107 protein-coding genes, 1 tRNA gene and 4 pseudogenes (2 of these 112 running past the window's edge) are annotated in these 114,353 nt (G+C 64.4%); 53 read left to right on the top strand and 59 right to left on the bottom strand.

Translation table 11 applies throughout. The features are described from left to right. On the top strand, positions 1–792 hold the 3' portion of the coding sequence (locus V3C33_20290; GenBank protein ID XAS69808.1) for an NAD-dependent epimerase/dehydratase family protein. The gene continues 231 nt to the left of window position 1, outside the view; 792 of the gene's 1,023 nt are visible here — the last part of the coding sequence; the start codon falls outside the window, past its left edge; its stop codon occupies positions 790–792. 172 nt (positions 793–964) lie between these two features. Here V3C33_20290 and V3C33_20285 read toward each other — a convergent pair whose 3' ends face one another. After that, a complete protein-coding gene (locus tag V3C33_20285; protein XAS67719.1) occupies positions 965–1,111 on the bottom strand; it encodes a hypothetical protein in 147 nt (48 codons plus the stop codon). A 218-nt stretch (positions 1,112–1,329) separates the two neighbouring features. After that, a complete protein-coding gene (locus V3C33_20280) occupies positions 1,330–2,742 on the bottom strand; it encodes a PLP-dependent aminotransferase family protein (GenBank protein XAS67718.1) in 1,413 nt (470 codons plus the stop codon). Here V3C33_20280 and V3C33_20275 point away from each other — a divergent pair. Then, positions 2,741–3,682 (top strand): DMT family transporter, encoded by a 942-nt coding sequence (locus tag V3C33_20275; protein ID XAS67717.1) that lies wholly within the window; start codon positions 2,741–2,743, stop codon positions 3,680–3,682. The genes V3C33_20280 and V3C33_20275 overlap by 2 nt on opposite strands. Positions 3,683–3,729: 47 nt before the next feature. Further along, entirely contained in the window at positions 3,730–4,380 is a 651-nt protein-coding gene (locus V3C33_20270; protein ID XAS67716.1) for an FMN-binding negative transcriptional regulator, read from the top strand. Between the two features lie 250 nt (positions 4,381–4,630). Here the strand turns inward: V3C33_20270 and V3C33_20265 are convergent. After that, positions 4,631–4,811 (bottom strand): annotated as a pseudogene (locus tag V3C33_20265) (IS30 family transposase). Positions 4,812–4,959: 148 nt separating this feature from the next. Here V3C33_20265 and V3C33_20260 point away from each other — a divergent pair. Continuing rightward, positions 4,960–5,196: a hypothetical protein gene (locus tag V3C33_20260; protein XAS67715.1), complete on the top strand. Its 237-nt coding sequence runs from the start codon at positions 4,960–4,962 to the stop codon at positions 5,194–5,196. Between the two features lie 53 nt (positions 5,197–5,249). Here the strand turns inward: V3C33_20260 and V3C33_20255 are convergent, their stop codons facing one another. Next, positions 5,250–5,987 carry a CDP-alcohol phosphatidyltransferase family protein gene (locus tag V3C33_20255; GenBank protein ID XAS67714.1) on the bottom strand — a complete coding sequence of 246 codons (738 nt, stop codon included), beginning with the start codon at positions 5,985–5,987 and terminating at the stop codon, positions 5,250–5,252. A gap of 227 nt (positions 5,988–6,214) precedes the next feature. On the opposite strand from V3C33_20255, the gene V3C33_20250 reads away from it, so the two are divergent. From V3C33_20250 to V3C33_20235, 4 genes are all read left to right on the top strand, one after another. Then, the gene (locus V3C33_20250; protein ID XAS67713.1) at positions 6,215–7,045 is read left to right on the top strand and encodes an aldo/keto reductase; all 831 of its coding nucleotides are present in this window, start codon (positions 6,215–6,217) and stop codon (positions 7,043–7,045) included. Between the two features lie 133 nt (positions 7,046–7,178). Beyond that, positions 7,179–7,445: a GlsB/YeaQ/YmgE family stress response membrane protein gene (locus tag V3C33_20245; GenBank protein XAS67712.1), complete on the top strand. Its 267-nt coding sequence runs from the start codon at positions 7,179–7,181 to the stop codon at positions 7,443–7,445. A gap of 107 nt (positions 7,446–7,552) precedes the next feature. Beyond that, positions 7,553–8,020, top strand: coding sequence for a hypothetical protein (locus tag V3C33_20240; protein XAS67711.1), 468 nt, complete (start codon positions 7,553–7,555; stop codon positions 8,018–8,020). A gap of 90 nt (positions 8,021–8,110) precedes the next feature. Further along, entirely contained in the window at positions 8,111–10,120 is a 2,010-nt protein-coding gene (locus V3C33_20235) for an HNH endonuclease signature motif containing protein (GenBank protein ID XAS67710.1), read from the top strand. A gap of 9 nt (positions 10,121–10,129) precedes the next feature. On the opposite strand, the gene V3C33_20230 is transcribed toward V3C33_20235, so the two are convergent. Then, positions 10,130–10,978, bottom strand: a complete 849-nt coding sequence (locus V3C33_20230; GenBank protein XAS67709.1) for a putative protein N(5)-glutamine methyltransferase — start codon at positions 10,976–10,978, stop codon at positions 10,130–10,132. A gap of 196 nt (positions 10,979–11,174) precedes the next feature. Between V3C33_20230 and V3C33_20225 the strand changes: the two genes are divergently transcribed. After that, the gene (locus tag V3C33_20225; GenBank protein XAS67708.1) at positions 11,175–12,293 is read left to right on the top strand and encodes a beta-propeller fold lactonase family protein; all 1,119 of its coding nucleotides are present in this window, start codon (positions 11,175–11,177) and stop codon (positions 12,291–12,293) included. A gap of 47 nt (positions 12,294–12,340) precedes the next feature. Here the strand turns inward: V3C33_20225 and phnE are convergent, their stop codons facing one another. The 4 genes from phnE to V3C33_20205 form a co-directional block, all read right to left on the bottom strand. Then, positions 12,341–13,177, bottom strand: coding sequence for a phosphonate ABC transporter, permease protein PhnE (gene phnE / locus V3C33_20220; protein XAS67707.1), 837 nt, complete (start codon positions 13,175–13,177; stop codon positions 12,341–12,343). Next, positions 13,174–13,938, bottom strand: coding sequence for an ATP-binding cassette domain-containing protein (locus V3C33_20215; protein XAS67706.1), 765 nt, complete (start codon positions 13,936–13,938; stop codon positions 13,174–13,176). The genes phnE and V3C33_20215 overlap by 4 nt, the downstream gene beginning before the upstream one ends. Continuing rightward, complete coding sequence (locus V3C33_20210) at positions 13,935–14,852, bottom strand: phosphate/phosphite/phosphonate ABC transporter substrate-binding protein (GenBank protein ID XAS67705.1); 918 nt, start codon at positions 14,850–14,852, stop codon at positions 13,935–13,937. Before V3C33_20210 ends, V3C33_20215 begins: the two co-directional genes overlap by 4 nt. A gap of 77 nt (positions 14,853–14,929) precedes the next feature. Further along, positions 14,930–16,192, bottom strand: coding sequence for a TIGR03364 family FAD-dependent oxidoreductase (locus V3C33_20205; protein ID XAS67704.1), 1,263 nt, complete (start codon positions 16,190–16,192; stop codon positions 14,930–14,932). A 163-nt stretch (positions 16,193–16,355) separates the two neighbouring features. Here V3C33_20205 and V3C33_20200 point away from each other — a divergent pair, with 163 nt between their 5' ends. Both V3C33_20200 and V3C33_20195 read left to right on the top strand, forming a co-directional pair. Beyond that, the gene (locus tag V3C33_20200; GenBank protein XAS67703.1) at positions 16,356–17,126 is read left to right on the top strand and encodes a GntR family transcriptional regulator; all 771 of its coding nucleotides are present in this window, start codon (positions 16,356–16,358) and stop codon (positions 17,124–17,126) included. Beyond that, positions 17,123–17,875 (top strand): phosphonatase-like hydrolase, encoded by a 753-nt coding sequence (locus V3C33_20195; GenBank protein ID XAS67702.1) that lies wholly within the window; start codon positions 17,123–17,125, stop codon positions 17,873–17,875. The genes V3C33_20200 and V3C33_20195 overlap by 4 nt, the downstream gene beginning before the upstream one ends. On the opposite strand, the gene malQ is transcribed toward V3C33_20195, so the two are convergent. Both malQ and V3C33_20185 read right to left on the bottom strand, forming a co-directional pair. After that, positions 17,799–20,006 carry a 4-alpha-glucanotransferase gene (malQ, locus tag V3C33_20190; GenBank protein XAS67701.1) on the bottom strand — a complete coding sequence of 736 codons (2,208 nt, stop codon included), beginning with the start codon at positions 20,004–20,006 and terminating at the stop codon, positions 17,799–17,801. The two genes, V3C33_20195 and malQ, sit on opposite strands and share 77 nt — an antisense overlap. Before the next feature lie 28 nt (positions 20,007–20,034). Next, entirely contained in the window at positions 20,035–20,472 is a 438-nt protein-coding gene (locus tag V3C33_20185; GenBank protein ID XAS67700.1) for a hypothetical protein, read from the bottom strand. A 427-nt stretch (positions 20,473–20,899) separates the two neighbouring features. Here V3C33_20185 and V3C33_20180 point away from each other — a divergent pair, with 427 nt between their 5' ends. Next, the gene (locus V3C33_20180) at positions 20,900–21,457 is read left to right on the top strand and encodes an NAD(P)H-dependent oxidoreductase (GenBank protein ID XAS67699.1); all 558 of its coding nucleotides are present in this window, start codon (positions 20,900–20,902) and stop codon (positions 21,455–21,457) included. Between the two features lie 38 nt (positions 21,458–21,495). Here the strand turns inward: V3C33_20180 and V3C33_20175 are convergent, their stop codons facing one another. Further along, entirely contained in the window at positions 21,496–22,179 is a 684-nt protein-coding gene (locus V3C33_20175; protein XAS67698.1) for a hypothetical protein, read from the bottom strand. Positions 22,180–22,400: 221 nt separating this feature from the next. Between V3C33_20175 and V3C33_20170 the strand changes: the two genes are divergently transcribed. Both V3C33_20170 and V3C33_20165 read left to right on the top strand, forming a co-directional pair. Beyond that, positions 22,401–22,622: a hypothetical protein gene (locus V3C33_20170; protein ID XAS67697.1), complete on the top strand. Its 222-nt coding sequence runs from the start codon at positions 22,401–22,403 to the stop codon at positions 22,620–22,622. A 256-nt stretch (positions 22,623–22,878) separates the two neighbouring features. Next, positions 22,879–23,145, top strand: a complete 267-nt coding sequence (locus V3C33_20165) for a hypothetical protein (GenBank protein ID XAS67696.1) — start codon at positions 22,879–22,881, stop codon at positions 23,143–23,145. A 122-nt stretch (positions 23,146–23,267) separates the two neighbouring features. Here the strand turns inward: V3C33_20165 and V3C33_20160 are convergent, their stop codons facing one another. Together V3C33_20160 and V3C33_20155 are read right to left on the bottom strand one after the other, a co-directional pair. Then, positions 23,268–23,987: an FCD domain-containing protein gene (locus V3C33_20160; GenBank protein ID XAS67695.1), complete on the bottom strand. Its 720-nt coding sequence runs from the start codon at positions 23,985–23,987 to the stop codon at positions 23,268–23,270. A 72-nt stretch (positions 23,988–24,059) separates the two neighbouring features. Beyond that, positions 24,060–25,808 (bottom strand): L-lactate permease, encoded by a 1,749-nt coding sequence (locus V3C33_20155; protein XAS67694.1) that lies wholly within the window; start codon positions 25,806–25,808, stop codon positions 24,060–24,062. A 203-nt stretch (positions 25,809–26,011) separates the two neighbouring features. Between V3C33_20155 and V3C33_20150 the strand changes: the two are divergent. The 4 genes and pseudogenes from V3C33_20150 (at position 26,012) to V3C33_20135 (ending at position 28,851) form a co-directional block, all read left to right on the top strand. Continuing rightward, a pseudogene (locus V3C33_20150) lies at positions 26,012–26,113 on the top strand ((Fe-S)-binding protein). 47 nt (positions 26,114–26,160) lie between these two features. Further along, a complete protein-coding gene (locus V3C33_20145; protein XAS67693.1) occupies positions 26,161–27,135 on the top strand; it encodes a D-glycerate dehydrogenase in 975 nt (324 codons plus the stop codon). After that, entirely contained in the window at positions 27,132–27,275 is a 144-nt protein-coding gene (locus tag V3C33_20140) for a hypothetical protein (protein ID XAS67692.1), read from the top strand. Before V3C33_20145 ends, V3C33_20140 begins: the two co-directional genes overlap by 4 nt. A gap of 196 nt (positions 27,276–27,471) precedes the next feature. Further along, positions 27,472–28,851 (top strand): FAD-linked oxidase C-terminal domain-containing protein, encoded by a 1,380-nt coding sequence (locus V3C33_20135; GenBank protein XAS67691.1) that lies wholly within the window; start codon positions 27,472–27,474, stop codon positions 28,849–28,851. 304 nt (positions 28,852–29,155) lie between these two features. Here the strand turns inward: V3C33_20135 and V3C33_20130 are convergent, their stop codons facing one another. After that, positions 29,156–29,974, bottom strand: coding sequence for a DeoR/GlpR family DNA-binding transcription regulator (locus V3C33_20130; protein ID XAS67690.1), 819 nt, complete (start codon positions 29,972–29,974; stop codon positions 29,156–29,158). 196 nt (positions 29,975–30,170) lie between these two features. On the opposite strand from V3C33_20130, the gene V3C33_20125 reads away from it, so the two are divergent. The 8 genes from V3C33_20125 to V3C33_20090 all read left to right on the top strand — a co-directional run bounded on the left by V3C33_20125 (position 30,171) and on the right by V3C33_20090 (position 39,898). Beyond that, a complete protein-coding gene (locus tag V3C33_20125) occupies positions 30,171–31,253 on the top strand; it encodes a sugar ABC transporter substrate-binding protein (GenBank protein ID XAS67689.1) in 1,083 nt (360 codons plus the stop codon). A 73-nt stretch (positions 31,254–31,326) separates the two neighbouring features. Further along, positions 31,327–32,160 (top strand): ATP-binding cassette domain-containing protein, encoded by an 834-nt coding sequence (locus V3C33_20120; protein ID XAS67688.1) that lies wholly within the window; start codon positions 31,327–31,329, stop codon positions 32,158–32,160. Then, on the top strand, positions 32,160–33,416 hold the full coding sequence (locus tag V3C33_20115) for a sugar ABC transporter permease (protein ID XAS67687.1): 1,257 nt from the start codon (positions 32,160–32,162) through the stop codon (positions 33,414–33,416). Before V3C33_20120 ends, V3C33_20115 begins: the two co-directional genes overlap by 1 nt. A gap of 75 nt (positions 33,417–33,491) precedes the next feature. Then, entirely contained in the window at positions 33,492–35,090 is a 1,599-nt protein-coding gene (locus tag V3C33_20110) for an FGGY-family carbohydrate kinase (protein ID XAS67686.1), read from the top strand. Next, complete coding sequence (locus V3C33_20105; protein XAS67685.1) at positions 35,087–36,577, top strand: FGGY family carbohydrate kinase; 1,491 nt, start codon at positions 35,087–35,089, stop codon at positions 36,575–36,577. The genes V3C33_20110 and V3C33_20105 overlap by 4 nt, the downstream gene beginning before the upstream one ends. Continuing rightward, on the top strand, positions 36,574–37,233 hold the full coding sequence (locus V3C33_20100; protein XAS67684.1) for a histidine phosphatase family protein: 660 nt from the start codon (positions 36,574–36,576) through the stop codon (positions 37,231–37,233). The genes V3C33_20105 and V3C33_20100 overlap by 4 nt, the downstream gene beginning before the upstream one ends. A 25-nt stretch (positions 37,234–37,258) precedes the next feature. Continuing rightward, a complete protein-coding gene (locus V3C33_20095; protein XAS67683.1) occupies positions 37,259–38,305 on the top strand; it encodes a 2-hydroxyacid dehydrogenase in 1,047 nt (348 codons plus the stop codon). Positions 38,306–38,719: 414 nt separating this feature from the next. After that, entirely contained in the window at positions 38,720–39,898 is a 1,179-nt protein-coding gene (locus V3C33_20090; protein ID XAS67682.1) for a glutamate--cysteine ligase, read from the top strand. A 48-nt stretch (positions 39,899–39,946) separates the two neighbouring features. Here the strand turns inward: V3C33_20090 and V3C33_20085 are convergent, their stop codons facing one another. The 9 genes from V3C33_20085 to V3C33_20045 all read right to left on the bottom strand — a co-directional run bounded on the left by V3C33_20085 (position 39,947) and on the right by V3C33_20045 (position 47,614). Beyond that, on the bottom strand, positions 39,947–41,029 hold the full coding sequence (locus V3C33_20085) for a nickel transporter (GenBank protein ID XAS67681.1): 1,083 nt from the start codon (positions 41,027–41,029) through the stop codon (positions 39,947–39,949). Next, a complete protein-coding gene (locus tag V3C33_20080) occupies positions 41,030–41,875 on the bottom strand; it encodes an urease accessory protein UreD (protein XAS67680.1) in 846 nt (281 codons plus the stop codon). 212 nt (positions 41,876–42,087) lie between these two features. Next, positions 42,088–42,705: an urease accessory protein UreG gene (gene ureG / locus V3C33_20075; protein XAS67679.1), complete on the bottom strand. Its 618-nt coding sequence runs from the start codon at positions 42,703–42,705 to the stop codon at positions 42,088–42,090. Between the two features lie 18 nt (positions 42,706–42,723). Then, on the bottom strand, positions 42,724–43,395 hold the full coding sequence (locus V3C33_20070; GenBank protein XAS69807.1) for an urease accessory protein UreF: 672 nt from the start codon (positions 43,393–43,395) through the stop codon (positions 42,724–42,726). 142 nt (positions 43,396–43,537) lie between these two features. Continuing rightward, positions 43,538–44,017 carry an urease accessory protein UreE gene (gene ureE, locus V3C33_20065; GenBank protein ID XAS67678.1) on the bottom strand — a complete coding sequence of 160 codons (480 nt, stop codon included), beginning with the start codon at positions 44,015–44,017 and terminating at the stop codon, positions 43,538–43,540. Positions 44,018–44,037: 20 nt separating this feature from the next. Next, the gene (ureC, locus tag V3C33_20060) at positions 44,038–45,783 is read right to left on the bottom strand and encodes an urease subunit alpha (GenBank protein ID XAS67677.1); all 1,746 of its coding nucleotides are present in this window, start codon (positions 45,781–45,783) and stop codon (positions 44,038–44,040) included. Continuing rightward, a complete protein-coding gene (locus V3C33_20055; protein ID XAS67676.1) occupies positions 45,780–46,166 on the bottom strand; it encodes an urease subunit beta in 387 nt (128 codons plus the stop codon). Before V3C33_20055 ends, ureC begins: the two co-directional genes overlap by 4 nt. Before the next feature lie 10 nt (positions 46,167–46,176). Continuing rightward, positions 46,177–46,479, bottom strand: a complete 303-nt coding sequence (locus V3C33_20050; protein XAS67675.1) for an urease subunit gamma — start codon at positions 46,477–46,479, stop codon at positions 46,177–46,179. 238 nt (positions 46,480–46,717) lie between these two features. Further along, positions 46,718–47,614 carry a LysR family transcriptional regulator gene (locus tag V3C33_20045; protein XAS67674.1) on the bottom strand — a complete coding sequence of 299 codons (897 nt, stop codon included), beginning with the start codon at positions 47,612–47,614 and terminating at the stop codon, positions 46,718–46,720. A 127-nt stretch (positions 47,615–47,741) separates the two neighbouring features. Between V3C33_20045 and V3C33_20040 the strand changes: the two genes are divergently transcribed. From V3C33_20040 to V3C33_20020, 5 genes and pseudogenes are all read left to right on the top strand, one after another. Then, on the top strand, positions 47,742–49,151 hold the full coding sequence (locus V3C33_20040; GenBank protein ID XAS67673.1) for a M20 family metallopeptidase: 1,410 nt from the start codon (positions 47,742–47,744) through the stop codon (positions 49,149–49,151). 29 nt (positions 49,152–49,180) lie between these two features. Further along, on the top strand, positions 49,181–50,500 hold the full coding sequence (locus tag V3C33_20035; GenBank protein XAS67672.1) for an MFS transporter: 1,320 nt from the start codon (positions 49,181–49,183) through the stop codon (positions 50,498–50,500). A gap of 90 nt (positions 50,501–50,590) precedes the next feature. Further along, complete coding sequence (locus V3C33_20030) at positions 50,591–51,781, top strand: CoA transferase (protein ID XAS67671.1); 1,191 nt, start codon at positions 50,591–50,593, stop codon at positions 51,779–51,781. Then, positions 51,778–53,349: a carboxyl transferase domain-containing protein gene (locus V3C33_20025; protein XAS67670.1), complete on the top strand. Its 1,572-nt coding sequence runs from the start codon at positions 51,778–51,780 to the stop codon at positions 53,347–53,349. The genes V3C33_20030 and V3C33_20025 overlap by 4 nt, the downstream gene beginning before the upstream one ends. Positions 53,350–53,960: 611 nt before the next feature. After that, positions 53,961–54,359 (top strand): annotated as a pseudogene (locus V3C33_20020) (hypothetical protein). 78 nt (positions 54,360–54,437) lie between these two features. Here V3C33_20020 and V3C33_20015 read toward each other — a convergent pair. Continuing rightward, entirely contained in the window at positions 54,438–55,442 is a 1,005-nt protein-coding gene (locus V3C33_20015; protein XAS67669.1) for a LacI family DNA-binding transcriptional regulator, read from the bottom strand. A gap of 260 nt (positions 55,443–55,702) precedes the next feature. Here V3C33_20015 and V3C33_20010 point away from each other — a divergent pair, with 260 nt between their 5' ends. Next, positions 55,703–57,076: a glutamyl-tRNA reductase gene (locus tag V3C33_20010; protein XAS67668.1), complete on the top strand. Its 1,374-nt coding sequence runs from the start codon at positions 55,703–55,705 to the stop codon at positions 57,074–57,076. A 14-nt stretch (positions 57,077–57,090) separates the two neighbouring features. On the opposite strand, the gene V3C33_20005 is transcribed toward V3C33_20010, so the two are convergent. Beyond that, positions 57,091–58,638: an alpha-N-arabinofuranosidase gene (locus V3C33_20005; protein ID XAS67667.1), complete on the bottom strand. Its 1,548-nt coding sequence runs from the start codon at positions 58,636–58,638 to the stop codon at positions 57,091–57,093. Positions 58,639–58,790: 152 nt separating this feature from the next. Between V3C33_20005 and V3C33_20000 the strand changes: the two genes are divergently transcribed. Beyond that, positions 58,791–59,345 (top strand): GNAT family N-acetyltransferase, encoded by a 555-nt coding sequence (locus V3C33_20000; GenBank protein ID XAS67666.1) that lies wholly within the window; start codon positions 58,791–58,793, stop codon positions 59,343–59,345. A 79-nt stretch (positions 59,346–59,424) separates the two neighbouring features. Here the strand turns inward: V3C33_20000 and araA are convergent, their stop codons facing one another. The 4 genes from araA to V3C33_19980 all read right to left on the bottom strand — a co-directional run bounded on the left by araA (position 59,425) and on the right by V3C33_19980 (position 63,887). Further along, positions 59,425–60,945, bottom strand: a complete 1,521-nt coding sequence (gene araA / locus V3C33_19995) for an L-arabinose isomerase (protein ID XAS67665.1) — start codon at positions 60,943–60,945, stop codon at positions 59,425–59,427. Positions 60,946–60,999: 54 nt separating this feature from the next. Beyond that, a complete protein-coding gene (locus V3C33_19990; protein ID XAS67664.1) occupies positions 61,000–61,728 on the bottom strand; it encodes an L-ribulose-5-phosphate 4-epimerase in 729 nt (242 codons plus the stop codon). Beyond that, entirely contained in the window at positions 61,725–63,446 is a 1,722-nt protein-coding gene (gene araB / locus V3C33_19985; protein ID XAS67663.1) for a ribulokinase, read from the bottom strand. Before araB ends, V3C33_19990 begins: the two co-directional genes overlap by 4 nt. A gap of 126 nt (positions 63,447–63,572) precedes the next feature. Then, positions 63,573–63,887 (bottom strand): metalloregulator ArsR/SmtB family transcription factor, encoded by a 315-nt coding sequence (locus V3C33_19980; GenBank protein ID XAS67662.1) that lies wholly within the window; start codon positions 63,885–63,887, stop codon positions 63,573–63,575. An 87-nt stretch (positions 63,888–63,974) separates the two neighbouring features. On the opposite strand from V3C33_19980, the gene V3C33_19975 reads away from it, so the two are divergent. Then, positions 63,975–65,027 (top strand): SDR family oxidoreductase, encoded by a 1,053-nt coding sequence (locus V3C33_19975; protein XAS67661.1) that lies wholly within the window; start codon positions 63,975–63,977, stop codon positions 65,025–65,027. Between the two features lie 182 nt (positions 65,028–65,209). Here the strand turns inward: V3C33_19975 and V3C33_19970 are convergent, their stop codons facing one another. Next, entirely contained in the window at positions 65,210–66,091 is an 882-nt protein-coding gene (locus tag V3C33_19970; protein ID XAS67660.1) for an ArgP/LysG family DNA-binding transcriptional regulator, read from the bottom strand. A 69-nt stretch (positions 66,092–66,160) separates the two neighbouring features. On the opposite strand from V3C33_19970, the gene V3C33_19965 reads away from it, so the two are divergent. Beyond that, the gene (locus V3C33_19965; GenBank protein XAS67659.1) at positions 66,161–66,763 is read left to right on the top strand and encodes a LysE/ArgO family amino acid transporter; all 603 of its coding nucleotides are present in this window, start codon (positions 66,161–66,163) and stop codon (positions 66,761–66,763) included. An 89-nt stretch (positions 66,764–66,852) separates the two neighbouring features. Here the strand turns inward: V3C33_19965 and V3C33_19960 are convergent, their stop codons facing one another. The 3 genes from V3C33_19960 to V3C33_19950 form a co-directional block, all read right to left on the bottom strand. Next, complete coding sequence (locus tag V3C33_19960; GenBank protein XAS67658.1) at positions 66,853–67,869, bottom strand: LacI family DNA-binding transcriptional regulator; 1,017 nt, start codon at positions 67,867–67,869, stop codon at positions 66,853–66,855. Positions 67,870–67,923: 54 nt separating this feature from the next. Then, entirely contained in the window at positions 67,924–69,579 is a 1,656-nt protein-coding gene (locus V3C33_19955; protein ID XAS67657.1) for a substrate-binding domain-containing protein, read from the bottom strand. 292 nt (positions 69,580–69,871) lie between these two features. Continuing rightward, positions 69,872–69,944: transfer RNA gene (locus V3C33_19950), tRNA-Lys, on the bottom strand. A 183-nt stretch (positions 69,945–70,127) separates the two neighbouring features. Here V3C33_19950 and V3C33_19945 point away from each other — a divergent pair. The 4 genes from V3C33_19945 (at position 70,128) to V3C33_19930 (ending at position 73,881) form a co-directional block, all read left to right on the top strand. Beyond that, entirely contained in the window at positions 70,128–70,787 is a 660-nt protein-coding gene (locus V3C33_19945) for a hypothetical protein (protein ID XAS67656.1), read from the top strand. Between the two features lie 317 nt (positions 70,788–71,104). Continuing rightward, positions 71,105–72,124 carry a PHP domain-containing protein gene (locus V3C33_19940; GenBank protein XAS67655.1) on the top strand — a complete coding sequence of 340 codons (1,020 nt, stop codon included), beginning with the start codon at positions 71,105–71,107 and terminating at the stop codon, positions 72,122–72,124. Between the two features lie 121 nt (positions 72,125–72,245). Then, positions 72,246–72,863, top strand: coding sequence for a nuclease PIN (locus V3C33_19935; protein XAS67654.1), 618 nt, complete (start codon positions 72,246–72,248; stop codon positions 72,861–72,863). Between the two features lies 1 nt (position 72,864). Then, positions 72,865–73,881 (top strand): inorganic phosphate transporter, encoded by a 1,017-nt coding sequence (locus tag V3C33_19930; GenBank protein XAS67653.1) that lies wholly within the window; start codon positions 72,865–72,867, stop codon positions 73,879–73,881. A gap of 81 nt (positions 73,882–73,962) precedes the next feature. Here V3C33_19930 and pstB read toward each other — a convergent pair whose 3' ends face one another. The 4 genes from pstB to pstS form a co-directional block, all read right to left on the bottom strand. Then, positions 73,963–74,742, bottom strand: coding sequence for a phosphate ABC transporter ATP-binding protein PstB (gene pstB, locus V3C33_19925; GenBank protein ID XAS67652.1), 780 nt, complete (start codon positions 74,740–74,742; stop codon positions 73,963–73,965). 90 nt (positions 74,743–74,832) lie between these two features. Then, positions 74,833–75,942 (bottom strand): phosphate ABC transporter permease PstA, encoded by a 1,110-nt coding sequence (gene pstA / locus V3C33_19920; protein ID XAS67651.1) that lies wholly within the window; start codon positions 75,940–75,942, stop codon positions 74,833–74,835. Then, complete coding sequence (gene pstC / locus V3C33_19915; protein ID XAS67650.1) at positions 75,943–76,875, bottom strand: phosphate ABC transporter permease subunit PstC; 933 nt, start codon at positions 76,873–76,875, stop codon at positions 75,943–75,945. Between the two features lie 141 nt (positions 76,876–77,016). Then, entirely contained in the window at positions 77,017–78,138 is a 1,122-nt protein-coding gene (pstS, locus tag V3C33_19910) for a phosphate ABC transporter substrate-binding protein PstS (GenBank protein XAS67649.1), read from the bottom strand. 264 nt (positions 78,139–78,402) lie between these two features. On the opposite strand from pstS, the pseudogene V3C33_19905 reads away from it, so the two are divergent. After that, positions 78,403–78,595, top strand: a pseudogene (locus V3C33_19905) (IS3 family transposase). A gap of 292 nt (positions 78,596–78,887) precedes the next feature. Here V3C33_19905 and V3C33_19900 read toward each other — a convergent pair. The 3 genes from V3C33_19900 to ngcE form a co-directional block, all read right to left on the bottom strand. Continuing rightward, positions 78,888–79,679 carry a carbohydrate ABC transporter permease gene (locus tag V3C33_19900; protein ID XAS69806.1) on the bottom strand — a complete coding sequence of 264 codons (792 nt, stop codon included), beginning with the start codon at positions 79,677–79,679 and terminating at the stop codon, positions 78,888–78,890. A 143-nt stretch (positions 79,680–79,822) separates the two neighbouring features. Beyond that, on the bottom strand, positions 79,823–80,818 hold the full coding sequence (locus V3C33_19895; protein ID XAS67648.1) for a sugar ABC transporter permease: 996 nt from the start codon (positions 80,816–80,818) through the stop codon (positions 79,823–79,825). Next, the gene (ngcE, locus tag V3C33_19890; GenBank protein ID XAS67647.1) at positions 80,815–82,059 is read right to left on the bottom strand and encodes an N-acetylglucosamine/diacetylchitobiose ABC transporter substrate-binding protein; all 1,245 of its coding nucleotides are present in this window, start codon (positions 82,057–82,059) and stop codon (positions 80,815–80,817) included. The genes V3C33_19895 and ngcE overlap by 4 nt, the downstream gene beginning before the upstream one ends. A gap of 394 nt (positions 82,060–82,453) precedes the next feature. Here ngcE and V3C33_19885 point away from each other — a divergent pair, with 394 nt between their 5' ends. From V3C33_19885 to V3C33_19870, 4 genes are all read left to right on the top strand, one after another. Next, the gene (locus V3C33_19885) at positions 82,454–83,659 is read left to right on the top strand and encodes an ROK family protein (GenBank protein ID XAS67646.1); all 1,206 of its coding nucleotides are present in this window, start codon (positions 82,454–82,456) and stop codon (positions 83,657–83,659) included. A 4-nt stretch (positions 83,660–83,663) separates the two neighbouring features. Then, complete coding sequence (locus tag V3C33_19880) at positions 83,664–84,788, top strand: FUSC family protein (protein XAS67645.1); 1,125 nt, start codon at positions 83,664–83,666, stop codon at positions 84,786–84,788. 105 nt (positions 84,789–84,893) lie between these two features. Next, the gene (radA, locus tag V3C33_19875) at positions 84,894–86,267 is read left to right on the top strand and encodes a DNA repair protein RadA (GenBank protein XAS67644.1); all 1,374 of its coding nucleotides are present in this window, start codon (positions 84,894–84,896) and stop codon (positions 86,265–86,267) included. 6 nt (positions 86,268–86,273) lie between these two features. After that, on the top strand, positions 86,274–87,203 hold the full coding sequence (locus V3C33_19870) for an aminoglycoside phosphotransferase family protein (GenBank protein XAS67643.1): 930 nt from the start codon (positions 86,274–86,276) through the stop codon (positions 87,201–87,203). A 12-nt stretch (positions 87,204–87,215) separates the two neighbouring features. On the opposite strand, the gene V3C33_19865 is transcribed toward V3C33_19870, so the two are convergent. Then, positions 87,216–88,829 carry a peptide chain release factor 3 gene (locus V3C33_19865; protein ID XAS67642.1) on the bottom strand — a complete coding sequence of 538 codons (1,614 nt, stop codon included), beginning with the start codon at positions 88,827–88,829 and terminating at the stop codon, positions 87,216–87,218. Positions 88,830–89,179: 350 nt separating this feature from the next. On the opposite strand from V3C33_19865, the gene disA reads away from it, so the two are divergent. Next, a complete protein-coding gene (gene disA, locus V3C33_19860) occupies positions 89,180–90,256 on the top strand; it encodes a DNA integrity scanning diadenylate cyclase DisA (GenBank protein ID XAS67641.1) in 1,077 nt (358 codons plus the stop codon). A 90-nt stretch (positions 90,257–90,346) separates the two neighbouring features. On the opposite strand, the gene V3C33_19855 is transcribed toward disA, so the two are convergent. Next, complete coding sequence (locus V3C33_19855) at positions 90,347–91,072, bottom strand: hypothetical protein (GenBank protein XAS67640.1); 726 nt, start codon at positions 91,070–91,072, stop codon at positions 90,347–90,349. 235 nt (positions 91,073–91,307) lie between these two features. Here V3C33_19855 and V3C33_19850 point away from each other — a divergent pair, with 235 nt between their 5' ends. From V3C33_19850 to V3C33_19840, 3 genes are all read left to right on the top strand, one after another. Then, positions 91,308–92,144 (top strand): A/G-specific adenine glycosylase, encoded by an 837-nt coding sequence (locus V3C33_19850; protein ID XAS67639.1) that lies wholly within the window; start codon positions 91,308–91,310, stop codon positions 92,142–92,144. 88 nt (positions 92,145–92,232) lie between these two features. After that, the gene (locus V3C33_19845; protein XAS67638.1) at positions 92,233–92,664 is read left to right on the top strand and encodes a DUF3592 domain-containing protein; all 432 of its coding nucleotides are present in this window, start codon (positions 92,233–92,235) and stop codon (positions 92,662–92,664) included. Between the two features lie 279 nt (positions 92,665–92,943). After that, positions 92,944–93,447, top strand: a complete 504-nt coding sequence (locus tag V3C33_19840; GenBank protein XAS67637.1) for a hypothetical protein — start codon at positions 92,944–92,946, stop codon at positions 93,445–93,447. Here V3C33_19840 and dhaM read toward each other — a convergent pair. The 9 genes from dhaM to lysS all read right to left on the bottom strand — a co-directional run bounded on the left by dhaM (position 93,444) and on the right by lysS (position 104,094). Further along, positions 93,444–94,157: a dihydroxyacetone kinase phosphoryl donor subunit DhaM gene (gene dhaM, locus V3C33_19835; protein ID XAS67636.1), complete on the bottom strand. Its 714-nt coding sequence runs from the start codon at positions 94,155–94,157 to the stop codon at positions 93,444–93,446. The two genes, V3C33_19840 and dhaM, sit on opposite strands and share 4 nt — an antisense overlap. Next, positions 94,154–94,780, bottom strand: coding sequence for a dihydroxyacetone kinase subunit DhaL (gene dhaL / locus V3C33_19830; protein XAS67635.1), 627 nt, complete (start codon positions 94,778–94,780; stop codon positions 94,154–94,156). Before dhaL ends, dhaM begins: the two co-directional genes overlap by 4 nt. Before the next feature lie 2 nt (positions 94,781–94,782). Next, positions 94,783–95,784, bottom strand: a complete 1,002-nt coding sequence (gene dhaK, locus V3C33_19825) for a dihydroxyacetone kinase subunit DhaK (protein ID XAS67634.1) — start codon at positions 95,782–95,784, stop codon at positions 94,783–94,785. Between the two features lie 300 nt (positions 95,785–96,084). After that, positions 96,085–96,594, bottom strand: coding sequence for an amino-acid N-acetyltransferase (locus tag V3C33_19820; protein XAS67633.1), 510 nt, complete (start codon positions 96,592–96,594; stop codon positions 96,085–96,087). Between the two features lie 23 nt (positions 96,595–96,617). Continuing rightward, on the bottom strand, positions 96,618–98,762 hold the full coding sequence (locus V3C33_19815; GenBank protein XAS67632.1) for an alpha/beta fold hydrolase: 2,145 nt from the start codon (positions 98,760–98,762) through the stop codon (positions 96,618–96,620). Between the two features lie 179 nt (positions 98,763–98,941). Then, a complete protein-coding gene (locus V3C33_19810) occupies positions 98,942–101,434 on the bottom strand; it encodes an ATP-dependent Clp protease ATP-binding subunit (protein ID XAS67631.1) in 2,493 nt (830 codons plus the stop codon). Between the two features lie 487 nt (positions 101,435–101,921). Beyond that, entirely contained in the window at positions 101,922–102,248 is a 327-nt protein-coding gene (locus tag V3C33_19805; protein ID XAS67630.1) for an Lsr2 family protein, read from the bottom strand. Positions 102,249–102,382: 134 nt separating this feature from the next. Beyond that, complete coding sequence (locus tag V3C33_19800; protein XAS67629.1) at positions 102,383–102,562, bottom strand: hypothetical protein; 180 nt, start codon at positions 102,560–102,562, stop codon at positions 102,383–102,385. 2 nt (positions 102,563–102,564) lie between these two features. Continuing rightward, complete coding sequence (gene lysS, locus V3C33_19795; GenBank protein ID XAS67628.1) at positions 102,565–104,094, bottom strand: lysine--tRNA ligase; 1,530 nt, start codon at positions 104,092–104,094, stop codon at positions 102,565–102,567. Between the two features lie 67 nt (positions 104,095–104,161). On the opposite strand from lysS, the gene V3C33_19790 reads away from it, so the two are divergent. The 3 genes from V3C33_19790 (at position 104,162) to V3C33_19780 (ending at position 106,851) form a co-directional block, all read left to right on the top strand. Beyond that, positions 104,162–105,103 carry an alpha/beta hydrolase gene (locus V3C33_19790; protein ID XAS67627.1) on the top strand — a complete coding sequence of 314 codons (942 nt, stop codon included), beginning with the start codon at positions 104,162–104,164 and terminating at the stop codon, positions 105,101–105,103. Beyond that, complete coding sequence (locus V3C33_19785) at positions 105,100–105,954, top strand: alpha/beta hydrolase (protein ID XAS67626.1); 855 nt, start codon at positions 105,100–105,102, stop codon at positions 105,952–105,954. Before V3C33_19790 ends, V3C33_19785 begins: the two co-directional genes overlap by 4 nt. A gap of 63 nt (positions 105,955–106,017) precedes the next feature. After that, a complete protein-coding gene (locus tag V3C33_19780; GenBank protein XAS67625.1) occupies positions 106,018–106,851 on the top strand; it encodes an alpha/beta hydrolase in 834 nt (277 codons plus the stop codon). An 81-nt stretch (positions 106,852–106,932) separates the two neighbouring features. On the opposite strand, the gene V3C33_19775 is transcribed toward V3C33_19780, so the two are convergent. After that, on the bottom strand, positions 106,933–108,390 hold the full coding sequence (locus V3C33_19775) for a DHA2 family efflux MFS transporter permease subunit (protein XAS67624.1): 1,458 nt from the start codon (positions 108,388–108,390) through the stop codon (positions 106,933–106,935). 232 nt (positions 108,391–108,622) lie between these two features. Between V3C33_19775 and V3C33_19770 the strand changes: the two genes are divergently transcribed. Together V3C33_19770 and V3C33_19765 are read left to right on the top strand one after the other, a co-directional pair. Further along, positions 108,623–108,841, top strand: a complete 219-nt coding sequence (locus V3C33_19770) for a DUF1508 domain-containing protein (protein ID XAS67623.1) — start codon at positions 108,623–108,625, stop codon at positions 108,839–108,841. Between the two features lie 173 nt (positions 108,842–109,014). Beyond that, positions 109,015–109,686 carry a FadR/GntR family transcriptional regulator gene (locus tag V3C33_19765; protein XAS67622.1) on the top strand — a complete coding sequence of 224 codons (672 nt, stop codon included), beginning with the start codon at positions 109,015–109,017 and terminating at the stop codon, positions 109,684–109,686. 15 nt (positions 109,687–109,701) lie between these two features. On the opposite strand, the gene V3C33_19760 is transcribed toward V3C33_19765, so the two are convergent. The 6 genes from V3C33_19760 to V3C33_19735 all read right to left on the bottom strand — a co-directional run. Beyond that, positions 109,702–110,556 carry an amidohydrolase family protein gene (locus tag V3C33_19760; GenBank protein XAS67621.1) on the bottom strand — a complete coding sequence of 285 codons (855 nt, stop codon included), beginning with the start codon at positions 110,554–110,556 and terminating at the stop codon, positions 109,702–109,704. Continuing rightward, positions 110,553–111,515 carry an aldo/keto reductase gene (locus V3C33_19755; GenBank protein XAS67620.1) on the bottom strand — a complete coding sequence of 321 codons (963 nt, stop codon included), beginning with the start codon at positions 111,513–111,515 and terminating at the stop codon, positions 110,553–110,555. Before V3C33_19755 ends, V3C33_19760 begins: the two co-directional genes overlap by 4 nt. Further along, on the bottom strand, positions 111,512–111,826 hold the full coding sequence (locus V3C33_19750) for an L-rhamnose mutarotase (GenBank protein XAS67619.1): 315 nt from the start codon (positions 111,824–111,826) through the stop codon (positions 111,512–111,514). Before V3C33_19750 ends, V3C33_19755 begins: the two co-directional genes overlap by 4 nt. After that, positions 111,819–113,111 carry an alpha-L-fucosidase gene (locus V3C33_19745; protein XAS67618.1) on the bottom strand — a complete coding sequence of 431 codons (1,293 nt, stop codon included), beginning with the start codon at positions 113,109–113,111 and terminating at the stop codon, positions 111,819–111,821. Before V3C33_19745 ends, V3C33_19750 begins: the two co-directional genes overlap by 8 nt. Before the next feature lie 62 nt (positions 113,112–113,173). Continuing rightward, positions 113,174–114,070 (bottom strand): carbohydrate ABC transporter permease, encoded by an 897-nt coding sequence (locus V3C33_19740; GenBank protein XAS67617.1) that lies wholly within the window; start codon positions 114,068–114,070, stop codon positions 113,174–113,176. Then, positions 114,060–114,353: the end of a sugar ABC transporter permease gene (locus tag V3C33_19735; GenBank protein ID XAS67616.1), read on the bottom strand. 669 nt of this gene lie beyond the right edge of the window; the window shows 294 of its 963 coding nt (coding positions 670–963); its start codon lies beyond the right edge, outside the window — the gene reads right to left on this strand; it ends in the stop codon at positions 114,060–114,062. Before V3C33_19735 ends, V3C33_19740 begins: the two co-directional genes overlap by 11 nt.

The raw sequence follows: 114,353 nt of genomic DNA, 5'->3' as shown, positions 1-114,353 counted from the left end.
GACGCCGTCGCGGACTTTATCTCGTTCACTCGGGAACACGCTGCGGCCGGGATCGAGCAGTTCCGCGGCCGGACGGGGCAGTATGTATTTATCAGTTCCGCGTCGGCGTATCAGAAGCCGCCTGCGCGGCTCCCCATTCTGGAATCCACTCCCCTGCGCAACCCGTTCTGGCAGTACTCGCGGGACAAGATCGCGTGTGAGGATCTGCTGTTCAGGGCGTACCGGGACGAGAACTTTCCGGTCACTGTGGTGCGTCCCTCGCATACCTATGACCGCAGCAGGATTGCCCTGCTGGGCGGCTGGACGGACATCCACAGGATGCGGTGCGGGCTGCCTGTACTCGTTCATGGTGACGGTACATCCTTGTGGACGCTGACGCACAGCCGTGATTTCGCCAAGGCGTTTGTTGGCCTGCTGGGCCGTCCGCAGGCGGTGGGCGAGAGCTACACCATCACCTCGGACGAGTACCTGCCGTGGGACCAGGTGTACCGGCTCTTTGCCCGAGCTGCCGGCGTTCCCGGGCCGGAACTGGTCCACGTCGCCTCGGAGACCATCGCCGCCCACGATCCGTCCCGAGGCCCTGGGCTGCTTGGGGACAGGGCGCACTCGGTGGTGTTCGACAACACCAAGATCAAGTCGCTGGTGCCGGGGTTCAATGCGTCGATTCCGTTCTCGGACGGGGCCAGGGAGATTGTGCAATGGCACGACGCTCACCCTGGGCTGCAGGTGGTTGATCAGGGGTTTATGGACCTGAGCGATCAGCTGATCGGGTGGGCTCGGCGGGCGGTTTAGCTCTGGGCTTCGCCGCGGCCGGCGGGCTGGCAGCCTTCACGGTATCGGGCGGCGGGGCGGTCCTGGCGGCAGGGCGGTCAGGGCAGGGAATCCTTCTGACCTAAGATGCTCCGGCAGGAGGCTGTACTGCCAGTCGTGCTCGGCCGCGGTAGCGTGGTCGGCGGCAGCTTGGTCACCGGGTGGCAGCCGCATGGGCAACCAGCGCTATGGCGCGTGCCTGGGATATCGAGATCTCGCCGCGGGTCCAGGCCCGCGCAGCTTCAATGGCGTCACGGGCCCTGCTGTCCTCAGGCCGCTGCTCCTCAAAATGATGCAGCACGTGCTCGGCGCAGTCGGCCGCCCAAAGCGCCCAACAGCTGGTGGTCCGGATCCTCCCATGCCATGCCTCACATGGTACCGAGGCCGTCATGTGTGGCGCCGGGATAGGTGAATTCCAAGGGTGGTTGCAACGCTCACGGATAATCCCTGAGCCTAACCTGCCGAAGGCCCTGGTCCAGATCTATCCGGACCAGGGCCTTCGGCGTCTCTGCCCAGTTTCTAGAGGCTGTTGCGTTGGATTGACTGGCCGATGATGCGCGCACCTTCCGGGAACGCGCCAGGGTTCGGTCCCGCGTAATTGAGTCGGATGAACGGGCCCGCAGGTTCGGCCGGGAACCATTCGGTGCCAGCGGCGATGATGACCCCAGCACTCTCGCAGTCGCGGGTCAGCCGTTCGAGGTCGGTCCCGTCGGGCAGACGTACCCAGAGGTTCAGTCCTCCCTTTGGAATGTGGCTGATGTGGGCCTGGGGGGCGTGCTCGCGCAGGCTCGTGACGAGAAGGTCGCGGCGTGATTGGAGCTGGTGGCGGAGGCTGCGCATATGCGTCTGCCAGGCAGGCTGTGTGACGACATCGAGTGCTGCGGCCTGGAGAAGGCCGCTGACATACATCGATTCGGCTCCGCGGTCGGCAAGGATGCGTTCACGCGCCGGGCCGCGGGCGATGACCGCTGCAACGCGGATGGCCGGGGATACGCTCTTCGTCAGCGAGCGAAGGTAGACGACGTGGCCGGAATCGTCGCGCGCGCCAACGGGGGCAGGCGTTGTGGTGATACCGAAGTCGTGCGCCCAGTCGTCTTCAACGAGGAACGCGCTGTGCTCGCGCACGACGGCCAGGACTTGTTCGGCCCGCCGGGCGGGCCATTGCGCTCCAGTGGGGTTCGCATAGCTCGGTTGTGCATAAAACATCCGTGCACCGGTCTCCTCGAAGGCTCGGGCCAACTCTTCCGGGTCGGGTCCGTCGGGCCCGCTGGGCACCGGGATGACGCGGACGCCGGCTTGCGCTGCAGCCAGGATGGCTCCCCAGTATGTCGGGGATTCCATGAGCAGGGGCTGCCCGCTGCCGACCAGTGCCCTGAATATGGAGCCGAGTCCGCTCTGGCTTCCCGGCAGCACGATCACGTCACTCGGTGTTGGCGGGGCGACCCCAACCGGGGTCGAGGTGCCGAGTTCGTGCGCGAACCAGGACTGCAATTCGGGAAGTCCCGCTGCAGGTGGACGAGACAAGGCTGCTTCGCCCCGGGCTGCCCGGGTCAGTGCCGCACGCACCAAGCGCTCTGGCAGGAGTTCCCGGTCCGGATAGCCGGAGTGGAACGCGATGAAATCGTTCGATACGCTGCGCATCGCGGTGGAGGCCGAGCGAAGAGGCGCCTGTGGTGAACGCAGTGCCGCCGTCTGCCAGCCGTAGTCCGACGGGCGCGCGGTCCGGACGGCCCGGACGAATGTCCCGACGCCGGGTCGGCTCTCGATCAGGCCCTGCGCAGTGAGGGCCTGAAGGGCCTTCTGCACCGTCACTGGGCTGGCCTGGTACTCGGCAACCAGAGAGCGCGTGGACGGCAGCCGGGATCCCGGCGCGGCCCCGGCGATCCATTCCCTGAGTCGCGCCGCAATACGGGAACTGCTATCGTTATTCATGAGAGACAATAGTAGCGCTACTACGCTTATTCGCCCAGTGATACCGTCCCGTTCAGCCACCGGCCTGTGGTGGGGCCTCCTTGGAGTAGCGGCGTTCTCGTTCACTGTTCCCTTCACTCGTGTGGCAGTCGGGGGCCTGTCGCCCTTGTTCATCGGGTCGGCCCGTGCGGTCGTAGCGACAGTTCTCGCCGCATTCGCCCTCGCTCTCACCCGGCAGCGCCTTCCTCAAGGCGCACAGTGGGCGCGGCTCGCAGTGGTCGCCGGAGGGATCGTTGTCGGCTTCCCGCTGCTCACCTCGTTCGCGCTTACTACCGCGCCCGCCAGTCACGGTGCCGTCGTCATCGCACTGCTCCCTGCCGCGACGGCAACGGCGGCAGTGCTCCGCGGCCGCGAGCATCCACCGGTAGCTTTCTGGATCGTGACAGGCGTGGGCGCGCTGGCGGCGATCACTTTCGCCTTCGCGCAGTCCGGTGGTTTCGGGCAGCTGCACTGGGCGGACCTGCTGCTCCTCGGCGCTGTCGTTGCCGCGGCCATCGGATACGCGGAAGGTGGCCTGCTTGCACGCGAGCTCGGTGCGTGGCAGACCGTGTCCTGGGCACTCGTCCTCGCATCGCCCCTGATGGTCTTCCTGACAGCGCTCTCCATGGCTCAGCAGCCACTGTCAGGCACGCCGGTCCAGTGGGCCGCCTTTGCCTACCTCGGCCTCGTCAGCATGTTCCTCGGTTTCTTCGCCTGGTACCGCGGCCTTGCCATCGGCCCCATGGCCCAGGTCAGCCAGATCCAACTCATCCAGCCCGTGCTGAGCATCTGCTGGGCCGGACTCCTGCTGGGTGAGGCCCTGACCTGGACCACCATCATCGGCGGCCTCGCCGTCATCCTATGCGCCGGCATCGCGGTTCGCGTGCGACTCAACCCGCCGCCCGCGACACGGAATCCCTGACGATTCACGGACCACGAAGATCCTTCATCCAAGAAAGGAAGAGCCCCATGTACATCCCAGCGCACTTCGCAGCCGGCCCCGACGCAATCCATGACCTCCTCACCCGGGCAGCCGCAGCCAATCTGGTCACCATGACCTCGCAGGGCCTGCTCGCCACCCTCCTGCCCTTCATCTACGATCCCTTGATAGGTGACCACGGCGCACTGCACGGACACCTCGCCCGAAACAACGCCCAGTGGTCGGAACCCGCGACCGGAGAATCACTCGTCATCATCCAAGGTGCGGACGCCTACGTCTCGCCCTCCTGGTACGCATCGAAGGCCGAACACGGACGCGTCGTACCGACCTGGAACTACTCCACAGCCCATGTCTACGGCAATCTCGTCCTCCACGACGACGCGGCCTGGCTCGGCAATCACGTCAGGCGGCTGACCGATCTCAACGAAGCCCATTCAGATCGGCCCTGGACCGTGGAGGATGCACCGGAGCGCTATATCTCCGGCCAGCTACGCGCCATCGTGGGCGTCGAACTACTCATCACAAGGATCGAAGCGAAGACCAAACTCAGCCAGAACCGACCCGACACCGATATCGACGGCGTCGTGGCAGGACTTGCTGCCCGAGGGCAAGCAGAGAGCGCCGCCGACGTAGAGCGAACAAGAAGAGAAAATTCAGATCGGGACCCCGGCCGCGCATAGGACGTCGGAGCTATCCGGACGTTCCTGTGAGTATTTCGGACGTCCGGGGAGCTTCAAGTGCTCCGGCCCCGGGGCAATAGCTTGACGGTAGATTGTGTGAGCCTGATTGGCATCCGCAATAAGCCAAGGGACTCCGGTGTTTGACCACCTCCGGACGAAATTTGGCCAGTCGCTCGGCCAGTGTTTCCCAGCCGAGCGATTTGCGGGGCCGGTTGGTGAGCCGTTGTACAGCGTCTTGGAGATCGGCCAGACTATGGAGGGAAAGGTTCGATCCTTTGGGAGGTATTGGCGGAGCAGGCCGTTGGTGTTCTCGTTGGAGCCTCGCTGCCAAGGACTGGCTGGATCGCAAAAGTACACGGCCATCCCGGTGGCCCGGCTGATGTCCTTGTGCCTCGCCAGTTCAAACCTTGGTCCCACGTCAGAGATCTCCGGTGAACCTCCCGTGAAATTGTCGACGAGGACCGCTCCAAGGCGCGGGCTATGGTTCTGATGCCCTGCTTGTTCTCCAGCATGGTGAAAATCGTGATGCGTTCTTGAAGATCCAGGAAGCGGGATCCGGCGGGGCCGGGGAGACGTGGCATGAGCAATTCTCTCGGTCGCCGCCCCGCCCGGGACCTAAGCCCGGCCCGCGGGTCCTTGGGTTTCCCAGCCCTCCAGACCCGGCCGGTCCGTTCGCGGACGCCGACGATAGCGCATGCCCTGTTGTTGCTCACGCCTTGGCTGATCAGCTCGAAGTACTTCTGCCGTTCGGCGGTCAGTTTCACCGACCCCTGGCCTGTCCTGTCGCTGCGGATCTCGAACATCAAACACTCCTGAAAGCATCAGGTGTTGCGAAGATCCCTAGAACTCACGGACAGGGATGCTTCGCGTCAATTCGAGACTGCAGTCTCGGCCGGCAGCGCGGCACGTGTCCGGTGGAGCCGCTCAAGCTCCTGGACGTCGCGGAGGAAAGACCACACAAGTGTCGCGAGAGCCACAGCGGCGGCCGCCATCCCTGCCGTGGCGGGGACGCCGGGCGTCAAAGCAAGCAGCAATGCGAAGGGCTGGAAGGCGCCGATGATTTTCCGGATCCGGCTCTCTTGAAGGGGACCGCGCAGCGCGGGCCGGAACCAGCCGGCGGCAACAAACACGTAGCGCATGAGGCCGGTGGCGAGCGTCCAAGGACCGACTGTTGCCGCCGTTGCGAATGACAGAACCAGCACAAGCGCCGCGTCAGTCTCCGAGTCAAGGCTGGCACCGGCGGGCGAGGCGCATCCGGTCCACCGCGCCACTTTCCCGTCCACGGCATCGAGCAGGAAGGCCGCCGTGCCGAGCAGGACAAGAAGCGGCTCAGGGGTCCGCCCGCCGAGCAGGCCCGGCACAATGAGGGTCGCGCAACAAGCCACGACGACGGCCCGGACCAGCGTGACCCGGTCCGCCGGTGTGGACAACCTGGGTTTCCGCCGCAGTATTGATGCAGCTGCTTGCCCGATTATCGCGGCCCCTGCAGACACAGCCAGATAGGGGTGCTCGTCGGCAGGCAGGGAGACGCCCGAAAGCCAGATTCCGGCCGCGAGAAAAGCCGCCATGGCGGTCGCCACGTCGGCCGCAGCCCGACGTCCGGTCATGTCTTCTTCCATAAGCCACCTCGCGCTTATCGTAACAACAACGCGATCAGGGTCCCTGCGCGTGTTCCCGCACCTTGCAGACCACCAAAGGAAACCGCTTACCAAAAACCCTTTACCCGGGCTCGGGCGAAGCAGCCGGACCACATGTCCGGACCAGCCAGTGCCTCAATGGAATACCAGGCCAGGACCCTCCTGACAATGCTCGGCAGGTAGGAAAGACTGTTCCCATGACACTTTCACCGCTGATCGAACTCAACGACGGCCAGAGCATTCCGCAGATCGGTCTCGGCACCTGGCCGCTCAACGACGAAGAGGTCAGTGCCGCCGTCGTACATGCAGTCGAGGCCGGGTACCGGCACATCGATACGGCCGTGAAATACGGCAACGAAGCGGGCGTGGGCAACGGCATCCGCGCCAGCGGTTTGGACCGTACGGAACTGTTCATCACCACCAAACTGGACGGCGAATTCCAGGGCGCGGACAGAGCCGTGAAAGGGCTTGAAGGGTCGCTGAGGCGTCTTGGTCTGGAGTACGTGGACCTGCTCCTGATTCATTGGCCGCTCCCCCATCGCAATGAATTCATCTCGACGTGGAAGACCTTCGAAGGGCTTCAGGCAGACGGGAAAGTCACCTCAATCGGCGTTTCCAACTTCAAGCCTGCGCATCTGGAGCGGCTTCTGACGGCGTGTGAAATATCGCCTGCGGTCAACCAGATCCAACTCAGCCCGTCCATCGCCCGTACAGCGGCCCGTGCCTACAACCAGGGGCACGGGATCACCACGGAATCCTGGAGTCCGCTCGGAGCGGGCAGCGAACTCCTGGCTGCTCCGGTGCTCGCCCGGATCGCCGGGAAACACGGTAAAACTCCCGGCCAGGTGGTGCTGCGCTGGCACGTCCAGCAGGGTCTTGTTGCCATCCCGAAGTCGGCCAATCCGCAACGAATGAAGGAGAACATCAATGTCTTCGACTTCGCCTTGGACCAGGACGATCTTGCGGCCATGGCCACCCTTGATGAGGGGCCGGAAGCCGGTGTGGACTCGGACGTCAGGGGGCACTGACACGGGCCTCACAGGTTAGATTCCCTGCCCTGGAACTGGCTAAATTAAAGTAAGCATGATTAGTATTGGGGAGCGGGATGAAGCGCATCCGGGCTCCGGGTGCCTCCTGTAGAAAAGAAGAAGGAACGACACCATGGGTTTCTTTGCATTTCTGATTCTGGGCCTCATCGCTGGGGCAATCGCTAAGCTGATCCTGCCCGGCCGGCAGGGCGGCGGTATCCTCATCACACTGCTGCTCGGCGTTGTCGGAGCATTCCTCGGAGGCTGGATCGGCAGCGTCATTTTCAAAACAGGTCTGCAGGATTTCTTCTCGCTGACCACGTGGCTGCTGGCAATCGGCGGCGCCGTAATTGTGCTGCTGGTCTACGGCCTGGTCACTAAGAGGAGCATCCGCGGCTAACAGCGGAACTCGGCCAGAAACAGGTCCCGGGATTTTCCCCGGGGCCTGATTCTTTCCTCAAGGACCTTTCATCAAAGAACCTCTCATCAAAGAACAAGGAGTTCACCATGAAAGCAAAACTTCTTTTCGGCGCCGGGATTGCGGCAGGGTACGTTTTCGGATCGCGGTCCGGGCGGGCAGCGTACGACAAGCTCAAGGCCAGGGCCGCCGCGCTCTGGGAGAGCAAACCGGTCCAGGACAAGGTGGCTGCCGCCACGGAGGCGATCAAGGAGAAAGCTCCGGACGTTGCAGATCAACTGGGTGACGCCGCACGCCGGGCAAGCAGCGTCATCGGCTCCGCGATGCACCGTGACACTGATTCTCCAGGTGACGGCAAGACGAAAACGTCCGACGGCGGAACACCCCTGAGCGGTGGGATCCCCGCCCATAGCACTCACCCCGAGACAGTCAATCTGGGGACCACCGATGTCCGTTCCGACCCCGCCCTGAACGACCAGCAGGGCCAGGACTGGTCCGACGAGGGCGGCGCCACTCCGGCCGGAGCCGCCACCAACGTGGATCCTGAGAGGAAATAGCCGCACGGCGTGCGGTGGCTGCATCTACCCACTTGGACACCGCATTTCGACTGCGCTTATATTGTCGTACCTCCTTGCCATAGTTCTTATATGGACGCCATCGGGGAGCGGGTTGAGGTAGACACAAGGGGCCGGGCAGCACTGCCCGGCCCCGGTATCGCCCCTGCTGCGCGCGAGCGGGGATTGCGGAGGGTTCCCTCGGTTCTTCGTGCTCCGGGTTCTCAGGACGCCGGCGGTGCGGGCACTTCTGCGTCCGGCGCCGGGGCTGTGCGTCCCGAGGTTGCAGCGTCCGGCGGCGGGGCCTTCGCGGGCAGTACATCCGACGGTCTGGACAGTTCGCTGTCGCTGTTGAGGGGTGTGGGTTCGACGGCGCCCGGTGACCTTGCGCGGGCGGGTTTCGGTGACGCCGCGGACTTCGCCGGCCGCGTCGAGGAGCTCTCCCGGACGGTGGAGTACCTGCAGCTCCTCGCGGCTGGTGCGGTGGACCGGACCCGGAAGGAAGCAGCCAACGCGGCGCCGGGATCCGCGGCGGGCTGGACCACAGGCTGGGGGAACCAGACAGCCGTGGGCAGCCCTGCTCCTGTTCCGTCCGATGACGGCTGCCGGAACACCGCCGAGTTCCTGCGCGTCCGGCTGCGGATCAGCATCGCCGAAGCCAGGCGCCGCCTCGCGTTGGCCGGTACCATCCTGCCCCGCACCGGGCTCGCCGGCCAGCCCATGCCGGCCGAACGCGAAGAACTCGCCGCAGCCATCGCAGTCGCCTCCGTGTCCTCCCGCGCCGGAACCATCATCACCATGGCCCTGGACCGCGTCCGGCACCTCACCGGCCCGGACACCGCCACCGCTATGGAACACAACCTCACCAGCACCGCGATCAACAATGACACCGACTTCCTGACCCGGATCGCCAAAACCTGGACAGACTTCATCGACGCCAACGGCGCCGAACCCTCCGAAGAAGAGCTCCGCCACCGCCAGGGCGCATTCATCCGCCACCCCCGCCGCGGACTCCACCACCTCGAAATCTTCGCCACCCAGGACCAGTTCGAACACCTCCTCACCGTCATGAACGCGGCCACCAACCCCCGCACCCGCCCAATCCACGAGGCCGACACAGGCAGCGGCGCAGTTCAGGACCCGGACACAGGCAGCGGCGAGGAAACAAACACAAGCGCCGGGACGGATGCAGACGCGGACGCGGCAACAGACACCCGCGCCCGCGCAGCAGCCACCGCAGAAGCTTCAGGCACGGGTGCAGTCACCGCGGTCGTCGTGGATGCCGACGGGAATGACCTGCCGGCACCCGGCAGTATCGAGGTCACCCTGGACCGCAGGACCCGCCCGCAGAAACTCCTCGACGGCCTCATCAGCGCCTGCAAGGCAGCCCTCACCACCGGCAACCTCCCCACCGCCGGCGGCTTCCGCCCCCAGGTCACGGCTACCATCAGCTACCAGGACCTCCTCACCCGCCTCCACCATGCCAGCGAACAAGGACCCCGCTACACCCGCACCGGCACGGGCGCTGCTACCGGCACGGGCTCCGGCGCCAGATTCGACTCCACACCCGGCACACCCGGCACCGGCGGACCGTGGGCAGACACCGGCACTGCGCCCACCGGCAGCCCCGCACAAGATACTCCCGGACCCCGGCCCGGCGGCGGCGGCGCGGGACCCGGGACAGATACCGGGACGTTCACCTTCACCGGCCCCGTCACCGCCTCCACCATCCGCCAGCTCGCCTGCGACGCCGACATCATCCCCGTCCTCCTCGGCAGCGCAGGCCGTGTCATGGACATCGGCCACACCTCCCGCATTTTCCCGCCCCACATCCGCAAGGCCATCACCGCCCGCGACCAAGGCTGCGCCTTCCCCAACTGCACCATGCCGGCACCCTGGACCGAAGCCCACCACATCATCTACTGGTCCCACGGCGGCACCACCGGCACCGACAATGGAACCCTCCTCTGCAGCCACCACCACCACCTCATCCACAAAGAACAATGGACCATCCAGATCCAAAACGGCATCCCCTGGTTCATCCCCCCACGCCACATCGACCCCCACCAAAAACCACAACGCAATAACACCTTCAGGACATAAAATGCAGGTTCAGGCAGCAGCTGTCCCGATGACAACAGTTGCGTCCAACTCCTCGGAGCTGAGGATTCTCGCCGCGAGTCCGCTGCCAGCCACGATGTCCGCGGTCTGCGCGGCCTGCCGTTCGCTCGTCTCAATCAGCAGGTGGCCGCCCGGCGCCAGCCATTCCGGGGCCCCTGCCGCCACCCGCCGCTGAATATCGAGCCCGTCCAAACCGCCGTCCAGCGAAATCCGCGGTTCATGCAGTCGGGCTTCCTGCGGCATTGTCCAGATGGATGCCGTGGGAACGTAGGGGGCATTGACTACCAGCACATTTACGCAGCCGCGCAGAGATGCCGGAAGCGCATCGTACAGATCCCCCTCATGCACCTCCCCGCCGGCAGGAAGAATGTTCCGGCAGGCACACTCCACCGCATCCGGATCGATATCTGCTGCGTGGAGCTCAATTCCTTTCAGAATTGCGGCCAAGGCAGTGCCTACCGCACCTGTGCCGCAACAGAGGTCGACGACGACGGTTCCCGGCGCGCCGTCGTCGGACCCGTTTCTTAGCAGGGACGCGGTTGTGAGCAGAGATGCCTTCCTCAGCAGAGGCGCCGCCTCGGTGACGAGAATCTCCGTGCGGCGGCGAGGTACAAAAACGCCAGGGTCCACGATGATCCGCAGGCCGCTGAACTCTGCCCAGCCAAGTATGTGTTCCAGCGGGAATCCTGCGATCCGCCGGTCCACGGCAGTAGTGAGCTCTGCGGGAGTGGGCGCGGCGGCAAGTAGCAGGGCGGCCTCTTCTTCGGCGTAAACGCAGCCGGCGGCACGGAGCCGCGTGATGGTTTCGGAGAGGGAGGGCAGTAATTGGGGAGCTGACATAGGAGCGCCTTTCGGTGAGCCGATGGGCGCTCCTTGCCGCATCTAGGCCCGGCGGTCCGGACGGCAGAATGCGGGGAGAACCCAAACTGATAGTGCGTTGATGGGTCTCACCTCCTTCTGCTGCAGCTGGAAACTCCATGCTATCCGACACGTTGACCCAGATCCGCGAACGAACAATTCTTGGCAGGATGGGTCCATGACTTCTCCCGGCACAAGCACACTCATCTGGACCGGCTCCTACACCGCGGACAGCGGCGGCAGCGGCGCCGGGATCGGCGCGATTTCCGCAGCCACGGACGGAACGCTGACCTGGCTGGGCACAGCGGCGGTGACCGATTCGCCGTCGTTCGTGGCAGTACACCCTTCGCTCGCTGTTGTTTACGCCGTGGGTGAGCGCACCCAGACGGTGCAGGCATTCCGTCGCGCCGGAGAATTCGGGCTGGAAGCCTTTGGCAAGCCGTGGACCGCCGGGGAGGCTGCGTGCCATGTGGCCGTTGATCCCGTTGGCAGGTTCCTGGTGGTTGCGTGCTGGGGTGACGGCCAGGTGCTGCTCTTTGAACTGAACGACGACGGCGGCATCGCCGCGAGGTTCGCGGCGGAACCTGCCAGAGATCCCTACAAGTCACAGGCGCTCGGCGGCGGCGCGCCGGACCGCGGCTCATCCAACGGCGATACGACTGACGGCAAGTTGTCCGACGGTGGCCGCGCAAGCCGTGCACACGCCAGCCTGATGCTCGCCGACGGACGGGTGATGACCACTGATCTGGGGCACGATCTCCTGCGGGTCTGGAACTACGCCCCCGGGAAGGGCCTGGACCTGGATCACGAGGTTGTGCTCCCCGAGGGCAGCGGACCCCGGCACCTGGTGCAGCATGGCAACGGCAGCGTTTTTGTGGTGTCGGAGTATTCCATCCAGGTCTTTGTGGTCCGGCCAGCCGCCGACTCCGGAAATTTCCAGCTGATCAGCCACGGTCCGGCAACTTTGGGTGAAGCGCTGCCCTCCGATGCCGCCGCGGAGATAGCCCTGGCTCCTGACGGACGTCACATGTACGTGGGAGTCCGGGGCTCGAATCGAATCGGTGTGCTGGCTGTGGACGATATCGGCTCGTCCCTAAGCCCGCTGGCGGATTTCCCCAGCGGCGGGGACTGGCCCCGCCATCATCTGGTACGGAACAGCTGGCTGCACGTTGCCCATGAACGCTCCGGAGACGTGGTCACGTTCGCCCTGGACCCGGTGAGCGGTTTGCCTGGGTCGCCCGTGAACCGGCTCAGGACCGGATCACCGACGGCGCTTGTCCTGGCACAACCGAGTTGAGGAATCCGCCGCCAGGGGCCACGCTGCCAGGGGTCCGGCCGCCTTGCTCAGGCAGCCAGTCTCCGGCGGATCCAGGCGGAGAACTGATCCACCGCGATGACCAGCACCAGCACGATCATGATGTGCGTGAGCATGGCATCGAAGCGGAAGGACTTGATGGCCTGGTTGATCAGCAGGCCGATGCCGCCGGCCCCCACCAGCCCCAGCACGAGTGAAGATCGGACGTTGACGTCGAAGCGGTACAGCAGCAGCCCCACGAACTGCGGCACCACCATGGGAAGGGTGGCATTCGCCACCTGCTGGATCCGGTTGGCGCCGGCGATGCGCAGCGCCTCCTGAGGTCCGGCGTCGATCTCCTCCATGGACTCGGCCCAGAGTTTGCCCATCACCCCGGTGTTGTGGCAGATCAGCGCCAGCACACCGGCGAAGGGCCCGAGCCCCACGGCCGTCACGAAGATCAGCGCGAACACGATGTCCGGCACGGCGCGGAGGAAGGACAGTATGGACCTGGCGGCCTGGTACACCAGTCGGTGCGGGGTGATGGTGTTCGCGGCAAGTACGGCCAGCAGCAGCGCGAACGGCACGGACAGCGTGGTGCCCAGCAGGCCGATCCACAGGGTCACCAACGTAGCTTCAAGGCCGGGCTTGACCGTCTCCTCCCAATCCAGGTCCGGCGGGACTGCATCTGCCACGAACGCGGCCATGCCCTTCCAGCCGTCCACCAGCAGTGCGGGCTGGAAGTCCGTCCCTTGGACTGCAAGAACATGCAGAACGACGACGGCGGCAGTCAGTCCCGCCGTCGTGGCCCACCGCATGGGCTTCTTCAGGAGACGCGCATCCGGGCGGATTTCTACAGCGGGGCGGGAGAGGGTTCCGGGGCTCATGCTGCAAGGCTCCTGTGCGGCGCGTACAGCACGTCCAGTTGAGCGGGGCTGACCGCGCCCGAAGGGAGGTTGAACGCCATGGAGCCGTTGAGCAGCCCGATGGAACGGTCCGCATAACGCAGCGCGAGATCCGGCTGATGCAGTACTGCTGCAACGGCCAGGTTTTCGCTGTGCGCTAGGTTCCGGAGCAGTGCCATGACCTGTTCGGCTGCGTGCGGGTCAAGCGCGGAGACCGGCTCATCGGCCAGCACAATGTCCGCTCGCTGGCACAGCGCCCGGGCGACGGCGACGCGCTGCTGCTGGCCGCCGGACAGCCTGCCCACCCGGTCCAGGGCGCGGTCTGCGAGGCCCACGCGGTCCAGGCATTCCAGCGCTTCCTGCTGGATGGCACGCGGAAAGAACATCGGTGTGAGCGACTTCGCCGTGGGGATCCGCGCCAAGGCTCCGGCGCAGACGTTGTCCAGGGCAGAGCGCCGCGGCACCAGATGGATCTTCTGGAAGATCATTGCGGTCCGTTGGCTGGCTAGCTGGTGGTGGCGGCCTATCAGCTGTCCAAGGTCCTGGCCGTCGATGCTGATACTGCCGGCGTCGGGGCGCGCAATCCCCATAACGCAGCGGAGCGTGGTTGATTTTCCGGACCCGTTGGCGCCAAGGAAAGCCACCAGCTCGCCGGCGCGCACTTCAAAAGCGACTCCGTTGAGCACGGTCCGTCCGCCAAAGGACTTGCTCAATCCCCGGACGCTCAAGAGCGGCGGTGTCACTGGACATCCTCCTCGGACAGATTCATGGTCCTGGCAAGGTCAAAGAGGGGCGTGTAGTCCGCTTTGGTTACCGGCAGCAGGGGCCCCGGAGGCGTCACGTCAAGGAACTCGCCCACTTTGGCCACGTCTGCCGGATCAAGGCTGAGGAAAGCGTCCTTCACTGCCTCCTTGAAGGCCGGATCGGCGTCGCCGCGGACGGTGATGGGATCATTGGGGATGGGGTTGGAGGTCCAGATCCGGCGGAATCCGTCCTTGCTGAAGGTTCCGGCGGCCGTTGCGGTGGCCAGTGTCTGCGAATTGATCTCCGCGGCGTCAACCTTGCCGTTTTTCAAGGCAAGCAGTGCCTCCGGATGGCCGCCCGTGTAGTCCATCTTGAGGTCGGCGTCGGCGATTCCTGCTTCACGCAGCCCGAAGCGCGGCAGGACGTCGCCGGAGGTGGATCCCACGCTACCCAGCGCCAGGGACTTTTCCCGGAGTTCCCTGATGTCCCTGATGGGGCTGTCCTTGGCCACCCAGATGCCAGCCGTGTAGGTGCTGAGCTCCTTCTCGGCAGTGCCAAAGGACACCAGCGGCTCGGCTCCGGCCTTCTGGCTGGCGAAAACGTAGCCCAGTGGCCCGAACTGGCCCAGGTCCATCTTGCCGTTGCGCATCGCGAGCACCTCGGCCGCGTAGTCCTCCACCACCTGTACCTTGACCGGGCAGTCGAGCTTCTTTTCCAGCGCCGCGGCCAGGACGTCGTAGGCGGGCTTCAGTTTTGCCGGGTCCTCGTACGGTTCGATGCCGAACTTGATCTCGCCGCCGGGACATGTGCTGCTGTTGGCATTGGCGGCCGACTGGGCGTCGCCGCCGCAGGCAGTCAGGGCAAGAGCGGCGGCAACGGCCAGGGCTGAGCCGGTGAACAGCGTGGTTTTCATGGGATTCCTTGGGACGCGGTGGGAGGAAAAGGCCAGGGCGGGTCAGGTCAGGGGTGATCGGGTCAGGGCGGGGGTGATCAGAAAAGACGGGAGATGGTGCGGTGTGCAAGGCCGAAGGACAGCGTCATGCCTACGCCGGACGTCACCGAGATGACGGTGACGCCGGGTTGGATCTCGCGCTCCAGCACCGGGCCCACGTCGCTGGAGGCGTAGACGCCCTGCCAGCGCTGGATGATTTCGAGGTCCGTGCCGATCGTGGCGGCGATTTCCGCGTTGAGTGCTGCTGTAACGGGCTCATCCAGGAACGGCGCCGCAGTGCGGTGATAGTGGTGGGAGTCCCCCAGAATGAGGCTGCCGTCCGGCCGCTGCGTGAACATGACGTTCGCGCCGATGTCCAGCAGTTCAGGGCGGGTCTGTTCGACCTCGGCGCGGAGAGCAGCTGCTGCAGGCATCTCTGCAAAAGCAGGGTAGCGGAGCATTGATGTGGCCGTCAGGACTGCAGGAGCAAGATCCATGCCGGCCGGCCGCGCCGCAAGGGACATCTGCAGGGCGCAGCGCTCAATACGGTGTTCTGCCGCCAGTTCAGGGAAAAGGTAGTCCACATCGTGACCCACGCACACCAGGACCTGCCTGCCGTGGAACTCACCCCTGCCGGTGCTAACGGTTGCGTTGCCCGCAGGATCCTGACCGAATCCAAGAGCGGCGGTATTCCAATGGATTTCGACGCCTGGCTGTTCGGCCAGCCAGGCGGCCAGCTTGGCGGCCGTGGTCCTCGGGTCCACCCGCAGATCGTCACGCAGGAAAGCACCGCCCAGCAGGCCCGGCCAAGCGGGCGGGGCTGCAGAGCCGCTGGTTCCCGAGGATCCGGAGGTGGGGGATCCCGCGGAAGTGGTTCCGCCGTCGTGTATTCCGTTGTTGAGACGGCCACGGGTATCTTCCGCCGTAAGCAGCACAACCTGTCCGTCTTCGCGGGCAGCGGAAAGCTCCTGCAGCACGGCCAGCTCGGCAGCCGAACGGGCCAGGACAACGGCACCGGACTCCACAGCCCAGAAGCCTGCGCGCCGGGAAAACTCGAGCCAGTATTTCCGGGACAGCTGCGCGAGTAGGTAGAGCTCACCCGACTGGGCAGTGATGCAGCAGTGGCCGAAATTACGGACTGAAGCGCCCACCGCCCGGTGATCGCGCTCCAGGATGGTGACGGTGAGGCCGTTGGCCACGGCGTGCGCGGCATGCGCCAGGCCAACGATGCCCGCTCCGACGATGACAAGGTCAGAAGGTGCGACGCCGGTACTGGAGGTTGCGGCGGAGGGCCCGGATTCATGGGTGGATTGGTTCTTCACAATTTAGAGACTGGACGGTTTGGAAGCCTGAATCAAGCCATTTCGGCACTTGTCTATACAAGTTAACCAAGTCTTTGCTTTCATTCACTTAAGTTCACGCTGCATTCATGATCGGCCGCCATTTTCAGTGATTTTCCAGGGAATCCACTTGTATTATCAAGTTGTGAGTACCCAGCAGAACGCACCTCTACACCTCCGGCTCAGCGAAGAATTCATGCGCCGGATCTCGGACGGACCGTGGCCCCCCGGCTTTCAGCTTCCCAGCGAAGCCGAGTTGTGCCGTGAGTTCGGCACTTCACGTGGGCCCATCCGCCAGGCGCTGGCCGCCCTCCGCGCAGAAGGTGTCCTTACGGGCGGGCGGGGAAGGTCGCCCATGGTCCGGTCCGCCGTTCCGTCTCAGTCCTTCTCCACCTTCAACTCATTCACGGAGTGGGCCATCGGCATCGGCAAGACCCCGGGCCAGAAGACCCTGGAGGTGGCGCTGCGGGAGGCCAGCATGGAAGCCGCCGAGCAGCTCGGCCTGGAGCCCGGCACCAAGGTGGTGGAGGTCCTGCGCGTCCGCTTCCTAGACGGTGCGCCAGCCATGATTGAGCGCACCAGCTTTGTACCGGAAGTGGGACGGCTGCTCTTTGACTTCGACACGGACTCCGGCTCCATCTTCGCGTTCCTGAACGGGCAGGGCGTGGATTTGCACAGTGCACGGCACACCATTGACGCCGTGGCAGCAAGCGAGGAGGACGCAGAACTGCTGAATGAAGCTGAGGGCATGCCGCTGCTGCGCGAACGCCGGCTCACCTCATCCGCGGACGGTCAGCCGCTGGAATACTCCGAGGACTGCTATCTGCCCGCCCTGACCAACTTCACCATTGACAACACCGTGGACCGGCGCGCGGCGCTGGTCCGCGTGCACGCGGAAGGAACCCAAGGAACATGATCAAGCTCGTTGCCTGCGACATGGCAGGAACCACCATCGACGAACACGGCGACGTCTACCTGGCTCTGGCCCGCTCGGTGGAGGAAACCGGCGCCACCACCACCCCGGAGGACATACAGGAGTGGATGGGTGCTGACAAGGTCGAAGCAATCACTGCACTGATCCGGCGGGGTGGCGGAACCGCGACGCCGGAAACTGTCAGCAATGCCTTTGTCCGGTTTAAGCAGATCCTCGCAGAGTCCTACGCCGCCACCCCGCCCGAAGCGCTTCCCGGCGTCGAGGATGCAATCCGCGAACTGCGGCGGCGCGGCATCAAGGTAGCCCTCACCACCGGGTTTTCCCGGGATGTGGCCAAGCCGTTGCTCGACAGTCTCGGCTGGAGCGTGGCGGGCGGCGGTCCGGCAGGTGCGGGAGCCAGGGGTGGCGGCATTGTGCTGGACGCGGTTGTCTGCGCAGATGAAGTGGCAGCCGGCCGTCCCGCACCGTACATGATCCACCGGGCCATGGAGCTGACCGGCGTCCAGGATGTCCGTGACGTACTGGCCGCCGGCGACACCGTCAATGACCTGCTGGCTGCCACGCGGGCCGGCGTCCGGGCAGCGGGTGTCCTGAGCGGGAAGCTGGGCCGGGACGTTCTGGAACAATACCCGCATCACTACATTCTGGACGGCGTCAAGGACATCCCTTCGATGCTGGAAGCACAGGGAACGGGTGCAGGGTTTCCTCCACCGCGGCCAGCAGCGAGTTGAACCGGGGATTATCTTCCAGATCCTCGATCAGCACGGACCGGCCGTCGGCGTCTCCCAGCGGCACTTGCCAGTTGGGGTACAGCGCAGAGGTGGTCCCCGGCTGGTTCTGCACCCGGCGCTCGCCCACCGCGTCCACCAGAGCCACGCTGAGCAGAGCTGACGGCGACTGCGCCAGCAACCGGTAGAGGGCTTCGATCTGTTCCTGCTCCGGTGCCGTGCCTTCCGCCGGCAGGAGCCCGCGCTCCCGGAGAAGCCCCATCATCTTCGCGAGCGTGAGTTCGTGCTCTGCCCGCTCCTCGTCCACCGGCCGTTCCAGCAAGCCCAGCTCGCCGCGAAGCGTTACATGGTCCCCGGCGAGGTAGCCAGCTGTTGGCGGCAGGTCATGGGTAGTAACGCTGGACAAGGCCTGGACCCGGTACCGTTCGGGCGCAAGGGGGGCATCGCCGTCGTTCTCGAACCAGAGAATTGAAGTGCCTAGAATACCGCGGGCGGCCAGATAGTCCCGGACCCACGGCTCGAAGACGCCCAGATCCTCGCCGATGACCACAGCACCCGCACGCTGGGCCTCGAGCGCCAGGATCCCGATCATTGCCTCGTGGTCGTAGCGCACGTAGGCACCCTCGTGGGGCGAATTCCCGGCCGGCACCCACCAGAGCCGGAAGAGTCCCAGGATGTGGTCCACCCGAATTCCGCCGGCGTGACGGAGCACTGTGGCAAGCATTTCGCGGAAGGGAGCATAGCCGGCCTCGGCCAGCCGGCGCGGATGCCAGGGCGGCTGCTGCCAGTCCTGGCCCAACTGGTTGTACATGTCCGGCGGGGCGCCAACGCTTACTCCGGCCGCTAGGAATCTCCGCAGGGTCCAGGCGTCTGAGCTGTTCAGGTCCGCCCCGACCGCCAGGTCATGCACCACGCCGAGGCGCATTCCTTCCCGCTTCGACACGTGCTGAGCGGATTCGAGCTGTTCGTCGCAAATCCATTGCAGCCACCGGTGGAAACCAATCCGGGCGGACAGCTTCAGCCGCAGGGCTGCCACCAACGGAGTGCCGACAGCAGAGACCGGGTTCTGCCAGAACGGATCCTCCGGGCCGAGGTCCTCGCGGATGGCGCACCAGAGCGCAAAGTCGTCCAGCCCGGTACCGGCCGCGCGGCAGAATTCGTCGAACTCGCGCTGCCGGGACGGGCTCCGCCGGGTCCGGTACAGAAGCTCCAGCGCTGCCAGCTTCGCAGCATAGATCCGGTCGCGGTGCAGCTGGTCTGCGTCCTTATTCAGCTCCCGGGTCTTCGCCCTGAGCCGGTCCACTCTGGCTCGCTTCCGGGGCTTCAAGTAGGCCAGTTCCGGGACGGCTTCAATCCGGATGTAGAGGGGGTTGAAGAAGCGGCGGGTGGACGGGGAATAGGGGGAGGGCTCTACGGGTGGCACCGGTCCGGCAGCGTGGAGCGGGTTCACCAGCACATAGTCCGCGCCCCGGGCGCTGCTCACGGACGCCAAATCCGCCAGATCCGCGAAATCCCCGATGCCCCACGACCGCCTGGATCGCACCGAATATAGCTGCGTGGCCAGCCCCCAGCCGCGCCGCTGCTCCAGCGGCGCTGACGTGGTCAGCTTCGCCGGCACCACCACCAGCGCGGCCTCCGCCGTCACGCCGTCGGACTCCGCGCGCAAGGTGTGCCAGCCCAGCGGCAGCTCCGCCGGCACTTCGAACGTCGCCCGGCCGGTGAGCACACCGTCAACCTCGCGCGGCTCGACCCAAATATCCTGCTGCACGGCATCAATGTTCCGTCCGTCCTCGGCGGCGACGGTCAGCCTGGCCGGGGTCCCGTCCCTGACATGGACGGCCACCAGCGCCTGCGCTCCCTCCTGGAGAACGACGGCGGGTGGCAGCATCCGCCGCCACGGCCCAAGTTCCGCCTCGGCCAAGGCCGCTTCCACGAGTTCGTTGGTGTGGGACGGGATTCCCAGGGCGGCCAGGACCTTGATCAGAGTGTCCGGGGCGACGTCGTGCGTCAGCCCGTCCCAGCCTTGGAAGGACGTGCCGACGCCGTGTTCCGCCGCGACACGGTGAAGCAGCTCAGCATCGACGTCCGGTGCTTCCGGCGCTGCCACGTCCTGCTGGGTTGGAGTGTTGCTCATGTCCGCCTCGTCTGATGTGATCGGCAATCTAATGGCTGGGTCGCGAAGCAGGCTGGGCCCTTCCGCTCACGTTTTGCACGTCGATGCCCTGCCCATAGCGGGCGATCATCTGCCTTCGGACGTCGTCAAGGTCTTTGGCATCGAGCACATCGGCGATGACGGTGTCGCCGTCTGTGTTGATTCCGTGTGCGGTGATCGTGATTCCCAGTTCGGCCCAGTAACCGGTGTCGGCGGCCAGCCGGCTCTGGATGGCCTTGCTTGCGCCGGTGCTCCGCTTGACGTTCTTGATTCGGACGGCAAACCCGTGGGCAGAGGCTGCAACGGACGTGACGTCGGCGGTGAACCCGGCCAGGTCGCCATTGGGTGCCTGCGGCACGAAGGCGACCACCGCAGGGTCGTCTGCTTCGTACCAGACGTTGTTCAGCGTAACGCCTCGCTCTTTGGCACGTTCTTGGATGCTGGCCATCGCTTCGCTGACCCCGGCCGGCTGAGCGGAGGGCATATCGGCCGGAAGGGATGTTGATTGCTTATCGCCCGCCCCGGGCGGTTGATCGGAACAGCCCGCAATCCCGATAACAAAAACGGACACCAGCAGTCCAATGGCGGCATTCCAGATGACATTGCCCCGGTGCTGCCTCCGAGCCGCCACCGGTCCCCGGCTGCAGTCTGCACTCACTGTTCCCCGATTCCAGTCATTGCATGGAGAATACCTCCTGCCGGGCACTGGGAACAATGACCTGCACGCCACGTCGGGAACAAGGACCGGCCGTCACCTGCTGCGCCATCCCCCGGGCCCGGTGAGAGGCACCAGCGACCGTCTCAGGGAAGAAGTGCCCTTCCCACAGTGTTGTAACAGGCACAGGTTGCCATGGATGCAGGGGAGATGAGGTGCCATGGTGAGGATAGCCATCGTGCTGGGAAGTACGCGCCCGGGCAGGGTCGGGAAAACGGTGGCGGACTGGGTTTGTGAGCAGGGGAAGAAGCGAGCTGATGCACAGGTCGAACTTGTCGATGTGGGTGACTTCGGTCTACCGCTGCTGGATGAACCGCGCCCGCCCTCCCTCGGGCAGTACCGGAACGAGCATACGAAGGCCTGGGCGCAGGTCATCGCCTCCTTCGACGGATACATCATCGTCACCGGCGAGTACAACCACTCAGTGCCGGGAGCTTTGAAGAATGCCATCGATTACCTCTACCGGGAGTGGAACAACAAAGCTGTCGGTTTCGTCAGCTACGGCAGCGCCGGCGGGACCCGGGCGGTTGAACATCTGCGGCAGATAGCCGCCGAAGTGCAGATGGCCGATGTCCGCGCCCAGGTCGCCCTGCCGCTGGCCACGGAGTTCGAAAACTACACCACTTTCACCCCGTCGCCCCGGGCGGTGCAGGCCCTGGAACGGGTCTTCGATCAGGTCATCGCGTGGGCCGGCGCCCTCAAAACGCTGCGTCCCTGAACCCAAAGAACCACGGGCATCTGAACGTGCGGACTTTGTCAGGGGCCGGATGGGCTGTGCCAAGTGGCCATGGCTTGGGCTGCGGGCAGGCTGCCGATCAGCAGCAGGGTCAGCGCAGCAACACCGACAGCCACGGCGATGGGCCCGGGCTCGCCAGGCAGAGCGAACGCGGCGATCGTGAAAGGGCTACTGGCAATCATCGCCCAGGCCGACCACAGGGGGATGACCCGAGCCCGGCGCAACGCGATTCCGAACATCACATAGGCCACCAGGTGACAGATGACATAGACGAGGAGGTAGGCGCTCATCACCGCGCCGTTGGTGAACCGGTCCAACAATGCGACGTAGGAACTGCGATCCGGAACGTGAGCCATGGTGTTGGCGAGATCGTCCAGGGCAGCCAAGGCCGAGAACAGCAACCATCCCAACACGCCGAGCAGCCCACCGATCGAGGCGAGCCAAGGCGTGCGACGGTAGGCGAGGTGGGCGAGGCCGGCCGCTCCAACGGGGAGCAGGAAGGAGGCGACGACGAACGCGGTCAGGTGCACGGCGTTCGTGACGGGATTGGCTGCCGCGTTTGCGTCAATGGTTGACCGCGCGGAGCCGTGGATGGCCGGGGCGAGCAGACCGCCAACGAGGTAGCCCAGTGGCCCGCCGACGATCGCGGTCGCCAGCACCACCCGGAGCAGCCGCTCGTGACCGGGCATCGCGGGCGCTGACATGGAGCCATGGTAATCCACTCATTGTCACAGAGTCACGCATAGTCAGAAGCTGGCCGCATCCGGTGGCTTCGCTTGGGCACCCAATCTGGCGCTCCACTGTGTTGGTCCGAAGAGGATTGACGCCAAGCGGCCAAACTTGCTGTGGATCCTCAGCCGTGTCGCTTCCGGCGCTGCGGTCTTGGCGGTTTCCATGGAGGGGCCTATCGTGAACAATGGTGTCCATGAGTGCAATATTTGCAGCTTCCCGGCGCGTCACGTCCGATGGCCCCGAGGTGGTAGCTTTAGCGGTCCGGGAGGCCACACAAGAACTTCGCGACACTCTTCAGAGCCACGGAATCGACGCCACTTTTGAGGATCTCGCCCTGCTGGGGCACTCGGAGTCCTGGGACGGCGAGGGGCAGCGGTGGGTTCACGTCAGCTGGGACGGCGAAGAAGCCGGGTAGCTCAGCTCGAGGTCACAGAGCGCATGGACGCCGCGCGTGCGACCATTCTGGTCGCCGCTGCCGGCGCCGCCGGTGTCCCCCACAGGGCCTCAAACATCCCGTGAGGTCACACCCTCTGTTAGCTCTAGCGAGCCCTGTCCGGCATGTCGTGGTACGAATCCTCTTGATCGAAAGGTTGCCATCCGCGGTGCCGGTCACACGGAACGAAGGAAGTTACGGAAGACTGGAAGTTCTCGATCACGAAAGTGGGAATCACATGATTAATCTCCAGCAGGATACCGACGGCTTCATCCGCATGAACAGGCATTTTCCTGACAACTCGCTCATATCCATCACTTTCATCGGCGGGTCGCAGGAGGTGTTCTTTGGCCATCAGATCAATGCGATCTATGACGAAGCCCTGGCCGTGTACCGAGCGCAGAATCAACTGGACGCGAAAGGATATTCGCGGGGCCCGACGAAAAGTGTCCACCCTAAGAACAACATCGAGTTCGTGCCGGTTCATGCCGGAATGGCCAAGTAGAAGAACCGGGGCAGGTCTCCTGAGAAGGCGTCTCTACAGAGGCGCCGCGTGCCGCCCTGGCACTGCGCCGCCGGCGCCACCCCAGTGCGCAGGGCTGTCCTGGGCGGCCGCCGGTTGATGGGTCAGGCTCGCTGCCTCTGGGCGTAGAACCATTCGATGTGCTCACGCAGCAACCGGGCTGCCAGTTCACCGTCTCGTGCCTGGACGGCCTCGAAAATGCTGTGGTGCTGGAAGCGCAGGACGGCCTGGATCTCAGGCCAGGCCTCGAAGCCTTCCATGGCGTCCTTGGAGTAACCGCGGATGGAACCGCTCAGCGAGTCCATCATCGTCTCGATCACGGCGTTGCCGGCAAGGGAGCTGAGAGCCACATGGAACTGGGCATCCAGGGTGTGGAACATTGCGCGGTCCACGTCCGGTTCGTCCATGGCCTGGAGCAGCTGCCCGGCCCGCTCCAGGACATCCGGTGCCTCATCCCTGAGGGCAGCCGTCTGCGCGGCCCATGTCTCCAGCAGGATGCGGGTCTGCACGATATCCGCCACCGGCAGACGGTTGGTGGCCACGTGCAGGCGCAGCGCGGAGGAGAGTCCTGCGGAAGGTTCGGAGATGACGATGGCCCCGGACTTGGGGCCCGACCCGGCGGAGGTGCGCACCACCCCCATGACGTCCAGGATGCGGATGGCTTCGCGAACGGAAGCGCGGGAAATGCCATAGGTCTCTGCCAGCGTGCGTTCGCCGGGTAACTGGTCCCCGAGCTTGATGCGCCCTGCACGCAGGTCCGCTTCAATGTTGTGAAGAACCGCGTCCGAGGTGCGCTGGATTCCTGCCGCTTTTGGCTCTTTCATTGTCACATCCTCATCCTGCCATGCCGGAACCGGCGATTCGTCTCCGGCATGGCGGGACGTTCAGACCGGAGGCTAGGGCAACATCCAACCCAGAACCGGGGTGGACTGTAGGAACACCAGGATGCACAGCAGCAGGAGCATTCCGACGCTCCAGCCCGCCACCTTGCGCAGAATGGCCGATTCCTGGCCGTCCATGCTCACCGCCGTGGCGGCGATGGCCAGGTTCTGAGGGCTGATCAGCTTGCCCACGACCCCTCCGGACGTGTTGGCGGATACCAACAGATTGGGGTCGATGCCGGCTTTGAGTCCGGCTGTCTGCTGCAGTTTGGCAAAGAGCGCGTTCGATGACGTGTCCGAGCCGGTCACCGCGGTGCCAAGCCAGCCCAGCACGGGAGAGAGGAAGGCAAAGAAGCCGCCCGTGCCGGCGAGCCAGGTACCGATGGACACCGTCTGCCCGGAATTGTTCATCACGTAGGCCAGTGCCAGCACGGTCAGTATGGTCAGGGCGGCCCAGCGCATCTTCACGACGGTTCTCCAGATTTCCGCCAGCGCCGCAGGGACCGAAAGCCGGAACCGGCCCCCCTCATCGCATTTCGAGTAGACCACCGCGACGATGATACCGGTGATGAGCAGCAGGGTTCCCGGGCTGGACAGCCACTGGAGCTTGTAGACGGTGGTGGAAACAGGCCCGCCCTCGGCATTGACCAGGGCATCATGCAGGACCGGCCACGGAATCTTGATATCCGTCGAGGCCAGGAACGCAGGAAGGTCCGCACCTTGCTTCCACAGCTTGGCGACACCGAAGATCACGATCACCAGGAAATACGGAAAAAGTGCCAGCCAGGTGCGCCCCGGCGTCAGCCGCTCCGCGCCGGCGGGCTCCTCGATCACGGCCACACGGCTGCCCCGGCCGGCGGAGCCCGCGCCCGAGGAGCCCGCGCCGGCGGTTGACTGCGCCGTCCGAACAATGCCCAGCCGACCGAAGGCCTCGGCGCTGCCCCGCGGACGCCAGAACCGCAGGAACACCACGGCGCCGCCCATGCCCGCCAGCGAGGCGACAACGTCGGTCAGCTCATAGGAGAAGTAGTTGGAGCAGAGGAACTGGGCCGCGGCGAAGACGAGGCCGGTGACGAGAGCGGCCGGCCAGCAGTCCTTCAAACCTTTACGTCCGTCCAGGATAAAGAGCAGGATCAGCGGCACAAACGTGGCCAGTAACGGAGCCTGGCGGCCCACCATGGCGCCTATATGGTCCGCGTGCAGCCCGGTCAGCCCAGCGGCGGTTGTAATGGGGATAGCCACGGCACCGAAGGCAACCGGCGCCGTGTTGGCGACCAGCACGGCCGCAGCGGCCTTCAGCGGTGCAATTCCCAGTGCAAGCAGCATGGTGGCGGTGATGGCTACGGGGGCTCCGAAACCGGCGAGGGCCTCCAGTAGGCCGCCGAAGCAGAACGCGACGAGGATGGCCTGCACGCGCACATCGCCGCCGCCGATCACGTCGAAGACGCGGCGCAGATCCTCAAAGCGGCCGCTGAGCACGGTCACCTGATAGAGCCACACGGCCATGATGACAATCCAGAGCACCGGGAAGGCGCCGAAGGCAGCGCCCTGGCTGGCTGAGAGAAGCGCGAGGCCGGCCGGCATGTTGAAGGCCACGATACCGACAACGAGGGCCATGAACAGGGCGGCGGCTGCCGCGACATGGGCCTTGGTTCTGACGACGGCGAGCAGGATGAAAAATGTGACCAGCGGCAGCAGGCCGGCGATGGCTGACCAGCCGATGCTGTTCAACACCGGGTCGGTGCTTGGGGTGAAATGGTCCACGGGGTTCCTCCACGTTGAGCGAACGGGTGACATGCCATAAATGTGGTCCGACCATCATGGTCTGACCACACGAGTGTAGCTCACTCTTTGCCGCGTGGTGTGATCTGCATCACCGGATCGCCTGTGGCTGGACGAGACAGAAACCACATGCCTACTATGGTCAGACCACACTAGCCGGGGCCAGTCCCCGCTGAGAGGCAGCCATGAGAATTGCACTGCTTGCCACCTGCATCGCCGATGCGATGTTCCCGCGCACCGCCCAGGCCACGGTGTCCATCCGGGAGCGGCTGGGGCACGAGGTTGTTGTCCGGACCGGGCAGGCGGTCAGCCAGTGAACCGTCTATCCTTTTTGGTGACCACGGAAATTCCGTCACCTGGCATGGAGATACTCCGTGCCGCCGGCACTGTCCACGTCCCGGGATTCCGGCTGAGCCCTGAGGAGTTGAGCCGGGAGTGCGCCTCCGGCAGCTACGACGTCGTGGTCTCCCAGCTCCGCGACCGGCTCGACGCGGATCTGCTCGCCCGGGCGCGGCTTACCGGCATCTCCAACTACGCTGCCGGCTTTGACAACATTGATATTTCCGCGGCCGCCCGGCACTCGATCATGGTAGGCAATACTCCCGGGATACTGACGGACGCAACGGCTGACGTAACCCTGCTGCTGATCCTGGCCACAGCCCGCCGCGCCGTGGAAGCGGATGCCCTGATGCGTGCCGGCCGCTACATGGGCTGGGAGCCCCAATTCATGCTGGGGCTGGATGTCTCCGGGGCCACCCTGGGCCTGGCCGGTTTTGGCCGGATTGCCCGAGCGACGGCAAGGCGTGCCATCGCTTTCGGCATGAAGATCATCTTCTGCCCCCGGCCACCCGGCCATCGACCCGTCACGGCCGGCGAACTGGCGGAATTCGGCGGCGAGGCCCGGGCCGTAGGCTGGGATGAACTCGTAGCCACCAGCGACTTCCTGTCGCTGCACGTGCCGCTGAGCCCGGAAACCCACCATCTGGTAGATGAAGACGTTCTCGGCAGGATGAAGAGCTCGGCAATCCTGATCAATACAGCCCGCGGGCCCGTCGTCGACGAGCCCGCCCTGGTGCGGGCGCTGCGGAACGGCGGGATCGCCGCGGCCGGCCTGGACGTTTACGAAAACGAACCGTCCATGTCCCCGGGCCTTGCCGAGCTGCCCAACACGGTGCTGCTTCCGCACCTTGGAAGCGCCACGACGTCGGTCCGGGCGGAAATGGCCAGGATCTGCGCCCGCAATGCCGTCGCCATGGCTGGGGGAAACCGCCCGGAACACGAAGTCGTCGCGGGGGTGCCGGCACCATGAGCATCCTTAGTACCCCGGACAGCTTCAAAGGAACATTTTCCGCCGATCACGTGGCCGGAGCAATCGCCGCCGTCGGCAGCGTCACGTACTGCGCCGGACCATTCTCACAGTCAGCGCCGGACCGGCGCGGACTTTCGTGATGAAACTGTCCGGCCAGACGACAAGCCTCGGACTCGCCCTCGCATCGGCCGGTGGCTTCTTCGCAATACCCTCCCCAGTGAGCGGCTGGATGGTTCCATAACGGACAAGCACGTCCACGAAAAAAAGACGCCCGGGGCGTCGCCTCTGAAAAGGCAAACCCTCGGCGGATTCATCCAGAAAACAAAGAGGTTTTTGATGAGCACCAACTCCGCACCGGCTGATACACCAGCATCAGCCGTCCTCCTCAACGCTTCCCGCAGCGCTTCTATTGAGCACGAAGACCGGCTTCGGGCGGGCAAGGACCGTTCGGGGTACACCCCGGCAACACTGCCCGATGGGGTCGTCTACGCGGAGTCGGCTGAGGACGTCATCGAGACCATGAAGCTCGCTTCCGCCAATCTCGTTCCGGTCGTTCCTCGAGGTGCAGGCACCGGTCTTGCCGCAGGAGCCTCAGCGAAGGCGGGAGAGGTCGTCCTGGATCTTTCAAGGATGAACCGAATCCTTCACATCGACCCAGTCGAACAGATCGCTGTTGTCCAGCCCGGCGTGCTCAATGCCGAGGTCAACGCTGCCGCCGGGGAACACGGCCTTTTCTACGCCCCCGATCCGGCCAGCACAGCCATCTGTTCCATTGGCGGCAACATTGCCACCAACGCAGGGGGGATGTGGTGCGCAAAGTACGGCGTAACCCGTGAATCAGTACTGGCCCTTCGCGTCGTGCTGCCTGATGGAAGGGTGCTGCGCACCGGGCGAGGAACCATCAAGGGCGTAACGGGATACGATCTGAACGCCCTGATGATCGGCTCGGAAGGGACGCTTGGAGTAGTTGTCGAAGCAACGCTCCGCCTTCGTCCCCGGCCGGTTCACACGGCGACAGTGGCGGCCTACTTTCCGGATGTCTCCCGTGCCGCCCGAGCGGCGTCGGCCATTATTGCTGCAAGGCTGCAGCCTTCTGTCCTGGAACTGATGGACGGTCCAACGCTTGCAGCTGTTGACGATGCACTCGGAACTGGCCACCGGGCGCGGGGCGGTGCCTTCCTTCTCGCCCAGACCGACGGATACGGGGCGTTCCTGGAACAGGATGTACTCATCCAAGCCATTAAGCCCTTCGCAAGCTCATATGAGAAAGCGGCCGATACTGACCACGCCAACCGGCTCATGGCAACCCGCCGGGCAGCGATTCCGGCACTGGAGCGCATGGGCAGGGTATCTATCGGAGACATTGGTGTGCCGAGGAACCGGCTGGCCGAAGCGGTGTCCGGCCTGGAGGAAATCTCCCAAACGACAGGGGTACGGATCTTCACAATCGCCCACGCTGCGGACGGAAACCTGCACCCCATGATTGTCATGGATCACGAGGAATCCATAACTGAAGGACCGGCCAAGATTGCCTTAGGCGAGATGTTCCACCTCGCGAGGGGCCTGGGCGGAACGCTCACCGGGGAACACGGCGTGGGGCTGCTCAAACGTGACTGGCTCCAAGCCGAGTTGGGTGATATTTCACTCGGGCTCCAGCATTCGATTCGGGAGGTATTCGATCCGCTGGGAATCCTGAACCCTGGTAAGGCCATTTAGCCTGACCTTTCCCGGTTGTCAGGGCTCCAAGATCTTGGCGCAGGCCGGGGGCAGGTACGCGACACGATTTCAGACGTTCCTGGGCTCAAGACGGCGATCAAGAGTCTCCTCCTGGCGCTGCCGCGTTTGCGCGTCGTCCGTATCCGCCCCCAAAGTCCTACCGGCCACGGGCCTGCCCAAGGATTGATTGACAGTTGGGAATGTCGGTCTTTCACGGTTCGGATGCTTTAGTTCCTGCCGGCGCCTGGTGCTGAGTGGAACGCTGCCGGCCAATTGCGCATTTCACAGCTCGAAACCGGTATTCCTAGACGGCTTCCGCACGGCCTGAACGGTGAGGTGCGAGCGTGGCGAGATGTACCTGGCAGTTCTCCGCGATTGCCTCACGCTCCTCGGCTGGCACATCGTCGGTGAGGATGATGTCCGTGAATTCGCTGACGGGAACGAAGCGGTGAAGGGAGGTCCGGCCTACCTTGCTTCCGTCCATCATGAGGATCCGCCTCGTGCCTGCTTTGAGCATGGCTCGTTTCATGAAGACGACATCCTGTTCCTGGTGGTACGTCATCTCGGAACCCATGGTTGACGTCGATTGAAAAACGATGTCGACGGCGTAGGAGCTCACTGAGCCGTCGGTGGGCAGGCCGATGAACGAGTCGTGTGTGCGGGAGTACTGGCCGCCGAGAACGATGAGGCGGATGTCGTCATTCTCGCGGAACACCTCGATCACCTGGCGGTAATTAGTGATGACCGTCAACGGACCCACCTTGTTCAACAGTCGCGCGAGGGCGAGTACCGTCGTGGAATCGTCGAGCATGACCGACATGCCGGCTTCGACGAATTCCAGTGCCTTGTGAGCCAAGGCGGCCTTCGCCGGGCTCTGGATCTGCATCCGTATTTCCGAGCTGGCTTCGAACACCGTGGACGGCAGCGCGGAAACACCGCCATGGACCTTGCGCAGGATGCCGCGGCCGGCCAGGTCATCGATGTCGCGGTGAACTGTCATGAGGCTCACCCGCGTGAGGGCGGCAAGTTCGGCCGCACTTGCGAATCCTGCACTGACCACGTGCTCGACAATCTCCCGCTGACGGCTGAGGCGTGGTTTTTTCAGTGCATTCGGTTCATTCATCAGCTCACCTTCGCCTTTGATGTTGGCTGGCCGGGACTCATTGCGGTATGCGGCATCTAGTCATAATACCTTGCGACCTCTGAATGAGACTAACATTTTTCTTGACCAAATTCACATAATAAGTGTTACTCTTGGCATAGCGACAGTGACCGGGATCACCCGGAGTCGTACATCTCAACCCGAGAGAAGGATTTCAATGAAGAACTTCCATAAGCACGCCGCCGCGGTCACTTTTGCGGCACTGGCCGCCGCGGCGGCTCTCGCAGGCTGTTCGTCACCGCAGGGTCCGTCCGGTGCCGGCGGCGGTGACGCATCGAACGCCAAGATTGCGTTCCTGATGCCCGACATTGCCTCGACCCGATATGAACTGTTTGACAAGCCGCTGTTCGAGGCCAAGCTCAAGGCCCTCTGTTCAGGCTGTTCGGTCGTCTATTCCAACGCCAATGCCAGCGCGGCGAAGCAGCAGGAGCAGGCCAACTCAGCCCTCGCCCAGGGGGTCAAGGCAATCGTGATCGACCCGGTCGACTCGGCTGCCGCGGCTACCATCGTGAACACGGCCAAGGCACAGAACGTCCCGGTGATCGCCTACGACCGGCCGATCCCCGCCGTCCCGGCCAGCTACTACGTGTCCTTCGACAACGAAAAGATCGGCTCCCTGATCGCTGCCTCGCTGGTGGACCACCTGAAGCAGACCAACGCCAAAGGCGGCCTGCTCCAGGTCAATGGTTCACCGACGGATGCGGCAGCAGGGCTGATCAAGAAGGGTATCCACTCGGCCGTGGACTCCAGCGGCTTCAAGCTGCTGGCCGAATACGACACCCCGGGCTGGGAACCGACCAAGGCCCAGGACTGGGTCAGCGGACAGATCACCCAGTTCCCGGGACAGATCGCCGGCGTTGTGGCAGCCAACGATGGCACCGGCGGCGGCGCGATTGCCGCCTTCAAAGCCGCCGGCCTGAATCCGGTGCCGGCGGTGACAGGTAACGATGCCGAGCTTGCGGCGGCTCAGCGGATCATTGCGGGAGACCAGTACAACACGATCTCCAAGCCCATCAAGATTGTCGCCGAAGCGGCAGCGGACATCGCCTACAAATTTGCCAAGGGCGAAAAGCCCGAAGGCAAGGCCACCTTGTTTGATACCCCGTCGGAACTGTTCGTCCCGACCGTGGTCACGATCGACAACCTCAATGAGGCCCTGGTGAAGAGCGGCATCCTGAAGGCATCTGACCTCTGCACGGCCACGTACGCGGCCGCCTGCGCCAAGGCCGGCATCAAATAAGAGCACCGGCGCCCCTCTTCCGGGCGGGGCGCCGGTCCACCGTATCAACCACAATTACTGCTTAGAGGATCCCATGTCATCAACACCCACCGTCGCCGGCGACGGGAACGGAACGCCGCTTCTGGCTCTGCGGGGCATCAATAAATCGTTCGGCGCCGTCGCTGCGCTGATGGATATAGAACTCGATGTGGCTGCGGGAGAGGTCGTCGCCATCGTCGGGGACAACGGTGCCGGCAAATCAACGCTGGTCAAGGTGCTCTCCGGCGTGCACGCCCCGGACTCGGGGAGCATCGCCTTCGAGGGCAACGAAGTGACCATCCCCACCCCGATGGCCGCCCTGCACCTGGGCATCGCCACCGTTTTCCAGGACCTGGCTCTGTGCGACAACCTGACGGTCGTCGACAACCTGTTCCTGGGCCGCGAAATCTCGCCGTTGCGCCTGAACGAGGTCGAAATGGAAACCCGGTCCTGGGAGCTGCTGAAACAGCTCTCCGCCAAAATTCCCTCCCTGCGCACGCAGGTCGCCTCCCTCTCCGGTGGACAGAGACAGACCGTAGCCATCGCACGGTCGCTTCTGGGGGACCCCAAAATCGTCATCCTGGATGAGCCCACCGCGGCCCTCGGCGTAGCCCAGACCGCGGAAGTGCTCAACCTGGTGGAGCGGCTGCGCGAGCGGGGACACGGGGTCATCATGATCAGCCACAACATGGCCGACGTCAAGGCCGTCGCCGACCGGGTGGTTGTCCTCCGGCTCGGCCGGAACAACGGCGTCTTCAACGTCGGCGACGTCTCCCCGCAAGACATCATCGCCGCCATCACCGGCGCCACCGACAATGTCGTGTCCCGCCGGACCGCCGCACGCGGAACGCCCGGACCTTCCAACCCCAGCGAGGAGACTTACGCATAATGAACAGCAAAAGCGCACCAACGGCACAGGCCCGGGCCCTGGATCTGCAGGACGAGCGGCTCCAGGACCGCACCGGGATCAAAGGACAGCTCAAGGCCTTCGTGGACAGGACACGCTCCGGTGATCTCGGCGTCCTGCCCGTCGTCGCCGGACTCATCGTCATCTGGGCGATCCTTCAAAGCCTGAACCCGATCTTTCTCTCCAGCGCCAACCTGGTGAACCTGGCCATGGAAAGCTCGGCTGTAGGCGTCATCGCCCTGGGCATCGTCGGCGTCCTCCTGGTCGCCCAGATCGACTTGTCCGTCGGCTCTGTCAGCGGTCTGTCCGCCGCCGTCGTCGCCGTGACGGTCGTCAACATGGGATGGCCCGCCTGGCTCTCTGTCATTGCCACGGTGGCCATGGGCGCTGCCATCGGCTGGGTCTACGGCCAGATCTTCAACCGCTTCGGGGTGCCCAGCTTCGTCATCACCCTCGCCGGCCTGTTGGGCTTCCTTGGACTGCAGCTATATGTTCTCGGAGCCAAGGGATCCATCAACCTCCCCTTCGATTCAGCCCTCGTCTACTTCGCCCAGCTCGCCTTCGTCCCGCCGTGGCTTTCCTACGTGCTCGTCGTCGTCGCAGCCGGCGGCCTGTTCGCCACGGACTACCTCCACGCCCGGGCGCGCCGCAACGCGGGACTGTCCTTCATGGCAGTCCATTCGATGATGTCCCGCAGTGTCCTAGTGTTACTGGGCCTGGGGGTTGTCACCTGGTACATGAACCAGACACGCGGTGTGGGCTGGATGTTCGTCTTCTTCATTGCCCTGACCCTGATCATGAACTACCTGTTAAAGCGGACCAAATGGGGCCGGTCGGTCTATGCAGTCGGCGGCAACGCGGAAGCAGCCCGCCGGGCGGGCATCAACGTCAAAGCTATTTACACCTCGATTTTCGTCACCTGCTCCACTCTGGCAGCGGTCGGCGGCCTGCTGGCCGCCTCACGCCTGGCGGCCGCGAACCAGGGCAGCGGCGGCGGGGATGTCAACCTTAATGCCATCGCTGCCGCCGTCATCGGCGGCACCAGCCTCTTCGGCGGCAGGGGCAGCGCTTTCTCCGCCATCCTGGGCATTGTTGTCATCCAGTCGATCTCCAGTGGGCTGACATTGCTGAACCTGGACGCATCGTTCCGGTTCATGGTCACGGGAGTGGTCCTGCTGCTGGCTGTCATGCTCGACTCCGTCTCCCGCCGCTCCCGCACCTCGCACGGCAAGGCCTAGCCACGGGGCTGCGTCGACGCCGGGGCCAGCGGACCCCGGCGAGGAAATATCTACCCCAGGAAGGACGGTTCAGTCATGGCAGTCATCTGTGTTGACGCCGGTACCACAATGATCAAGGCAGTCGGGTATGACGAGGAAGGCACCGAGGTCGTGGTTGTTCGCCAGAGCACCTCGGTGGCCCGGCCCCGTCCGGGATGGGCGGAGCAGGACATGCTCTCGGTCTGGGACGCCGTTGTCTTCACCGTGCGCGGCGTGGTGCGCCAGCTCCAGTCCGAGGTGGACTATCTGGCCATCACAGCCCAGGGGGACGGCAGCTGGCTCGTTGACGCCGCCGGGACACCGACCGGCCCGGCCATACTGTGGAACGACGGCCGCGGAGTGGACATTCTGTCCGCCTGGACCCATGCCGGCGTCCTTGAAAGGGCCTTCCCCATCAACGGCTCGCTGACGTCCTCCGGGATGCCGAACGTCATCCTGAGCTGGCTGCGTAAAAATGATCCGGACAGGCTTGCCCGTTCCCACGCATCGCTGACATGTGGGGGATGGATTTTCGCGCAGATGACCGGCAAGTTCGCCGTCGATGAATCCGATGCCTCCGCGCCCTTCATGGACATCCGCAGCCGCCGTTACTCCCCGGACCTGCTGGGTCTGTATGACATGGAATGGGCGCTGGATCTACTGCCGGCCATCCGTGGCGACGACGACCGGGTCGCGGAGCTGACACGTCACGCCGCCACCCTGCTGGGCCTGCCGGCGGGCCTGCCCATTGTCATGTCCTCCTACGACATCGCCTCCACCGCTGTGGGCGTGGGCGCGGTCAGCTCGGGCCAGGCCTGCAGCATCCTCGGCACGACGCTGTGCACCGAGATCATCACGGACCAAATCCGGATCAGCGAACCAGCTGCCGGTCTGAACATCGCCCCCGGACTGCCCGGAAAGTTCCTGCGGTCCTTCCCCACCCTCGCCGGCGGTGAGGTCATCCAATGGGCCTGCGAATTGTTGGGACTCGACGACCCCGAGACACTCACGCAGCTCGCCACGGCCAGCGGGCCCGGCGCCGGGGGCCTGATGTTCCTGCCTTACTTCTCCCCCGCGGGGGAAAGGGCGCCGTTCCTGGATCCCTTGGCCCGCGGCACGTTCCTGGGACTGTCCTTCGAGCACCGGCGCGAGCACATCGCCAGGGCGGTCCTTGAAGGGCTCACCCTGGTCATCCGTGACTGCCTTATGGCCTCCGGCGACAGGCCCACCGAACTGCGGGTCTGCGGCGGAGGAGCGGCAAGCGCCCTGTGGCTGCAGCTGATCGCCGACGTGACCGGCATCCCGGTGCTGCGGTCAACAGACACCGAAGTCGGAGCCAAAGGAGCATTCCTGATCGGGCTGGTCGCCACCGGAGGCGCCGCAAGCGTGGAGGAAGTTGCCCCCTGGTATGTACGCATCCGGGACACCTTCACGCCCGACCCCTCGCGGGCGGCCTTCTACGCCGAGCTCTTCGAAGACTTCCTGGCCCTGCGGGAGGTCACCAAGCTGGCCTGGCCCAGGCTGGCCGTGATGCGGCAGCGCTCCGCAGACACGGGCAGCGGGCATCCCGGTCTGGCGGAACGGGAACGCGGCGGCCACCCTCATCCCGCCCAGCCGCAGCAGACCACACCCACTCAGGAAGGGAGCACCCCGTGACGCCCCAATCCAGCTCAGCTGATCAGGTGTGGGTAGGCATAGACCTCGGGACCCAGAGCGTACGGGCGCTGGCTGTCACCGGGACCGGTAAAGTCGTCGGTTCCGGCAGCCGGACACTCACCAGCCACCGGGACGGACCGCGCCACGAGCAAAACCCGGAGCAATGGTGGGAGGCCGTCAGCGGCGCATCCACCGATGCGCTGCGGAACGTCCCGGCAGCCGCAGTCCGCGGCGTTGCCGTCGACGCGACCTCCGGTACCATCCTGCTCATGGACCGTGACGGGCTGCCCCTGACGCCCGGGCTGATGTACGACGACGGCCGTGCCGCCGCAGAGACGGCACGGGTCAACGACCTGGGCGCCCGGATCTGGGGCGAGCTGGGTTACCAGCGCATGCAGCCGGCCTGGGCCCTGCCGAAACTTCTCTGGCTACTGCGCGAACACCACGACACGATCGCAGATGCGCGGTTGGCGCACCAGAGCGATTTCATCAACCGCCGGCTGACCGGCCGGGACGTCCCGACCGACCTGAGCAACGCGCTCAAAACAGGTGCCCACCTGATCGAGGAAAAGTGGCCCGAAGGTCTCATGCAGGACCTCGGCATCCCGCTGACCATCCTGCCGGACCTCGTCCGCTCCGGCACCCAAATCGGGACCGTCAGCCCCGCAGCCGCCGCGGCCACCGGCCTCCCCGCAGGCACCCCCGTCATTGCCGGGGCCACCGACGGCTGCGCCGCCCAGCTGGGCGCAGGAGCATTGAAAGTCGGCAGCTGGAACTCGGTTCTGGGCACCACACTGGTTTTGAAGGGGGTCACCCGGGATCTGCTCCAAGACCCGCTCGGGGTTGTTTATTCACATAAGGCCCCGAACGGGGACTGGCTCCCCGGCGGAGCGTCCAGCACCGGTGCCGGTGTTATTTCGCGTGACTTCTCCGGCAGGGATCTGGCGCAGCTCGAGAGCCTGGCAAGATCCTACGAACCGTCCCGCGTGCTTGCCTACCCTCTGGTGTCCCGGGGTGAGCGGTTCCCGTTCCTAGCACCCGACGCGGAAGGATTCCTGCTCGGGAACGCCGCCGGCGACGGCGAAACGTACGCCGCCATCCTGCAGGGCATCGCCTACATCGAACGGCTCTGCTTCGACTACCTTCACCTCCTGGGCGCCCCCGTGGACGGCGAACTGATCCTCACCGGCGGCGCCACCAAGAGCGAGTACTGGTGCCAGCTCCGCGCCGACATCCTGGGCCGTCCCGTGACATTGCCGCAGAACGCCGAGCCCGCCCTGGGCATGGCCGTCCTCGCGGCATCCCCGGGCAGAGCGGCCTCCGAGGTGGCGGCTGAGATGGTACGGATGCGCCGGATCATCGAACCCCGGAACGGATCCGCCGGCAGGTATGACGCCGCCTACCTCGACCTCGTCGGGGAACTGGAACAACGCGGTTGGCTCCCAGCAGCCGTCGCCTCACATGCCCGTGAAAGGACAGCAACATGACACGCATCACCCTGGTCCGGCACGGCGAGACCATCTGGCACGCCGAAAACCGCTACGCGGGACGCAGCGACATCGCCCTCACACCCCGCGGCGTAGAGCAGGCATCCCAACTCGCCCGCTGGGCCGGTACCGCAGGGCTGACCGGCGTATGGTCATCGGACCTCAGCCGGGCCCGGCGCACCGCCGAAGGCTGCGCCGAGACCACCGGCCACGAACTGAACATCGACCCGCGGCTGCGCGAGCTCGACTTCGGTGAGGGCGAGGGAATGACCGGTTCCGAAATGGAAGCAAAGTTCCCCGCAGCCCGCAAAGCCTTCCAGACCGATCCGGCCGCTTTCCCCTTACCAGGCGGCGAAGACCCAGCCGGGGCCGCGGCCCGCTTTATCGACTGCCTTCACGACATCGCCGGGGAACAACCCGGGGGCCGCGTACTGGTTGTCGCCCACACCACGGCCATCCGGCTCGCACTGTGCCGGCTCCTTGGTATCCCACTCAGCGAATACCGACGGGTCTTTCCTTCGCTGGGAAACTGCGCCCTGACCACGATCCGCCTGGACGACGGACACGCCGGGCTCCTCCAATACAACACACCCCTCGGACCGTTGACGGAGAAATCCGCGGCCAGCCCGACTCTCGCTGCCGCCCCCGCATCCTGACCCGACCCACCCTTAGGAGTTCCACATGACCACCCGCATCCTCGCCGCAGGAGACCACTTCGTCCTCAACCGGCTCCTCGTCGACGCCGTCCGACGCGAAGTACCAGCCGACATCGCCTTTGCCGAACTGACGCTGCCCTGGCCGCTCACCCCGTTCGGGAAGATCGCCGAAGTGGACGAAGCCTCCGGCACCGAGGAACAACTCATCGAAGCCCTCCAAGGAGCCGAGATCTGTGTCACCCAGATGGCGCCTCTGACCGAGAAAGTCCTCCAGGCCTGCCCCGAGCTCAGGCTGTTCTGCATCACCCGCGGCGGCCCCGTCAACGCCAACCTCGCGGCAGCCACAGAACACGGCGTCGCCGTCACCTTCGCCCCCGGACGCAACGCCGCCGCCACGGCCGAACACACCCTGGGCATGATCCTGGCGTCCGTCCGGCGCATACCCCAGACCAACGCCGACCTATCCTCGGGAACCTGGCGGGGCGACTACTACATGTACGACAACGTCGGACCCGAACTCGAAGGCAACACCGTCGGGCTCGTCGGATACGGCGCGATCGGAAGCCGCGTAGCCCGAATGCTGCAGGGATTCGGCGCGCACGTCCTGGTCCACGACCCCTATGTCACCGCCGATGTCCTTGCGGGAAACGCCGAACAGGTAGACCTCGACGAACTGCTCTCCCGCAGCGGGATCATCAGCCTGCACGCGCGTGTCACCCCGGAAACCACCAAAATGATCGGCGCCGCCCAGATCGCCGCCATGCCCGCAGGATCCATCATCATCAACTGCGCCCGGGGTGCCCTGCTTGACTATGAGGCCCTGTGCGACGCCCTCGACTCGGGACACCTGTTCGGCGCCGCATTCGACGTCTTCCCCGAAGAACCCATCCCCACCGGATCGCGCCTCCTCACCACCCCCAACATCGTCATGACACCACACCTGGCCGGCGCGAGTAAGCAAACAGCCGCCAAAGCCGCACAAATCGTCGCCGGAGACGTTGGGCGATACCTGCGCGGACAGCCCCTGGCCCACTGCGCAAATCCTGAAATCCTCCGCACCGGCAACAGGTGAGCCTGTTCCAAACGGCCACCAAGACGCTCCAGGCCCGGCCATTGGAATAGCCGGGCCTGGAGGTCAAATTCAATTGTGACTAAAAAAGACCCCTACCCGGAAATCAGCCAGCGTGGTCGGCTCGACACGCTCTGAGCGCGTCTTCGTTGATCCACTTTCTGATCAGGAAAGCGTCCAGCGGCCACATGGCGACGTCAACGGCGAGGAAAATCCAGCAGGTACGACGGCGGCAAGACACAGACCCTACTGCGATCAGTAGGGCAGCAGAGACATAGTCATAGATGCGCCGCCCGGGCGTCGCATTTCGTACCTCTGACGCTTCGCGAAAGTAGTTCAGCATGGATCCCAGGCGCTCGGCCGTGCAGGCTCCGAGGTGTGGTCGCCCGCTGTCGCTTTGTCCGCCACACTTGTAGGGTGCGTACTTTTGGTGTCGAAGAAGAATTCCTGATCGTTGATCCCTGCAACGGCAGTCCCCTGCCTCTGGCTGGAGACCTGCTGCTCCTCCATGACCCGGGTAGCCAGGCGGCGGACCCTTCCGCTCACCCGACGCTGGCTGTCGAGCTACACCAGGAACAAATCGAAGTCATCACCCGCCCCCACAGCAGCCTGAGCGGGCTCGCCGCCGAGATACGGGCGGGCCGCGCCTATGCCGACTCCCTGGCCCGGAAAACGGGCGCGCGGATCGCGGCCCTCGCCACGTCCCCGGTGCCAGTCTCACCCCACGCCACCAGCAACGACCGTTATGACGCGCTGGTGGAAAAGTACGCGCTGACGGCACGCGAGCAGCTGACCTGCGGATTCCATGTCCATGTTTCCGTCAGCTCGGATGAGGAGGGCGTCGCCGTCCTGGACCGGATCAGGTCCTGGTTGCCGCCGCTCATAGCGTTGAGCTCGAATTCACCGTTCTGGAACGGCACGGACAGCGGCTACGCCAGTTTCCGCACCCAGGCCTGGAACCGGTGGACGACCGCCGGGCCCACGGACGTCTTCGGCTCGGCACAGGCCTACCACGCACGCGTGGCCGAGCTGTCAGGCACCGGGGTGGTCACCAACCCTGATTTTGACGCGCGCCTGTCTGCCCGGCACCCGACCGTCGAGATCCGCGTGGCCGATGTTTGCCTTGATGCCCGGGACGCCGTCCTGATCGCGGCCCTGGTTCGGGCATTGGTGGAGACCGCGGCCCGGGAATGGAAAACCGGACAGCCCTTGGACATGGTGCCCGCCGCCGTCCTGCGCCAGGCGGCCTGGCTGGCCAGCCGCTGGGGTGTCCAGGGCGAGCTGCTCCACCCGATGACCCACAAGCCAGACACAGCAAGACGTGTCCTCACCGCGCTCCACGACCATGTCCGGGATGCCCTGGACGAGGCCGGGGACGAGGCCTATGTCGCTGAGTCCCTGCAAAGGATCTTCCTTCAGGGAACGGGTGCCAGCCAGCAGCGGCAAGCCTTCAAACGCAACGGCCGGCTGGCTGACGTGGTAGCCCACGCCACCGGTCTTACCCATCAGGATCCCGCCGATCACAACCCCATCGGGGCGGGGTTCCTCGCCGAATCCGCTAACTCAAGCTGCGATTTAACCGCTGTCCCTGGTTAACAACACGGCGGCTTAAGAGGGGTCAGGCTCCGGATCCGGCGATGATATTCATCGTCCGGCTTCGGAAACCACTGACCCTGCGGCAGGATGACGTCCGCGCAGCGATGCCAGGCCCCACGCCAGCAACAGGACAGCAACGAGCAGCACCCCCGCTTCGCCCAGATCAATGGAACCCAGCCAGCTGGTCAACGGGTCATCGAGCCCAAAGGCAGCGTTGAAGAAGCCGCCGAGGGTGATGATGGAGATGAACAAGGCGGACAGCGCCGAAATTCCAGTGATGAGGGCGTTAAGGCCGAGCTTACGCTGTGGGTTGTGGATGGCCGAGCTGTACATCCGCATCATGGCCACACCGTTCAGGCTGTCACAGAGCGTCATGGCGGCCGTGAACGCAAGTGGCAGCGCCATCAGGGCGAGCGGCGAAACCCCTGCCAGCGAGGCCGCCGTCGTCATCACCAGAAGGCCGATGGTGGTGGCGGTATCAAAACCCAGCCCGAAGAGGAATCCGATCACATAGATGTTGCGGGGGCGCTGCACCCTGGCCAGCGGTTTGGCCAGCAGTCGCGCGATGAAGCCTGTCGCTTCGAGATCCTCGACGGCGATGCTTCCGCCGCCCTGCGCCTTCCGGTACACGTGCGCAGCCCGCAGGAACGCCGAGCCGTTGAAAACCCCCATGGCCAGCAGGAACAGCCCGGAGACACCGCTGCCGATCAGGCCGAGCACCAGATTTCCGGCGGTGCCGTCTTCCATGAACTGCCCTACCATCGAGGCGCCGGCAACCACCAGCACGCCGGCCAGGAGCACCACGGAACTGTGGCCCAGGCTGAACGCGAAGCCAACGCTGACCGGGTCTTTCCCCTGGGCCACGAACTTCCGGGTGGAGTTGTCGATCGCGGCGATGTGATCCCAGTCGTAGCTGTGTTTGATGCCGGCCAGGTATGCGGTCAGGACGAGTCCCAGAGCCAGCGGTTGCCCGCCGCCTGCTGTCCCGGCGCCCATGACTCCGGCAACAAGGAGTACGACGGCGGCCGCGTGCAGCGCGGCGACGGCACCAAAGGTGCAAAGCAGCCGGGTCTTGAGCGGGAGGGATTCCCGCTGCCGGTACATGGTGGCCAATGCCGCGAGCGTGGCCATTTAGTACTTCCTTAAGTTGAGCGGCGCCTGGCCGTACCAGCGTGCCCGCAGGAGGCTGGTGCAGGCGCCGAGCAGCCGGTTGAGCTCTTCGGTGCTGTTGGAAAGGGACCGCAGGACGAGGCCGGTGGTCCCGGCGATGCTGGCGGTCAGGGACACACCGGTGTACGCGTCATGACCTGCGGTCAGCTGGTGGAGTTCGTCGGCGAGTGCCTGGTCCACCCGCGGATCCACCACCGTCAGCGAGCCCAGGTGGCTGAACCCCTCCATAAAGCCCATGCCGGTGACGTCCGTGACGGGCGGCCGGATCAGCAGGTTGTCCAGGGCCAGCAGCTCTGCTTCCGCCGCGCCGTCGGAGTGCCCCGTCTGCACGTGGATCTCGTTGCGCAGCCGGAGTTCCTCGTACCTGAAAGAGTCGCCGTCGGGCGACCAGCCCGGCGTGATGACCTCTGCCATCACCAGGCTCGACGACGGGTGGACGGTGATGTGGGTGTTCTGCCGGTAGCTGGCCTCGCGGTAGGCAATCAGCTGGTCCGGAGCAAGTTCCAGCTGCGAGCCCTCCCCCAGCTTCAACCGCATCCGCTGCTCGGCAAACGACCCGGGCGTCCGGTAGATCTTCGTGGCCGACTGAGTGGTCAGAAGCAGCTTCGCCCCGTCCCCCACTTCAACGTCAATCAGGTACAAATCGGCACCCAGATAAGCCCCGCCAGGATTGATCATCACATAACAAACCTGCCCGCTCTGATCCAAGTAATGCGGCCGAAGAACCCGCAAGGCGCCCCGATGAAACTGATGCACGGCAACTGTCCGCTCGCCCCGCACGGCGACCAGTAAGGTGAGCTCCCCCATAGGTGACTTGACCGCTGAGGCGGCGAGGCCGGATTTGGGGGCCGCGGCGTGGTGGGCACCGCGATGGGCCCACGGCCGCGAGGGCCCCGACTCGAGCTTGCGAGGGTTGGGAGCGGCTGGGGACGGGCACGGCCCCAAATCCGGCGAAGCCGCCGGACCCGACCCCGGCGCATGGGTCTGGACAAGCTCGACTACCGGAACCGCCGTCGTGCTCATGACGCCAGGTCGAGCATCAGGACATCACGCCGCATCCACTCGATCACCTGGTCCAGCCCCTCATCAGTCTTGAGGTTCGTAAAGCAGAACGGCTTCTCGCCCCGGAATTCGCGCGAGTCCCGCTCCATCACCGTCAGATCCGCGCCAACATGCGGCGCGAGGTCCGTTTTGTTGATGATGAAGAGATCGGCCTTGATCATGCCCTGGCCGGCTTTGCGCGGGATCTTCTCACCCTGGGCCACGTCGATGATGTAGATGGAGAAATCCACAAGCTCGGGGCTGAAGGTGGCGGAGAGGTTGTCGCCGCCGGATTCCACGAAGATCACCTGCAGGTCCGGGTGCCTCTTCTTGAGCTCCTCGATCGCCGCATCGTTCATCGAGGTGTCTTCGCGGATGGCCGTGTGCGGGCAGCCGCCTGTTTCGACGCCGATGATCCGGTCCAGCGGCAGGATGCCGTTCGCGGCCAGGATTTTGGCGTCCTCGATGGTGTAGATGTCGTTGGTTATGGCGGCCATGGAAATTTCCCGGCTCATGTGCCGGGTGAGGCGTTCCACCAGCTGGGTCTTGCCCGCGCCTACCGGGCCGCCGATGCCGATCTTGATGGGTTCAGACATGTGTCCTCCTGAATAGTGTTAGCTCATGAACATGCGGGCGCGCTGGCGCTCGTGCCGCATCTGCGAAATCTCCAGTCCGGGGCTGACGGCCCCGAAGTCGTCCGGCGTCAGGTGACTGGCGCGCTCGACGGCGGCAGTGACGTCGTCGGACGCCCCGCGCAGCAGCCGCTGGCCGGCGTTCTGCCCCAGCGGGATGGCACGGACGGCGTTCTGGGTCAGCGAGGTGACGGCGGCAAAAAGGTACGCGGCGAGCGCTTCTGCCAGCGGGACGCCCAATGAGCGCGCGACGACGGCGAACGCCAGCGGCTGATGGCCGGCGGCCCGGCCTTCGGTCACCAGCTGCCGGTATTCCTCGAGCCCTGCGGACGGAAACACCTCGCTGCCGATCTCAAGCAGCCGGGTGCCCATCTTGACGCTGGCCTCCCGGAGCTGGCGGGGCAGCAGCTGCGCGGTCATCAGGGTGTCCAGCTCCTCGAGGCCGTGCCCCTCGTATAGGAACCGGATGGCCGGCCCATCCGAGTAGCTCAGCTGCTGACCAATAAAGGCGGCCAGCCACACCCCGAACGAATCCTCATCATGCACCAGCCCGCGGTCAATATAGGTCTCAAAGCCAAGCGAGTGCGCAAAAGCCCCGGTGGGCAGAGCAGAGTCCGTCAGCTGCTGGAGAGCCAGCTGATAGGACCCGCTGATTGAGCCTGTCGAAATCGCGTCCTGGTCTCGACAAGCTCGACCAGCGGACGCGGCTCGACCAGCGGACGCGGCTCGACCAGCGGACGCGGCTCGACCAGCGGACGCGGCTCGACCAGCGGACGCGGCTCGACCGGACGCCGGATCAGTGGCTGTGTTCGGCATGGCGGAAGGGCACGGGCATGACCCGCTCCTGGCGGTTGTAGGGCACTCCGACGTGTTTGAGGTAGTCCTCCACGGTGTGGTCGTACTGGCACACCATCACCTCGGCGCCGTACTCCGAGGATGCGTCGAAGAACTGGGCCTGCAGGTGCCGGTTGCCCAGGGAGTGCGCCACCACGCCCATCCCGTGGATGGTGCGCGGCGCGATCACCAGGACGTCGGTGGGCAGCACAGAGACCACAATCATGTTCGTTCCGGCCACGTGCAGGATGTCGCCGTCGCGCAGGTCGCCGGATCCGGCGGGCAGCCGGATGCCCAGTTCCTGGCCGTGGTCGGTGGTGACGCGCTGGATGCGCTTGACCAGCTGGGCGCTTGGCAGCACCACCTTTTCGTGGTGCAGACCGGCGTAGGCCTCGGGCGCCGGCAGTTCGTGCAGGTTGCCGAGGATTTTCTCAATGATCATGTGTTGTCCTCCTGAAAGGCCTAGAAGAGGAAGTAGCGCTGCGCCATGGGCAGCACATCGGAGGGCTCGCACGTGATGTCCTCGCCGTCGACGGTCACTTTGTACGTTTCCGGGTCCACCTCGATATCCGGGGTGGATCCGTTGTACTTGAGGTCCGACTTTGTGAGAGTGCGGATTCCGGAAACCGGCCGGATGACCTTCTCCAGCCCCAGCTCCTCCGGAACCCCTGCCTCGATGGCGGCCTTGGACAGGAAGGTGATGGACGATTGCTGCAGCGCCTTGCCGTGGGTGGCGAACATGGGCCGCATGGTGCGCGGCTGCGGCGTGGGGATGGAGCCGTTGGAATCACCCATCAGCGCGTAGGCGATCTGGCCGCCCTTGAGTACCAGCTCCGGTTTCACACCGAAGAACGCCGGATCCCACAGCACCAGGTCGGCGAACTTGCCCACCTCAACGGAGCCTACGGAGTCCGCCATGCCCTGGGCGATGGCCGGGTTGATGGTGTATTTCGCCACGTAGCGCTTCAAGCGGAAGTTGTCGCTGTCCGGGCCGGCTCCAAGAACAGAACCGTGCGTACCGCCGTCGGGGTCCTTCAGCACGCCGCGCTGCTTTTTCATCTTGTCCGCCACCTGCCAGGTGCGGGTGACCACCTCGCCCACGCGGCCCATGGCCTGCGAGTCAGAGGAGGTGATGGCGAAGATGCCCAGGTCCTGCAGCACGTCTTCCGCGGCGATGGTCTCCGCCCGGATGCGCGAGTCTGCGAAGGCCACGTCCTCCGGGATATCAGGGTTCAGGTGGTGGCACACCATCAGCATGTCCAGATGCTCTTCAATGGTGTTGCGCGTGTAGGGCAGCGTGGGGTTGGTGGACGCCGGAAGCACATTCGGCAGCCCGGCGATCTTGATGATGTCCGGGGCGTGCCCGCCGCCGGCACCTTCGGTATGGAAGGTGTGGATCACCCGGCCGTCGATGGCTTTGATGGTGTCTTCCACAAAGCCGCACTCGTTCAGCGTGTCTGTATGGATGGCCACCTGGACGTCGTACTCGTCTGCCACCTTGAGCGACATGTCGATTGAGGATGTGGTGGCACCCCAGTCCTCATGGACCTTCAAACCGATGGCGCCTGCCCGGATCTGTTCGGCCAGCGGCTCGACGGCGGAGGCATGGCCCTTGCCGAGCAGTCCAATGTTGATGGGCAGCCCCTCGGCCGCCTGCAACATGCGCTGGATGTGCCACTTGCCCGGTGTGACGGTGGTGGCTTTGGTTCCGTCCGCCGGTCCGGTGCCGCCGCCCACCATGGTGGTGACGCCGCTGCACAGTGCCGTGGGCACCTGGTCCGGGGAGATGAAATGGATGTGGGTGTCGATTCCGCCGGCCGTGAGGATCTTCCGCTCGCCGGCAATGATCTCGGTGCTGGCGCCGATCACAATATCAACGCCGTCGGCGATCTGCGGGTTACCGGCCTTGCCGATCCTGAAGATGTGGCCGTCCTTGAGCGCAACGTCCGCCTTATAGATGCCGGTGTAATCCAGCACCACGACGTTGGTGATCACGGTGTCAGGAACGTCCTCGTCGCGCGTCAGCTGGCCGTTCTGGCCCATGCCGTCGCGGATCACCTTCCCGCCGCCGAACACCACTTCCTCGCCATAGAGGGTGAAGTCCTTCTCGACCTCAAGGAAAAGCCCGGTGTCCGCCAGGCGGATGGCATCGCCCGTCGTCGGGCCGTACAGGTCCGCGTACTGCTTGCGGGGGAGTTCAAAACTCATTTTCCAGACCCTTCAGTGACGGCGGCCGGTGGCGTGGCAGTAGCAGGTGCCGTGCCGGCGTCGGGTGCCGTCCCGCCGTCGAGCTTTCCGTTGACCGCGTCGCTGAGCCCGTACACCTCACGGCTGCCGGCCAATTCGATGAGCCGGACCGTCTTGCGGTCCCCTGGCTCGAAGCGGGCCGCGGTGCCTGCGGGGATGTCCAGCCGGCGGCCGTACGCGGACTGACGGTCAAAGGTCAGCGCAGCATTGGCTTCGGCAAAGTGGTAATGCGAGCCCACTTGCACGGGGCGGTCGCCGGTGTTCATGACGACGACGTCGGTCGCCTCACGGCCGGCGTTGCAGACCACCGGGCCGGCGCCGAGAACATATTCTCCAGGAATCATCGGGGCTCCCCTATCGGATGGGATCGTGGACGGTGACGAGCTTGGTGCCGTCAGGGAACGTGGCTTCGATCTGGACGTCGTGGATCATCTCCGGCACGCCTTCCATGACGTCCTCGCGCGTCAGCAGGGTGGTGCCATAGCTCATCAGCTCGGCCACTGTCCGGCCGTCGCGGGCGCCTTCGATCAGTTCGTAGCTGATGATGGCCACGGACTCCGGGAAGTTCAGTTTCAGTCCGCGGGCCTGCCGGCGGCGCGCAAGGTCGGCGGCGACCACGATCATGAGCTTTTCCTGCTCACGGGGCAACAGATGCATTGGCACTCCTTCAACGTTGGGTGCTGCGCAGATCCGGACATCAGAACACTCGAGGCTCAGAAAAAGCCGAGGACATCGGGGCAGCTACTACGGTTATAGCCCCAAACGTCGGGCATATCCAGCTCGGGAGTTCTTGCTGCTTTGGATCACATTTGTGACCATCGTAGGCCGGTGACGTTTCGGACAGATTTCCGAAGCCGCGGGCATAACTCAGCGCCTGCACGTCGCCTTCCCGCGCTCAGGGTGCTGAGAGCGAGTCTATGAGTGCGTCGATGAAGGCGGTGAAGATCGCGGAACGGCTGCGTCCTGTCATCGTCTGGATCTGACCCTGCCGCTGGTGGAAGACCGGATGCTGCAGGGGAATAAAGACCACCCCGGCCGTTTCCTGTGCGTGGACGACCAGATTGCTCATTAAGGCGATGCCGGCGCCGGCGCGGGCGAACTCCAGGATGGGCCCCACCTGGTTGGTAACCAGAGCGATAGTTGGCGCCACATGCTCCATTTCGGCGGCTATGTCGAACAGTTCGCGCTGGCTGATCCCCTTTTCCGGCAATGCAAGCTTGTAAGCACAGAGTTCGGCCATGCTGAGACTGTCACGGGCTGCGAGTGGGTGATCGCGGGCGACCACCGCGAACGCCGGTGTGGGGGTTGTGAATTCCACGGTCACGTCTCGCTGAGGGCCCAGCGCGTAGACAACTGCGATGTCTGCCTCGCCTTCTATGACTCTGCGGGTTCCCTCGGTTGAAGGCACAACGTCCAGGTGAAATGCGATGTCGCTGTGCTGCATTGAGATGCGGGCCATGGCCTCCGGGACCCTGCAATGGGCGAGGCCTTCTGAGCTGACCACCTTGATGGTACGGGTCTTGTGTTTACCCTGATTCCTTAACTCTTCTACGAGAGCCTCGCCTTCGGCTTCGGTGCGCCGCGCATGGGCGAGCAGGAGCAGTCCGGCTTCGGTCAGGGTCATTCCCCGAGGGTGGCGTTCGAACAGCGGAACGCCTGCTGAGCGCTCCAGATTGCTGATTTGACGGCTGATGGCGGACGCCGACACATGCTGGGTTTCGGCCGCCAGCGTGATGGACCCCGTCCGGGCTACCTCGTGGAAGTAGATCAAGGCAGGTGCCAATAGTTTCATGCGCTGCTCACTTCCTTGCGGTTTGCGTTGAAGTCAAAGGTGATGGACAAAACGATACTGGTATGTGATGCAGAACACGAATAGCCTTGACGTAGTTACTTACGAACAGAAGATTGGATTCATCACCATGAGAACCGAATTGACTGCAGCGGCAGCCGAGTACGTGGACTCCGGAGAGCTTTTCAGCGATATGGCGCACCTCATTGCCTATAAAACTGAGAGCGGCTCCGTTCCCGGCCGGGTTGCGTTGGGCGCATACCTTGAAGAGGTGCTGGTCCCGGCACTTACTGGCCTTGGCTGCACGGTGGAACGGTTTGATTCCTGGAACGACGGGCAGAACAGCTTTCTGATCGGCACCAGGCTGGAAGGTGAAGGGCTGCCGACGGTCCTCTGTTATGGGCATGCCGACGTTGTCGACGGCCACGAAGGTGCCTGGGACCTGGGCCGGAATCCTTGGGAACTCGAGGCCGACGGCGACCGCTGGTTCGGGCGAGGCACTGCGGACAACAAGGGCCAGCACTGGATCAATCTTTCGGCGCTGCGCCTGCTCCTGGAAAAACGAGGCCGGCTGGGGTTCAATCTGAAATTTCTCTTTGAGTGCGGGGAGGAAATAGGTTCCCCGCTGTTGGCGGAATTCGCAGAGGCGCACCGACCCGAACTTGGGGCGGACGTCTTCATCGCCTCCGACGGGCCCCGGTTGAATGCCGGGACCCCGACGGTGTTCCTGGGCTCAAGGGGTGGCGTGTCGTTCGAGTTGACGGCGGATCTGCGGCCGGAGAGCTACCACTCGGGCAACTGGGGCGGGCTGCTGCGCAATCCGGCCACCACCATTGCCGCGGCTATCGGGGTATTCGTCGACGGCCATGGCCGGATCCGCGTTCCGGAACTGCTCCCTGCGGGCATTCCGGATTCCGTCCGGGATGCCCTCGCCTCCGTGGTCATCGCCGGCGACGAGGGTGATCCGGCCATCGACGACGATTGGTCTGAGACATCCCTGACACCGGCAGAAAGGCTCTACGGATGGAACACCCTTGAGGTCCTGGCCTTCGGGGCGGCCGATCCTGAGAATCCCGTAAACGCGATACCAGGCCGCGCCTCGGCCGTCCTTCAGTTGCGCCACGTGGTCGGAACCGAAACCGCGGGGCTGGAGGATGCGCTCCGGAGCAACCTTGACCGGAACGGCTTCACGATGGTTTCCGTCCGCGTCCTGACCTCCTTCCCGAGCAGCCGGTTGGACCCGGGAAACCCTTGGGTCCAATGGGCCTGCGAGTCAATCCTGGAGACCACAGGCGTTGCCCCGGCAGTATTGCCGAACATCGGCGGGTCCCTGCCGAACCACGTGTTTGAAGGCATCCTGGGCCTCCCGACACTGTGGATTCCGCATTCCTATCCCGGCTGCCTCCAACATGCGCCGAACGAACACATGCTTTCCTCAATCGCACGCGAAGGACTGCAGATAGCATGCGGCATTTTCCACGACCTCGGCTCCGGCACAGCCGGGTCCACCCCACTCGACCTGGCCTTCGCCCAGGCCTGATCCCAGATCACACGATTCGGAGTACCGCAATGATCAGCAGCAACAAAATCCAGCAGGGAGCCCCGGCATCAGCCACCACTGATGCAACGGCTCCGGCCACCAAACGCACATCCAACACCCGTGGTGTAGTGGCGGCGACGATCGGCAATGCGCTCGAATGGTATGACATGTCCATTTACGCGCTGCTGGCCATCTACATCGGACACAACTTTTTCCCGTCAGACAACCCCGCCACCCAGATCATCCAGACCTTCGCAGTCTTCGGGGCCTCTTACCTCATCAGGCCCCTGGGCGGATTGATCCTGGGCTCGTATGCGGATCGAAAAGGGCTCAAAAAGGGCCTGATGCTCACCATCCGTCTGATGGTGGCCGGAACCGCCCTCATTGCGTTCATGCCCGGGTTTGACACCATCGGCATGTTCGCGCCGATTGGCATCATTGTGGGCAGGCTGGTCCAGGGCTTTTCCGCCGGCGGTGAGTTCGGTGCGGCCACGTCCTTCCTGCTGGCCCAGAATTCGAAGCGGCGCGGCTTCCTCGGCAGTTTCCAGTTCGCCAGCCAGGGACTGGGAACCCTGACGGCCGCCATCTTCGTCGCAGTCCTTACCGGAGTGCTCTCTGACGCCGACATGTCGGCTTGGGGCTGGCGTATCCCCTTCGTCTTCGGTCTCCTCGTCGGACCTGCCGGTTACTTCATCCGCAAGCACGTCGATGAAGCTCCCATCGCCCGCGACGTCGAACCGGTAAAGGATTCCCCGGTCCGGGACGTTTTCAAGACCCAGAAGCTCAGCATTCTCATCGCCGGCGGCGCGCTCGTTATCTCCACCGCACTCAATTTCGTCATGCAGTACATGCCGACCTTCGGTATTAGCCAGCTCGGCATCGAAAAGTCCGCTTCCTTCACCACCCTGGTTCTGACCGGCATCATTCTGACGTTCGTCACACCTGTCGTCGGGCACCTGTCGGATAAGTTTGGCCGGCTGAACATCATGATTCCGGCCGCCGTCGTGATCGGTCTGTCCGTCATACCACTTTTCATCTGGCTCAATTCCGGCAGATCGTTCCTCGTCCTGGCCGCGGTGATGGTCACTCTCGGCCTTCTCAAGGCGAGCTACTTCGGGGCTCTGCCGTCGGTGATGGCCGATGCCTTCCCTGCAAGGTCCCGGGCAACCGGGCTGTCCTTCAGCTACAACACCGCCGTCGCCGTCTTCGGCGGATTCACCCCTATGATGGCCGCCTTCCTCGTCGAGGCAACCGGCCAGCCCATGGCACCGGGATACTACCTGGCAGTCCTGGCCTGCCTCAGCATCGCGGCATTGGCCGCTGGTCTGAAGTACCGCGGAATCCGCTAGGCATTAGCCGCCCTGTCCCCTCGCCCTCCGTTGCCATGGCGGATGGGAGGGGACAGGTCCTCCTTGAGCAGCACAATGAAGGAAAACACCATGAATGCACCCATCCGCCCGGCGGTCAAAGGCCCGTTCGAGGACCTGACCGTTCTCGATCTGTCCCGCGCCCTGGCCGGGCCGCATGCCACCATGATGATGGCAGACATGGGGGCCCGGGTCATCAAGGTTGAGGCTCCCGGCACCGGCGACGACACACGCGGCTGGGGACCGCCGTTTGTCGGCCCCGAAGAACATCGTGAGTCCACTTATTTTCTCGCCGCCAACCGCGGCAAGGAATCCATTGCCTTGGATCTGAAATTCGAACCCGATTTCCAGACGCTCACCCGGCTGGTCGAAAAGTCCGACGTACTCGTGGAAAATTTCCGGCCAGGCGTGATGGACCGGCTTGGCCTCAGCACAGAACACCTGTGGACTATCAATCCCCGCCTGATCATTCTTTCGATCTCCGGATTCGGCCACGACGGCCCCGACGGCGGCCGCGCCGGCTACGACCAGATTGTTCAGGGCGAAGCCGGCCTGATGTCCGTCACCGGAGGTTCCGCCGATAACCCCACCAAGGTGGGAGTACCCATCGCCGATCTGCTGGCCGGCATGTACGGCGCGTATGGAGTCGCCGCCGCACTCTACGAGCGGCACCTGACAGGGCGGGGCCGCATCGTCCGAACGTCGCTGTTGGCTGCGGTGGTCGGAGTGCACGCCTTTCAGGGAACCCGCTGGACCGTCGCCGGTGAAACCCCCCACCCAACTGGCAACCATCACGCCGCCATCGCACCCTACGGATTGTTCAAATGCGCTGACGGGATCATCCAGCTGGCCGTGGGGTCCGAAAACCAGTGGCACAAACTTGCCACCGCCCTCGCGCTCGACCCGGCCAAACCCGAATGGGCGACCAACGCTGCACGGGTGGAAAACCGTGCTGATCTAATTGAAGAACTCGAAGAAGAACTCTCCCGGTGGACCGTTGCCGACGCACTTACCGTTCTGACAAGCACAGGCATCCCGTGCGGAAAACTGCGCAGCATCAATGAAGTCTACGAATGGGAGCAGACCCGATCCCAGGGGCTGCTCCTTGATGTCATCCATTCCACCCTCGGACCCATCACACTGCCCGGCCCGCCGGTCAGGTATGACGACGGATTCCTCACGCCTACCCTGCCACCACCGACGCTGAACGAACACGGAGCGATCATCAGGAAGTGGCTCAGCGAGGAGAACGTGGCCCCATGAACATCGAAAGCCCCTCCATCAACAGGTCACCGGCCAGGCAACTTCTGGCCCAGGTACTGGACCCAGGCAGCTTCACCAGCTGGGACAAACCCGTTCTCGACGAGGCCGGCATCGGAGACGAGTACGCGGAGAAACTCAACCGTGCCCGGCAACGAACCGGACTGGACGAAGCCGTCATCACCGGACGGGGAACCATTCATGACCAGGATGCAGCTGTCATCGTCTCGGAGTTCGATTTTCTCGCCGGATCGATTGGAGTCGCTACCGCCCACCGGATCTACGACGCCGTCCGCGCCGCCACAGCATCCGGTCTGCCATTGATTGCATTCCCCGTCTCCGGTGGCACACGGATGCAGGAAGGAACCGCAGCCTTTGCCCAAATGATCAGGATAACGGCGGCCGTAGAAGCGCATAAGGCCGCCGGACTGCCCTACCTTGTCTACCTCCGTAACCCGACCACCGGTGGAGTCATGGCCTCATGGGGTTCCCTCGGCCATGTCACCGCAGCCGAACCCGGCGCGCTGCTTGGATTCCTCGGTCCAAAGGTTTACGAAGCCCTCAACGAAAGGCCCTTCCCGGAAGGTATCCAGGTCTCAGAAAACCTGCAGCAACGGGGGATCATCGACGCCGTCGTTAGGCCAGAGAACCTGAGGGCTCACTTTCGACCCCTGCTGCGTGTGATGTGCGCCGGGCCAGGCATCCCGGACGACGTGCCCCTGCTTGACGCCGGTCCCCCTGCGGCATCATCTGACGCGTGGGAGTCGGTCCTCCGAACCCGGAGGCCCGAACGCCCGGAAGCGCTGGACATCCTGCACACTACGGCCACCGACGTTACTTTTCTCCACGGAACCGGGCGCGGGGAAAGCGAAGACGGAATCTTCATCGCACTGGCACTTTTCGGCCACCACCCCAGCGTCGTCCTCGGCCACCGCCGACCGCGAGGACCCGGATACGCATTCGGCCCAGCCAGCCTCCGAACCGCACAGCGCGGCATGGAACTGGCAGCACAGCTGAACCTGCCACTGCTGTCCATCATCGACACCGCCGGAGCGGACATTTCTCCGGCCGCTGAGGAAGGAAGTCTTGCCGGCGAGATCGCCCGGTCACTGGCCCGCCTCATCAGGCTGGAAACGCCCACCCTGAGCGTGATCCTTGGGCAGGGAGCCGGGGGCGGGGCACTGGCCCTGCTGCCGGCCGACAGGATAATCGCTGCCCAACACGGCTGGCTTGCGCCGCTTCCGCCTGAAGGCGCTTCCGTAATTCTCTACAAATCATCCGCCAACGCTGCACATATCGCCAGGGCACAGGGAATCAGCGCCATGGAACTGGAAGCAGCGGGCATCGTCGATCGGATCGTCCCCGAAGAGAACGCGGATTCGGAATCAGATCTCTGTTCTCGGATGGGAACCGTAATTCAGGACGAACTCCTGTCCCTGCGGACCCTGAACCGTGCCGGACGCAGCCACAACATGATCACCAAGAGGGCCGAACGATTCGATAAATTCGGCCGACTCCCGCAGGAGACCGCGGCGGCATGTGTGCTCCAGACAGCATTGGCTTGCAACTGAAATCTGCGGTGGCCAACCGCATGGCATCACCAGTTCCGGATCGAACTGGATCCCGGCAGCGGGCACGCCGTCGAGCGCGGCGAACTTGAGAGCAGACGACGTCCTGGTTCGCATTGGAAGAGGCGCCGTGCCAGCCAACGATCTTCAGAGAGGCTTCTTCCGCGCCGGCCACGCGCACACAGCGGTCCTCCTCATCTTGGGCATCGCCATCCTTACCGTTGTTGATGCCGCCGGCGTAATCGGGTTCTGGGACTATCTGGCCCGCGGGGGTTCCGATCGACGCGATTCTGATGCCGGCCGGGTTCTTCCTCTCCGTACCGGGGCCGAGTCCGGAAAAGCCCAACCGGTTGTTCATTCTGGTGTGGGTGGGCGCGGCCGTCGTGACGCTCGGACTGGCTTCGGCAGGCACCGGACTGATTACGGCCGGGGTAGGAGCCCTCTGATGCTTCCCCTGATAGTCGTCGTGCCGTCACGGCAATCGCCTGGGCCGTTGGCGCCGCCGGAGACGTTTCGGTGAGATTTCCAAAGCCCTGGCTGCTGCGGAAGTCCGGGCGCCTCGGTAAGCTGACAGCATCACCCCGCTACCCGGAACATCGAAGACGGACACAACCATGGCGCTTGGTTCAAAAGACGATCCCTGGATTCTGACGACAGCTCCGGGCACCTCCGAATACTCGATGTACCGGGACGAGGACTCAGATCCTCCGGCGCTTGTGTGCCAGGTCGGATCCACAACGCTGAAGTATCACCTGGCGGCCATCGACGACTTGCACGCGTGGCTCGTTGACCAAGGAGATTGGGTTCCGCTGGGGGCTGCCGATGAAGACAAGCCCGCGGCGGACGGCACCGTTGAGGCCTGGGGCCGCGACGCAGGGAATCCGGTGGGCGGCTGGTACGGACTGAGGAAGGGCTACCGGGGCAGGTTTGCCATGTACCTTCCCCCGCTGCTTGAATCCCTGGGGCTGGCTGAACTGACGCATGAAAAGCGCAACAACAGCATGCGGGCACTTACGGCCCAGTCTTCCCGGCACCGGCCGGTGACTGCGGTCGGCGGTGTCTGCGGTCGGGAGTGGCCAGGGCGGTGATGGCTACGGCGCGGAATCACGGACTTTGAGTTCGAACCCAGCCAACACATGAATGCCGTCAAGGGCTGATTCAACACCTTCGATGCGGTCCAGCAGAAGACCGATTGACCGTTCGGCGATTTCATCCATTCCGGGCGCCACCGTGGTGAGCGACGGCGCGGCGAAGCGGGCCTCATCGATGTCATCGAACCCGGCAAGCGCAACATCCTGTGGAACTTTCACCCCGCGGATCAGCAGCTCGTGCATCGCTCCCAGGGCAACGGCGTCGTTCAGCCCGAACACAGCATCAAACCGGACGCCGCGGTCCGCCAGGCCGCCAACCGCCGTCGCGCCGGCGTCACGCCGCCACCCGCACGGCACCACCAGCCCAGGGTCAAATCTCACGCCCGCGGCAGCCAGCGCTTTACGGTAGCCAGTCAGGCGCAGGCCTGGGCTTCCTGCGGAATCCTCCGCAGCAGCACCGACAACGGCTATCCGACGGCGGCCTGCCGCCAAGAGGTGCGCCGTGACCGCCTGGGCGGCCTCCTCATTCTTCATGGTGACCAGGTCAAAGCGGGGATCCATGATGTGCTCCCCGAGCATCACAATCGGCTTGCTGCCACGGCGGGCCGCAACGGCGTCGGCCTCGAGAATCAGCGGTGTGAAGAGCAGCCCGTCTGTCAATTGGCGGAACGGCCCCTGCAGCGCGCTCAGTTCGTTTTCCGCCGTGGCCGCAGACTGCTCCACCAGGACGCGGTAACCCCGCGCGGCGGCAGCGGTCATCAGCTTGGACGCCAGCTCGGCGTAGTACGGCGCGGAAAGATCGGAGAGGACCAGGCCCAGCATCCGGGTTTTTCCGGAGCGAAGGCTGCGGGCGGTCAGATTGGCTTCATAGTCCAGCTCGGCGATCGCATCCAGCACTTTCTGCTTGGTGGCCGGACGGATGAACTCGTAGTCATTGAGCACATTGGACACGGTTTTCAGCGAAACGCCCGCGGCACGCGCAACGTCGTTCATGGTCACGGCCATCGGTGCTTCCTTCTCCCGGTATTTGGTCTAGCTACATCGTTGCAGAAACGGCGAAGATTTCACTGTCATCTCCGAATTGCAAGGTCATGGAGGGTGCCCGGAACCAGCTGGCTGCCCCCGCTGCCGGCCGTGGGGTGCCACGGGACGCGCCTTGCCCCAAGGTATTCCCAAGGTCCATGGACAACTCTTTCAGCAAGGTCTTTTCGATGTGGTCAACATCGAGGCTCGTGCCGGGGAATCATGGGAGGAAGGTGACGGCGATGTCTCAGCGTCCTGATCCGTCCGATTTCGCCCCCTCTTGCTCGGGGACGCGCCCGGTCCTCCTCGCTCTGGTGGCGACGCACCGGATTGCCGGCCTGGATTTTCTGGCCCGCCTTTGCTCCGGACCCGTGCGGATTACACCGGCCGTACTGGCCGGCAGCCCTGCCGTGTCCGGCGCGGCAGTCCTGGCCACGTGCAACCGCTTCGAGATCTACTGCGAAGTTTCGCCGGGCCAGGATGCCGCCGGAGCACGCCGTGCGGTCACGGCGATCATCAGTGATTGCTCCGGGGTCCCCGAGCCGGACATCGCTTCGGCCTTCGTTTGCCTCACGGGTCCGGCGGTGGCCGAGCACCTGTTTGCTGTGGGCGCCGGCCTTGATTCCGCCGTGCTCGGCGAGCGCGAGATCGCCGGCCAGATCCGCCGCTCCCTCACGGAGGCCCAGGAATCGGACAACGCCAGCGGAGGGCTCACCCGTCTTTTCCAGGCCGCATCCCGCGCTGCCCGGGAGGTGGGCGCCCAGACCGCACTCGGCGGCGCAGGCCGCTCTGTGGTCTCCCTGGCCCTCGAATTGGCAGCGGATCGCTTCCCCCGCAAGGACCTGTCCGAGATGTCCGTGGTGGTCTTCGGCACGGGAGCCTATGCAGGCTGCACCATGGCACAGCTCCGCGCCGAGAACTGCCCTGACGTATCGGTGTTTTCCTGGTCCGGCCGCGCGGAAGCGTTTGCTTCGGCCCGCGGGGCGGCCTGGTTGACCCCGGCGCAGTTGCCCGCGGCAATCCGCCGGGCTGATGTTGTCATCGGCTGCAGCGGACGTGGCCGGCATGTCCGAACGTCCACCTTCCGCGATTTCCGGCAAGGTGCGGCCGGACCGCTGGTTGTCATCGACCTCGCCCTTAGCCACGATTTCGATACAGGCATCGCGGCGCTTCCCGGCATTGAACTGATCACGCTCGAATCCGTAAGGCTCGCCGCCCCGCCGGAGCATTCAGAGGTGCTCCGGCGCGCCCACCAGCTGGCCCGGCAAGCGGCCCACCGCTTCGAGGAGGAGCAGAGAACCCGCGTGATAGACCCCGCCATTGTGGCCCTCCGCCGGCACATGCAGCAGGTCCTCACCGCCGAAATGCAGCGAGTCAAAGCCCAGCATGGCGGCACGGACACGGCGGAGGCTGTGGAGTTTGCCCTCCGCCGTGTGGTCCGGCAACTGATGCATGTGCCGACGTCCCGCGCCAGGGAGCTCGCTGCCGCCGGGCGGCAGGACGATTACACCGCAGCGTTGGAAGCCCTCTACGGCCTCACCGTGGACCTGGCCGCGCATGCGGACCCCGGCCAACAGCCGCAGTCCCGCACAGGGTCAGCTGCCAAGTCGGCCTGAGGCACGGGTCCGTATTAGGACTCCACGGCCAGCCGGATCATGGACCAGGACACGGCCGGCAGCCCGGCGGTGAGGCGGCCGCCGTCGAGCTTTACCGTGACGTTCTCCCCCGGAAGCACCGAAGTGGAGTCTTCCGCCGTTGCCTGCCAGTACGGGTCCTTGTTCGCGTAGGTGACCGCTTCGATGACCCGGACGTTGCCGAGGCCGGCCACGGCGGCGTCCAGCGTGAGGGCGTCGGTGGCGGAGCGGTTGACCGCGAACACCACAGCTTCCCCGGCTTCCGCGTCAAAGGTGGCGACGGCGGAGAGTGCGGCGAAGTCCGCCGTCTTGCCGCCGCTCAGCACAGGTGATTCGACGGCGAGCTGCAGCACTGTGCCCGCCGCGTGCTGTGAGGTCAGTGCGAACGGGTGGAAGGTGGTCTGCTTCCAGGCGCGCCCGCCCGGTTCGGTCATGATCGGGGCAATCACGTTCACCAGCTGAGCCAGGCTGGCGGCGTGGACGCGGTCGGTATTGCGGAGCAGGGAAATCAGAAGGTCCCCGACGACGACGGCGTCCGCCACTGTGTAGCGGTCCTCCAGCAGCACGGGTGCCACCGGCCAGTCCTTGCCGGCGGGCACCTTGGACTCGGCCCGGCTCATGTGCCAGACGTTCCATTCGTCGAAGGAAATGTTGACTTGCCTGGTGGACTTCTTGACGGACTTCACATGGTCGATGTGCGACACGATGTCCTTGATGAAGGCATCCATCCGCTGGCCGGCGGACAGATGCTCCTGGAGGTCGCCGGCATCCTCGAAGTACTGGTGCGCAGAAATGAGGTCCACCAGCTCGTACGTTTCGGTGAGCACAACGCGCTCCCACTCGCCGAACGTGGGCATTGTGGGGCCCGAACTGCCACAGACCACCAGTTCCAGGTCCGGGTCCACCATGCGCATGGCGCGCGCCGCGTCCGCTGCGAGCCGGCCGTACTCCGGAGCGTTTTTGTGGCCGATCTGCCAGAAGCCGTCCATCTCGTTGCCAAGGCACCACATCCTGATGCCGTAACCGTTCTCTGCACCGTTGGCCTTGCGCTGGTCCGAGAACGCCGTGCCGCCGTCAATGTTGCAGTATTCCAGCAAGTCCAGGGCCTCCTGCGTGCCGCGGGTTCCAAGGTTCACCGCCATCATGGGCTCCACGCCTGCCTTCACGGACCACTTGGCGAACTCGTCCACGCCAACGTGGTTGGGCTCGGTGGAGTGCCAGGCCAGGTCCAGGCGCACCGGCCGCTTCTCCACGGGGCCCACGCCGTCTTCCCAGCGGTAGCCGGACACGAAGTTGCCGCCCGGGTAACGGACCGTGGAAACACCGAGTTCCTGGGTGAGCTCCAGGACGTCCGTGCGGAAGCCGTCCTCATCAGCGTGCGGATGCTCCGGCTCAAAGATGCCGGTGTAGACGCAGCGGCCCAGGTGCTCCACAAAGGCGCCGAAGGTCCGCCGCCGGACGGGACCCACGGTGAAGGCCGGATCGATGGTGATTCTTGCTGTGGCAGGTTCGGTATTGGCCACTTGGATGTCCTCGCTTGTCATTTTCTACAACGTTATAGAAACATTGTTAGCGCTATCGAAGCGTACGTCAAGGGGTGGGCCTGAGATTCAACCGTTCGGTAACCTCTCGACCGCCTTGCCGGATTCATCTTTCATGGAGCCACTGTCCGAGTCCGCTCTGCAATGATCTAGGCATGACTATCCACAGCGGCCCGTGGCTGTCCAAGGACCCCCAAGCACAAAACCTGCAGCTGGTTCAGCTGCAGGTCGCAGCCATCCAGGCGCTTGCCGACGGCGATCTGGACTCCGCCCGCCGGCTGACGCACGTAACGCTGACGCCCTACCTCATCTCCGCGGAATGCCGTGGTACCTGGCAGCGCCGGAGCACCCAAATTACGGAATCACCCGGCGATGCTCCTTGGGTCACCAGGCTGATTGTTGATCCGGCCACGAACCTCGCCTTAGGCCGGGCGGGGTACCACGGCCCTCCCGATGACGCCGGCATGGTGGAAATCGGCTATTCGGTGGATCCCGGTCTCCGGCGAAAAGGCCATGCCAGGGCCGCACTCGTCATCCTGTTGGACGCTGCCAGGTCGCAGCCGGAAATCAGCATTGTCAGGGCAACCGTCAGCCCGGACAACACACCGTCGCGGCGGCTTGTGGACCAGTACGGATTCGTTGAAACTGGCGAACAGTGGGACGAGGAAGACGGCCTGGAAACAATCCTGGAACTGAATATCCGGTCTTAGGATGGGAAACGCGGGGCTTTTCGAGTTCCCCGAAGCACCCTCCTGGCTGCTGGCACCCGCGCTTCCGTGGCCCTTGGGGTTAAAGGCCGCCGGCCAACTTGTAGTAGGCCGCATTCCAGTTCAGATCCTTCTTGAACTGGCGGATGGTGGTGCCCTCGTCGATGATCAGCAGTTCGGTGCGGGCGATCTCGGCGAAATCCTCAATAACGTCCATGCCGACGGCGGTGGACAGCACCGTGTGATGGGCAGCGCCTGCGGTGAGCCAGGCGGCAGCCGAGGTGGCAAAATCAGGCTTCGGCTCCCAGAGCGCACGGGCCACCGGAAGGTTCGGCAGGGGCTGGTCCAGCGGCACAACCGTCACCGCATTGGCCACGAGGCGGAAGCGGTCACGCATGTCCGAAAGTGCCACCACAACACCCGGTGAGGCATCGGCGTCGAACACCAGACGGACGGGATCCTCCTTGCCGCCGATGCCGAGGGGATGGACTTCCAGCCGCGGTTTTCCTGCCGTCAGCGAGGGGCAGACCTCCAGCATGTGGGCGCCCAGGATCTTTTCCTGCCCCGGCGCCAGGTGGTAGGTGTAGTCCTCCATGAGCGAGGCGCCGCCGGGCAGGCCCGCACCCATCACCTTGGCCGCGCGGACCAGGATGGCGGTCTTCCAGTCACCCTCCGCGCCGAAGCCGAAGCCGTCAGCCATGAGCCGCTGGACGGCCAGACCGGGTAGTTGCCGGAGCGCACCCAGGTCTTCGAAGGATGTGGTGAAGGCTGCAGATCCGTTGGCTTCCAGAAAGCCGCGCAGGCCCAGCTCAATGCGGGCTCCGTAGCGGAGAGAGTCGTGGCGGGCAGCGCCTGCGCGGAGTTCCGGAACCACATCGTAAAGGTCCTCGTACTCGGCAACCAGGGAGTCGACGTCGGACTCTGCAGCGCCGTGCACGGCGTCCGCGAGCTCGTTGACGGACCAGGTGTTGACCGAGACTCCGAAGCGCAGTTCAGCTTCTGTCTTGTCGCCTTCGGTGACCGCGACGTTGCGCATGTTATCGCCGAACCGGGTCAGCTTGAGGGCGCGGACGGCAGCCCAACCGGCAGCGGCGCGCTGCCAGACCCCCACCTGGCGCGCCACTTCCGGGTTGGAAACATGCCCCACCACGGTTTTCCGTGCAATTCCCAGGCGGGACTGGATGTAGCCGAACTCGCGGTCGCCGTGTGCCGCCTGGTTGAGGTTCATAAAGTCGAAGTCGATGTCCGCCCACGGCAGCTCAACGTTCGCCTGGGTGTGCAGATGCAGGAGCGGTTTGCGCAGCAGATCCAGGCCCTGGATCCACATCTTCGCGGGCGAGAACGTGTGCATCCAGGCCGTCACGCCAATCACGTGATCGGCCGAATTCGCCTCCAAAGCAGTGCGGCGGATCGCGTCCGAATCGGTCAGAACCGGCTTCCATACGATCTTCACGGGGACGCCCGCGGACGCGTTCAGCTGCTTCGCGATCTCCTGGGACTGCGCCGCCACCTGCTTGAGGACATCCTCGCCGTAGAGGTGCTGGCTGCCGGTGAGGAACCAGACCTCGTAGCCGTCAAGGGAAGTGCTTGCTGTTGTTTTCATGTGTTGTTCTCCTGCAGAAGTTAGTGGGTTTCCGGGTTCCGGCGGCTGCTGCCGCTACTGCCCGTAGACATTCTGGTAGCGCGCATAAAGGGATTCGATGTGGCTCTCCTCGATGGGCAGCGGCTCGCCCAGCTGCCGGGAAATGTGCACCGTCCGGGCCACTTCCTCACACATCACAGCGGCTTTGACCGCGGACCTGGCGTCCTTGCCGATGGTGAAGGGGCCATGGTTCTGCATCAGCACAGCCGGCGACTTCGAGCTCTGGAGCGTTTCCACAATGCCGATGCCTATTGAGTCATCGCCGATCAGCGCAAACGGCCCCACCGGGATGCTGCCGCCGAATTCATCACCCATCATGGTGAGAACGCACGGGACCGCCTCACCGCGCGCGGCCCACGCCGTGGCGTAGGTGGAATGCGTGTGCACCACTCCCCCGACTTCCGGCATATGCCGGTAGACGTATGCATGTGCGGCGCTGTCCGACGACGGCGCCAGCATCGGATTGCCCCAGCCGCCAGAGGGACCGGCTGCTTCGGTGGCTTCCGCTGCGCCTTCGCCCGGCCCGTCCACCGGGGTGCCAAACAGGTCCGTGACCACCATCAGTTCGGGCGTTAGTTCCTCATAGGAAACGCCGGACGGCTTGATCACCATCAGGTCATGGCCAGGCACGCGCGCGGACACATTCCCGGCCGTCCAGACAACCAGCCCGTACCGGGTCAGCTCAGCGTGCAGTTCGCAGACTTCGCGGCGGATCCGTGCAATGGCGTCGTGGAGCGCACTCATACGGGCATCACTGCCTCGGCGTCGGACGGGCTCGTTTTGGCGGCCCGCTGGATCGTTTTCAGCCGGTGCATGACGTCGTTCGCACCGCGTCCGAAGTAGTCGTGCAAGGTCCTGTATTCGGCAAACAGGGCCTCGTAGGCGGCGACATTTTCCGGAATCGGAATATATACCGCGCCCGGCTCCGACCCCATGACCGCGGCAGCGGCACGAACGTCCGGGTAGGCGCCTGCCGCCACGGCGGCGTGAATGGCCGAGCCCAGCGCCGGGCCCTGGGTAGAGCCGATAGTGGACAGCTGAAGCCCGGTGATGTCCGCATATATCTGCATCAGCAGCTTGTTCTTTAGCAGTCCGCCGGCCACGATGAACTCCGTTACGGGGACTCCGGAATCCCGGAACGCATCCACAATGGTGCGGGTGCCGAACGCCGTGGCCTCCAACAGTGCACGGTACGTGTCCTCGGGGCGGGTGGCGAGGGTCTGTCCAACAACCACTCCGGAAAGCTGATGGTCCACCAGTACTGAGCGATTGCCGGAATGCCAGTCCAGGGCAATGAGCCCGTGTTCGCCGATGGCCTGCCTCGAGGCCAGTTCAGTCAGGTATTCGTGGATGCCGAGTCCCTCGGCTGCAGCGGCCTGATGGTAGGCGGGCGGCACGCAGTTGGCGGTGAACCAGCCGAAGATGTCGCCAACGCCGCTTTGGCCGGCCTCGAAACCCCACAGTCCGTCAACGATTCCGCCCTCAACCGCTCCGCACATTCCGGGCACCTCGCGGAGCTCGGTTCCGTTCATCACGTGGCACGTGGAGGTGCCCATGATGGCTACAAGCTGGCCGGGTTCAACAGCCCTGGCTGCCGGTGCGGTGACGTGGGCGTCCACGTTGCCCACGGCCACGGCGATTCCCTCCGGAAGTCCGGTCCAGGCGGCGGCCTCGGCCGTGAGGCAGCCGGCGGCGTCTCCCAATCGGCCGATTCTGTGTTCCAGCTTGGTGCTGACAAAGTCCTTGAACTGCGGATTGAGCGAGGAAAGGAAGTCCTCGGAGGGGTATTTCCCGTCCTGGTAGATGCCCTTGTAGCCCGCAGTGCAGGCGTTGCGGACGTAGTTTCCGCAGAGCTGCCAGACGATCCAGTCAGCCGCTTCCACCCAATGATCCATCGCCGCGTAGGTTTCCGGGTCTTCTTCAAGGAGCTGGAGTCCTTTGGCGAATTCCCACTCGGAGGAGATCAACCCGCCGTACCGCGGCAGCCAGGTCTCGCCCCGCTCTGCGGCAAGAGTGTTGATCCGGTCAGCCTGCGGCTGGGCTGCGTGATGGCGCCACAGTTTGACGTAGGCGTGCGGGCGGTTGGTGAAACCGTCCAGCTCGTTGAGCGGGGTGCCGTCTGCCTTGACGGGAACCATGGTGCAGGCGGTGAAGTCGGTGGCAATCCCGACGACGGCGGCGGGGTCAATCCCGGCGTCTGCGATCGCGGCAGGCACGGCCTGCCGGAGGACATCGCGGTAGTCGTTGGGCACCTGAAGCGCCCATTCACCGGGAAGCCGTGCGGCGCCGTCGCCCGCTATGTCTTCTGGCAGGGAAACAGTGATGACCGAATGCGGGTAGTCGAAAACGCCGCTGCCCAGCTCTTTGCCATCCCGGACCCGCACCACAACAGCGCGGCCGGAAAGCGTTCCGTAGTCCACGCCAATAACAAAGCTGTCTGCACCGTCAGCAGTGACGTCCATGAAGTCCTCCAGTTGATTGCCGCCACCTCGCGGTCTGCATCAATTGTGAGCGCTAACAACCAGCCTGTCAAGGTGTCCATTCAGGTTCGGGGGACCCAAATAGCCGGAGTGCCGTATTGAGGCGTGTTAGAGGCTTTTCGTGATGACGCTGCCCAGGGCGGTGATTCGTGACTCGTTTCGGCTGTAGTGGGTCCACGGTCCGATCCGGTTGCTCGTGACAAGCCCGGCACGCTGGAGGACGGCCATGAACTGGGACGCTGTTGATTGCGACACCTTGGCCCTGGCCTGGATGTGCTTCAAGCACACGCCGACCTCTTCCGCTGGCTGGTCCTGCGGCGGAAATGACCGGGGCTCCTTCAGCCATTGCAGGATCGCCAGCCGCGTCGGGTGGCTCAGGGCTTTGAAGGCCTGCACAACGTCGTCTTCGGTTATCGCTTCCACACCCTTCACCTTATCGTAAATTTGCGATTTCCCGATGCCGATGCAACGCTTAGATCGTAAAACCACGATATTACGATAGGAGCAGGTGTGAGTACACGAACGGCGCTGGTTGTTGGGGCACACGGGGTAATCGGGGGAAATCTGATCAGCCACCTCCTGAAGGAGGGCGGCTGGAAGATCGTCGGGCTCTCCCGACGAGGCGGTGAGGACACAGAAAACGTCCGGCATATCGGCGTCGACCTGCTGAACAAGCAAGACACTGCAGCCAAGCTCAGCGGCCTTGCGGATGTCACCCACGTGTTCTATGCGGCCTATCAGGACCGCCCGGGCTGGGCCGAACTCGTCCCGCCAAACCTCGCCATGCTCGTCAACACCATCGATGCAATAGAGCCCGCTGCCGCTGACCTTCAGCATGTGAGCCTGATGCAGGGATACAAGGTCTACGGCGCCCATCTCGGTCCGTTCGCATCTCCGGCGAAAGAGGATGATCCGCCGCATATGCCGCCGGAGTTCAACGTCGACCAACAGCAATTCCTCGAATCCCGGCAGCAGGGCAAGACATGGACCTGGTCGGCGCTGCGCCCCTCCGTAGTTTGTGGGATCGGCTTGGGCAACCCGATGAACCTGGCGATGGTAATAGCCATTTACGCGTCGATCAGCAAGGAACTCGGCATCCCGCTGCGCTTCCCCGGCAAGCCCGGCGCCTACAACACCCTGATCGAAATGACCGACGCCGGCATCCTCGCGAAGGCCACAGTGTGGGCAGCCACCGGCCCCGGCACAGCCAACCAGGCGTTCAACATCACCAACGGGGACATCTTCCGGTGGAGCAGCATGTGGCCGAAGATCGCCGCATTCTTCGACATCGATGTCGCACCGCCGCTGCCCATGTCCCTGAACGAAGTCATGGCAGACAAACAAGAACTGTGGGACCGGATGGTTGCCCGGCACGGGCTCCGGCCAACACCCTACGCCGACGTCTCGTCATGGCCGTTCGGCGACTTCGTCTTCGCCTGGGACTACGACGTGCTCGCGGACGGGTCAAAAGCGCGACGCGCGGGATTCCATGAATACATTGAAACTGAGAGCATGTTCATGAAAATCTTCACCGACCTGCGGGAACAGCGCATCATTCCCTAACCCAAGACGTTGCCCGACCGCGCCCGCCTCGTGTCCCCGATCCTGCGAACACCTGAAACCGCGCGTTAGTCGACCTGACAGCAGACGTCCTGGGACTGGAGCGGCCCGAAGTGGCGGGAAGAATCCCCTCACCGAAGTCCCCGCTCAAGTTCGAGTGAGGCAAGGCAGCGTGCCAGCGGACTTCATCTGAGCACGTGCGCTGCTTCCTGGATTGCAGCGGCAATCTCGTCGAGAGCCGCTGACCCGTGCCGCCATTGCTGCCAATGGAGCGGCACGTCGACGAACGTCCTGGGCGTCAGCGTTTTCAGTGTTTGCCGTTGCAGGTCTTCCGCGATTTCGATCTCGGGCATCATTCCCCATCCCATTCCCAGCCGGACGGCCTCGCCGAATTCGTGGGCGGCGGGGACGTAGTGCCGCGGTGGTTGGAGGGGCTTACGGCTGGCCCTTCGCAGATACCGGTCCTGCAGATCGTCCTTGCGGTCGTAGACGACGACGGGCGCCTTCGCTAGCGTTGCCGCTGTCACTCCGTCTTCGAACCAGTATTGGGCGAATGCAGGTGCGCTGACCGGAAGGTAGCGCATAACGCCCAGGCGGCGGGATGTGCAGCCTGGAGCCGGCTTGGCGGTGGCGGTGATGGCCCCGGCCGCTGCCCCGCTGCGGAGAAGATCCAGCGAGTAGTCCTGGTCTTCGCGCAGGATTTCCAGCTGGACCCTCCCGGCCACTGCGGCCAGGCCAGCCAGCGCCCACGTGTGTAATGAATCGCCATTGATCACCAAGGTAAGACGGATATCTGTGTCAGGGGTGTCAGGCTGCAGCTCATCGGCCAAGTCGGCAGACAGCAGTTCGAGCTGACGGGCGAAGCGCACCACAGCTTGCCCCGATTCTGTGAGTTCGATCGGCCGGGTCCTTCTCAGCACAGGGCGACCGACGGCGACCTCGAGGGCACGGATGCGTTGGCTTACGGCGGATGGGGTGACCGATAAGTGGCTGGCTGCGGCGTCGAAACTTCCCTGGGCGACGATTGCGGCCAGCGTCCGGGCCTGGTCAGGATGGATGTCGATCATTAGCTCATCTTATGCAACCACAGAAACTTTAACTGGTTTCATGATGAGCCTCCCTCTAACGTGGTGACGGTGATAATCTCCGTGCTTTCAGGTTTCGCAACCGGCCTGTCCCTCATCGTCGCCATCGGCGCCCAGAACGCCTTCGTCCTCAGGCAGGGCCTCCGGCGCTCCCATGTCACTCTGGTCGTTGCTGTGTGCGCGCTGTCAGACCTTGTGCTGATCCTGCTCGGCGTGGCCGGCATTGGCATCGTCATTGAACGAGCGCCCGCCGCGCTCGAAGCCGCGCGCTGGGCCGGTGCCGCCTTCCTCCTGGCCTATGGAGTCCTCGCCGCCAGGCGGTCCATCCGGGGCGAACAGATCGATCAACCCGGAACAGGTCAAGGCGTCGGTTGGGCAGCCGTTTTGGCCACCTGCCTGGCGTTCACCTGGCTGAACCCCCACGTGTACCTTGACACCGTGTTTCTGGTCGGCTCCCTGGCCAGTGCTCACGGCCCGGCAGGACGGTGGTGGTTTGCGGCCGGCGCCGGACTGGGCAGCATCGTCTGGTTCACTGCCCTCGGGGTCGGAGCGCGTTTCCTTGCCCCGCTCTTCCGCCGCCGGAGCGCATGGCGCGTCCTCGACGGCAGCATCGCCGTCGTCATGATCACCCTGGCCGTGTCTCTGGTCATCTGATTGCAGCAGACTATTGGGGAACAAATCCGGCCCCGGAAGCACTGCCGGACGAAGAGGAAAGGGCTGGTCAACCGCCGCCCTTCGGACTTTCAACCGGCGGGCGCCGCCGTGCTCCCCCGGACCACCAGTTCCGGAGTCACCACGGTGGTGCTGACGCCCGCGCCGTGCTCGATTTCCGTCAGCATGATGTCCATGCAGCGCCGGCCGAGCTCCTCGAAGTCCTGGCGCACTGTGGTGAGCGGCGGGGTGAAGTAGCCCGATTCCGGCTGGTCATCGAACCCCACTACGGAGACGTCGTCGGGCACGCGGACGCCCGCCTCGCTGAAGGCACGCAGCAAACCCAAGGCCATCTGGTCGTTGCCCACAAACAGAGCGGTGGCGGTCCGCTCAGCGGCCAGCCTGCGGCCTATGGAGTAGCCGCTGCCGGCACTCCAGTCGCCTTCCACGAGGAGGTCATCCGCAAGCCCGGCCGCCAGCAGCGCGCCGCTCCAGCCGTCGGCCCTGGCGGCGCCGTCGATCCAGTCCCGCGGGCCGGCTATGTGTCCGATCCTCCTATGGCCCTGTTCAATCAAATGCCCGACGGCGAGTTCGGCCCCCCGCTTCTGGTCCACCATTGCGCCGCTGACGGCGCTGTTCCCGAGCGAACCGACGGCAACCACAGGTACGCCGGGCTGCAGTTCTTCCAGGGCCAGCAGCGTCTCGGAATGCGGCACCAGCACCACGATGCCGTCCACGGATTGGTCCATAAAGTGCCGCAAGGCGTCGAAAATGGCCTCACGGCTGACGGACCTCAACGCGGCGATACTGACAAAGTAGCCTGCGTTCCGTGCCGCCTGTTCAACGCCCAGCAGCGTATTGGCAGGGCCGTACTGGGAAAGTTCGCTGCCAAGCACGCCGATGGTCTGCGAGCGCCGGGTGACCAGGCTCCGGGCAGCGGAATTGCGGCGGTAGCCAAGCTCGGCGATGGCAGCCTCCACCCGTTCGCGGGTGGTCTTGCTGACGTTGGGGTGGTTATTGACCACGCGGGACACCGTCTGGTGGGAGACCCCGGCGCGCTCCGCGACGTCTTCGAGGCGGGGCAGCCTCCTGTTACTGCTTTTTGTCATGTCCCTATTGTCCGCGCCTATTTGATTTGTCCGCGCCTATTTGTTTGTCCGCGCCTATTGTCCGCGGGCCAGCAGCGCGTCCACAAAGACGCTCGGGATGTCCTTGGGATCCCGGGCCACGTAACTGGTGCCGCCGGTGGCCGCGGAGATCTTTTTGAGCGTCCCGGCGTCGGCGTCCGCAGTGATGCCGATCGTCACGATGATCACCGGCTTGGCCGGGTCCCGTTCGCGCTGCAGGGTCTCCAGCAACTGTTCCAGATTCAGGGACTCGGGGTCCTCGTTGGCGCCATCGGTAAACACGATCACGCTGTTCACTGCGCGGGAATCGTAGCTTGCCTGGACGGTACGGTAGGCCGCCAGGGTGGAATCGTACAGTCCGGTGGCGCCGCCGGTCCGCTGGTCCAGGCCGGTAAGGTCCGCAACAAGCCGCTCACGCTGGGTCACGCCGCCGACTACGGCGTCCATCTTCCGGATGGGGTCAAGTTCCACGTAGTCCTGCGTGCCGCCGCCCAGTCCGATGGAGAAAGCCCACAGGCCCAGTTCGGCCGTGTCGGGGAACAGCTTGCTGCCGGCGATTGCCGCCTGCTGGGTGAGTTGCATCCGGGTCTGCCCGCCCGCCTTGAAGTTCATGGAACCTGAGACGTCCATAACCACCAGGGACCGGAAGGGGACGGCCTGCAGCGCCCAGCCCCGGAGCGTCTTTTCCACTCCCTCGGCTGAGGCAAGCTTGATCGTGGCTACGCTCCCCACACCGGGCTGGTCCGCAATACTGCTTCCGTCCGGTGTCCGCAGGCCCTGGCCGGCAAGGGCCTTCCTGCCGTCCGCGGTGGCCAGCGCATCAGCCAGGGCTTTTGCTGCCTTCGCGATGACATCCGCGCGTGGACCGGCCGGAGCGGTCACGGCCACCGGGTAATTCAGGGAAATCGAGCCGGTAAAGGGCAGGGACGCCGAAAGGGTTGCCGCTGCGGGTGCCTTGGCAAACGAAAGCCAGGCCTGCTCCGTGACGATCGCCAGGCCGCCTCCGGCCGCTACGGCCTCCAGCTGTTTGGCATCAGTCAGTTTCTCGCCCGAACGCTGGCTCTCGCTCTGCGCAAGCTGGGCAATGGTTGCCTGCAGGGCCTTGGAGTCAGCGCGGCCTTCTTCGACTTCCGAAAGGGCTCCGAGGAGAGCGACTTCGCCGCTGCCGGCTGCCAGAGGATCGCTGAACCTGACACCGGCGCTCTGCAGGGCGCTGAGCCAGGTGGCGAATGCCGGAACTTTACCCTTGAGCCCCACCAGCACTCCGGGAGTGGACGCGACTGACGGCACGGCGATTTCCGGAGCCGTGGTGGCCGCAACGCGCTGCACCCGCACTGCGGAGTCCGCAACCCAGATGTCCGGCGCGTCCTTGCCCGCAGTGACCTTGGCGGCAATTTCCGGCTGCGTCTGCACCGCAACCTTAAAGGACACGCAGGTATCGGCCGGGATCTTGGCAGCCGCCTGCTCAAGTGCGGCAGCGATGGTGTTGTCCGCGGCTACACTGACCTCCGCCGGATTCTCGCACCTGGCCGCGGCAGCACTCTGCATGCTGGTGATCCAGTTGACGGCCCCGATGGCAACGGCTATGGCAACTGCAGCCCCGATGACCATAAGAATCCGTGGCCAGAAGAAGGGTGATCGGCTGGGGAACTGGCCGTGGCGTTCACTGCGAGCTGCTCGGCGACCTGACATGGATGTAGTACCTAACTGCTGGGGGTTTCACGATTGGCCGGTGATATCCCGGCCAGCGCTTACCGCGTTCGGGAAGTCCCGGACTGGCGGCAAAATCAGTTCAGTATACGTAAGAGAGTGCGGCATATCACATACTGCAGAAGGGGCCAGCGGAACACGCCGGGGGCGGCAGCCGGAAATCGGCCCCGGGACACCGGACTGAGACCAGCCGGGCACCGGGCCGGGGCAAACAAAAAATCCCCGGCTCCCTGTTGCCAGGAAGCCGGGGATTTTCCACTCTTCGCTAAAAGAGTGGGCCCTGTGGGGATCGAACCCACGACCCACGGATTAAAAGTCCGATGCTCTACCAACTGAGCTAAAGGCCCCAGCTGACTGCCGTAAATGCGTGCATAAACGGCTATCAGCCCAGTCCATTTCTGGACGTTAAATACTGTACCCCACGCAAGGGGTAGCTTTGGCACGGAGGCTCGCGCCGCCGTCGTGCGTTACTCCTCCAGGCCCGCGGCAGCAAGCTCGATTCCCTTACGGCACAGGAGTAGCGTGGTGGCATGAGCGAGCAAACAGGGTCAAACGCCTACGGCGGAGCAAACAGGCATCACAAGCCCAAACCCTTCGCGCCCATCGATTTTGAACCGTTTGCCGGCGGCGCGGATCCTGCGCGGGTATCCGAGGCCGCGCATCTCGCGGCCCAGGCCCTGGTGCGCCACGGGCGGGACAGCGACGACCCCGTCATCACCGAACGGCTGGTCAGGCTCACCGACGAACAGGGCCTCGAGGCGATAGCCGAAATGTGGGCCGAAAGCCCGGCTCGCTCGCTGCCCGGCGCACTGTGGCGGCTGTACGCGCTGCGGGCGGCAACAGTGCACGACCCGGAACGGATCTCGGTCTACTTCAAGGCAGGCAAAGACACCGCACAGGTATCAAACGTGGTGGCCGGCGCCGCAGAGCCGCCGGGGGCCGAGGAAATGAAGTCCATGGCTGACGCCATTTTGTCAGGGGCGTTCGACGGCGAGTTCGACGTCGCGCTGGAACGTTCCGCTGCATTCTGCCGCGTGGTGGCGCTTGGCCAGGCCACCCTTGCCGACGGTGCTGAATTCAGCAATGAAGCCCACGCCAGCAAACTCACCCGGAGCTCGCATCAGCTGGTCAAGACCGCCGAGGACCTCGAGCACGCAGCCAACGCCTGGCGTCTGGGCGAGCTGGACTGAACCACGGATTGCCCGCCGGACCAGTGATCGGGCCCGTCGAAAACCTGCACCGCACGGCTGGCTTGTCAATGTTGACTTGCGCCAGCCAATGGAGAACACTGAAATTGGTGCCGAACCGCGAAACCCCCGGGCTTCAACATCTAGCCGCCTAGAGCGGCCTACCGCCGAGAGGCGTCTCCGGTTCGGCACCATTTTCATGCCCGGGATTCGAGCGCTGGGATTCAGGTCCGGTTTCCGGCCCGGATACGGGTTACTCCTGCGGGTTCCGGACGGGACTCACCTTCACCCGCCCAGCGTCACGGGTGCAAGATAGATGAATGGACGCCACCGCTGCCCTCAATGAGATCGCATTCTGGCTGGAACGCGATCGAGCCGCCACTTTCAAGGTTCAGGCATTTCGGAAAGCTGCCGGCATCATCGGCAGCCTGGAAGATCAGGAGCTCGCGGAACGGCTACGGGACGGCCGGCTCAAGCGGACAAAGGGTATTGGGGACAGAACCTTCGAGGTCATCAGCCAGGCTGTCGGCGGCAATGTGCCTGATTACCTTGACGGACTGCGGCTGCGTGGTGCCGAGCCGCTGGTTCAAGGCGGTGGCGAGTTGCACGCGGCTCTCCGAGGCGATCTGCACAGCCACAGCGACTGGTCCGACGGCGGCTCCCCGATAGGGCTCATGGCGGGCGCCGCCATGCTGTTGGGCCGCGAGTACCTCGCTCTGACTGACCACTCCCCCAACCTCAAGATCGCCAACGGACTGAGCGCCGGCCGGCTCATTGAGCAGCTGGACGTGGTGGCGCAGGTAAACGACCACAACAACGATTTCAGCCTACTGGCCGGCATCGAGGTGGACATCCTCGAGAACGGCGGGCTGGATCAGTCGCCGGAGATACTGGACAGGCTGGATGTTGTGGTTGCCAGCGTGCATTCGAAGCTCCGCGCCGACAATGCCACCATGACCCGCAGGATGCTCAGCGGAATCCGCGACCCCCACACCAACGTGCTGGGCCATTGCACGGGCCGCCTGGTGCAGGGATCCCGAGGGACCCGTCCGGAGTCCAAGTTCGACGCCGTCAAGGTGTTCGCGGCATGCGCGGAGAACAACGTGGCCGTCGAGATCAATTCGAGGCCGGAGCGCCAGGATCCGCCGGACAACCTCATCCGGACGGCTTTGGACGCAGGCTGCTTGTTCAGCATCGACAGCGACGCCCACGCCCCGGGCCAGCTCGACTTCCTCCAGTTCGGTGCCGAGCGTGCCGTGCGGAACGGAGTGCCGGCCGAAAGGATCATCACAACCTGGCCGGTGGACCGGTTGCTGGAGTGGTGCGCCGCGGGGCAATGACCGGAACCCGGCCGGCATGGAGCGGTACTGCCGGTAAAGTAATGACCAGTTGCGGGTTGGCGTCAAGTCATGCGGTCCGCGGCCAACAGCCCAGTCCATCCTCCGAAGACCGGTACCCCACGTGAAACTGCGCCTTTTTCCCCAGGAACCCGCCGGGCTGAACCTGCTGTCAGAGATGGCCCGTCAGATCGTGCTGGCCAGTGCCACGCTTGCCGAAATTCTGGGCGTTCCCGCCGCAGAGCACAGCAGGCTCGTGGAGGACATGCACAACCACGAGGCAAAATCGGCCGAACTTCACTTTGCCCTGCTGACCCACATGCGCACCAGCTTCGTGAACCCGCTCCCCCGCGAGGACATGTACGCACTGTCCCGCTACCTCAACGAAGCCATTGAAAAACTGGATGCCGCGGCCGAGCTGGTAGCCCTCTACAAACTCGAGCGCCTTCCCAAGCGCGCGGCGGATCAGCTGGAGATCATCAGCCGCCAGGCCGAGCTCACGGTTGATGCCATGCGGCGGCTGAACAACCTCGATGATCTTGAGGATTACTGGATCGAGATTCTCCGCCTGGCCAAGCGCGCGGAACGGACGCACCGGGTGTGGGTTGCAGACATGCTCAAGGACATGAAGTCCGCCCAGTATGCCCGCAACAGGGACATCGCCAACCAGCTGGTGGAAGTCACCAAGGACATGCGCCGCATCGCAACCCAGGTAGGCAGCATCATCGTCAAGGAATCCTGACGTGACGGCCGTCTTTTTCGGCGTGGTGGTTGTCCTTGCAGCCACGTTCGGGTTCCTCAACGGCTTCAGGGATGTTTCCACCTCGGTGGCCCTCGCCGTCCGGACCAGGGCGCTGACGCCAACTGTTGCGGTATTGCTGGCGGCGTTCTTTAACTTCCTGGGTGCCATGCTGAGTGCGGCGTTGGCCGTGGCTGCCATGGCGCAGTGGGTCAAGCTGCCGCACGGCGAAAACGGGCTGGCCATTCTGATAGCAGGGCTCGCCAGCGCCTGTGTGTGGGGCACTTACACGTGGTGGCGGGGCATCCCGTCGTCGTCCACGCACGCCCTGGTCGGTGGCCTGGCGGGCGCCGGTGTGGCCAGCGTCATTGTGGGCGGCAACGCCGTGGGGGGCGTGGACCAGTCCCTGCTTTTCCAGGTGGTCCTGCCGCTGCTGCTGTCGCCCGTCATCGCATTCATCGGTTCGTTCATGCTGGTTTTTCCGGTGACCTGGGTAGCGCGCTACGCCCAGCCGAACGTCGTCAACAACCGCTTCCGGCGGATGCAGTCCATTGCCGCCGGGGCTGTTGCGTTCGGGCACGGGCTGCAGGACGGCCAGCGCATCAGCGCCGTCCTGCTGCTGGGGCTGCTGGCCGCAGGGTATGCGGACGGCGGGGCCCTTCCGCTCTGGGTGGCACTGCTCACCGCCGTGACGCTGACAGCGGGAACGCTCTTCGGAGGCTGGCGGATTTCCCACACCATCGGCTACAGGCTCACCCGGATCGACCCGCTGCGTGGCTTTGTGGCCCAGATCTTCAGTGCGGTTTTGCTCTTCATCGGCGCGATCGGCCTGCACTGGCCCATCTCCACCACGCACACGGTGACGTCCGCTGTCCTGGGTGCAGGGACCAACCAGAGCTTCTCCGTAACCAACCGCAGGCTCGTCGTCCGGATCCTGGCCTTCTGGATCCTGACCCCGATTGCGACGGCGGCCGGCGCCTTTGTGTTGGAACTAGCGCTCTCGCCGTTGTCAGGCTCCTGACAACTCCATCGATTGCTCCTGAACTGCCGTTCCGGGCCCTCAAAAGGGCAGTTATGGAGCACTCGATGCCCGGAGAGTGGCCTATCCGAAGCGGCCGGAGACGTAGTCTTCCGTGGCCTTCTGTGCCGGGTTGTTGAAGATGGTGCTGGTCTCGGCGAATTCGATCAGTTTGCCGGGCTTGCCGGTGCCGGCGATGTTGAAGAACGCGGTCTTGTCCGAAACACGCGCGGCCTGCTGCATGTTGTGGGTCACGATCACCACGGTGTACTGGTCCTTGAGCTCGTTGATGAGGTCCTCAATGGCCAGCGTGGAGATGGGGTCCAGGGCGGAGCAGGGCTCGTCCATCAGGATCACCTGCGGCTCAACGGCGATGGCGCGGGCAATGCACAGGCGCTGCTGCTGGCCGCCGGACAGGCTGGATCCGGGCTTCACCAGGCGGTCCTTTACCTCGTTCCAGAGGTTGGCGCCCTGCAGGGACCGCTCCACGAGGGCATCGGCCTCGCCCTTGGAGATCTTCTGGTTGTTCAGCTTCACACCGGCCAGGACGTTGTCCCGGATGGACATGGTGGGGAACGGGTTGGGGCGCTGGAACACCATGCCGATCTGCGAGCGCACGGTCACGGGGTCCACGCCGGGGCCGTAGAGGTTGTCGCCGTCGAGCAGTACTTCACCTTCAACACGGGCGCCGGGCAGGACCTCGTGCATGCGGTTCAGGGTGCGCAGGAACGTGGACTTGCCGCAGCCGGAGGGGCCGATGAATGCCGTGACGGACTTGGCTTCGATGTTGATGTTGACGTCTTCGACGGCGAGGAAGTTGCCGTAGTAGACGTTCAAGTCTTTGACGTCGATGCGCTTGGACATGGTGTTCCTTCACTTGCTGGAGGTATGGATTGAAGTCTAGCGGCGGCCGTTCCGGTGCGGAATGGCGGGTGCTAACGGCCTGTGGCGGCGCTAGCGGCCGGCCTTGGGTGCAAAGATGTTGGCGATCAGGCGGGCGCCGAGGTTCAGGAGCATCACCAGGATGATGAGCACCAGGGCCGCGCCCCAGGCCCGCTGCGCGGACGGATCCGGGTTGGCCGGTGAGGTGGGGTTCAGGATCTGCGTGTAGATGAACGTGGGCAGCGAGGCCATCCAGCCGCCGAACACGTTGTTGTTGATGGTGGTGGCAAAACCGGCGGTGACCAGTATGGGCGCGGTCTCGCCGATCACGCGGGCGATCGCCAGGGTGATGCCGGACGCAATGCCGGAGATCGCCGTCGGAATGACCACCCTGAGGATGGTCCTCCACTTGCGCACACCCAATGCGTAGGCGGCTTCGCGGAGTTCGTTCGGGACGATCCTGAGCATTTCCTCGCTGGAGCGAACCACAACGGGGATCATCAGGACGGAAAGCGCGACGGCGGCGACAGCACCTGTTTTGGTGCCGGGCCCCACGATGGCGAAGAAGAAAGCCGCGGCGAAGAGGCCGGCCACAATGGACGGGATGCCGGTCATCACGTCCACAAAGAAGGTGATGGCGCGGGCAAGCCGGCGGTCGTTGCCGTATTCCACGAGGTAGATCGCCGTCAGCAGGCCCACGGGCACGGAAATGACGGTGGCCAGCAGCGTGATTTGAACGGTGCCGACCAGCGCGTGGTAGACGCCGCCCAGAACCGGGGCACCTTCTTCAGCAGCCTTGTTGTCGAAGACGCCGGTGACCCCGTTCATGGAGTTACCCAGGAAGCCGGGCGCGATGATACCGGGGATGCCGTTGACCATCACGGTCCAGATCACCGAGATCAACGGGAGCAAGGCGACGAGGAAGGACCCCACCACCAGGCAGGTGGCCAGTTTGTCCTTGGCTTTGCGTGCGCCCTCTACGGCGGCACTCCAGCCGACCAGGCCTGCGGCGAACAGGATGGCGGAGACGATGCCCCAGCCGAAGGCGTTGAACCCGATCAGCGCCAGGATGGCCGCGCCGGTGATCAGAGCAAGCGCAAGGACAAGGTACGGCGCGAACTTGGGCAGCTGGCCCTTGGTGAGCGCGGAGCGCTTCCGCACCGGTGACAGAGTGGAGGTCATTTAGTTGGCTCCCGAGAATTCTTTGTGCCGGCTGATGACCCAGCGGGCAATCATGTTGACGCCCAGGGTGATCACAAACAGCACCAGGCCGGCGGCAATCAGGGTACTGACCTTCAGGCCGCTGGCTTCCGGGAAGTTGAGGGCAATTTCCGCCGCGATGGTCTGGTTGCCGGACTGGATCAGACTGGCGGTCAGGGCGCCGGAGGAAAGCACCAGGGCAACGGCCATGGTCTCGCCGAGTGCTCGGCCCAGGCCCAGCATAACGGCGCTGATGATGCCGGGGCGGGCGAAAGGCAGCACCGCCGTTTTGATCATTTCCCAGCGCGTGGCTCCCAATGCGAGGGCGGCTTCCTCGTGCAGTTTGGGCGTCTGCAGGAAGATCTCGCGGGTCAGGGAAGTAATGATGGGCAGAACCATGACGGAGAGCACGATTCCCGCGGTGAGGATCGTCTTGCCGGTAGCGGAGGCCGGGCCCTGGAAGATGGGCAGCCAGCCCATGTTGTCCGCAAGCCAGTTGTAGGCCGGCGAGATTTCCTTGGCCAGAACGGCTGCGCCCCACGCGCCGTACACCACGGACGGGATGGCGGCAAGAAGATCAACAACGAAGCCCAGGCCTGAGGCCAGTTTGCGCGGTGCAAAGTGCGAGATGAAAAGCGCGACGCCGATTGCCACCGGGGTGGCGATCACAAGCGCGATGACGGCCGCGATCAGGGTGCCAACAACGATCGGCCAGATGTAGGCGAAGAAGCCGCTGCCGCCCTGGATCTGGTCCGGGGATGCCACCAGCGCCGGTATTGCCTGGACGACAAGGAAGAGGGCAACGCCGAAGAGCACGGCCAGGATCAGGATCCCTGCGCCCAGGGTTGCCCCGGAAAAGACTTTGTCCCCGGCGCGTCCTGCGCCCCTGGAACTTGTCAGGGAGTTGGTGGTCACAAACAATCCTTTTGAGTTGGTACTTCCGGACAAACACTCAGGTTCCCTGCCTTGTGCAGGCGGTCTGTGACCGCCTGTGCACAGGACAGGGAACCGGAGTCAGGCAGGTGTTTCCACTATGCCTCGTGGAGCAAAGTATCCCTAGGACTTGACCTTGATGGACTCGATCGCCTTGACTGCCTTCTCGGCCAATGCCGGGGAGAGCGGAGCGGACTTTGCGGAGTCAGCGGCGGCCTTCTGGCCGGCGTCGGACACTACGTAGTTCTCGAAAGCCTTGACCAGGTCAACGGTTTCCTGCTTTTCGTAGGTGGTGCAGACTACGTGGTAGGAAACCAGGACGACCGGGTACGCGCCGGATTCGGTGGTCTTGCGGTCCAGCTTGATGGCAACGTCCGTGGCGGAGCGGCCTTCCACAGCCTTGCTGGCTTCAACAGCCTTGGCAGCAGCATCGGCAGAGATCGCAACGAACTCGGATCCAACCTTGATCTGGGCGGTGCCCAGCTTGCCGCCCACCGCGGAGTCATCCGCGTAGGTTACAGCGCCCGGGGTGTCGGTGACGGTCTTGACCACGCCGGAGGTGCCCTTGGCGTTCTCGCCCTTCAGGGATGCGGGCCAGATGCCGGCAGACTTGTCGGTCCAGACCTCAGGAGCAGCTGAAGACAGGTAATCGGTGAAGTTGGAGGTGGTACCGGAATCGTCAGAGCGGTTCACGGGGGTGACCTTGAGGTCCGGGAGCTTGGCATCCGGGTTCAAGGCAACGATTGCGGCGTCGTTCCACTTGGCGATTTCGCCGCGGAAGATCTTGGCAGCGGTGGCGGCGTCGAGCTTCAGTTCCTTGATATCCGGGAGGTTGAAGGCGATGGCGATCGGGGAGATGTACACCGGGATGTTGATGGCGCCGTCGGGGCCGCACTTGGCCTTGGAGCTGGCCAGCTCTTCATCCTTGAGGTAAGCATCGGAGCCGGCGAACTGGGCCGAGCCGTCGATGATGGCCTTGCGGCCTGCACCGGAACCATCCGGGGAGTACTGCACGGTGGCGCCCTGGTTTGCGGAGGCGAAGCCGGCCTTCCAGGCATCCATGGCTGCGCCGGTGGAGGACGCGCCGATGCCGGTGAGGGTGCCGGTGACCTTGGTGCCGGCGGAAGACGGGTTGCCTGCGGGCGTGGTGCCCGTGGCGTTGTCTGAACCACAGGCGGTGAGCGCGAGTGCGCCGGCTGCAATAACAGCGATAGCCGCGTGGCGGCCGAAGCGGAGTGCCTTCACTAGATGTACCTCTTCCAGGGATATTCAGTTGCGGCCGTGCCGGAGAAGCATTGGCGCGCGGATGCGTACGTTTTGTACTTCCATTGAAGTTATGGTCTGCAGGTGACGGGAATTGGGGTCCAAGGTGAACAGCGGATTAACGACGGCGGGATATTGGCTTACAAGTGCCGGGTTGCCATTGCGTTAGCTACGTCACAGCCGTAGTGAAATCCCGGACGAACCCGGGATCAGAGCGGTACCGGACAAGGGATTCCGCCGCGACAACCCCACAGCGAGGCCTGGTTCAAGACCTTGAAATTCGCGCCCGTCTTCCCCGAACGGCACGGCTCCCTGGCCGACGCGAGGACCTTCATGGCGGCCTTCGTCGACGGATACAACCACTCCAACTCCCACCGTTCTCAACCGCCGCCACACCGACATCGGCCTCAATGCCCCGGCAGACGTCCACTACGGCCTCGCCTCCGCGAAGGCCACCGAACGGGGCCTCACCCTTGCCGCAGCCCTAGAGAGAAACCCCGAACGATCCAGCACCAGAAGCGATCCAGCCGTAGCCGCCTAACTCCCACTGGCCCCAACCACCTTGACAAGGTCCGGGCCGGGCGTCAGGGGCTTGTTCGCGCATCCGAGGCGTCAAGGCCCGGATCTGCGGACGGGGCTCGGACGGGGTGGTGCCGCGGCAGGAGCTGCGACGGCGGCCGGTGACCTTCCGTGGAAAGGCGACCGGCCGCCGTCGGGCGTTCAGAAAAGCACTATTTGGAGGTGCCTTGGGTGACGGAGCCCTGGAGCTGGCGCTGGAAGATGATGTAGACGACCAGGACGGGGGCGACGGTGATGACGACGGCGGCGAAGAGCGAGCCGAAGTCCACGTTGTAGCCGGCCTGGGAGGCGAACCGTGCCAGGCCCTGGGAGAGGACGTAGTTCTTCTCGTTGCTGTTCAACGCCACGGGGAGCAGGAACTGGTTCCAGAGCCCGAGGAAGTTGAAGATCGCCACCGAGGCCATGCCGGGCTTGGCCATGGGCAGCATGACCTGGAAGAAGGTCCGCCATTCGCTGGCGCCGTCCAGGGCCGCGGCTTCGGCGATCTCGTTCGGCAGGGACTTGAAGAAGGAGAACAGGAAGAACACGGTGAACGGCAGCGCGAACGCCACGTAGGTGATGGTCAGGCCCGGCAGGGTGTTCAGCAGCCCCATGTTCTTGAGGATGAAGAACAGCGGGACGACGGCCAGGAAGATCGGGAACGTCAGCCCGGCGAGCATCAGGTAGTAGATGGCGCGGCTGCCGCGGAACTGGAACCGGGCCAGCACGTAGGCGCACATGGCGCCCAGGACCATCACGACCACCAGTGCCGACCCGACCACCATGACGGTGTTCAGGAAGTAGTTCCCGATCCCGGCGGTGTTCCAGGCCGTGACGTAGTTGCCCGCGTTCCACGTGACGGGCAGGGCGAAGGGCGAGGCAAAGATCTCGCTGCTGGTCTTGAACGAGGTCATCAACGTCCACAGCAGCGGCAGGACCACGATCACGGACCAGATGATGAGCATGGTGTGGGAGACGGTCCCCACCACCTTGTCGCCGCGGGTGGACCGCGGCCTGCGTTCAACGAACCGTCCCGGTCCCGGTCCCGTGGCTGTTCCCGGTCCCGTGGCGGGGTTCCCGGCGGGGTTCTGTGTCAGGGTTTTTGTTCTCATGAGCCCGAGGTGTCCTTACTTCCGCCGGTGAGCCGGTTCACCAGGAACACCAGCGCCGCGAAGATCAGCGTGACGATGGCCAGGACCACGCCCATGGCGCTGGCGTAGCCGAACTGGCCCTTGGTGAAGGCCGTGGAGAGCAGCTGCTGGGACATCACCAGGGTGGAGTTGTTCGGGCCGCCGCCGGAGTTCAGCGCGGCCATGTACACGAAGGCGTCCAGGGCCAGGATGCCCATGTAGATGTAGGCGGTCTGGATGTTGTCCCGGATCAGCGGGATAGTCAGGGACACCGCGGTCCGCAACCGCCCGGCACCGTCGATGCGGGCGGCCTCGAACAGCTCCGCCGGGATGCCCTTGATCGCGGCGATGAACAACACCATGTAGAAGCCCACGAAGCCCCACACGATCACGAACATCGTGGCGCCCATCGCGGTCCGTTCATCACCGAGCCAGGGGAAGGAGCTGGCCTGGTCAAAACCCAGCGAGGTCAGCATGCCGTTCAGGAGCCCGTTGGAGGGATCATAGATCTGCAGCCACATGATGCCGATGGCAATGGCAGGAATGACATAGGGGAAGAAGGACACCACCCGGTAGAAGCTGGAATTCTTCAGGCCCTTGACCTGCCCGCGGCTGGAGCCGCCCACCGTGATCATGGACGCCAGCACCAGGCTCAGGATGATGGTGATGACCGGCAGCACCAGGCACAGCACCACATTGTTGCCCATGGCCTTCATGAAGATCTCATCCGCGAACAGCTTCCGGTAGTTTTCAAGGCCGGTGAAGTTCATCGTGGCCGTGAAACCGGACCAGTCCGTCATCGAGTAGTAAAACGCCTGGATGAACGGGGAGATCACGAAGACCAGATAGATGGCCAGCGGCAGCCCGAGGAACACGGCAAAGAAACTCACCCGGTCAAAGGTCAGCTTCCTCCGCCGCCGGACGGCGGCAGGCCTGCCGCCGCCCGAAAGGGTCCTGGTATCAAGAACGGTCACTTGACCTCAATCTTCTTCACCGAGGGATCATTGCGGACCTTGTCCGAGATCTTCTGCAGCCCGGAGGTCAGCGTCGCCACATCGGACTTGCCGTCCAGGAACGTGTTCCAGACCACCAGCTGGTCCTTGTTCGTGCCATAAAGATCAACGAAGTTCCAGGAGAAGATATCCGTCCCGGCATCCTCAAGCAGCTTCGTCTGGGACACCAGCGCCGTGGACCCGAACCCGTCCGCCGGGACCGTGTCCTTCACGATCGTGGGCGCCAGCTTGGTCTTGGCGAAATTCGTCGCCGCCTCCTTGGACAACATCACCCGGAGCATTTCCTTGCCGCCGGCAACGTTCCTGCCCTGGGACGGAACCACAAACGGCTCACCCGCGGCACTGTGCAGCGCCGTGTACGGCATCTTCGAACCCGCCGTCACAGTCGGAACAGGGGCACCGGTCATCTTGAAGCCGGCCTTCGTCTGGTCCTTCATCTCGTTCTCGATCCACGAACCCGACGGATACAGCAGCGCCTCACCGGCATTGGACCACTGCGCCTGCGCCGCCGTGAAAGCAGTCCCCGACCCGCCCGGCTTGACATAACCGGACTTCACGATCTTCTCCAGGGCCGTGAAGACACCCTGCAGCGCCGGATGCGACCAGCAGCCCTCCTTCAGGTTCTCCAGGCCCAGACGGACTTCGTCCCCGCCCTCCTTGATCGCCGACGCAATCGCCATCTCCTGGTAATACGTGGCAGCCTCCTTGCCCCAGCAGAACAGGTACTTGCCCTCGGCCTTGGCCTTCTCGCCCAAAGCCAGCGCCTCCTCCCAGGTCCTGGGAACAACCCAACCCTTCTCCTGGAACAACGCCGCCGAATACCACACCGCGAAAACCGTCAGCACATAATTCAAGGCCGCCAGCTTCCCATCAAAGGTCCCCGGCGCCAGGACACCGCCATACAACGTGTCCTTAATGACGGCGCCCTCAAGGTTCTTCGCCTCGATCACCGCACTCAGATCCTCCAGCTGCGCCAGGATCGTGCTGAAACCGATCGCCTTCGCCCCCGAATTATCAATCAGGTCCGGCGGATTCCCACCCACGAAACGCGGCTGCAACTCCTGCGCAATATCCGTCGACGCAGCGATCTTCGCCGTGGACCCCGCCTGGGCCGACTCAAAAGCCTTCCCCGCGAACTCAACATAATCAATCCCGTACCCGCCCTTGAAAATCACGGCATCAACCGCGGACTTCTCCGCCATACCAAACGGATTCGTAGCGGAAACAACCCCGCCCGAAACAGCCCCGGGCCCGCCCCCGCCCCCCCGCAGCACACGACACCAAAGCACCACCCATCGGAACAAGAACCGCCGCAGCCAAAGCCCCGCGAAGAAACCCACGCCGCGCAAGCGGCACACCCTGAACATTCATCTCAATACCTTCCAGTGACCGCCAACGGCCATTTTTTAGTTTCTCGGCGCACACCTGGCGATTCTCAATGCAACTGCCAGTCGTTCACCTGGTCGGGCACGGGCATCGCCGCCCTTGAGTGACCGACGCCACATTTACTTCTGTTCTGGAATCCTATCATTCGACTTTCGAAGAAACTACCCCATGAATCGAGATAAGTAGTGCAATATTGGCTAGTATCTGTCCATGGAGACATTTAAGCGTTACGCCGGGGCGGACTACGCCCCGGGCTCTGTGGGCGATATTTTCCGGCTCATCAGACAGGGTGTAGCCACGTCCCGGTCTTCGATTGCCCGGCTCACCGGCCTGGCACCCTCCACGGTCTCCCTCAGAGTCGATCTGCTCGGCGAAATGGGTCTCGTCATGGAAAGGGGCAACGAAAGATCCAACGGTGGCCGGCGAGCCCGGCACTTGAGGGTTACTGCCGGTTCCGGCGTGGTGGCCGCGGCCGATGTGGGGGTTCACCATGCAAGGATTGCCATCTCGGACATGACGGGACGGCTACTGGCAGTTGAGGAAGAGGCCCTGAACACCGAGGACGGACCCGCAGTAACCGTGGAATGTCTCTGGGCCCGATTCCAGAGGGTGCTCGACCGTGCTGGAAAAACCGAGGAAGATATGCGCGGCATCGCCATAGGCCTCCCGGCGCCGATTGAGCACCCGACGTCCAAGGTCATCCTGCCGACGTTTCTGCCCAGCTGGCACAAGGCGGACCTGCCCAGACTGTTCCGGGTCCATACCGGGCTGCCGGTTCTGATCGAAAACGACGCGAACCTGGTTGCGCTGGCTGAGTGCGCGGCAACGGACAACCGGCCGGACCATCTGCTGGCCGTCAAGCTCGGGACACGCATCGGCTGCGGGATCATCAGCGCAGGACACCTCCACAGGGGCGCCGCCGGCGCGGCCGGCGAAATCAGCCACATTTCAGTGGCCGGAACGTCGGCCATCAGCTGCAGCTGCCCGGAAGAAAATTGCCTTGAGTCGGTAGCAAGCGGTGGTGCCCTGGTTGCCCGCCTCGCCAGCAAGGGCTTCAAGGTCGCGGGGACAGCCGATGTAGTGGAACTCGGACGAAACGGTGAAGTCCAGGCAGTGGAAGCGCTACGTGAGGCCGGCACCCACATCGGTTCCGTCCTTTCTTCCATCGTCAATTTCTTCAGCCCTCAGGAAGTTGTGCTGGGGGGCGCAATGTCAGCGTCGGCACCTTTGGTGGCAGCGCTGCGTGCCGAACTTTTCCGGAAATGCCTACCCCTGGTTGCCGACGTCCTCACGGTCCGGACCAGCAACCACCCCGCTGACGCCGGCGTCATCGGGGCAACCTATCTGATCCTGGAAGAACTCCTTGCACCGGCCAGGATCGAAAAACTGGCCCGTACGGTCCAGCAAATAGACTGAGGTCATGGCCGCAACTGGATTATCCGCAAGCAGACGATTCCTGCGCGGCCGGATCCGCACGGGGATGGTCCGTAGCCGCAATTCGCTCATGCCCGCCATCCAGATGACCGTGTGTGCCGTGGGCGCCTACGCCTTCGCGGAATACGTGCTGGGGCACTCAGGCCCGCTGTTCGCGGCAACGTCCTCCCTTATTGCCCTAGGCTTCTCCCGCGATCCGCGCCTCCGCCGCGTGGTGGAGGTCGGCCTGGGCTGCACCATCGGCATTGTGGTGGGTGATCTACTGCTGCACTGGCTGGGCGCCGGGATCTGGCAGGCCGCCGTCGTACTTCTTTTCTCCATTCTGCTGGCCCGCTTCCTGGACAGCGGCACCATCTTCACCACCCAGCTGGGGCTGCAGTCGCTGCTGGTGGTGCTGCTCCCGGCACCGGCCGGCGGTCCGTTCACGCGCAGTCTGGATGCCGTGGTGGGTGGGCTGTTTGCGCTGCTGGTCACCATCCTGGTCCCCAAGGATCCCCGCCGGGAGCCGCGCAAGGACGTCAAGAAGCTGCTGCATGAACTGGCGGAAGTCCTGCGGGAGTGTGCCTCTGCAATGGCCAACAGTGATTCCACCCAGGCCTGGCATGCGCTGGTCCGCGGCCGGAACTGCCAGCCGCTTGTGGACGCCATGCGCCAGACCTTGCGGGCGTCGGGCGAGGTGGCCACCCTGGCGCCTGCCTACCGCCGGCACCGGGACGAGCTGGGCCGGCTGGAAGAATCCCTTGATTTCATTGATCTGGCATTGCGCAACAGCCGCGTTTTTGCACGCCGGCTGACCAGTGCCATCAACCATGCGGCGCTGTCTGACGAGGCGACAGAGAACATCGCCGAGGTCTTGGAGGAGACCGCCGACGCCATCGACGAGCTCTCGCTTGGGCTTGCCGAAGTGCACGACGGCGTGCGCCGCGCCCACATCCGCACGGCCAGGCAGCAGCTGAGCGAAATCGCATTGCGGCTGCATCCGAAACTCCTGGAAGTGCAGCGGCTGGAGGGAGAGACCGTGGTGATGCTGTTCCGTCCGCTTATGGTTGACCTCCTCGAGGCCACCGGGATGGACTCGCGGGAAGCACGCGACATCATGCCGGCGCTTTAGCTGCCCTGTCTGTGCTTCCGGCTCTTCAGCGGCTTTGTACGTCCTGTGTGTCCGATCCGGGCGCACGGCGGCTGATTGTCGGACGCCCCGGCTAGTGTGGAGGCCATGGCAACAAAGACTTCCCGGGCTTCCAAGGCGCCGGCCTACAAATGCGCCGAATGCGGCTGGACCGCTGTTAAGTGGGTGGGCCGCTGCGGTGAATGCCAGGCGTGGGGCACCGTTGAGGAAACCGGCACCGCTGTTGCCCGCACGACGGCGGCAACTACGGTTTTCGAGCCGGCTCGCCGGATCGCTGAGGTGGATGCCACAACGGCGGCTTTTCTGCCTACCGGCGTGGACGAGCTGGACCGGGTGCTGGGAGGCGGACTGGTTCCCGGGGCCGTGATCCTGCTGGCCGGCGAGCCCGGGGTGGGCAAGTCCACGCTGCTGCTGGATGTCGCCGCCAAGTTTGCGCGCACCGCACAGGATGTCCTCTACGTCACCGGCGAGGAATCCGCAGCGCAGGTCAAGCTCCGGGCGGAACGGATTGACGCCGTCGCGGATTCCTTGTATCTGTCCGCGGAAACCGATCTCGGCCAAGCGCTGGGGCAGGTGGAAAAGATCGAACCGCGGCTGCTGATTGTGGACTCGGTCCAGACCCTGAGCAGCGCGGACGTGGACGGCAGCGCAGGCGGCGTGTCGCAGGTCCGCGAAGTGGCCGCCTCCATCATTGCCGCTGCCAAGCGGCGCAACATGACCACGCTCCTGGTGGGGCACGTGACCAAGGACGGATCCATTGCGGGGCCGCGGCTGCTGGAGCACCTCGTGGATGTGGTGTGCCAGTTTGAAGGCGAACGCCATTCACGGCTGCGCCTGCTGCGCGCCGTGAAGAACCGGTATGGCCCCACCGACGATGTGGGGTGTTTTGACCTCAACGAGGACGGCATTGTGGGGCTTTCGGACCCCAGCGGGCTCTTTGTCAGCCGCACCAAGGACCCAGTGTCCGGCACGTGCATCACCGTGACCATGGAGGGCCGGCGCCCGCTGCTGGCCGAAGTGCAGTCCCTGCTCGCTGAAACCTCCAACTCGCAGCCGCGCCGGGCCACCAGCGGGCTGGACAGTTCCCGCGTTTCCATGTTGCTGGCCGTGCTGCAGCAGCGCGCCGGTTGCCAGCTGCAAAAAGACGATTCCTATGTAGCCACGGTGGGCGGGGTGAAGCTCAGCGAGCCCGCCACGGACCTGGCCGTTGCCCTGGCCGTGGCGTCGGCGAAGGCAAAAAAACCCCTGCCTATCAGGCTCATCGCGTTCGGCGAAGTGGGCCTGGCCGGAGAGGTCCGTCCGGTGCCAGGCATCAACCAGCGCATCCAGGAGGCCCACCGCCTGGGCTTCACGCACGCCGTGGTGCCGGCCAGTCACAACGGGCCGGGGCCGGTCCCGGCCGGTTTCTCAGTGCGGGAAGTGGAGCATCTGACCGAGGCGCTCAGCCTGCTGATCGGGTAGGAACATATGAGCCCGAATCCCGATGACGACGCCGCACGGAGCGTGGACCTGGACGTGGACCTGGACGCGCATCTTGTGCGCCGGCTGGTCGCTTCCCAGTTTCCCTGCTGGGCAGACCTGCCCATCTCGCCGGTCGAGTTCGGCGGCTGGGACAACAGAACCTTCCGGCTCGGCGCGGACAAGTCGGTGCGGCTGCCCAGCGAAGCGGCCTACTCCGTCCAGGTGGAGAAGGAACACCGGTGGCTTCCGGTACTCGGCCCGGGCTTGCCGCTTCCTGTTCCCGGCCCTCTGGCCAAGGGCGCTCCCGGCCAGGGCTATCCCTGGAACTGGTCCGTCTACCGTTGGCTGGAAGGGGAAATCGCCAGCACCGCAACAATCGGTGATCTGACGGAATTCGCGGCGGCCCTGGCCGTCTTCCTGGCTGCCCTGCAGCAGGTCGACCCCACCGGCGGGCCGATGCCCGGGCGGCACAACTTCTTCCGCGGCGGGCCGCTGGAGACCTACGACTCCGAAACCCGCACGGCCATTGCCGCCTTGGGCGATCAGATTGATTCCGGGACGGCCACAGCGGCGTGGGAAGCAGCCAACGCCGCAAAATGGCACGGTTCGCCGGTCTGGTTCCATGGGGACGTCAGTGCTTCAAACCTGCTGGTCCGGGATGGCCGCCTCAGTGCCGTGATCGATTTCGGAACTTCGGGCGTCGGTGATCCCGCGTGTGATGTGACCATCGCCTGGACTTTCCTGTCGGGTGCGAGCCGGGAGGCGTTCCGTGCTTCATTCCCGGGCGACGCCGCAACGTGGTCCCGCGGCCGTGGCTGGGCACTCTGGAAAGGCCTGATCACCATAGTCGAGCACCGCGATTCCAACCCCGATGAAGCAGCGAAGGCAGCACGCGTTGTGGATGAAGTGCTGGCTGATTACCGGCAATCAACCTGATCCAAGCGGCCGCTATTTCGCGGGGTTGTGCGTCCCGATCGGCACCAGCGTGAGGTCCGGGTGGTTCTTTTCGATCCGCCGCAGTGCCCACACGTCGTTGAACAGAGCCAGGTATTCGCCGTCGGACCGCAGCAGCACCTCAGCGCCGGGCACGTTGGCCAGCGCAGGCATGGCCTCCGCCGTCGAGATCCTCGCGATTGAATACGGGAGGCGTTCCAGCCGCATGGGGGCGCCGAAATCGTGCGCCATGCGGTCCTCCACCACTTCAAACTGCATGGGGCCGACGGCGGCAAGCACCGGTGCCTGATCGCCGCGGACGTCGGAGCGCAGCACCTGGATGACGCCCTCGTGCTCCAGCTGTTCGATCCCGCGGCGGAACTGTTTGAAGCGGCTGGGGTCCTTGGATCTGGCCACCTGGAAGTGCTCCGGCGCGAAGAGCGGGATGGCCGGGAACTCCACCGGCTCCTCGATGAACAGGCTGTCACCCACCCGAAGGGAGGACGCGTTCACCAGGCCAACAACGTCGCCCGGGTAGGCCTCGTCAATGACCTCCCGTTCGCGGCCGAACACCTGTTGCGCGTACTTGGTGGCGAACGACTTCCCGGTCCGGGTCTGTGTGACCACCATGCCGCGCTCAAAGACGCCCGAGCAGACACGGATGAACGCAACGTGGTCTCGGTGGGCCTTGTTCATACCGGCCTGGACCTTGAAGACGAACCCGGCAAACGGGGAGGCCACTGCGCGCGGTGAACCGTCGACGTCGGGGCGGGGCGCCGCCGGCGGCGCGAAGTCCACCAGTGCGTCCAGGATTTCCTTCACGCCGAAGTTGAGGGCCGCGGAGCTGAAGAGGATGGGGGTGGCCTTGCCGGCGTGGAAGCTCTCGACGTCGAACTCAAGGTTGGATTCGATCACCAGACCGGCTTCGTCCACGGCGTTGGTCCAGTTCTCGCCCTGCCCAACGGCGGCTTCCTCAGGGGTGAAATACTGCGTCAGGGCGATGTTGGCGCCCGAGTTGTTGCGCTGGAACTGGGCAAAACGGTCATTGCGCAGATCCCACACACCGCGGAAGTCGCCGGAAATACCCACCGCCCAGGTCAGCGGCATGGGCAGCAGGCCGGTGCGCTCGGTGATCTCATCCATCAGCGCCAGCGCGTCCAGGCCGGGCCGGTCCCACTTGTTGATCACGGTGATGATGGGAAGGTTGCGCTGTTTGCAGACCTCAAAGAGCTTCATGGTCTGGGTTTCCAGGCCCTTGGCCGCGTCCACCAGCATCACTGCACAGTCGACGGCGGCAAGCACGCGGTAGGTGTCCTCGGAGAAGTCGGCGTGGCCCGGCGTATCCAACAGGTTGATCACGGTGTCGCGGTAGGAGAACTGCAGGGCGGCCGAGCTGATGGAGATGCCGCGGTCCTTTTCCATCTGCATCCAGTCCGAGATCGTTTCCTTGCGGTTGGCCTTGCCGCTGGAAGCACCGGCGGTTCCGATCACCTTCGCATGCAGTGCCAGCGCCTCGGTGAGGGTGGACTTGCCGGCGTCAGGGTGCGAGATAACAGCGAATGTCCGCCGCCGGGCCGCCTGTTTGTGAATCTCATGGACTCGGGCGGGGCTCTGGACTTCTTGAGACACGGTGCTACTTTCGCTGCGATCCGGGGTGATCCGGGTGTTGGGGCGGTGCCGGGCTGGTGCCGAACGGTCGGCGCGGGCGCGGCTGTCAGAATCTCAAGTTTATCGCAGGGCCGGCAGCTCCGCGGAGGCCGGGCAAAAAATGCCCTCCCGCCAGCCGCCGTCGGACGCACTCCGGGGGGGGGTCCCGCACAGCGCCCGACGGGGCACTTTAAGGCTTGTCCGTGCGGTTAATGCTCCGTTTTACCTCTACTATGGTGCTTGCGGGAAACTGAGTACTTTTGATCCTGCCGGCGGACTGTGGAAACCGGCATACCTGCGGGCTGCAGCCTGCACCTTTGAAGGGAACATTTATGGCTCGGAGCCCTGAAGAATCGCTGAAGGCGACTCTGGGAAGGGTGGCTCCAGGCACGCCCCTGAGGGATGGGCTGGAACGCATTCTCCGTGGACGCACCGGCGCGCTGATCGTGCTTGGTTCGGACAGGACCATTGAATCCATCTGCTCCGGCGGGTTCGATATCGGCATCGACTTTTCACCCACGCGCCTCCGCGAACTGGCCAAAATGGACGGCGCCATCATCTGCGACAAGGACGCCGGAAACATCCTGCGCGCCGCCGTCCAGCTGGTGCCGGACTCCAGCATCGAAACGCAGGAATCAGGCACGCGGCACCGCACGGCCGAACGCGTTGCCATCCAGACCGGCGTCCCTGTTATTTCGGTGAGCCAGTCCATGCAGATCATCGCCCTGTACGTGAACGGGCTCCGGCACGTACTGGAAGGTTCCGAGAAGGTCCTTGCCCGCGCCAACCAGGCTCTCGCCACGCTCGAGCGGTACCGTTCGCGGCTGGACCAGGTGACCAGCTCGCTTTCGGCGCTCGAGATCGAGGCCATGGTGACCGTCCGGGACGTTGCCGTAACCTTGCAGCGCCAGGAAATGGTCAGGCGCATCTCTGAGGAAATCTCGCAGTATGTCCTGGAGCTCGGCGAAGACGGCCGGCTGCTCTCACTCCAGCTCGATGAGCTGACCGTGGGCCGCGGCCCCGGCAGCGACGTCATCATCCGCGACTACGCCGGCCCGGACGCCTCCCCGGAGGACATCGACGGCGCCGTCAGTGCGCTGGTGAATCTGGGACCCACCGAGCTGATCGATCTGGGCAAGATTGCCGGGATCATCGGCTTTGCCGGCGGTGTGGAAACGCTCGACGCAGTGGTCCAGCCACGCGGTTACCGCCTGCTCTCCGGGCTCAAGGCAGTCCCGAAGGCCGTTGCTGACCGCCTGGTGGACCACTTCGGCGGGCTGCAGTACCTGATGGCGGCCACGATTGATGACCTTATGACAGTGGACGGAATCGGCGATCAGCGAGCGCGGACCGTCCGCGAGGGACTGAGCCGCATGGCTGAAGCCAGCCTCCTGGACAGGTTCCTCTAGATCTCCCCTGGAATCCGAATCGACTGCTCCGTATCTGCCCTTTTGAGCCCCCAAAACGGCGGATACGGAGCAATCGATGCAGGGCGAAGATCAGCTGAGCTGGAATATGGCCTTGGGGCTGGTCTTGCTGCCTAGTTTGGCTGTAAAAACGTAATAGGCGCCGCCCGCTCCCGGCTTGGCGGCGATTGACTGGCAGCCCTCCACGGTGCGGTTTCGCGGCCAGGGGAAGTTCGCGGACTCGCTTTTGCCGGGCTGGATGGTTTTGACCAGATCCGCGCTTTTGGCCTGGCAGTCCTTCGACGAGAAAATCCGGTCTGAACCGCTGTTCACCAGGAACTCCATCTGGGAGGTGCCGATGTTCACCTCGCACGCCACCTTGCCGCCGTTGGCGACTTTCAGCGTGAGCAGCGGCTTCTCGTCCGCACCGTAGGCCACCTTGTCCGTGGCTGCCGAGACCGTGACCAGGTTCTGATCGCACGTGGGCGTGGCGGGGGCGCTGGTGGGTGCAGTGGCAGGAGGGGAACTGGGCTGGCCGCCTGACGGCTGCGCGGGGCTGCCATCATGCGTGGAGGATGCCTGTTCGGACTTGCCTTTGAAGGCGCCGGCCGCGGCAAAACCACCCAGCAGCATGGCAACAACCAGCAGCAAAGATCCCCCGACAAACAGCCGACGGCGGCGGAAGATGGCAGTGCCCGGCTTCCGGTTCCTCCGGGGCCCGGATGCCGTCGTCGTCTTCTTGACTGGTGTCTTTTTGATCGGGGCTCTCTTGGCCGGAGCCCCGTTCCCGCCTGATGTTGAATTGCCTTGCCTACCCATTCTCCTAGGCTAGAGAACGGGTAGGATTCTTGTGCTCCACCACGCCGGTGGGCGCACCACTCACCGCATCCATTACAGTGTTTGGATCAAAGCTAAAGCCGATACCCCTGCCACAGCCCCGGGCACTCGTCCCCACGGGCCAGAGCTAGCCAACCTCCACCGCTCAATTAACGAGTGGTTTGCCGAAACGGCCAGGATACTTCCGTGGCGCGCGGCCGACTGCAGGCCGTGGGGCGTGTTGGTGAGTGAAGTCATGCTCCAGCAGACGCCCGTGGTCAGGGTTTTGCCCGTGTGGGAGGAGTGGCTCCGCCGCTGGCCCACGCCGGCCGATCTCGCGGGGGAACCCGCCGGTGAAGCTGTCCGGGCATGGGGGCGGCTGGGCTATCCGCGGCGCGCGCTCCGGCTCCACGCTGCGGCCGTAGCAATTGAGCGCAATCACGGCGGGACGGTGCCAGGGACCTACGCCGAGCTGCTCGAGCTCCCCGGCGTGGGCAGCTACACCGCTGCGGCCGTCGCCGCCTTTGCGTTTGGACGCCGGGAAACCGTGGTGGACACAAACATCCGGCGCGTTCACGCGCGCCTCGTTTCCGGCGTCGCGCTCCCTTCGCCGTCGCTGACTGCAGCTGAGATACGGCTCGCCGCGGAACTGATGCCGGACGACGTCGGCAGTTCCGTCCGCTGGAACGCGGCGGTAATGGAGCTGGGCGCGCTCGTGTGTACAGCCCGGGCTCCCAAGTGCACCGAGTGCCCGGTGCACGCCTCCTGCGCGTGGCTTGCGGCGGGCGGGCCGCCGCCGGCGTACATTCCCAAGGGGCAGGCGTGGCACGGCACGGACCGGCAGGTCCGCGGGGCCGTAATGGCCGTACTGCGGCTGGCGGAGACGCCTGTGCCGGCGGAAATGTTCCAGCACGCGCCGGCTGACCTGGGCTTTGGAACAGACGGAACCTGTGTCCCGCTCGCGGCACTGCACGGCCTGAAGTCGGCGCCGGAGCAGCTCGAACGGGCCCTGGCCGGCCTCCTCAGGGACGGGCTCGCGGAACTGGATCACGGCGGCTACCGTCTGCCGGCCTGAGGCCCGCCTCCTGACGCCCGTCCGGCCGCCGGCCTGAATCCATACGCCGCGGATGGAATACTTCTTGGTGACTGGAAACGGGAAGATCATGAAAACTGTGCTGTACATTATCTGGGCCCTGTTTGTCCTTGGCGCGGCGTTCTCGATAGTGCTCGTGCTGCGGAAGTCGAGGCGTCAGGAGCGGCTCACCGCTGACTGGCCGCGGGCGCGGGCCACCGTCACGGGCAGTGTGGCAGGTTGGTCCAATGCGGCCAGCAGTTCCAACGCCACCCGCATCTACTACCCCGCGTATCAGTTCACGGATGCCCGAGGCATTCTTTTTGCCGGTGGATCCGAGGTGTCCTTCGCCAGTCAGCCGGTGCCGGGTTCCCCGTTGGATGTTGCGTACAACCCCCTCAATCCCAATCAATCTTTCCAGCAGTCGACGCGGGAAAAGACCGCCCTGGGCTGCATCATCCCGTTCTTCGCGGTGTTCGCCGTGGCCTCGTTCCTGTTGATCGGCATCTTCCCGATCGGCTGAGGGCATGGATTCAGTGAAGGTTTGTGGATGCTTCGGGCCGCCGCTGGCTGGGTCAGTCGGACGTCTGCGGCCCCGACCCCGAGATCGTGGGCACCCTCATGCCCGTTCTTTACAACCCCGCCAATCCGGCGAACTCGACGTGCCCCGGATTCCTCGCGGCCAAGGGCCAGTTCGCGGCAGGTCTCGTTTTGGCTGTGTTCGGGGCTGCAGCCATAACGATGTTTGCGTCACTTCCCTTCCAGGCATTGGCAGCCGTGCCGCCCGGAATTACGCTGAAGTATGCGCAAGCCAGGTGTTCTTCTGGTTTTAACCACGACGGCGGTACTCACTTCCGGATGCTTCCCCTACTATCCGGCTCCGTGCCCGGCAATCGCCCAGGCGTCCGCGGTATCCCTGACCGTAGCGGCCGATTACGTTGCAACGGTCAGGACGCTCCATTTGAAGGCGTGCCAGGACGGCAGCTGCAAGGAAGCGGATCTGGAACTGTTCCCGGGCAGCGTGGCTGTTGACCAGGGCTGCGAACCCGGACCCTATGGCCCGGGCGGAGTCTGCTCAGCAACGTCGTCGCCGGACGGCACCATGAGGGGAACGCTCATGCTGGATATCCTGACGGAATCGCCCATGGAGCTGACGGCCACCGGCACGGCCACGGACCGCAGCCCTTTGCCGGCGCGGATGCTGGACTTCACACCACGGGGTGTCTACCCATTCGGCGAGCGGTGCGGACGCTTCCTCACCGCCGCCGTGGTCCTTGACGCTGCCGGCCTCAAACAGTCCGGTTAGGGCTCTCCGAATCCGGCCTGGACGAGGTCGCCCACGTAGCCGATGGCCTTGGCAGCGTCGGGGCCGAACGCTTCCACGTGGAGCACCGAGCCCTTGCCCGCGCCGAGTGTCATAAGGCCCGTCATCGAGGCTCCGTCCGCCCCGTTCACCGTAACATCGGCGTTCAGGCCGGCCAGCCCGCCGGCGATCTGCGCGGCGGGGCGGGCATGCATCCCCGCCAGATTGATGAGCTCGAAATCGCCTGTCGCGTCCGGGGTGGTTTCGCTCCCCACCGGCTCTGCCGCCGGGACCGGCTCTGCCACCGGGACCACCGGATGCGGAGACGTCACCGGCGCATGCCCGTAGACCGCTTCAGCCGCACGTTTGACTGCATGAGAGCTGGCGCCGCCTTGGGCGGCCACGGCCGCGGCCACCAGGCCCTCCACCAGCGGGGCGTCGGCCAGCAGCACGGAATCCGCGTCTTCGGCGAACTCCAGTGCGGACTCAGCGGTCATAACGGCGGACCCCAGATCCGTGAGTACCACCACGCCGTCATCCCCCGCAGCCTTCTCCAGGGCAGACATGACCTTCTCCAGACTGGTGCCGATCCGCCCGTCGGCGGTTCCCCCGGCAGCGATCATCACAACGTCCGGTGCCATCTGCGCGGCAAGCTCCACGGCGCCGTCGGCAATTTTTTCGCTATGGGACACCACCACGATCCGGACCGTCATGCTGCGGCCCCGGCGGCTGCGCGGAGAATCAGTGCGCTGGATGCTGCGCCCGGATCACGGTGACCGGCGCTGCGCTCCCCCAGGTAGCTGGCGCGGCCTTTGCGGGCAACGAGCGGATCGGTGGCAACCGCCCCGGCCTCGGCGGCTTCGGCGGCAGCAATCAGCACGGCCAGCACGTCACCGTCAGTGGCGGCAGCCTCGGCCGCTTCCACCGCCGGCGTCCATGCATCCACCATGGTTTTGTCCCCTGATTCGGCCTTGCCTCGGGCCACAATGCCGTCGCGCGCCGCCGCCAGGGCAGCCGCAAGCGCCGGGGCGTCGACGTCGGGCGTGTCACCCAGCGCCGTGGCAGCCCGCAGGAACGCTGTGCCGTACAGGGGGCCGGCAGCTCCGCCCACCTTGGACATCAGGGTCATGGCGGTCAGCTTAAGCGCGGCGCCTGGTGTTTCCGGCGGTGATTCGGCCAGTTTGTTCAGAACTGCCTGGAAGCCGCGGTCCATGTTTTCGCCATGATCCGAATCCCCGATTGCGCGGTCCAGCTCGATGAGCTCAACACGGTGTTCCGCCATGGCCTGGGCGGACAGGGTCAGCCACTTCACCGCCCAGTTGACGTCCAGTCCCACCGCTAGACTCCCCAGCGCAGGGCAGCGGTGTGCACCGGAGCGTCCCAAAGTCCGGTCAGCTCATCGTCCAGCCGCAGCACGGAAATGGAGCAGCCCTGCATCTCCAGGGCGGTGATGTAGTTGCCCACCAATGAGCGCTCGACCGTGATGCCCTTCTCCGTCAGCACCTGCACGGCCCGGCGGTACACAATATAGAGCTCGCTCAGCGGAGTTCCGCCCATTCCGTTGACGAACAGGAGCACCTTTTCGCCGGAGGCAACGCCCAGATCGCTGAGGACGGGTTCCAGCAGGCGGTCGGTGATCCCGTCCGCGTTTTCCATGGGGATCCGGTGCCTGCCCGGTTCGCCGTGGATGCCGATGCCGATCTCGATTTCGTTTTCCTCGAGGTCGAAGCTGGGCACCCCCGCGTGCGGGACGGTGCAGGCAGACAATGCCACACCCATGGTGCGGACGTTCTGGTTGACGCGGTCCCCGATCGCAGCAACGGCATCAAGGGCATCCCCGCGCTCGGCCGCGGCGCCGGCGATCTTTTCCACCAGAACGGTTCCACCCACGCCGCGCCGGCCGGCCGTATACAGCGAATCCTCCACGGCGACGTCGTCGTTGACCAGCACGGTGCGGACTTCAACGCCCTCCGCCTGTGCCATTTCCGCGGCAGTTTCGAAGTTCAGGACGTCGCCGGTGTAGTTCTTGACGATATGGACCACCCCCGCGCCGGAGTTGACGGCGAGCGTGGCCGGAATGATCTGGTCCGGCGTCGGCGAGGTGAAAACGGCACCCGGCACGGCGGCGTCGAGCATCCCCAACCCCACAAAGCCGGCGTGCAGGGGTTCATGCCCGCTGCCTCCGCCGGAAACCAGTCCCACTTTCCCGGCGACGGGCGCGTCCTTGCGCGTGATGAATTTCGGTTCCGCACTGATGGTCACGAGATCCGCATGAGCAAGGCCAAAGCCTTCGACGGATTCGTCAACCACGGCACGGGGATCATTGATGAGCTTCTTCATGGCAGTGCTCCTGGGCTCTCGGTGCTTCCTGGAGGGTGTGGTTTGACCCTACTACCGTGGCCGGTGCTGCGGTAGATCCGTCCATCCGTATGTGGAAACGGCGGAAGGGACAGCCCCCAATGACTGTCCCTTCCGCCCATGAGTCAGCCGCCCTTGTTCGTTCGCAGCCACACACAGCCGCCAGTTTATCCATCAAATTGATATGAGGGAAGTCGCGAAATCCCCAAAATGGCCTCGGACAGAGCCTCGTCCGGGGCTCTTCAGGCGGCGGCCCTGGAGGCGCGGCGGTGGAGGGCGGTGCTACAGATGCTTGATCATGCGCGTGTTACCCAGGGTATTGGGCTTCACCCGTGCCAGGTCCAGGAATTCGGCAACACCTTCGTCATGCGAACGCAGGAGCTCGGAGTAGACGTCCGGGTCCACTGCCGTCTGGTCTGCCATGACCTCGAAGCCGTGCCGTTTGAAGAAGTCCACCTCGAATGTCAGGCAGAAAACCCGCGTGACGCCCAGTGCTCTCGCCTCATCCAGCAGGCTCTCCACGAGGACATGGCCCACGCCCCTGCCGCGCCACGAATCGGACGCGGCCAGGGTGCGGACTTCAGCAAGGTCTTCCCACATCACGTGCAGGGCACCGCAGCCGATCACCTCGCCGCCGGCCGACTCTGCGATCCGGAACTCCTGCAGGCTTTCGTAATAGGCCACCGTTTCCTTGGCCATCAGGATCCGCTGCTCGGCCAAAGGAGCCACAAGCAGCTTGATGGCGGCCACATCGCCGGTGCGGGCAGGACGGATATTGATGGAGTCAGTCACAGGCCAATCTTACGGTGGACACGCTAAAGCCCCAGCTCAGCCGGGACTGGCAGCTCCTGGCCCAGGACGTTCCTGCCGAGGAAATGCTCCACAACGCCGTACCAGACCTTGGCGTGCTGCGGCTGCAGGATCCAGTGGTTCTCGTCCGGGTAGAAGAGGAAACGGTGGGCCGTCTGACCGTTTTCGTCCGCGGCCAGCTGCGACCTGGACAGCAGCTCGTACCAGAGGCGCAGCCCTTCACCGATGGGGACGCGATAGTCCTTGTCGCCATGGATCACCAGCATGGGCGTCTTGATGTTCTCCACGTGCAGGTGCGGGGAATTCTCCATGGCCATCTCGGCGGTCATTTCCTTGAGCCAGTACTGGGACGCGTCGGTCGTCGGTCCGAACTGGTCCAATGCCCACAGGCTGGCGTGGGTCACGATCGCCGTGAAACGGTCGGTCTGGCCCGCAACCCAGTTGGCCATGTAGCCGCCGAAGGATCCGCCCATGGCCGCCGTGCGGCTTTCATCAATGTCCTGGCGCTCCACCACAGCATCCGTGATGGCCATCAGGTCCGTGTAGGGCGCCTTGCCCCACTCACCCCAGCCACGTTGTATGTGCGCCTGGCCGTACCCGGTGGAGAGCGCAGGATCCGGCAGCAGCACGGCATATCCCTTCGCGGTGAGCAGCCACGGGTTCCACCGCCAGGTCCAGGCATTCCAGGAAGCCAGCGGACCGCCATGGATCCAAAGCAGCAGGGGAACCGGGCTGTCCGCTGACGCACCCTCCGGCAGAGCAAGGTAGGCAGGAACGCGGGATCCGTCTGCCGCCGTCGTCTCCACGCGCTCCAGCGTCCCCTGATACACCGGCCGGTCCGCAGGCGCAGGGAGCCTGGTCACGTCGCCGGCGGCCAGGTCAATCCGCACAGCCTCCGCAGGGAATTCGTACGAACTGCGCAGCGCATAGGCGCTGAGACCGTCCGGCGAAACCACGACGTCGGTGTAGGCCGCCGCGTCGGCCGTCACCCGGGTGACACTCTCCAGAGCGGCACCCGCCGCAACATCGATCCGGAAAACCGGCGACGCGCCGTCGTCGTCCGCCGTGGCCAGAAGCCCCGAACCGTCCGGCAGCCAGGCGCACGGGTGGGCCCAGCGGTCCCAGTCGTGAACCAGCGGCGCGAGGCGGTCGCCGCCGATGTGCGTGCTGGAAAGATCCAGCAGGTGCAGCTTGACCTGCGGCGCCTCGAGCGGAGTGGTGTCGCTTTCACTGACCACCACCAGAGTCCTGCCGTCCGGGCTGACCGGCCCAGGGAAATAGCTCATGCCCTCCTGATCAAGCAGGACTTTCTGCGTGCCGGCGGCGACGTCGACCGCCACCAGGACCGAGCGGATATCCGCCTTCGCGAGGGGCTTGGCGAAGCTGCTGTAGATGGTTTTGCCGTCCGGGCTGACCACCTGCTGGGCCTCGCGGAGCCGGGCGCCTGCGTCCGGGGTGAGGTTCCGGAGCTTCAGGGGCGGGGCTGAGTCCACCGTGGATGGCTTGCCCCGATCCTGCGCTTCGCCGGGCTCCACGGCGAAAATGCGCGGCTGGCCAGGGCCAAGATCGGCGTCCCAGTAACGCACCGGGTATTCGCTGTGCAGGATGGCCGCGACCTTGTTGTCACTGCGGGCTTTCCGGCGTTCCTCGTCGTTCTCCTCATCGGTGGAGCCGGCCAACACCGATGCGCTGACAAAGGTGGCGTCCGCGTCCTTGGCGGCCATCACCCCGCCCACGCCGCCGGCTCGGGAAAGGACTACCCGCGCTTCGCCGCCGTCTGCCGGGAGCAGCCAGAGTGCGTTCACGGGTTCGCCGTCCGGGCTGTCCGGATCTGGCCGGGCGGAGGTGAAATAGACGTCGCCGTTGGCCGCAAACACAGCCCCGGCCGCGCCCTTGGCGCTCCTCGTGATGCGGCGGGCGTGCTTCGCCCCTGACGGATCCAGCTCCCACAGGGCGGTGGCAAATTCTGTGCCCTTTCCGTTCAGCGTGGACACCGTGGTTACCAGCCGCTGACCGTCCGGACTGAGTGCCAGGCCGCTGACGCGCGGGATCGCCAGATAGTGGTCCATATCGTGGAAGGGGGTCAGCGGTTGTTCGTTCAGGGTCTCTGAATCGCTGGTGGCGCCGGTGGGCGTTTCATTGGAAGACATGATCCGATTCAACACTGGCTGTGCCCTGGATCACAGGGAGTTCTCTACGAGTGAACCGCTGCTTTCAGATCGGCCGGGGTTGGGGCCAAGGCAGAAGCCCCGCCTGCTCCCTTGCGGGGCGTGGGCGGGGCTTCTTGGTTGGACTGCGAGCCTGGGCTTGATGCCCCTGCCGGTTACACCTAAACGCTCGGTGCGATCTCCGGGATACGCGGCTTGGCGTTGCCGGCGAAGGTGAACTTGGCGTCGTCGCCTTCGCCGTCCACATCCACCACCACGATGTCGCCCGCGTGGATCTCTCCGAATAGGATCTTCTCGGAGAGCTGGTCCTCGATCTCGCGCTGGATGGTGCGGCGCAGCGGCCGGGCACCCATGGCTGGATCGTAGCCGCGGGTGGCCAGGAGCACCTTGGCCGCGGTGGTGAGCTCGATACCCATGTCCTTGTCTTGGAGGCGCTTCTCCAACCGGCCCATCATGAGGTCCACGATCTCGATGATCTCGTCCTGGGTCAGCTGCGGGAAGACCACAACGTCGTCAACACGGTTCAGGAACTCGGGACGGAAGTGCTGCTTGAGCTCCTCCGTGACCCGGGCACGCATCCGGTTGTAGCCGGTCTGGGTGTCCGTGCCGGACTGGAAACCGGTGGCAACGCTCTTGGAGATGTCCCGGGTACCCAGGTTGGTGGTCATGATGATCACGGTGTTCTTGAAGTCCACCACCCGGCCTGCACTGTCGGTCAGGCGGCCGTCTTCGAGGATCTGCAGCAGCGAGTTGAAGAGGTCCGCGTGGGCCTTTTCCACTTCATCGAACAGGACCACGGAGAACGGGCGGCGGCGGACCTTCTCTGTCAGCTGCCCGCCTTCCTCGTAGCCAACGTAGCCCGGGGGCGCACCGAAGAGACGCGACACCGTGTGCTTCTCCGAGTACTCAGACATGTCAAGGGTGATCAGGGCATCTTCTTCACCGAAGAGGAATTCAGCAAGAGCCTTGGCGAGCTCGGTCTTGCCGACGCCTGTGGGGCCGGCGAAGATGAAGGAGCCACCAGGACGCTTGGGGTCCTTGAGGCCTGCACGCGTGCGGCGGATCGCCTGGGACAGGGCCTTGATGGCCTCGTTCTGGCCCACCACGCGCTTGTGCAGTTCGTCTTCCATATGCAGCAGGCGCGAGGACTCTTCCTCGGTCAGCTTGAAGACCGGGATGCCGGTGGAATTTGCGAGCACTTCCGCGATCAGGTCCTCGTCAACCTCGGAGATGTCATCCATGCCGCCGGTCTTCCAGTGGCGTTCCTTCTCGGAGCGCTCGGTGATGAGCCTCTGTTCCTTGTCTCGGAGAGAGGCGGCACCTTCGAAGTCCTGCGCGTCAATCGCGGACTCCTTCTCCATCTTGAGTACGGCGATGCGCTCGTCCATCTCCTTAAGCTCCGGCGGGGCGGTCATCCTGCGGATGCGGAGCCGCGCACCGGCTTCGTCGATGAGGTCGATCGCCTTGTCCGGCAGGAAGCGGTCCGATATGTACCGCTCGGAGAGCTTCGCTGCGGAGACGAGGGCGCCGTCGGTAATGGTGACGCGGTGGTGTGCCTCGTAGCGGTCACGCAGGCCCTTGAGGATCTCAATTGCATGCGCAACAGAGGGCTCCTTGACCTGGATGGGCTGGAAGCGGCGTTCCAGGGCGGCGTCCTTCTCGATGTGCTTGCGGTACTCATCAAGGGTGGTGGCGCCGATGGTCTGGAGCTCACCGCGGGCCAGCATGGGCTTCAGGATGGAGGCCGCATCAATGGCGCCTTCGGCGGCTCCGGCACCCACAAGGGTGTGGATTTCATCAATGAACAGGATGATGTCGCCGCGGGTGCGGATCTCCTTGAGAACCTTCTTGAGGCGCTCTTCGAAGTCACCGCGGTAGCGGGAGCCGGCCACGAGGGATCCGAGGTCAAGCGTGTACAGCTGCTTGTCCTTGATGGTTTCCGGGACGTCCCCGCGGACGATCGCCTGGGCGAGGCCTTCGACGACGGCCGTCTTGCCGACGCCGGGCTCACCGATGAGCACAGGGTTGTTCTTGGTGCGGCGGGAAAGGACCTGCATGACGCGTTCCATTTCCTGTTCACGACCAATGACAGGGTCCAGCTTGTTCTCGCGCGCAGCCTGAGTCAGGTTGCGGCCGAACTGGTCCAGCACAACAGAGCCGGCAGGGGTGCCTTCAGCCTGGCCGGGGCCAACGCCTGCGCCGCTTGTCTCTTTGCCCTGGTAGCCGGACAGCAGCTGGATGACCTGCTGGCGGACGCGGTTAAGGTCCGCGCCGAGCTTGACCAGCACCTGCGCGGCAACGCCTTCACCCTCGCGGATGAGTCCCAGCAGGATGTGCTCCGTGCCGATGTAGTTGTGGCCGAGCTGCAGGGCCTCTCGCAGTGAGAGCTCAAGCACCTTCTTGGCGCGGGGGGTGAAGGGGATGTGACCGGAGGGAGCCTGTTGCCCCTGGCCGATGATCTCCTGCACCTGCTCGCGAACGCCGTCGAGCGAAATGCTCAAGGACTCAAGAGCTTTGGCGGCAACGCCCTCACCCTCATGGATCAGACCCAAGAGGATGTGTTCGGTACCGATGTAATTGTGGTTCAGCATGCGTGCCTCTTCTTGGGCAAGCACAACTACGCGACGGGCACGGTCCGTAAATCGCTCAAACATTTCGCCACACTCCTAGCTACGACGTACTTTGATGCTACGTGGCGGTGAACGTTTTTAGGGGCTTGTTCGCCACGGGGGAAACCGTGACGGGATCAGGCCGGTGCGCGGGGTCTGCTGGGTCGTGATAGCGGGAGCCTGCAGCGGAGGTTGGCATGAGTCAATGTCCACGCCGGGCTATGGCACGCACAGGCCCTGGCTGCGGCATTTCCCTGCGCACGAATGGGTGTGGGAGCGCCTGCTTCTAACTAAGTCCGCTGCTTATGCCGGGATGCATTGTTCAGCGTGGCTTCGGACGGCTTACCCACATGCAGAATCGGACTAAGTCGGATTTATTGAAGCTGCAAGTTCCGGCCCGCGCATGAATGTACTCCGGTCAATATCCTGCGTGGTCACGGCACAATAAGGCCAGTTGCAGATCAGAAGCACGAAAAAGCCAAGCCCCGCCAATTGGCAGGGGCTTGGCTTATGACTCCGTGTGAGTACAGCGCTAGGAATTCGCCTTTTGGTACGCTTCCTGGATTTCCGCCTGGATGCGGCCGCGGCTGTTAACCGTGTAGCCGTTCTCCCGGGCCCACTGGCGTATCTGAGCCGAGTCCTGGTTCCGTCCGGCAGTGACCTTATTGCGGGTGGCGCGACCGGTGGACGTTTTGCGGCCCGATGTAACAACTCGCTTGAGAGCAGAACGCAGCTCTGAAGCATTGGCCGATGACAGGTCAATTTCATAACTGACGCCGTCAAGGCCAAAACGGACAGTTTCGTCCGCGGATCCCCCATCCAGATCATCCACAAGGATGATGTTTACTTTCTGTGCCATGAATAATCTCTCTTTGGGAAAGTCGGTGTATTCAGAAAAGCAGGATGTAACTGTATAAAGTATCTCCCCCGATATGGCAACGCGTCAAAACGGGAAATGGTTCCTGTCGAAATCCGCAGAAAAATGCAGGCTCGCTATTTGTCCGGGTCGTCAGACTGGCCGGCATCTGGACCGGCATTCAGGGCGTCCGCCTCGGCCTGGGCGCGGGCCTCAGCGCGGCGCTCGGACTTATCGGCGTTAAAGATCGATTTCATGGCGAACCAGAAAATGAGACCCACCACTAATGAGGGCAGCAGCACAGCTACATATTCCATGATCAGTTGACCTCGGGCTTCAGCAGCGGGAAGAGAATGGTTTCGCGGATGCCCGCCCCGGTGAAGAGCATGACCAGACGGTCAATTCCGAGGCCGATCCCGCCCATGGGCGGAGCCCCGTATTCAAGTGCCCGGAGGAAGTCCTCGTCCAGCTGCATGGCTTCGACATCACCGGCCGCAGCGTGGCGGGACTGCTCCGTGAGGCGTTCGCGCTGGATCACGGGGTCAATGAGTTCGGAGAACGCGGTGCCGCGTTCCATTCCGCCGATAATCAGGTCCCAGGCTTCGATCAGGCGGTCGTCGTCGCGGTGCTGGCGGGCCAGCGGCTGGGCGGACGGCGGGTAGTCGTAGACGAAAGTGGGGTTCATGAGGGTGGGCTCAACGATTTCGCCGAACAGTTCAACAGCCAGCTTCTCGGCATCCCACTTGGGATCCGCCTTGACCTCGTGGCGGGCGGCAACCTCCCGCAGCACTTCAACCGTGGTGTCAGGCGTAATCTCCTGGCCGACAGCCTCCGAGAGCCCCGGGTATACGGACAGCCAGGCCCAGTCGCCGTCCAGGTTGATCTCGCCGGTTTCTGTGTGGATGGTGCGCCCCACGCCGGCGGCGTCCGCGGCGTCCAGGATGATTTCCTTGATGCGGTCCGCCATCACGAACTGGTCCGCCCAGGCTTCGTAGCACTCGAGGGTGGTGAATTCGGGGCTGTGGGTGGAATCCACGCCCTCATTGCGGAACACCCGGCCCATGTCGTAGACGCGGTCGATCCCGCCCACCACGGCGCGCTTAAGGTACAACTCGGTGGCGATGCGCAGGGTCATCTTCTGATCGAAGGCATTCATGTGGGTCTCGAACGGCCGGGCCAGGGCGCCGCCGTGGACCAGCTGGAGCATGGGGGTTTCCACTTCGACGTAGTTACGCCGGTGCAGGCTTTCCCGGACGGATCGTGTGACGGCAGCGCGGGTGTAAACCATTTCGCGTGCTTCGTCGCGCACCATCAGGTCCACGTAGCGCTGGCGGACGCGGGTTTCCTCGTTCAGCCCGGCATGCAGCACAGGCAGCGGGCGCAGGGCCTTGGACGCCATGGACCAGGACTCGGCCATGACGGAGAGCTCGCCGCGGCGGGAGGAGATGACCTCACCCTTGACGAACACGTGGTCGCCGAGGTCAACCAGGGCTTTCCAGTCGGCGAGCGCTTCCTCGCCTACATTCGCCAGGCTCAACATGGCCTGGAGCCGGGTGCCCTTGCCGTCGACACCGCCTTCCTGCAGGGTGGCAAAGCAGAGCTTGCCGGTGTTCCGGACAAACACGATGCGGCCGGTGACGCCAACAACATCGCCAGTGGTTTCGTCAGCCTCAAGGTGGGCGTACTTTTCACGGATTTCACTCAACGAATGTGTGCGCTCAACACCCACCGGATACGCCTGGGCGCCGCGTTCGATCAGCTTGGCGCGCTTCTCCATGCGGATGCGCATCTGCTCACTGGCATCGGCGGGCTCGGCAGCGTTCGGGGTGGGGGTGTTTTGGGAAGTCACAATTCCCAAGTTTACCGGGAGTTGGGCCTGCCCACTTCCGGCGGCCGTACAGGCATAGACTCGGGCTGTGGAGACCCGGACAGTTGAAGCTGACGACGGCGGCGGACACCTCCAGGTGCACTCCTTCCGTCCGGCGGCAATCACCTCCGGGTCAATCACCTCTGCGGGAGGCGGACCGGCAGCGGCGGCTGCACCCGGCGTCGTCGTTATTCACGGAACCTTGGTGACCGACGCCCTGTACCGTCCGTTCGCGCGGAAACTCAGCCTTCTGCTGAGGCGGCCCGTGCATTGCTATGACCGCCGTGGCAGGGCCCGTTCGGCGCCGCAGCCGGATGACTACTCTGTGGCTACGGAAATCAGCGATCTTGCAACGGTGATGCGTGAAACCGGTTCGGCGGACATCGTTGCCCACAGCTATGGCGGCTTCGTGGCGCTGCAGGCCGCGCGGCACGTCGCGCTGCGGCGGCTGGTTACCTATGACGCCGCGGTGTCCCTGTCCGGAAATCTCAGCCACCGCTGGCGCCCGGAGCTGGAACAGGCCGTGGCTGAAGGGCAGCCCAACCACGCTTGGGCGCACCTGGTCAAGGGGCTGGCCACGGCCGGACCGGTGTCTTTCCTGCCTCTCGGGGCGCTGCGGATGCTGAGCATCCTGTCCGCCCGGACCAACCTCGGTGCGGAAATGCGCGAGCTGCTGCCCACCGCGGTGGCCGAGATGCGCGCTGTCCTTGATGCCGACGCCGAGCTCCAGGATTTTGTGGGCATCACCACCCCCACGCTGATGCTCTGCGGCAGCTGGAGTCCGGGCTACTTCGCCGAGACCGGGCGCCAGCTCGCCGCGGCAGTCCCCTCAATTGAATTTGCAGTTGTGCCGGGGCAGCTGCACGAGGGACCCATCCGGCCCGGGAAGCGGCTCGCCGTCAAAGTGGCGCGGTTCCTCAACGGCACCGACGGCCTGGAGAGGGCACGCCGGAAACCGGCACGGGACCATCACTTTAGGATGGGACGGTGAAAGAACAGGCAATCCCCACGCACGACGGCGGCCAGCTGGCTTTGTACAGCTACGGCACCGAGGACGCACCCGGCGAGCGCCGCATAGTGCTGATCGGCGGCGCATTCCTGACGGCTCTCATCTACCGGCCTTTTTCCCTGGCACTTTCCAAGGGCCTAGGCGAGGACTGGGCGGTGGACGTGTACGACCGCCGCGGCCGGGGCAACTCCACCGAACAGCCGGCTGACTATTCAATGGCAACGGAAATCGCCGACGTCCGGACCATCATGGACGCCACCGGGGCCAGAAACATCCTGGGCCACAGCCTTGGCGGCTCAGTGGCTCTCAACGCGGTCCAGGAGTTCGCCGGAACCAGCTACGAACCAGACAAATTGGCCGTGTATGACGCCGCAGTCAACATCGACGGCAGCGTGGACACAGCCTGGCTGGATGGGTTTGCGGAGTCCGTGAACGCCGGCAACGTGGGGCACGCCCTTGCCCGGCTCAAGCGCGGCATGCAGCCCGGAACGGCCATGGCCAAAGTCCCTGAACCGATCCTCGCCGGGCTGATGGCTGTGGTCTCGCATACCAGGGTGAACAAACTGTTCAGGGAGCTGATGCCCAGCGGCGTGGGCGAGCTCAAAGCCGCCTACGACGAAGCCGAGCACGTCAGGGATTTCTCCGTGCTGCCCGCCAACACCCACTTTATGGTGGGCGGCAAAAGCCCTGACTATTACAAGATCACGGCGGAACGGCTGCATGCGGCGGTTCCGGGCAGCACCTTCGAGTTATCTCCCGAAGGCTTCCATGGCTCCATTCCGGCTGCGGTTAAGGAACTCGTCACCGACATCTCGGAGTATTTCAAGATCTGACGTTTTCAGGCCGGGCGCGCCGTCCTGCTGTCCCGCTGCCGGCACCTCGGTTAGGCTCGGAGCATGACCCGCGAGAACATCAAGACCTCCGACGGCGGCTCGATTGAGCTCTACACCACGGGCGCGGAGCCGGCTTCTGCCGGCTCGGGAATCGTTGTGGTGCCCGGTTCGATGGTATTGGCCACCGACTACACCAAGTTTGCGCAAAAACTGAGCGCAGCGCTGGGACGGCCCATCCACACGGTGAACCGGCGTGGACGCGGTGATTCGTCCGCCCAGGCAGACGATTACACACTCGCCGCGGACATCCGCGACCTCGATGCGGTCATGAAACACACCCACAGCACGGATGTCTTTGGCCACAGCTTCGGTGGCGCGCTGGCGCTGCACGCGGCCCGCACCTTGCCCGTGGAGCGGCTGGCCGTCTATGATCCCGCCGTGTCAGTGAACGGCAGCGTCAAGGCCGACTGGGCACCGGAGTACGAACGCGCCACCGATGCCGGCGAATATGACCGCGCCCTGGCGGTCCTGGTCAAGGGCCTTGAGACGGGCGGGGCCTTTGCCCGGATGCCGCTGTCCATGCTGACGCTCGCCAACAAGCTCACGGCCGGGACGCACATGGGCAAGCAGATGCGTGAGCTGATGCGAACCGGCGTCCGCGAAATCAAGGCGATCATTGCTGCTGACATGCCGGCCGAGCCGTTCCTGGAACTGCCACTTGAGACCCTGATCATTGTGGGGGAAAAAAGTCCGGCCTACTTCGGGGTTGCCTGCGGCCAGATCCACGACGTCCTGTCCGGCTCCAGCTACACCATCCTGCCGGGCTTCGGCCACGACGGCGTGAACCGCGCGCCGGACAAACTCATCACCGAGCTGCGGGACTTCTTCGCCGGCTAGGGAGCCCCGCCGTCGAAATCGCCGGAACCCTGCGAGATCGCCGTAAATTTCCAGCGATCTGGCAGGTTTCCGGCGAATTCGTCACGCGGGCTCGGTTTTGCGCATCATGGCGGCCAGCACGACGGCGGCAACGGCTATGACGGTTGCGGTCAGGAACGCTGCATTCATGCCTGCGACGAGACCCGCGCCTGCCGAAACCACTGCGAAGATCGAAACGAGCAGCGCCGTACCGGCAGCACCCGCCACCTGCTGCAGAGTGCTCATGATGGCCGAACCATGTGAGTACAGGTGGGGCGGCAACGGGTTCAGTCCGGTGGTGAACGCGGGTGTGAACAGCAGCGACAGGCCGACGCTCAGGCCAACATGCAGTGCCACAATCCAGCCCACGGGTGTGCCTGCGTTGAGCATGGAGAACTGCCAGAGCGCCAGCACCATCATGATCGAGCCGGTGACAGTCAGCGGCAGCGGTCCGATCTTGTCAAAGAGCCGGCCGATCACCGGACCGAGCAGGCCCATCGCGAGTCCGCCCGGCAGCAAGGCGAGTCCCGTCTCGAGCGACTTCAGGCCGCGGATTTCCTGCAGGTAGAGCGGCAGCAGGATAACCGCACCGAAGAGTGCCACCATGGCCACCACCATCAGGAGCACGGAGACTGTGAACATTCGGAAGTTGAAGGCGCGCAGGTCCAGCAGCGGTGCCTCCGATTTCTGCAGTTGGAGCTGACGGAGCACAAACGCCAGGAGGCTGATCACGCCGATGACCAGCGCTGTGACAGCCATAGTGCTTGGTCCGCTTTGGCCTTCGTGGCCTCCGCCAATCTGGCTCAGCCCGTAAACGAGGCCACCGAACGCGGGAATGGTCAGCACTACGGACAGGAAATCGAGGCGCGTTTTTTCGGTCTCGCCCACGTTCGTGAGGAACTTCGCGCCGATGGCCAGAGCCACGAGGGCGATGGGCAGGACGAAGACAAACATGAAGCGCCACGAGAAGTGTTCCAGAATGAGGCCGGAAACCGTGGGGCCCATGGCCGGAGCCACCGAGATGGCGATGCTGACGTTTCCCATCACGGCGCCGCGGCGTGCAAGAGGCACCAGAGTGAGAATGGTGGTGATCAGCAGGGGCAGCATGATGGCCGTGCCGCCTGCCTGGATGATCCGGGCCAGCAACAGGATCTCGAAGCCGGGAGCCACGGCCGCCAGCGCGGTGCCGCCGGCGAACAACCCCATGGCCAGCATGAACACCGCACGCGTGGACAGACTCTGCAGGATAAATCCCGTGGTGGGGATAACCACCGCCATGGTGAGCATGAAGCCGGTGGACAGCCACTGGACAGTCGGCGCGTCCACCTGCAGGTCAACCATCAGGCGCTGCAGGGCAACGTTCATGATGGTTTCGTTGAGAATCACCACGAATGTGGCCACCAGCAGGGTCACGATGATAGTGACGGATTCACGCGACATCTTCTGGGGCTGGGACGTCGATTCTGCAACAGACGCCTGCACGGGTTCGCCGTGGGCGTTTGAAGAGACTTCTGTAGACATGGATGTTCCCCTCAGGAGTCTGACGTGGTGGTGAGCGAGCGTCGTCGCTGCAGGTTCCAACATTCTAACCGCTGGAGTAATTCCCGGTTGGGGAACATCCGCGGATCGGCGTAGCAACGCGACCCGACGCACAACTTCTTCGTAACAACGATTGACACGCCTTGTCATATACTTGTGGTTTGAGTCTTGGGAAGCGACAACTCGGGCATCACCGGATGGAAGGAACAACATCATGGCTGGAACCTTCGAACTCGTCGCCGCTGACAATGACGGAGTCCGTATCCTGCTCGTCAGCGGAACAGGCAGTGTCCTGGCCGTTTCTGGCACGTTCGGGGACAGGGCCGCCGCGGCAGCCGGCGTCACGGCAATCCGCGAACATGCCGCAACTGCTCATATCTCTGACCGGATAAGCGCTCCGGACGCAGGGAACAGCCCGGGAATTGAGCCCTAGGAGTCCCGCACCGCGAGAGGCTGCAAGTCCACCAGTGCTTCGGTGGACTCAAGGCCAAGGGGTTCGCGGGCATTGGCGTGACGGCACCAACTGGACCCGGGCTAGGCGCTTCCTTGCCGTTTTATCGGAACCGCCGCATCAAACATCCGATCAATTCCGGCTAGAATGCACCCATGGCTGTAACTGACGAGGCAATCGGCAAAATCAAGGACATGTTGATCCGTGGCGAACTCAAGCCAGGTGACCGGCTGCCGCCCGAAAAGGAGTTGAGCGAACGCCTTGGCCTGTCCCGCAGCTCGCTCCGGGAATCCGTCAAAGCCCTTGAGCTCATCCGGGTCCTGGACGTCCGCCGGGGAGACGGCACCTACGTCACCAGCCTGGATGCGAAACTGCTCAACGAGGCAGTCGCTTTTGTAGTTGACCTCCACCAGGACCGGTCCATACTGGAGCTCTTCGAGGTCCGGCGAATCCTGGAGCCCGCCACGGCATTCATGGCCGCCGGCAAGATCACGGCAGAAGAGATCACTGAGCTGCGCGCCGCAATGGCCGGCATCAATGAAGACACCGCCGTGGAGGAACTGGTGACCCACGATCTCGAATTCCACGGAATCATTGCCCGGGCGGCGGGCAATGCGTACCTGGGCAGCCTGTTGGAAGCACTTTCCAGCAGCACGGTGCGTGCCAGGATCTGGCGGGGACTGACCCAGGATAAAGCCGTCTCGCACACCCTCGCGGAGCACAAGGCAATAGCGGACGCCCTGGCACGCGGCGACGCCGAGCTGGTGCGGGCCCTGGTAACGGTCCACATCAGCGGCGTGGAGAACTGGCTGCGCCAGGCACTCTGAACGCGGCCTGCAGGGCTAATTCAGCCGGTACACCCGACGGGCTGTTCCTGCGAGGAGGTCTCGTCTTTCGCTTTCTGACAGTTCCGAAGCCAGTTCCAATAGAACCCGTGTTGTCTCCCGATAGCCTGCCGTCTGTGCGCTCACCGGCCAGTTCCCGCCGAACATCAGGCGTCCGGGGCCAAAGCTCTTCAACGCTTCCTCCCACAGGGGACGGAGCGCTTCAGCGGAATGAGGCACCCCGGGGAGCTGCAGCCCGGAGACCTTGGCTACCGCGTTGGGCAGCTCCGCCAACGCACGGAATACGTCCCGCCAGGATTGGAGTTCACCTCCGCTGGAACCCAGCGGCGGCTTCCCCAGATGGTCCAGCACAATGGTCAGCTCCGGGAGCGCCCGAGCGAGCTCCACCGTGGCGCCCAGGTGCCGTGGCCAGGCATCCGGGACGTCAAACGCCAGTCCGCGCCGGGCAACTTCCGCCAGAGAGATCCGGACCTCCGGCAGGGCCAGGAAGCCGTTGCGCGGATCGTCGTGGACCAGATGCCGGACGCCGCGGAACAGCGGATCGGCGTTGAGCCGTTCCAGCTCCCGTTCGGCCAGCCGCGGATCATCCAGCTGAATCCAACCCACAACACCGGCAATCCACGTATTGTCCCGTGCTGCGGCCAGCATGAACTCCGTGTCCGCGGCGGTATCATCCGCCTGCACCAGCACGGCCCGGGCTACACCGGCGGAAGCCAGCTCGGCGCGGGCTTCCCCGGCGGAAAAGCTTCTGTGCAGGGCACCATGCTGCGGGCCGAGCCATCCGTAACCGCCGGCATCGAGGTCCCACAGGTGCAGATGGGCATCGATGATGTCCGTGTCAGAATCCTTCACGAGGGAATCATCCCTTGCCGCTCCAGTTCGTCCCAGAGCGCTTCGGGGATCTCCTCAGCCGCCCGCGCAACGATCTGGTCCATCTGCGCCGGACTGCTGGCCCCCACCACCACGGACCGCACCGCCGGGTGCCGCATGCTGAACTGGAGTGCCGCCGTCGGAAGTTCCACGCCGAAACTCCGGCAGACGTCCGCCAGTGCACGGGCCTTCTGGAGAATCGCGGCAGGCGCCGGAGCGTAGTTGTAGTGCGCGTTGTGCGGCACTTCCGGCCGGGCCAGCAGTCCGGAGTTGTAGACGCCCACATTTACGACGCCGGTGCCCCGCCGTTTGCACGCCGGCAACAGTTCCGCCGCGGCCGGCTGTTCCAGGAGGGTGTAGCGTCCGGCCAGCATCACCAGGTCCAGGTCGGCGCGGTTGACGCACTCCGTGAGCGCTTCCGCCGAGTTTGAACCGACGCCGATGGACGCCACAATGCCTTCGCCCCGGAGCTTTAAAAGCGCCGGGAGGGCCTGGCTGATTCCTTCTTCGAGATCATAGACGTCGGGGTCATGGAGATACGCGATGTCGATGCGGTCCAGGCCAAGGCGGTCCAGTGAGTCTTCAATACTGCGGCGGATCCCTGCCTCGCTGGGATCCCAGCGGCGCCTGGTGGTGGCCGGAACCGCGAAACCCTGGTCATCCATGTCGCCGGGTTCGGCCGCCGGGTTGGTTTCCAGCACCCGTCCTACCTTGGTGGACAACAGGAAATCCCCGCGGGGTTTGTCGCGCACTGCCGCGCCGAGCCGCCGCTCCGAGAGTCCCAGGCCATAGTGCGGAGCGGTATCGAAATACCGCACGCCGCCACTCCAGGCCGCCTCAACGGTGGCGGCAGCAACGCCGTCGTTCATTTCCTTGTAGAGGTTACCGATGCCGGCACCGCCGAAGCCCAGCCACCCGGGGGCCGCCAGGTCGGTACTCATGGCAGGCTCCAGACCAGCGGGATCCCGGTGTCATCCCCGGAGTAGTCGTCTTCCACGTCCAGCAGTCCGGCCATGCGCGCCTGCCACGCGATGTTGGCCGGGTGCCCGGCGAGTGCGTGGCGCATTGCCTGGTAGTCGTCCACGTCCACCAGATGGAATAGGTCCAGGCCGCTGCGCCAGATGCGCCAGTTCCGGACACCGGCCTCTTTCAGGGCAGTTGCCAGCTCGGCCGGAATCGCCGCGTGGGCGTCCTCATAGTCCTGCTCCGCCCCTGGCTTGAGCGTGGTGTGCAGGGCAATCGTCTCAGGCACCGGTGGCACCGGATTTGAGGAAGAGTTCCAGCACGGGGACGGCGACGTCGGGCCGCTGCACCGGGAGCTTGATGGTCAGTGTTCCGGCGGGCTGAGCCCCCGGCGTCGTATTGTAGGCCTCCTGGCCGGAATCGTTGTCCTGGATGAATACCTCCGAAGCATCGTTGAGCAGCTGGGCATACTCCACCTTGCCCGCCAGTCCCGGCAGGTGCGCGAACTCGAACGGCCAGGCGAAGAGGTGGACGTAGAGCCTGTCGCCGCGCTGCGTGTAGCGGGCGTCCGCCGGCGGAGTAAGAGACGACGGCCCGGCCCCGTAGATGGACCGCCCGTGCAGGTGCATCCACTCCCCGATTCCCTGCAGTGACGCCTCAGCCCGGGGGTCGAAGTTGCCGCGTGCGGTTGGACCCACGTTCAACAGCAGGTTGCCACCCTTGGATACGCCGTCCACCAGCATGCGGATCAGCAGATCCACGGACTTGTAGTTCAGGTTGTCGCGGTCGTATCCCCAGCTGCCGTTGAGGGTCTGGCATGCCTCCCAGACGACGGGCTTGCCCTCCACGAGCATCGGGCCGGCAGGCTGGTACTGCTCCGGAGTGACGAAGTGGCCCGGGATGTCCAGGCGGTCGTTGACCACAATGCCGGGCTGGAGCTCGCGCACCATGGCCAGGAGTTCTTCAGATCCCCAGTCCTTCTTGCCCTTGCCGCCCCAGAACTCATCCGGGTTGGCGTCGGAGTAGGAGAAATCGAAGAACAGGTAGTCGATGGTGCCGTAGTTGCTGAGGAGTTCACGGACCTGGCCGTGCAGATAGTCCCGGTAGCGGCCCATGTCCCGGCCGGCGTTCAGCTCCGCCACGTTGCCGGCACTGCGCTGGGGGTGCACACCGTCCACGGTGAAGTCCGGGTGGTGCCAGTCGATCAGCGAGTGGTAGAAACCCACCTTGAGTCCCTCGGCGCGCAGGGCCTCCACGTAGGTGGCGACCAGGTCCCGGCCGGCCGGGGTGTTGGTGGACTTGTAGTCCGTGAGCGCGGAGTCCCACAGGCAGAAGCCCTCGTGGTGCTTGGTGGTGAGCACCACGTACTTCATCCCGGCTTCCCGGGCGGCACGGGCCCATGCCTGCGGGTCGTACAGGTCCGGATCAAAGCGCTGGAAGTACTTGGCGTACTCCTCCGCGGTGGTTTCCTCCTTGTTCATCACCCATTCGTGGCGGGCGGGGAGTGCGTACAGGCCCCAGTGGACGAACATGCCGAATCGGGCCTCTTCAAACCAGGGTGCGTGCTGAATCAAGGTAACTCCTTCTAAATGGTTTTTCTCTGAGGGATAAAACTGAGGGGGTGAACGTGTCGGATTCAGCGTCCACCCAGTCCGCTGGTGGCAATGCCTTTGACGAGATGTTTCTGAAGCAGTATCAGCAGCAGCAACGTCGGGGCCATGGAAATCACCGCGGCGGCCATCACCAGGTGCCACTGGGATCCCTGCGCGCTGAAGAACATCTGCAGGCCCAGCGGGACCGTGCCCAGATTGCTGACGTCGTTGATCACGATCAGCGGCCAGAGGAACGAGTTCCAGTAGCCGATGAAGCTGAACACCGCGAGCACAGCCAGGGTGGGCCCCGCCAGCGGCAGCATCACCAGAAGAAAGGTCTTCACGGTCCCCGCCCCGTCGACCCGGGCGGCGTCGTCGAGCTCCTGCGGCACGCCCAGGAAGAACTGGCGCAGCAGGAAAGCCCCAAAAGCGGTGAATGCCCAGGGGACAATCAGCGACTGGAAGGTATTGACCCAGCCGATCTGCTGCATCATGACGAACATCGGGACCACCAGGACTTCCTGCGGAATCATCAGCGTCGCGAGGAATACCACGAAGATCAGGTTCCGCCCGCGCCACCTCAGCCGCGAGAAGGCGTAGCCGGAGAGCACCGAGACAGTCACGTTCAGGATGGTGCCGAGTCCGGCGACCAGCAGCCCGTTGCCCATGAAGCGGAGGAAGGGCAGGTAGTTCAACGCCTCCGTGTAGTTCTGCCAGCGGAATGCCGAGCCGAACAGTGTCGGCGGGATGCCGAATACTTCCGCGGGGTCTTTGAAGGATGTCGCCACCATGTAGATCAGCGGCGACAGGAACGCGAGAGCGATCAGGCACAGGAGGAGATAGCCGATGGCCGGGCGGATGCGGGATTTGGCCTGGGGGCGCTTGATATCCCGGGGGCGCTTGATATTCTGCGGCTTCGCAGCCGTAAGCTCAGCCGTCATAGTGGACCCATTTCTTCTGTCCGAGGAACTGCACTGCCGTGACGCCGAGAATGATCACGAAGAGCACCCACGCGGCGGCGGAGGCCAGTCCCAATTGGTGGAACTGGAAGCCCTGGTTGTAGATGTACAGCACGATGGTGGACGTTGAAGAACCGGGACCGCCCTTGGTCAGGATGAAGGGTTGGGCAAAGACCTGGAACGAGGTGATCAGCGTCATCATGGTGGCAAAGAAGATCGACGGCGAGATCATCGCGAGCTTGATCTTCCAGAAAATTGTCCAGGC

The organism is Micrococcaceae bacterium Sec5.7 (assembly GCA_039636785.1).
Lineage (GTDB): Bacteria > Actinomycetota > Actinomycetes > Actinomycetales > Micrococcaceae > Arthrobacter.
Note: the sequence above shows the minus strand (reverse complement) of the source record. Positions and strands in the feature narration are given on the sequence as shown.

What these genes read in the sequence shown, in the direction of transcription:
- V3C33_20275 (XAS67717.1), top strand. Translation starts at nt 2,741, where the DNA reads ATGAGAGACAATAGTAGCGCTACTACGCTTATTCGCCCAGTGATACCG.
- V3C33_20280 (XAS67718.1), bottom strand. Translation starts at nt 2,742, where the DNA reads ATGAATAACGATAGCAGTTCCCGTATTGCGGCGCGACTCAGGGAATGG.
- V3C33_20270 (XAS67716.1), top strand. Translation starts at nt 3,730, where the DNA reads ATGTACATCCCAGCGCACTTCGCAGCCGGCCCCGACGCAATCCATGAC.
- V3C33_20260 (XAS67715.1), top strand. Translation starts at nt 4,960, where the DNA reads ATGAGCAATTCTCTCGGTCGCCGCCCCGCCCGGGACCTAAGCCCGGCC.
- V3C33_20255 (XAS67714.1), bottom strand. Translation starts at nt 5,987, where the DNA reads ATGACCGGACGTCGGGCTGCGGCCGACGTGGCGACCGCCATGGCGGCT.
- V3C33_20250 (XAS67713.1), top strand. Translation starts at nt 6,215, where the DNA reads ATGACACTTTCACCGCTGATCGAACTCAACGACGGCCAGAGCATTCCG.
- V3C33_20245 (XAS67712.1), top strand. Translation starts at nt 7,179, where the DNA reads ATGGGTTTCTTTGCATTTCTGATTCTGGGCCTCATCGCTGGGGCAATC.
- V3C33_20240 (XAS67711.1), top strand. Translation starts at nt 7,553, where the DNA reads ATGAAAGCAAAACTTCTTTTCGGCGCCGGGATTGCGGCAGGGTACGTT.
- V3C33_20235 (XAS67710.1), top strand. Translation starts at nt 8,111, where the DNA reads ATGGACGCCATCGGGGAGCGGGTTGAGGTAGACACAAGGGGCCGGGCA.
- V3C33_20230 (XAS67709.1), bottom strand. Translation starts at nt 10,978, where the DNA reads ATGTCAGCTCCCCAATTACTGCCCTCCCTCTCCGAAACCATCACGCGG.
- V3C33_20225 (XAS67708.1), top strand. Translation starts at nt 11,175, where the DNA reads ATGACTTCTCCCGGCACAAGCACACTCATCTGGACCGGCTCCTACACC.
- phnE (XAS67707.1), bottom strand. Translation starts at nt 13,177, where the DNA reads ATGAGCCCCGGAACCCTCTCCCGCCCCGCTGTAGAAATCCGCCCGGAT.
- V3C33_20210 (XAS67705.1), bottom strand. Translation starts at nt 14,852, where the DNA reads ATGAAAACCACGCTGTTCACCGGCTCAGCCCTGGCCGTTGCCGCCGCT.
- V3C33_20195 (XAS67702.1), top strand. Translation starts at nt 17,123, where the DNA reads ATGATCAAGCTCGTTGCCTGCGACATGGCAGGAACCACCATCGACGAA.
- malQ (XAS67701.1), bottom strand. Translation starts at nt 20,006, where the DNA reads ATGAGCAACACTCCAACCCAGCAGGACGTGGCAGCGCCGGAAGCACCG.
- V3C33_20185 (XAS67700.1), bottom strand. Translation starts at nt 20,472, where the DNA reads ATGGCCAGCATCCAAGAACGTGCCAAAGAGCGAGGCGTTACGCTGAAC.
- V3C33_20180 (XAS67699.1), top strand. Translation starts at nt 20,900, where the DNA reads ATGGTGAGGATAGCCATCGTGCTGGGAAGTACGCGCCCGGGCAGGGTC.
- V3C33_20175 (XAS67698.1), bottom strand. Translation starts at nt 22,179, where the DNA reads ATGTCAGCGCCCGCGATGCCCGGTCACGAGCGGCTGCTCCGGGTGGTG.
- V3C33_20170 (XAS67697.1), top strand. Translation starts at nt 22,401, where the DNA reads ATGAGTGCAATATTTGCAGCTTCCCGGCGCGTCACGTCCGATGGCCCC.
- V3C33_20165 (XAS67696.1), top strand. Translation starts at nt 22,879, where the DNA reads ATGATTAATCTCCAGCAGGATACCGACGGCTTCATCCGCATGAACAGG.
- V3C33_20160 (XAS67695.1), bottom strand. Translation starts at nt 23,987, where the DNA reads ATGAAAGAGCCAAAAGCGGCAGGAATCCAGCGCACCTCGGACGCGGTT.
- V3C33_20140 (XAS67692.1), top strand. Translation starts at nt 27,132, where the DNA reads ATGAGCATCCTTAGTACCCCGGACAGCTTCAAAGGAACATTTTCCGCC.
- V3C33_20135 (XAS67691.1), top strand. Translation starts at nt 27,472, where the DNA reads ATGAGCACCAACTCCGCACCGGCTGATACACCAGCATCAGCCGTCCTC.
- V3C33_20130 (XAS67690.1), bottom strand. Translation starts at nt 29,974, where the DNA reads ATGAATGAACCGAATGCACTGAAAAAACCACGCCTCAGCCGTCAGCGG.
- V3C33_20125 (XAS67689.1), top strand. Translation starts at nt 30,171, where the DNA reads ATGAAGAACTTCCATAAGCACGCCGCCGCGGTCACTTTTGCGGCACTG.
- V3C33_20120 (XAS67688.1), top strand. Translation starts at nt 31,327, where the DNA reads ATGTCATCAACACCCACCGTCGCCGGCGACGGGAACGGAACGCCGCTT.
- V3C33_20115 (XAS67687.1), top strand. Translation starts at nt 32,160, where the DNA reads ATGAACAGCAAAAGCGCACCAACGGCACAGGCCCGGGCCCTGGATCTG.
- V3C33_20110 (XAS67686.1), top strand. Translation starts at nt 33,492, where the DNA reads ATGGCAGTCATCTGTGTTGACGCCGGTACCACAATGATCAAGGCAGTC.
- V3C33_20100 (XAS67684.1), top strand. Translation starts at nt 36,574, where the DNA reads ATGACACGCATCACCCTGGTCCGGCACGGCGAGACCATCTGGCACGCC.
- V3C33_20095 (XAS67683.1), top strand. Translation starts at nt 37,259, where the DNA reads ATGACCACCCGCATCCTCGCCGCAGGAGACCACTTCGTCCTCAACCGG.
- V3C33_20085 (XAS67681.1), bottom strand. Translation starts at nt 41,029, where the DNA reads ATGGCCACGCTCGCGGCATTGGCCACCATGTACCGGCAGCGGGAATCC.
- V3C33_20080 (XAS67680.1), bottom strand. Translation starts at nt 41,875, where the DNA reads ATGGGGGAGCTCACCTTACTGGTCGCCGTGCGGGGCGAGCGGACAGTT.
- ureG (XAS67679.1), bottom strand. Translation starts at nt 42,705, where the DNA reads ATGTCTGAACCCATCAAGATCGGCATCGGCGGCCCGGTAGGCGCGGGC.
- ureE (XAS67678.1), bottom strand. Translation starts at nt 44,017, where the DNA reads ATGATCATTGAGAAAATCCTCGGCAACCTGCACGAACTGCCGGCGCCC.
- ureC (XAS67677.1), bottom strand. Translation starts at nt 45,783, where the DNA reads ATGAGTTTTGAACTCCCCCGCAAGCAGTACGCGGACCTGTACGGCCCG.
- V3C33_20055 (XAS67676.1), bottom strand. Translation starts at nt 46,166, where the DNA reads ATGATTCCTGGAGAATATGTTCTCGGCGCCGGCCCGGTGGTCTGCAAC.
- V3C33_20050 (XAS67675.1), bottom strand. Translation starts at nt 46,479, where the DNA reads ATGCATCTGTTGCCCCGTGAGCAGGAAAAGCTCATGATCGTGGTCGCC.
- V3C33_20045 (XAS67674.1), bottom strand. Translation starts at nt 47,614, where the DNA reads ATGAAACTATTGGCACCTGCCTTGATCTACTTCCACGAGGTAGCCCGG.
- V3C33_20040 (XAS67673.1), top strand. Translation starts at nt 47,742, where the DNA reads ATGAGAACCGAATTGACTGCAGCGGCAGCCGAGTACGTGGACTCCGGA.
- V3C33_20035 (XAS67672.1), top strand. Translation starts at nt 49,181, where the DNA reads ATGATCAGCAGCAACAAAATCCAGCAGGGAGCCCCGGCATCAGCCACC.
- V3C33_20030 (XAS67671.1), top strand. Translation starts at nt 50,591, where the DNA reads ATGAATGCACCCATCCGCCCGGCGGTCAAAGGCCCGTTCGAGGACCTG.
- V3C33_20025 (XAS67670.1), top strand. Translation starts at nt 51,778, where the DNA reads ATGAACATCGAAAGCCCCTCCATCAACAGGTCACCGGCCAGGCAACTT.
- V3C33_20015 (XAS67669.1), bottom strand. Translation starts at nt 55,442, where the DNA reads ATGGCCGTGACCATGAACGACGTTGCGCGTGCCGCGGGCGTTTCGCTG.
- V3C33_20010 (XAS67668.1), top strand. Translation starts at nt 55,703, where the DNA reads ATGTCTCAGCGTCCTGATCCGTCCGATTTCGCCCCCTCTTGCTCGGGG.
- V3C33_20005 (XAS67667.1), bottom strand. Translation starts at nt 58,638, where the DNA reads ATGACAAGCGAGGACATCCAAGTGGCCAATACCGAACCTGCCACAGCA.
- V3C33_20000 (XAS67666.1), top strand. Translation starts at nt 58,791, where the DNA reads ATGACTATCCACAGCGGCCCGTGGCTGTCCAAGGACCCCCAAGCACAA.
- araA (XAS67665.1), bottom strand. Translation starts at nt 60,945, where the DNA reads ATGAAAACAACAGCAAGCACTTCCCTTGACGGCTACGAGGTCTGGTTC.
- V3C33_19990 (XAS67664.1), bottom strand. Translation starts at nt 61,728, where the DNA reads ATGAGTGCGCTCCACGACGCCATTGCACGGATCCGCCGCGAAGTCTGC.
- araB (XAS67663.1), bottom strand. Translation starts at nt 63,446, where the DNA reads ATGGACGTCACTGCTGACGGTGCAGACAGCTTTGTTATTGGCGTGGAC.
- V3C33_19970 (XAS67660.1), bottom strand. Translation starts at nt 66,091, where the DNA reads ATGATCGACATCCATCCTGACCAGGCCCGGACGCTGGCCGCAATCGTC.
- V3C33_19960 (XAS67658.1), bottom strand. Translation starts at nt 67,869, where the DNA reads ATGACAAAAAGCAGTAACAGGAGGCTGCCCCGCCTCGAAGACGTCGCG.
- V3C33_19955 (XAS67657.1), bottom strand. Translation starts at nt 69,579, where the DNA reads ATGTCAGGTCGCCGAGCAGCTCGCAGTGAACGCCACGGCCAGTTCCCC.
- V3C33_19945 (XAS67656.1), top strand. Translation starts at nt 70,128, where the DNA reads ATGAGCGAGCAAACAGGGTCAAACGCCTACGGCGGAGCAAACAGGCAT.
- V3C33_19940 (XAS67655.1), top strand. Translation starts at nt 71,105, where the DNA reads ATGGACGCCACCGCTGCCCTCAATGAGATCGCATTCTGGCTGGAACGC.
- pstB (XAS67652.1), bottom strand. Translation starts at nt 74,742, where the DNA reads ATGTCCAAGCGCATCGACGTCAAAGACTTGAACGTCTACTACGGCAAC.
- pstA (XAS67651.1), bottom strand. Translation starts at nt 75,942, where the DNA reads ATGACCTCCACTCTGTCACCGGTGCGGAAGCGCTCCGCGCTCACCAAG.
- V3C33_19900 (XAS69806.1), bottom strand. Translation starts at nt 79,679, where the DNA reads ATGCTCATCATCTGGTCCGTGATCGTGGTCCTGCCGCTGCTGTGGACG.
- ngcE (XAS67647.1), bottom strand. Translation starts at nt 82,059, where the DNA reads ATGGCGGAGAAGTCCGCGGTTGATGCCGTGATTTTCAAGGGCGGGTAC.
- V3C33_19885 (XAS67646.1), top strand. Translation starts at nt 82,454, where the DNA reads ATGGAGACATTTAAGCGTTACGCCGGGGCGGACTACGCCCCGGGCTCT.
- V3C33_19880 (XAS67645.1), top strand. Translation starts at nt 83,664, where the DNA reads ATGGCCGCAACTGGATTATCCGCAAGCAGACGATTCCTGCGCGGCCGG.
- radA (XAS67644.1), top strand. Translation starts at nt 84,894, where the DNA reads ATGGCAACAAAGACTTCCCGGGCTTCCAAGGCGCCGGCCTACAAATGC.
- V3C33_19870 (XAS67643.1), top strand. Translation starts at nt 86,274, where the DNA reads ATGAGCCCGAATCCCGATGACGACGCCGCACGGAGCGTGGACCTGGAC.
- disA (XAS67641.1), top strand. Translation starts at nt 89,180, where the DNA reads ATGGCTCGGAGCCCTGAAGAATCGCTGAAGGCGACTCTGGGAAGGGTG.
- V3C33_19855 (XAS67640.1), bottom strand. Translation starts at nt 91,072, where the DNA reads ATGGGTAGGCAAGGCAATTCAACATCAGGCGGGAACGGGGCTCCGGCC.
- V3C33_19845 (XAS67638.1), top strand. Translation starts at nt 92,233, where the DNA reads ATGAAAACTGTGCTGTACATTATCTGGGCCCTGTTTGTCCTTGGCGCG.
- V3C33_19840 (XAS67637.1), top strand. Translation starts at nt 92,944, where the DNA reads ATGCGCAAGCCAGGTGTTCTTCTGGTTTTAACCACGACGGCGGTACTC.
- dhaM (XAS67636.1), bottom strand. Translation starts at nt 94,157, where the DNA reads ATGACGGTCCGGATCGTGGTGGTGTCCCATAGCGAAAAAATTGCCGAC.
- dhaK (XAS67634.1), bottom strand. Translation starts at nt 95,784, where the DNA reads ATGAAGAAGCTCATCAATGATCCCCGTGCCGTGGTTGACGAATCCGTC.
- V3C33_19815 (XAS67632.1), bottom strand. Translation starts at nt 98,762, where the DNA reads ATGTCTTCCAATGAAACGCCCACCGGCGCCACCAGCGATTCAGAGACC.
- V3C33_19810 (XAS67631.1), bottom strand. Translation starts at nt 101,434, where the DNA reads ATGTTTGAGCGATTTACGGACCGTGCCCGTCGCGTAGTTGTGCTTGCC.
- V3C33_19805 (XAS67630.1), bottom strand. Translation starts at nt 102,248, where the DNA reads ATGGCACAGAAAGTAAACATCATCCTTGTGGATGATCTGGATGGGGGA.
- V3C33_19800 (XAS67629.1), bottom strand. Translation starts at nt 102,562, where the DNA reads ATGGAATATGTAGCTGTGCTGCTGCCCTCATTAGTGGTGGGTCTCATT.
- V3C33_19780 (XAS67625.1), top strand. Translation starts at nt 106,018, where the DNA reads ATGACCCGCGAGAACATCAAGACCTCCGACGGCGGCTCGATTGAGCTC.
- V3C33_19775 (XAS67624.1), bottom strand. Translation starts at nt 108,390, where the DNA reads ATGTCTACAGAAGTCTCTTCAAACGCCCACGGCGAACCCGTGCAGGCG.
- V3C33_19770 (XAS67623.1), top strand. Translation starts at nt 108,623, where the DNA reads ATGGCTGGAACCTTCGAACTCGTCGCCGCTGACAATGACGGAGTCCGT.
- V3C33_19765 (XAS67622.1), top strand. Translation starts at nt 109,015, where the DNA reads ATGGCTGTAACTGACGAGGCAATCGGCAAAATCAAGGACATGTTGATC.
- V3C33_19755 (XAS67620.1), bottom strand. Translation starts at nt 111,515, where the DNA reads ATGAGTACCGACCTGGCGGCCCCCGGGTGGCTGGGCTTCGGCGGTGCC.
- V3C33_19740 (XAS67617.1), bottom strand. Translation starts at nt 114,070, where the DNA reads ATGACGGCTGAGCTTACGGCTGCGAAGCCGCAGAATATCAAGCGCCCC.